We start from the raw sequence: 105,047 nt of genomic DNA on the forward strand, positions 1-105,047 counted from the left end.
CGCAAGATCGTCAAGACGCGTGGGCACTTCCCCACGGACGAGGCCGCGACCAAACTGCTGTGGCTGGCCTTGCGCAATATCACGGCTGACTGGAGCCGTGCCGCACATGACTGGAAAGCCGCGATGAACCAGTTCGCGATCCTCTACGAGGATCGCTTCACCAGGAATCATTTGTAGAATGCAATTGATGACCTGCCAGACGGCAGGTTTTTATCTGCCTTGCACACAAAAATTCAGACACTTCCCAACGAACAGCAGAATCGCCGCTGTGGTGCCTTGCTACGTGCCTTGGGCAAACAGCGCGCGCTTCATCTTCTGCAAGGTGCGGTACGGAGTCACGAAGTGAAGCAGGCTCTTCGCCACGCCCGCCCAGTCGCGCCAGTTCAGCACGTTCAGATAACGCAGTTGCAGGCGTAACGTCGATACGATCTGCCTCCGCCGCTTCGTCGCGCTAATACCGCCTTCATTCAGCTCATAGTACAGCCCAAGTTCCGGCAGATTCGCGCACTCATAGCGCTCCATCAATCGCAGAAACAGGTCGAGATCCTCAGCGGCCGGATACTGCACGCGATAGTTGCCCACCGCGAGCACGGCGTCGACACGCAGCATCACCGAGGGATGCACGAGCGGCGAGCGCAAGAGGCGCGAGCGCCTCAGCGCGCGCGCGTCGCTGCTCGGACGCAGCATGAAAAGCGGTTCCCCCGCGCGATTGACCACCTGGGTCCATGTGCCGAGCGCCGCGAGCGTGGGCTCCGCTTCCATGCGCGCGCGCTGTTTCGCGAGGCGCTGAGGCGCGGCGAGATCGCCCGCATCGATACGCGCCGCGTAGCGAAAACCGCGCGCCGCGAGCGCCTCGACACCCGCTTGCAAGGCGCGCTCGATGCCGCCGTTCTTTGCCATGCGCAGCACTTCCACGCACATGCCGGGCACCTCGGGCGCGACGATGGGCGGCGTGCTGCCGTCATCGACGACGAGCGCATAGATCGTTGCGTCCTCATCGAACGAAGCGAGCGTGCGCGCGACATCGTCCTGGCCGTTGTATGCGGGCATAAGAACGGCGACGTCGGCAAGCACGCCCTCGCGTGCATCGCGCAAAGGAAGCGCGGCGGAATTCATCATGAAGCGAGTTTGAAGCGGATGTAGTAAAGGTTCACGCTGGCCGCCGCGAGATAGCCTGCCGCGAGGCCGCACAGCGCGCCATACGAGCCGAGTCGCGGTATCGCGACGAGATTCACGGCGAAGGCCACCGCGAGCGCAAGCAGCCATTTCGCGAGCAGCACGAATTTCGCCTGATATTTGAGCACGACGAGGTTGCCGATGGCTTCGAGCCCTGCCGGCACCGAAAGCCACACGGCCCAGCGGAAGATGCCGATTGCGCCTTCGTAGTCCGGCCCGAACACGCGGCCGATGATAAAGCCCGCGAGCGCGTCGAGCACGAGCGCGCCCGCCACCATCAGCACGGCCGTCATCGCGAAGAGGCGCACGAGATTGCGGCGCAGTTGCGCGGTCTGCTGCACGCGGTAGACGAAGGCGGGCGCGATCGTCTGCGAGAGCATGAGCGCAAGCGTGATCCAGTTCTCGTTGAGCTGCTGCGCGGCGGAGTAGCGGCCGAGATCGGCGAACGAGATCGTGCGCTCGAGCATCAGGCGATCGAGCTTCAGGAACAGGTACATGCAAATGAGCCCGAGCCAGAACACCGTGCCCGCGCTCGCGAAATGCTTGAAGAGCGAGCGGTCCACGTGCCAGTCGAGCTTGCCGCCGTGGCGGCGCCGGAAGTAGAGCACGAGCGCGGCGCCAATCGCCGCCGATTCCAGCGCCCAGAGCCAGCCGAAGGTGGCGGGCGCGAACGCCGCGCGTGCAAGCAGGTACACGAGAAGCGCCTTGATCACGGCCGTCGTCATGCTCGAGAGCAATTGCGGCTTGCTGTACGTCATGCTCTGCAGCCAGGCGTTGATCACGCCCACGAACGGCTCGCGAAACAGCATCGTCACGGCGAGCCCGGCGAGCATGGCGCCGACCATCGGATCGGTCACGCCGAGCGCAATGCCGGCCCACGTGAGAAGCAGCGCCACCGCCGACACGCCGAAGCGCAGCGCGAACGCGCTGCCGAGCACGGTGCCCAGCTGCTCCGGCGGCCGGTTGACGATGGTGGGCACGAGAATCTCGGCGCCGCACACCCACGTCACGGGCGCGAGCACGAGCAGCAGCGTGTTGGCGTATTGCCACTTGCCGAATACGTCAGGGCCGAAATAGCGCGCGAGCACGCCGCTGATGACGATGGCCACCGCGATCTGCGTGACGCGCTCGAGACCGAGCCACACGATGTTCGCAAACGCACGGGCGACGTCGGGATTGCCAAAGCGCTTGAGGCTCAGCATCGCGCCTCGCTGCGGCGGGAGGCGCAAAAAAAGGGGCAGGCACGCGGCATGCGCAATCTCTCCGCCATTTTTGACGAATATTTTGGCAATAAAAGGAAACGGCGAAGCATTAAAATGGGTGCATACCACTGCCGAAAAACGGCAATTATAGTTTGTAACGGATCCCACTTTTCGTAACGCCAGAGGCTTACAGTCGCCTGTCCGTGTTACGAATAGACCCGAATCCCCATCAGGACGTGAGCCCTAACATGATTTCGAAATCGATTTTCAAGGCATATGACATTCGCGGCGTGATCGGCAAGACGCTCGACACCGACACCGCGCGCGCCATCGGCCGCGCGTTCGGCAGCGAAGTGCGTGCGCAGGGCGGCGACGCCGTGGTGATCGCGCGCGACGGCCGGCTCTCGGGTCCGGATCTCTCGCGTGCGCTGGCCGACGGCCTGTGCGAAGCCGGCGTGGACGTGGTCGACGTCGGCATGGTGCCCACGCCCGTGGGTTACTTCGCTGCGAGCGTGCCGCTTAAGCTCGTGGGCGGCGAGCGCAACGTGGACTCCTGCATCGTCGTGACGGGCAGCCACAATCCGCCCGACTACAACGGCTTCAAGATGGTCCTGCGCGGCAAGGCCATTTATGGCGACCAGATCCTCGCGCTTTACGACCGCATCGTCGCGGACCGTTTCGACGCGGGCGAGGGCAGCTACACGAAGTACGACATCGCCGATGCCTACGTCGATCGCATTTTGAGCGACGTGAAGCTCGCGCGTCCGCTGAAGATCGTCGTCGACACCGGCAACGGCGTGGCGGGCGACCTGGCGCCGCGTCTTTTCAAGGCGATGGGCTGCGAGCTGGTCGAGCTTTTCACGGAGGTGGACGGCACCTTCCCGAACCACCATCCGGACCCGGCGCACCCCGAGAATCTGCAGGACGTGATCCGGGCGCTGAAGGAAACGGATGCGGAGATCGGCTTCGCGTTCGACGGCGACGGCGACCGTCTGGGCGTCGTGACCAAGGACGGCCAGATCATCTACCCCGATCGCCAGCTCATGCTGTTCGCCGAGGAAGTGCTCTCGCGCAATCCGGGCAAGCAGATCATCTACGACGTGAAGTGCACGCGCAATCTCGCGAAGTGGGTGAAGGAAAAGGGCGGCGAGCCGCTCATGTGGAAGACGGGCCACTCGCTCGTGAAGGCGAAGCTGCGCGAAACCGGCGCGCCGCTTGCGGGTGAAATGAGCGGCCACGTGTTCTTCAAGGATCGCTGGTACGGCTTCGACGACGGCCTGTACACGGGCGCGCGACTGCTCGAAATCCTCTCGCGCGTGGCCGACCCGAGCAAGCTGCTCAACGATCTGCCGAATTCGCACGCTACGCCCGAACTGCAACTCAAGCTCGAGGAAGGCGAGAACTTCGAGCTGATCGCGAAGCTGCAGAAGAACGCGAAGTTCACCGGCGAGGACGAGGTCATCACCATCGACGGCCTGCGCGTGGAATATCCGGACGGCTTTGGCCTCGCCCGCTCGTCGAACACCACGCCCGTGGTCGTGATGCGCTTCGAGGCCGACAACGATGCCGCGCTCGCGCGCATCCAGGCCGATTTCAAGCGCGTGATTCTCGCCGAGAAACCGGACGCGAAGCTGCCGTTCTAAGCCCCGGGGGCCACCACGCCCCTTGCGGCTCCTTGCGGCCACATGACGCGCCCAACGGCGCCCCGCCAGAAACGGCGCGGCGCCGTTTGCATTCCTTTCCGCGCATTTCCCCGGTTTTTCTTTGCATTTGCGTGCGGCGCGCTAAAATTGCCCACCTTTTTAATCTGTCCGGCCCAAGAGCCCTGAGCGTGCAAAAGATCCTCATCGTGCGCGTGTCGTCGCTTGGCGACGTCGTCCATAACATGCCCGCCATTGCCGATATCCGGCGACGGTACCCCGACGCGCAGATCGACTGGCTCGTCGAAGAGAGCTTCCAGTCGCTCGTCGAGCTCGTGGAGGGCGTGCGCCGCGCGATTCCGTTTTCGCTGCGCCGCTGGCGCAAGGGCCTCTTATCGGGCGCCAACTGGCGCGAGATCGGCGCGCTCCGGCGCGCGCTCGCAGCCGAAAAGTACGACCTCGTGATCGACTGCCAGGGGCTCATCAAGACCGCCTGGGTCGCAAGCTGGGCGCGCGGGCCGCTCGTCGGCCTCGGCAATCGCACCGATGGCGCGGGCTACGAATGGCCCGTGCGCTTCTTCTACGACCGCTCGATCCGCATCGAGCCGCGCACCCACGTGGTCGAGCGCACGCGCAAACTGGTTGCCGGCGCGCTCGATCTCGCGCCGCCGTCGCCCACTGACGACATCGAGTTCGGCCTCGACACCTATCGCGCCGCGCAGACGCTCGCGGGCGTCGGGCTTAACCTCCCGGTACCCTATGTGGTGTTCGTGCACGCCACGTCGCGCGCCGACAAGCAGTGGCCCGACCAGCACTGGATCGAGCTGGGACAGGCGCTCGTGCGGCGCGGCGCGTCGCTCGTGCTGCCCTGGGGTAGCGAGGCCGAGCGGGCCACGAGCGAGCGCCTCGCGCGCGAATTCGGCGAGGCGGCGATCGTGCCGCCGAAGCTCTCGCTGCCTGCCGTGGTGGGCCTCATCGACGGCGCGGCGGCCACGGTGGGCGTGGACACGGGCCTCGTGCACATCGCGGCGGCGCTGAAGCGGCCGACCGTCGAGTTGTACAATTTCGCGACCGCCTGGCGCACGGGCGGCTACTGGTCGCCGAGCGTCGTCAATCTGGGCACGGCCGGCCAGCCGCCAACGCTCGCGCAGGTGAAGGACGTGCTGGCGGGCTTCGGGCTGCTGTAGCGCCGCACCGCCGCGGCGCGGGCGCCTGGCAAACTGAGGGGCTGCGGCGCGTCAAGGCGGTCCACTGAGGCCGCGGGTATAAGAATCGGCACGCACGACGGTGCACAAACGTGCACAAGCGCGTGTCAGGGCCTGGCCGGCAAGGGCCGCGCATGACGGCAATAGAGCGGGCAACAGGGCGTGCAACAAGGCACACCACGCTCGCAGCGCGCCACACCGGCAGGCAATCAGATCCATCGCTTCCAGGGGCGACAATGAACGAATCCCAGATCATCGAAATCACTTCCGCCGATTGGCAAGGCCGGCAGCTCTCGCAACCGCGCGAGACGCTGCTCGACGCCGTCGAGCAGGGCAAGGTGCTGTATTTTCCGAACCTGGCCTTTGCGATCGAAGGCGGGGAGCGCGCGCTGCTCGACCCCGCGATCGCCGACCCCAAGCGCAAGAACATCAGCCTCGACCCGAACGGCGGCGCGCTGCACGGCGTGCTCGGCGACACCGTTACGCAGTCGGCTGTGCGCGCGTTGATCGCGCGCTACCAGACGTGCGCGCGCACGCTGGTGGACGGCCTCTTTCCCGAGTACACCGGCAAGCTGCGCGTGGCGCCCACGAGCCTGCGCCTGCATCAGGTGGAAACGCGCCAGAGCTCGTGGCGCAAGGACGATTCGCGTCTGCACGTGGATGCGTTTCCCTCGCGCCCGAACTACGGCGAGCGCATCTTACGCGTGTTCACCAACGTCAACCCGAACGGCGTGCCGCGCGTGTGGCGCGTGGGCGAGCCGTTCGAGGACATGGCCAGGCGCTTCCTGCCCAACATCAAGCCGCAGTTTCCGGGGTCGGCGTGGCTGCAGAATCTGCTGCACATCACGAAGTCGCCGCGCAGCGAGTACGACCATCTGATGCTGAACCTTCATGACGGCATGAAGGCCGATCTTGGCTATCAGAAGTCGAGCCCGCAGGAGACCATCGGCTTTCCGCCGGGCAGCGTGTGGGTGTGCTTCTCCGATCACACCTCGCACGCTGTGATGTCCGGTCAGTTCATGATGGAGCAGACCTTTTTCCTGCCGGTGAAGGAGATGGTGCATCCCGAATGGGCGCCGCTCGGCATTCTCGAACGCCTCAAGGGCAAGGAACTGGTTTGAATCCACGCGCGATGAGCCCGCCGATCCCCGCTACCTGCCGCGCGGCCGCGGCGTTTCGCATGACCCTGGCCGTCGCGGAGGCCCGATGCTGAGAGCGATCTATCGCGCGGCCTGGTGGCTCATTGCACCGCTCGCGGTGCTGCGGCTATTCATCCGCTCGCGCCGCGAGCGCGGCTATCGCGAGCATATCGGCGAGCGATTTGGCTATAGCGCCGGGCGCCTGCCCGAGGACGACGCGCCGCTCATCTGGGTGCATGCCGTCTCGGTGGGCGAGACCCGCGCGGCGCAGCCGCTCGTCGACGCGCTGCTGGCGGCGCGTCCTGATGCGCGCATCCTGCTCACGCACATGACGCCGGGCGGCCGAGCCACCGGCGAGCAGCTCTTTGGCAATCGCGTGCTGCGCTGCTACCTGCCGTACGACATGCCGCACGCGGTGCGGCGCTTCCTGCACGCATGGCGGCCGTCGGTCGGTCTCGTGATGGAAACCGAGGTGTGGCCCACGCTCATCGACGAATGCAAGCACGCGGACGTGCCGCTCGTGCTCACCAACGCGCGCATGTCGGCGCGCTCGTTCAAGCGTGCGGCGAAGTTCGGCGCGGGCGCGCGCGAGGTGTTCGGCGGCTTCACGCGCGTGCTCGCGCAAAGTCCCTCTGACGCGGAGCGCCTCACCGCGCTCGGCGCGCGCAATGTGGCGGTGCTCGGCAACCTCAAGTTCGACATGGCGAGCCCGCCGGCGCTGATTGCGCGGGGCCGCGAATGGCGGCACGCGATCGGCGAGCGGCCGGTGTGGGTGGCAGCGAGCACGCGCGAAGGCGAAGAGGAACTCGTGCTGCAGGCCTTCGCGGCACTTACTCAATCCAATGCGGTGCCGGACGTGCTGCTGATCCTCGTGCCGCGCCATCCGCAGCGTTTCGACGAAGTGGCCGCGCTCGTGGAGCGCAAGAACTTCAAGCTTGAGCGGCGCTCGCGTTGGGCGCCGGCTGCCGCTGCTGCGGCTTCCGCGCACGCGGGCGTGCGCGTGTTGCCGCAGGACGTGAGCGTACTGCTCGGCGATTCGATGGGGGAGATGGGCGCGTACTACGCTGCCGCCGACCTCGCATTCATCGGCGGCAGTCTCTTGCCGCTTGGCGGGCAGAATCTGATCGAAGCGTGCGCCGTGGGTGTGCCGGTGCTGATCGGGCCGCACGTATTTAACTTCACGCAGGCTACCGCCGACGCCACGGCAGCGGGCGCCGCCCTGCAGGTGCAGGACCCCGCCGATCTCGCGCGCGCCTTGCGCGAACTCTTCAACGACAAGCCGCGCCGGGTCGCCATGGGCGCGGCCGCAGCGGCATTCGCCTCGCGCCACCGCGGCGCGACAGGGCGTACGGTGGATGTTGTGCAGGCGCTCGTCTCCGATGTATGAATTCGTGCGCGGTAGCGCATGCGCAAGTCGCTCAGCGACAACATGGGCACCGCTGAAAAGTGTTGTTTGTTCTTCGCGGGCGCCTGTCAAAACGTCCGCACAGGACCGTTGCACGAAGCAGGGTAGACGTCGATCGCTGCCATGATTTTCTACATTCGCCATATCTGACCGCTACGAATCTTTGGGTTGCTATATTCTCGCCAAAATTAATGTAGTAAAACTAACTATCATCCACGGATCGTTGGTTGACGACGAGCATGGCAGCGAGAATACAAAGTGCGAGTCCATGGGAAAGCGCCACTGGCAACGTAGATCCTGCAGGCCTGACACCGGAAAAATCGGTGTCTTTTTCACCTTGATGTGTTTCGTTTGTTATTTGAAAGTCTGTCTTTTGAAAGGGTCTCGTACGGATACATGAATGGCAATTTATAGGCATGTGAAGGGTGACTTATAGACGCATGAAAGGATTGGGTCATTGCGTATCTTCACGCGCAGCGATGCGTACGTACGCGCACATACGCTCAAGCCTGAGCGCGGGTGTACTGGGTTCACGTGGCTGATCTGCGTTCGCGCCACGTCCGCGTAAGGAACGCATCGCTGAATATCGGTATCGCGGGCGTCCGCTTCGCCCATATGCAGCCATCGAAGGCCAGTTCATGCCACCGACGATTACTCCGCAAGTGCTACCGGTTCCGTCCGCGACGGCAATTCTCGACAGTCCGCCGGATCGAGTCGCGACCCGCAGCGTAGCGACGCATGAATATCGCCCCCACGTCGACGGCCTGCGAGCGATCGCGGTTATGGCAGTGATTCTGTTTCATGCGTTCCCAAGCCGGATGGCAGGCGGATTTATCGGAGTCGATGTTTTTTTTGTCATATCCGGATACCTCATTACCACCATCATTCTTACCAATCTCGAGCGCGACAAATTTAGTATTGCAGATTTTTACGGCAAGCGCATCCGCCGGATTTTCCCAGCACTTCTTCTTGTATTGTTCTTTTGCGCGGTTGCCGGATGGTTCGTGCTTCTGCGAGACGAGTACCCGCAACTCGGGAAGCACATCGTCGGTGGGACTTCCTTCGTCCAGAATTTTGTCTTGTGGAGCGAGAGCGGCTACTTCGATAGCGGTCATGAGGCTAAACCGTTGTTGCATCTCTGGAGCCTTGCGGTCGAAGAGCAATACTACATATTCTGGCCCCTGCTATTGAGCTATGCGTGGACGCATCGCTGGCGATTCACGGTCGTCAATGGGGTGATCCTCGCGACGTCCTTCGCCTTTAGCGTATGGCTTGCCTGGCGGGACCCCGTTGCCGCCTTCTACTCGCCCCTTTCCCGCTTCTGGGAACTCATGGTTGGCGGCTCGCTTGCCTATATCGCTTTGTATCGTCCGGATCTGGTCGGCCGATACGCCAATCTGCTCTGTGCAACGGGAGCGGGCCTCCTGCTGTCAGGATTTTTGCTGATCAATCACGAGCGGCCTTTTCCAGGATTTTGGGCATTGTTGCCGACGATGGGCACATTCCTCGTCATCGCAGCGGGTTCAGGCGCGTGGATCAATCGCACTATTCTCTCGAGTCGCCCCTTCGTGACTTGCGGGATGATTAGCTACCCGCTTTATCTCTGGCATTGGCCGTTGTTGTCTTTCGCACATCTCGTCTGGCCGGACAATGGTCACCCCACGAAGATTGCCGTGGTATTGCTTTCAGTCTTGCTCGCCTGGCTCACGCACCGCTATGTCGAGAAGAAGATTCGCTGGCATCGCTCTGCGAATCGAACGGCGCTTCTGCTCGTTCTCGGCCTCGTGCTGATCATGGTTAGCGGCGTGGCGATCAAGGACGCGCTCATCAGTCCCCGCTTCGACGCCGTCAACGTGGCAACGCGGACCGGGTGGCACTTCCTCGCGCTAAGAAGTCCAGATGGCGAGGCTCGGGACGGCATCTATGCGTTGCACGAAGACCGGAAGACTACGACGCTTTTTCTCGGGGATTCGCATGTCGCCCAGTATGCTGAACGAGTGTACGCGGATGAGGAGCGCGATTCTTCAAAAAACGGCGCCATCTTTGCTGTTGCTGCGGCTTGCCCTCCCATTGCGCACGTTTTCGATCATGATTTACCGGTCGATTCAGAATGCTGGTCGGTCCGGCGCGAGGCGCTGGCGAAGGCCGCGAACAGCCGAATAACAACGGTTGTGATCGGCGGTTACTGGAGTTACTACTTCAACGCCGCGGGCTATTACCTGGCCAGCGGTCAAAAGGAGTTGAGTCTGGCCACGCCAGAAGGACGAGCGGCCGCATTCGCCGAGCTTGATCGGGAAGTCAGGGAACTGCAGGCGCAGAACAAGAAGGTCTACGTGCTGCTCGACAATCCGATAGGTGACCCGTTCGACCCACATGTATTTTTATCGAGAATCGGTCGTTTCGACCCACGCCAGGCTGAGCAACGGGTGAAAATCGATGGCCTGCAACAAAGCGTTCGCAAGGAGCTGATCGCGCTTGCTGAGCGCGATCATGCCTCGATCATCGACCCCGACGCACGCCTCTGTGTGGACGAAGCGTGCATCCGCGTGACGGGAAAATGGTCGGCCCTCTATGAGGACAGATCACACCTGAACCCGGACTGGATCGTGAAAAACGCCGACTACATCGATCCGTCAATCTGAAAGACCGGTGGTGTTACGTCGATGTGTTCAAGCGTTATCGGTGACCAGGAGGCCCCGCTTTTCGATGAACGCGATCACTTCACCAAGCCCCTCGAGCGCCTTCAGATTGCACATCACGAAGGGCCGCTCGCCGCGCATCTTTTTCGCGTCGGAGGCCATGATGTCGAGGTTCGCGCCTACGAACGGCGCGAGGTCGGTCTTGTTGATGACGAGCAGGTCCGACTTCGTGATGCCAGGGCCGCCCTTGCGCGGGATCTTCTCGCCGCCCGCCACGTCGATCACGTAGATCGTGAGATCCGAAAGCTCGGGGCTGAAGGTGGCCGCGAGATTGTCTCCGCCCGATTCGATGAAGACGATGTCGGCGTCGGGAAAGCGCGTGAGCATCTGGTCGACGGCTTCGAGGTTGATCGAAGCGTCTTCGCGGATCGCCGTGTGCGGGCAGCCGCCCGTTTCCACGCCCATGATGCGCTCGGCGGGCAGGGCGCCCGCCACGGTCAGCAGGCGCTGGTCTTCCTTCGTGTAGATGTCGTTGGTGATGGCGACGAGGTCGTAGCGCTCGCGCATGGCCTTGCAGAGCATTTCGAGCAAGGTCGTCTTGCCAGAGCCGACCGGTCCGCCCACGCCGACGCGCAGCGGCGGCAGTTTCTTCGTTCGTTTGCTGGGTGCGTGCGAAATCATGGTTCGTGTGTGTGTTTCAGGAGCGGAAGAGCCGCGAGTACTGCGATTCGTGGCGCGCAGAAAGCACGCCGAGCTGCGGCGCGAAGGTGTTGAGCGCGTCGGGGGGCGTGGCGAGCGCGCGTGCCACGGCTTTTTCGATTTCGGGCCGCAGCGCGACGATGATGCGCTGGCCCGCAAGCTGGCCGAGCGGCACCGCCTTGAGCGCGGCGGCCGTCTGGTTCTCGATCCAGCTGAACGCGTAGGCGGCGAGCGCGGCGTCTGGCGCGGCCTCGTGGGCCCACGCGGCGAAGGCGAAGGCCGTGGGTTGCGCAATGGGCGTCATGCGCTCCAGCGTGGCGCGCCGTTCGGCGTCGCCCCATTCGAGCTGCGTGCAGAGCTGGCGCAGCGACCAGCCCATCTGCGCGGTTTCGCGCCGCAATTCCGCCGATTCGCGGCTCGCGACGAATTCCTCGTTCGCCACGATCAGCGCGCGCGCGTCGTGCGTGCGCCAGCGTCCCATCTGGTGCGCCACAAAAGGTAGCTCGCCGCAGGCGAGCACGTTCGCGAGGCCGCCCGCTATCCAGCGCGCGGCGTCGTCGGCGTTCGTGACGAGTTGCGCATCGATTGCGGCTTCGAGTCCCTGCGAGTAGCTGAACGCGCCGATGGGCAGCGCCGGCGACGCGAGATGCAGCAGGGCGGTGAGCTCAGCGGTGTTCATGGCTGTGGTCGTGCGCGTGGCCGTCGCAGTGACCGTGATCGTGTCCGCAGTCGTGGTCATGCGCTTGATCTTCGCCATGAGCGTGATTGTGCGAATGACCGTGCGCAGGGTCGTGCGCGTGGACGTGGTCGTGCGAATGCGCGTGACCGTGGTGCACGTCGTGCTCCTCGTACACGCGTTGCGCGAGCGCGTAGTCGTCGGCGAAGGTTTCGTCGTGGCCGTGGCGGTGACCGCCGCCGTATGCGCCCGATTCCGGCTGGAACGGCAACTCCACGCGCTCCACCTGCGCGCCCAGGCGCTTGAGCATGTCTTCGAGCACGGGGTCCGCTTCGAGCCTGAGTTCGTCCGCGCCCACTTCCACCGGCGTGTGGCGATTGCCGAGGTGATACGCGGCGCGCGTGAGCGTGAGGCGGTCGGGCGCGCGTACACGCAACACGCACTCGGCCGCCGCGATCACACGCACGAGGCCGCCGTCATCGGCCACGAGCAGGTCGCCGTCGCCCAGCACCGTGCCGCGCGGCAGCACCACGCCCACTTCCTCGCCCGTGTCGAGCGTGGCCGCCAGGCGGCTCTTGCAGCGCGCGTCGTAGGGCAGCGTGAGCGTGGGCGCCCGCTTCACAAGAACGGGCGCGAGCTTCGCATTGAGTCGTTTGTCGATCGTGCGCATGGCTAAACTTTAGAACAGGAAGTAACGCTGTGCCATCGGCAGCACCGTGGCGGGCTCGCAGGTGAGCAACTGCCCGTCGGCGACGACCTGGTACGTTTCGGGATCGACGCTGATCGTGGGCTGCCAGGCATTGTGAATCATGTCGGCCTTCGTCACGCTGCGGCAGTTGTGTACCGCGACCACGCGCTTTTGCAGGCCGTAACGCTCGGGCATGCGTTTGTCGAGCGAGAGCTGCGAAACGAAGGTGAGCGAGGTTTGCGCGAGCGCCCGCCCGCGCGTGGCGAACATCTCGCGGTAATGCACGGGCTGGGGCGTCGGAATCGAGGCGTTCGGGTCGCCCATCTGCGCGAGCGCGATCATGCCGCCCTTGAGGATGAGCGAAGGCTTGATGCCGAAGAACGCCGGCTCCCAGAACACCAGGTCGGCCCATTTTCCCGGCTCGAGCGATCCCACTTCGTGCGCGATGCCGTGCGTGAGCGCCGGATTGATCGTGTACTTCGCCACATAGCGCTTCACGCGGAAGTTGTCGTGGCGCGCGCTCTTGGCACCCCCGTCCTCGGGCAGGGCGCCGCGCTGCACCTTCATCTTGTGAGCGGTCTGCCACGTGCGGATGATGACCTCGCCCACGCGGCCCATCGCCTGGGAATCCGAAGAGAGCATCGATAGCGCGCCGAGATCATGGAGGATGTCCTCGGCGGCGATCGTCTCGCGGCGGATGCGCGACTCGGCAAACGCAATATCTTCGGCAATCGACGGGTCGAGGTGATGGCACACCATCAGCATGTCGAGATGCTCGTCGAGCGTGTTGATCGTGTACGGGCGCGTGGGGTTCGTCGAGGAGGGCAGCACGTTCGCTTCGCCGCACACCTTGATGATGTCGGGCGCGTGGCCGCCGCCCGCGCCTTCGGTGTGGTACGTGTGGATCGTGCGGCCCTTGAAGGCGGCCACCGTCGCTTCCACGAAGCCCGACTCGTTGAGCGTGTCGGTGTGAATGGCCACCTGCGTATCGGTAGCGTCCGCCACGCTCAGGCAGTTGTCGATGGCGGCGGGCGTCGAGCCCCAGTCCTCGTGCAGCTTCAGGCCGATCGCGCCCGCGGCGATCTGTTCTTCGGCAGGCTTCGGCAGGCTCACGTTGCCCTTGCCGAGAAAGCCGAGATTGATCGGCCAGCCGTCCGCGGCCTGCAGCATGCGCTCCAAATGCCACGGGCCCGGCGTGCAGGTGGTGGCGTTGGTGCCCGTGGCCGGGCCGGTGCCGCCGCCCAGCATGGTCGTCACGCCCGAGGCGAGCGCTTCGTCGATCTGCTGCGGGCTGATGAAGTGAATATGCGTGTCGATGCCGCCTGCCGTGACGATCTGGCCTTCGCCCGCGATCACTTCGGTTGCAGCGCCAATGGGAATCGTCACGCCCGGCTGCACGTCGGGGTTCCCCGCCTTGCCGATCTTCCAGACGCGGCCGTCCTTGATGCCGATGTCGGCCTTCACGATGCCCCAGTGATCGATGATCACGGCGTTCGTGACCACGGTGTCCGCAACTTCCGAGTGCGCTCGCTGCGACTGGCCCATGCCGTCGCGGATCACCTTACCGCCGCCGAACTTCACTTCGTCGCCGTAGACGGTGTAGTCGCGCTCGATCTCGATGATGAGTTCGGTATCGGCGAGACGCACGCGGTCGCCGGTGGTGGGGCCGAACATCTCCGCATACGCGCGGCGGCCGATCTTCAATGTCATGTCGGATTCCTGATGAAATCGCCTGAAAACGCCAGTCCGCGCTCAGAGCGGACCCATCACCTGGCCGTTGAAGCCGTACACGGCGCGCTCTCCCGCAAGCGCCACGAGTTCCACGGTGCGCTCCTGTCCTGGCTCGAAGCGCACGGCCGTGCCCGCCGCAATGTTCAGGCGAAAGCCGCGAGCGGCTTCGCGGTCGAACGAGAGTGCGGCGTTGACCTCGTAGAAGTGGAAGTGCGAGCCGATCTGCACGGGGCGGTCGCCCGTGTTGGCCACCTTCACGGTGAGGGTTTCGCGGCCCGCGTTGAGTTCGATTTCGCCGTCGTCGATCAGCATTTCGCCGGGGATCATGGCTGGCTCCTCCCGACTTAGGGGATTGGATGGTGGACGGTGACGAGCTTGGTGCCGTCGGGGAAGGTCGCTTCGACCTGGATGTCGGGGATCATCTCGGGCACGCCTTCCATCACGTCGCCGCGTGTGAGCAGGGTGGTGCCGTAGTGCATGACCTCGGCGACGGTCTTGCCGTCGCGGGCCGCTTCCATCAGCGCCGCGCTGATGAAGGCGACGGCCTCCGGGTAATTGAGCTTGAGGCCGCGCTCGCGGCGCCTTTCGGCGAGCAGCGCGGCGGTGAAGATCAGGAGCTTGTCTTTCTCGCGTGGCGTGAGCTTCATCGCGTCATCGTATTGGGTCGGTTGGGGCAAGTCTGTCGACCCAGCTTACGGGAGCGAGGTTACGTGCAGCTTGCGGCCTCGCGCGCGGCGCGCACGAATCGATGCAAGCTCACAGCAAGGTGTGTGCCAATGAAGGGGACAGCGTGAATGCACCAACTGCGAGGTGCTTGTGCACCGCGTTGGCGTTGCTGCGCTGCGTTATCGTGCGTGGAGGCGCCGATGCGCACCGCTGCGGTGCGTATAACGTGCGCTCAGGTCGTCCACAGGCGCAGCGGCGCGGCCTTCACGCCATGCACGAACGGCCGCAGCGCCGTCCAGCACTGCGTGAGCGTGTTCTGCAGCGGTTCCATTGAACGCCCGACCACGCGCACGAGCAGCACGCCCGGCGCGATGCAGGTCGCGCCCGAGCGCAGCGCGTCATCGAAGGGCAGGATAGTGGCGAGGTCTTGCGCGAGCGCCTCGTTGCACGCGGGGCCGATCGCCCACAGCACGCCGAAAGCGGGGTAGCCCGCGAGGCCTTGCGGCGCGTCGCGCAGCGGGTCGTGGGCGTCGATGAGTGCGCGTTCGAGCCAGAGCAGTTGATCGTCGGCTTCGCCTTCCGACGCAGCGCGCGTCACGCGCGCGAGCGCTCGCACCATGCCAGCCGACCAGCGTTCGCCCGCGGCCTGGCGGCCTAGTTGCGTCGCGTCCCAGCCGATGGCCGTGGCTCCCGCGCTGAGCGTGAGCGCGAATTCGAGTTCGGCGTGGGCGTGGTCGAACACGAGGTTGTTCTGCGGCAGCCAGTCGAGCTTCGCGCCCGCGCCCACGCGCACGTTGATGCGCTGGCGCGCCACGCGGCCGTTTGACTTGTACCACTTGGTCGCGCCAGGCGTCGTGAGCACGGCGTGAGCGCCATCGCCCACCTTCACGTCGATGTCGAGCCGGTCGCCGCCTGCGATGCCGGCTGGTGGATGCACGATCACCGCGTGACAGATCGCGTCGCCTTCGGGGTAGAGCGGCCGTTGCACGCGCAACGGCCCCATGTGCAGGCGATGCGTGAGCGCGGTGCGCACGCCCTGGCACTCGAAGCCGAGTTCGAGTTTCGCGGCCCATTCCTGATGAGCGGTGCTGCGAAACGTGGTGTTGGCGAAAGCGGCGTGATCGACGTGGAGCGACATGCGTGGCGAGGGGAAAAAGCGGGGAATGGCGTGGAGGATAGCACGCGTGCTCGCGAGCGCTGACCAGGGGCCAGGGGGCCTGTGCGTCAAATCCGATTGCCTGTCGCGCCGGCGGCCAGCGCTCAGATAGCCTTTTCCGCCGTCAGCAAGTTTCACGAGCCCGCGCGAGGCCACACCGTACGCCTCGGTGCCGATTGCGACCGAACAAACCACTGGTGAGATGACGAGTCCCCCCGTGGCTGAAGAACGTCACATCAGCCTTCATGCTTACCGCCTGCTCCAGCAGGGACTGGGCCGCTGGACGCCTACTTCGCCGGCTGATCCTGGACATCGTCGATCGGGCGCTCGTCATCGGCCATCTCATCGCTGACGAATGAGATGCCAGAGTGAGCATTACACCGGAACAGCCAGCGCGCGACCGTCGGCATGTCACCTCACGCGGGCAGTGATGTCTGCATTGTCCGTTGATCGGCCCTGATCCGGGAGAAAAGATGGACGTCGTGAAATGCATCTTTCCAGTAGCCCCATTGCCGCATCACACCTTCTTCCACAAATCCCAAGCTTCTCAGAAGTCCAATCGAGGCGTAGTTGTCGAGGTTCGTGATCGCCTGGATACGGTTGATTTGCCAGTGGTCATATGCATGTGCAATCGCCGCGTTTAGCGCTTCGCGCATCAATCCCTGTCGCCATGAATGACGTTCCAATTCGAAGCTAATACTTGCGGAATAGAACTTGGAATCGAATCTAAACCCGCATGAGCCAATGAAACGCATGCCGCATTTCGATACGATGGCCCAGCGCACACTTAGTCCTTCCGCCAGCTCTTTGAGCATAGCTGAGACAAGCAGCCGGGCATCGTCGATACTGTTTAGCGGCGCCAAGTCGTAAAAGCGCATCACTTCGCGATCGGACCAGATTTCGAATATCCTTTGGGCGTCGGACATCTCGATCGGGCGAAGCTGAATCCGGGCTGCGTTAGAGACGTCGACCTCGGTAAAAAGTGGAAGCATTGGTTTGTCGCGCGTTGACTAGCTTCGATGAAAAAGGACCGGCAGAGTGCAGCAAGCTTTCGACACTCGCACAGAAGCGCCCACCACTGTCATAGTTCGCGACTTGCAACAGCATGATCATGAGGCTATCCGAGTGCAGCGTGCAGGTCTGTGAATCGGGATTCAGACGTCCGTTTTCGGGTTACGCGCGCAAAACACGGTAGAACTGGGCGACTGAATGAAGCATAGCAGCCAGGTCGGACGAGTTTTTCGGCGCCTCAGCGCGGATACTTGCCATCTTTTACGAAGACCACTCTATGTAACCTGTCGTAACCAGAGGGCGCATAACGATACTGCCAGGTCCCTGCTAACGGCAGTGTGGTGATGGAGTCGGAGTGCTAGAAGTCCGCTTGCTGCCAATTCTTTTCGTCGAGCCATTCGCAGCTTTGTCGCCAGAGGTCTAAGGCCCCGTTGTTTGCCGTAGCACGGAATGCGGCGCAACGCATTAAGCGCTCCCAGCGGCGCTACTTTGTTGCCCACGCCAGTCGGACAACGGCCAGTTCGTCTCTGCCTGGTGAAATTCCGACGTGATACCAGTCTGGAAGATTGCGACCGCACGGTGACTGCGCGTTCAGTGCTGTTCCGGTTTTTCCGGACTCCCTGTTGCAGGTAGAACGAACAGGCGTTCGTCCCATAAGACCGGCAGCGCTTCGGATACGACGATCCGCGCAGCGTCTGGATGGGCGGGATTTACCAGCGCGTTGGACTCGGCACGTGCGACTACAGAAGGCACGATCAGGACCGCGGAGCGGCATTCCTCCAGCCAGCGGTTTCCGAAATCACGTGCGATTTCAGTGGATGGCCCGTCCCAACCTGCAGGCAGTGTGCCGGGGGTGAACCTTTCGACGGGAAGATCATCAGGAACCTGCGCCTCGACCCAGACGTGTGTCTTCGGCACTTTGCCGATCCGTGCGTGTACCAGTACCTCGAGCATGGCTCCTGCGAACGTGAGCGCGCCATAGATCACGGGACGGCCGGGGCTGTTGAATCGACCGCCAACGAGCATGGCGCCGGTGCCGCTCCATAGCGGATGCCGCCTGTCGGCAATGCGGAAAATCCTCATCAGGCCGGTAGCCCGTAGAAGAGCTTCCAGAGGAGTTCTTCCACGCGGCGCGCACCCAGCTCGGTCAGGGCAACCTCAAGGGGCACGCGCCCCTCCAGCAGAGGGTGGGGCGTGGCAAGGAAGGTGCGTGCGTCCGCCGGATCGTCCCAGACGTAGGCCGCGCTCGCGTAGACCCGTGCGAGGCGCTCTGTCTTCTCCGATTCATCAGGTGTCAGCCTGTCGCGACGGCGCTTGTAGGTTGCCTCAGGGACGATGCGTGCCTGGAGCGCGCGCCTTGCCTCCGCGGTCAGGGCGATCTGTTCGACGCCGTTACGCAAGGCGGATTTGGGCAGGCCTTCTGCGACCTGCGCCTCAAGTTCGGCGATCGAATGGGGCACCGGACTGAGCCCCATGACTGCAGCGATCTTCTCGGGGGAAACGAGTTGCATGGCGCGCTCCCGTCGTAAATCAAATGAGCCTCCATTATAGCTCATTTGAGCTCGCCGCGATTAAGGCTGACTACCCGGCCTCCATCTCAGCTAGCTCAAGCCCGGCGCCGCCGCGCATAACGGCAATGGGGGGATGACCGCTGCGTACCGGGGAGATCGGATGGCACATCGTCGTCGGCGGGCAGGGCGCTCAGGTGCGCGCAGATCACGCACTCATCACACTTCTCGTCGGGCCTGACGCACCGCTCTGGCCGCGGAGACGGGCCCAATCTGGCCAGCATGCGCGCGTTCCATCTCGCGTGGCCAGAGGAAGGGATTATCCAGACAGCGTCTGGAAAATCCCTGCCGGCAGACTTCCGTGGGTGCGTAAAATGGCGGATGCCGGCACCTCAGTCAATCGATGCGGTCATATCTATCTTGCGCTTTAAGCTGCGTCCCAAGGAAAGGGTGCCGGGCTGAAGCTTCGAGGGCCGCTAAGGCGGCTAGACGACAGACGTCTTCACTCACGGGGAAGTCGATGCTCTCAGGCTTCACACCGCGATCAACTCCCGCACCCCATCCGCATCCATGCTTGCGCCGGCGCCGCCCGCCACGATTTCGCCGCGGCTCATCACCCAGTATCGGTCCGCAATGGCTTTGGCGAAGTCGTAGTACTGCTCGACCAGCAGCACTGTCATGTGCCTCTCTTCCACGAGCCGCCGCAGCGTACGGCCGATGTCCTGGATGATCGAAGGCTGGATGCCTTCGGTAGGCTCATCGAGAATGAGCAACTGCGGATCGCTCATCAGCGCGCGGCCGATGGCGAGCTGCTGCTGCTGGCCGCCCGAGAGGTCGCCGCCGCGCCGCGCCTTCATGTCCTTGAGCACGGGAAAGAGTTCGTAGATATGCGCGGGCACGCTTGACGGCATGCGCTTCTTGCTCGCCGCGCCCACCAGCAGATTCTCTTCGACGCTCAGGCGCGGAAAGATGTCGCGCCCTTGCGGCACGTACGCGAGGCCCTGCGCCACCCGCGCATGCGTGGGCAGCTTCGTGAGCGCTTCGCCGTGCCACGCGATCGAGCCGTTCTTTGTCGGCACGACGCCCATGAGGCAGCGCAGCAGCGTGGTCTTGCCCACGCCGTTGCGGCCGAGCAGCACGGTGAGTTCACCCTCGGGCACCGTCATCGAGACGTTGCGCAAGATGTGGCTGCCGCCGTAGTACTGATTCAGCGATTCGATAGTTAGCATGGCTGATCTATTCAAAACGGCCCTAGCGGCCCAGATACGATTCGATGACCGCTTCTTCGCGCTTCACATCGTCGAGCGTGCCGTGTGCGAGCACGCTGCCTTCGGCCATCACCGTGACGCGCCCGGTTTCACCCGCGAGCGCCGCGACGAACTCCATGTCGTGCTCGACCACCATCATCGAGCAGCTGCCGCGCAGGCGGTTGAGCAGCTTCGCGAGTTCCATGGTTTCGTCGTCGGTCATGCCGGCGGCGGGCTCGTCGAGCAGCAGCAGTTGCGGTTTCTGCATGAGCAGCATGCCGATTTCGAGCCGCTGCTTCTGGCCGTGTGACAGCTCGCCGGCCAGGCGTCGCGCGTCGCTCTCCAGCCGGATCACCTCGAGCGTTTCCTCGATCTTCGCCTGCGCCTCGCGCCCCAGGCGCGCGCGCAGCGTGGCGAACCAGCCCTTGTCGGCCTTCATCGCGAGTTCGAGGTTCTCCCAGACGGGATGCTGCTCGAACACCGTGGGCTTCTGGAACTTGCGGCCAATGCCCGCGCGCGCGATGGCCGGCTCGTTCATGCGCGTGAGGTCGAGCGTCTGCCCGAGGAACACCTTGCCCGAATCGGGCGCGGTCTTGCCGGTGATGACATCCATCATCGTGGTCTTGCCCGCGCCGTTCGGGCCGATCACGCAGCGCAGCTCGCCCGCGTCGATCACGAGCGAAAGCTTGTTGAGCGCACGAAAGCCGTCGAAGCTCACGGTTACGTCTTCGAGATACAGGATCGTGCCGTGCGAGATGTCGATCGCGCCGGGTTCGACCACGTGCCCGAGCTCCGCCACGCCGGAGAGGGCGATTTCGTCGTACTTGAGGGCGTCGTCGAAGGGGTTGTGGTTGAGCGGGTCGCTGATCACGCTGTGTCCGTTCATGGGCGTTCGCTCCGCGTGGTGATCCGGTTCCGGATGAGTTCGATGAGCCCCATGATGCCGTTGGGCAGCAGCAGCGGCACGAGCACGAACATCAGGCCGAGGAAGAACAGCCAGTACTCGGCGAAATGCGCGGTGAAGAAGCTCTTTGCGCCGTTCACGGCGAACGCGCCGATGATCGGCCCGATGAGCGTGCCGCGTCCGCCCACGGCCACCCAGATCGCCATTTCGATCGAGTTGCCGGGCGACATCTCGCTCGGGTTGATGATGCCGACCTGCGGCACGTAGAGCGCGCCTGCGATGCCGCACAGGACCGCGGAGACGGTCCACACGAACAGCTTGTAGCCAAGCGGGCTGTAGCCGAGAAACATGAGGCGCGTTTCGCCGTCGCGCACCGCGCTCACCACACGCCCGAGCTTCGAGGTGACGATGGCGCGCGCGCCGAGAAACGCGAGCACGAGCACGGCGAACGTCAGCAGGAACAGCACGGTGCGCGTGCCCGGATGCGTGATCGGCATGCCCGCGATGCGCTTGAAGTCGGTGAAGCCGTTGTTGCCGCCGAAGCCCGTTTCGTTGCGATAGAACAGCAGCATCGCGGCGAACGTCATGGCCTGCGTGATGATCGAGAGGTACACGCCCTTCACGCGCGAGCGGAACGTGAAGAAGCCGAATACCCAGGCGACCACGGCCGGCACGAGCACGACGAGCAGGAGCGCATAGCCGAGGTGCTGCGTGCCTTGCCAGTACCACGGCAGCGCATGCCAGTCGAGAAACACCATGAAGTCGGGCAGGTCGCTGCCGTACTTTCCGTCGTGACCGATCTCGCGCATGAGGTACATGCCGATGGCGTAGCCGCCCAGCGCGAAGAAGAGGCCGTGCCCGAGGCTCAGAATGCCGCAATAGCCCCACACGAGATCGAGCGCGAGCGCGGCGATCGCATAGCACATGAGCTTGCCGCCCAGCGTCATCGCATACGCGGAAAGATGCAGCGCGCTCGCTTGCGGCAGCACCAGCGCGCAAAGCGGCACGCCCACGCCGATGACGAGGATCAGCACGATGAGCGCGAGCCAGGCGCGCGGCGAGAGCAGGGCGGCCCGCGCGGGCAAGCCGAGGGCGAAGGTTTCGGCGCCGTCGCCCGAAGTCCGCGTGGCGCCCAGCGTGTGACGCGTGGAAGGGGAAGTGACGCTCGTCATGTCATGCCTCCGCGCTGCGGCCCTTGAGGGCGAAAAGCCCCTGCGGACGCTTCTGGATGAAGAGCACGATCAGCACGAGCACGGCGATCTTCGCGAGTACGGCGCCCCAGAACGGCTCGATGGCCTTGGAGACGAGGCCGAGTCCGAAGCCGCCGAGCACGGTGCCCGCAATCTGCCCGACGCCGCCCAGCACCACGGCCATGAACGAATCGATGATGTAGCTCTGGCCGAGGTCGGGACCGACGTTGCCGATCTGCGAGAGCGCGCAGCCGCCAAGGCCCGCCACGCCCGCGCCGAACGCGAAGGCCCATGCGTCCACGCGCGCGGTGCGCACACCCACGCAGGCGGCCATGCGGCGATTTTGCGTGACGGCGCGCACGAACAGGCCAAGACGCGTCTTCGTGAGCACGGTCCACGCAATGCCCACCACGATCAGCGAGAACGCGAGGATCGCGAGGCGGTTGTACGGCAGGATGAGGTTGGGCATGACGGTCACGCCGCCGCTCATCCACGAGGGGTTTTCGACCTGCACGTTCTGCGCGCCGAAGATCATGCGTGTGGCCTGAATGAGAATGAGGCTGATGCCGAACGTGGTGAGCAGCGTTTCGAGCGGGCGGCCGTAGAGGTGGCGGATCACGAGCCGCTCGATCACCGCGCCCACGAGCGCGGCGACGACGAACGAAGCGGGAATCGCGAAGAGCGGATACCAGTCGAACGCGCCGGGCGCATAGCGCTGCACGAGCGTTTGCACGACATAGGTTGCGTACGCACCGATCATGAGGAACTCGCCGTGCGCCATATTGATGACGCCGATGAGCCCATAGGTGATGGCGAGGCCGAGCGCCGCGAGCAGCAGCACGCTGCCGAGCGAGAGGCCCGCGAACAGCGTGCCGGCGATCTCGCTGCGGCGCTGGATGGCGTCGAGCGAGTCGATGCCTTGTTGCACCGCTGCGCGCACGTCGGCATCGGGCTCGTTGTACGCGCCGCTCGCGTTCTTCGCGACGAGCGGGCGCAGCAGTTCGAACATGTCGAGATCGTGGCGCGCCGCGACGAGCTTCGCCGCCTCGAGGCGCGTGGCCGCATTCGGGTCGTGCAGCGCGGTCATCGCCCAGAGCGTGTCGAGACGGCGCTTGAGCGCCGGGTCGGTTTCCTTCGCGCGCGCGGTGTCGATCATCGGCTTCATGGCCGGGTCGGGGTTCTTCAGCAACCCGTTAATGGCCGCCCGGCGCGTTTCCAGGTCGGGCGAGGCGAGTTGCAGGCCCGAGACCGCGCCCGCTACCTTCGAGCGCAACAGGTTGTTCAGCGTGATGGGCTGCGCGCTCGAAGCGATGTTCGCGGCGACGGGCTGGCCCGTTGCGGCGTCGTGCGCGCCTTGTCCATCCGTACCATCCTGCACGAGCACTTCGCCGGAGTCGGTTGCCGTGACGTTGTCGTCGGCGAGCGCTTTCAGGAGCGCAAGCGACGCGGCGTCGCGCGTGGCGATGAGCTTGTCGATCGCCGCGGATTTCGCGTCGAAGTCGTCGCCGCCGAGCGGGGCGACGTCGGCCGCTTCGAGTGCGTGCGCGCATGTGCATAGCGCCGTGAAGAGCGCAGCCGCTGCGAGCGCGTGGCGCAAGCCCGCGCGCGCGTACCTCGGGAGTGAGAGAGCCATGGTGCTTTCTTTTTGGGTGCGGGCCACAGCGCAACACCCTGCCGTTACGCCGCGGCCCGTAGACAGGGCACGCGAGCGCGCTACCTTGCGGCGCAGCGCTCGCGAAGACAACGTCAGGCCACGCGCGAGCGGCGCAGGAAGGCAGGCAGCGCGTTCGAGGAGACCACATCCGGCTTGCCTTCGTTGCCGGCGATGAACGGGCTCCACGGCTGCGCGCGCACGGCGGTCTTCGTTTTCCACACCACGTTGAACTGGCCGTCGCCGCGAATCTCGCCGATCATCACCGGCTTGTGCAGGTGATGGTTGCCGTCCATCGTGAGCGTGAAGCCCGAGGGCGCCGCCACGGTCTGGCCGATCATGGCCACGCGCACCTTGTCGACGTCGGTGCTCTTCGCCTTTTCCACGGCCTGCTTCCACATATGGATGCCTACGAAGGTCGCTTCCATCGGGTCGTTGGTCACGCGTTTGCTGCCGCCGGGCAGGTTGTTCGCCTGCACCCAGGCTTCGAACTGCTCCTTGAACTTCGTGTTGTTCGGGCCTTTCACCGACATGAAGTAGTTCCACGCCGCGAGGTGCCCCACGAGCGGCTTCGTGTCGATGCCGCGCAGCTCTTCCTCGCCCACGGAGAACGCGACCACGGGCACGTCGGTCGCCTTGATGCCCTGGTTGCCGAGCTCCTTGTAGAACGGCACGTTCGAGTCGCCGTTGATGGTCGACACGACGGTGGTCTTGCCGCCTTGCGAGAACGTCTTGATGTTCGCGACGATGGTCTGATAGTCGCTATGGCCGAACGGCGTGTAGACCTCCTGAATATCGCTGTCCTTCACGCCCTTCGAGTGCAGAAAGGACCGCAGGATCTTGTTGGTCGTGCGCGGATACACATAGTCGGTGCCGAGCAGGAAGAAGCGCTTCGCGCCGCCGCCTTCGGCGCTCATCAGGTATTGCACCGCGGGAATGGCCTGCTGGTTGGGCGCCGCGCCCGTGTAGAACACGTTGCGCGACATCTCTTCCCCTTCGTATTGCACGGGGTAGTAGAGCAGGCCGTTGAGTTCCTCGAACACCGGCAGCACCGACTTGCGCGACACCGAGGTCCAGCAGCCGAATACGCAGGCCACCTTGTCCTGCGTGAGGAGCTGGCGCGCCTTTTCGGCGAAGAGCGGCCAGTTCGAGGCCGGATCGACCACCACGGGCTGGATCTGACGCCCCATCACGCCGCCGTTCTTGTTGATGTCGGCGATCGTCATCAACGCGGTGTCTTTCAGTGAGGTCTCCGAAATGGCCATCGTGCCCGAGAGCGAATGCAGGATGCCGACCTTGATCGGCCCGCTGCCGGTGTCCGCGTGCGCGAACGGCATGCGCCCCGCAGCCGCGAGTGCGCCCGACATCGTCCCGAGTTTCAACAGACTGCGACGTTTCATTGTTGTGCCTCTTGTCCGTGAGTGAGTCGTGGGCCGTGGCGCGTGGTCGTTTGTCGTCTTGCGCGCCGCCCGGTGTGTGTGGCGTGTCTTGCGCACACCCTTCTGCAAGCGTTGTGCCAGCGCGAAGGGAAAGCGCCAGGCTTGCCCCATCAGGCGCGCGGCGATGCGGGACGCATCGGTGGCCACACAATGGGCGGGCGATTGTGGTGCAGCGAGATGCATGTTCGGGCGCGCTGCATCGTCTCAGTGCGCGCATGCATGAAGCGGGACGAACGGTGCGGCAGGGCGCGCTGCATCGTTGTGCATGAGGGGCGTGCGGGTGCTGCACGCCGTGGACCGCAGCGAGCGGCCCAGAAATGCCAAAGGGCGCGGCCTGAGCCGCGCCCTTTCGCGCCTTTTCGTTAAGCTGGCGTGCGCCTGCTTAGTACGTCGGCACCTTGGGGTCGACCTGACGCGACCAGGCGTCGATGCCGCCTTGCAGGTTGAACACCTTCGTGTAGCCGCGCGACTCGAGGAACATCGCCACCTGGGCGCTGCGTGCGCCGTGGTGGCAAATGCAGACGATCTGCGCCTCGTCGTCCAGTTCCTCGCTGCGCGCGGGGATCTCGCGCATGGGGATCGACGTGCTGCCGGCGATCTTTGCCGTTTCGATTTCCCACGGCTCGCGCACGTCGAGCAGTATGGGAGTCTCGCGCGAGGTATCGGCAAGCCATTCGGCGAGGGCGGGGGCGGTCAGATTCTGCATGGAACACTCAATCGGGTAAGTAAGCCGGGCTGCCGTGCATGGAACCCGGCGACGCGGCAGGTTGGCAGCGCCTTAGAACTTGAAGCGCGGCGGATGCACGGCGTTCTGCAGCGGCTCGACGTAAGTCTCGAACACGCCGGCAATGCGGAACTGCTTTTCGTCGATGCGCGTGATGATCTGCGCTTCCATGACCGGCGCGCCGCCCACGAAAGCGGCCAGACGCCCGCCCACCTTGAGCTGCTCGAGCAGTTCCTGCGGCACGACCGGCAGGCCGCCCGAGACGCAGATCACGTCGTACGGCGCATTCGCGGCCCAGCCGCGTGCGCCGTCGCCGAGCACGACTTCGGCGTTCAGCACACCGTTCTTGACGAAGTTCGCGCCCGCGAATTCGGCGAGTTCCGTGTCGATCTCCACGCTCAGCACCTTCTGCGCCCGGTGCGCAAGCAGCGCCGCCATGTAGCCGGAGCCCGCGCCGATTTCCAGCACGCTCTCATGCTTCTTCACCGCGAGTTCCTGCAGCACGCGCGCTTCGACGCGCGGCGCCATCATGTGCTGGCCGTTCGGCAGCGGCACTTCGAGGTCGGCGAACGCGAGGGCGGTGTAGACCTCGGGGACGAAATGCTCACGCTTGACGATCGAGAGCAGGTTCAGCACGTCCTGGTCGAGCACTTCCCAGGGGCGAATCTGCTGTTCGATCATGTTGAAACGCGCTTGTTCGATGTTCATGGTGACTCGGCGTTGTGGTCGGGATCGGTTCGGATCGAAGCCCGGCAAAAAGGGCGTCGGGCAATCGGAGAATTGTAGCAAACCGGCTCTGGCCTGGCCGCGCCGACGGCAGCGGGAGGGGGTTCCGGGGGCATTGACGGATCGGTGTTTGTCCTGGCTTCGTGCGCCTTGCGGTTTTGCGGTTCTCGTACCAAAAATGTAATCGATTACATTTTGACGCGTCCGAACGGCTCACGCCGCCGCCGCAGGTTTCCGAACCGGTCACGATCGCCTTCGCCCATGTCCGCCCGCTCGTCCCGATCACCGCAGCCGCAAGACGAAGATGCCAGCGCCGACACCGCCGCGCGCGGGGGCTCGATCGCGGCGGTGGCGCAGCGCGCGGGCGTCTCGGTTGCGACGGTCTCGCGCGTGCTCAACGGCCATGCGAACGTGCGCTCCGCGACCCGCGAGCGCGTGCTCGCCGAGATCGAGACGAGCGGCTACCGCGTGAACGAACTCGCGCGCAACCTGCGCACCGCCGAAAGCCGCCTGCTCCTGACGATGGTGCCCGACTTCGGCAACCCGTTTTACGCGGAGATCGTGCGCGGCATCGACAGCGTCGCGCGCCAGCACGGCTTTTTCCTGCTGCTGTGCGACACGGGCGCCGACGCCGGCCGCGAGCGCAGCTACTTCGACCTGCTGCGCCGCCATCGCGCGGACGGGGCGATCTGTCTCGACCCGGCAACGGTGCAGCACGCGCTGGCCGCCGAATCGACGGCGCTGCCGTGGGTGGCGTGCTGCGAGTTCGATCCGGACGTGGGCGTGCCGTATGTGGGCATCGACAACTACCGGGCCGCGCACGACGCGGTGCGGCATCTGATCGCGCGGGGGCGGCGACGTGTCGCGCTCATCAACTCCGACGAGCACTACCTCTACGCACAGCAGCGCCGCGACGGCTGGCGCGATGCGCTCGGCGAAGCGGGCATCGCGCTGCGCGACGCCTGGCGCGTGAATGTGAACTGCCTCGACTACGAGGCGGGCGCGCAGGCCGCCGCCGCGCTCATGCAGTTGCCGGCGGGCGACGCGCCCGACGCGATCTTCGCGGTGTCGGACACGCTCGCGGTGGGCGTGGTCAACGGCCTGCGCGGTGCGGGGCGGCGCGTGCCGCACGACGTCGCCGTGGTCGGCTTCGACGATATCGCGCTCGCCGCGCAGATCGACCCGCCGCTCACGACGATCGCGCAGCCCATGCGGGAACTGGGCGAGACCGCCGCGCGCCTGTTGCTGCGGCGTTTCGCCGACCCGCGCGCGAGCGTGCCGGGCGTGCTGCTGCCGCATCGGCTGGTGGTGCGTGAGAGCGGGTGAAGCCAAAAAAACGCAAGCGAACACATAGCAGGGGAGACCAGCGGCGTGATGGCGGGTGGCGCAAGCCGCCCGCCGGAGCCCGCCGACAAGGCCACTGGAGGAGCGCACGCGCATGAGCGTCGCCGTGAAGTTCAACGACATCCGCAAGGACTTCGGTCCCGTGCGCGTGCTGTACGGCGTGAGCTTCGAGCTCGCGCCGGGGCGCATTCACGGGCTGCTGGGCGAGAACGGCGCGGGCAAGTCCACGCTCATGAAGATCCTCGCGGGCTACGAAAACGCGAGCGCGGGCGAGATGCTCGTGGACGGCGTGGCGCGCCACTTCGAAGGCTCGCGCGAGGCCGAAGCCGCCGGCATCGTGCTGATCCACCAGGAGTTCAATCTGGCCGAGCACCTGACGATCGCGCAGAACATCTTCCTCGGCCACGAGAAGCGCAAAGGCTGGCTCGTCGACGACACCGCCATGCGCCGCGAAGCGCGCGAACTGCTCGCGCAGGTGGGCCTCGCGCGCGACCCGGATGTGAAAGTGCGCGAGCTGATCGTCGCCGAAAAACAGCTCGTGGAGATCGCCAAGGCGCTCTCGCGGCACGCGCGCCTGCTCATCATGGACGAGCCCACGGCCACGCTCACGCCCGCCGAAACCGCGCGCCTTTTCGCGCTCATGACGAAGCTGCGCGCCGCGGGCACGACGCTCGTCTACATCTCGCACAAGCTCGACGAGGTGGAGAAGATCACCGACGACGTGGTCGTGATGCGCGACGGCCGCTTCGTGGCCGCGAGCGCGACGGCGGGTCTTGCGCGCCAGCAGATGGCGAACCTCATGGTGGGCCGCGACGTCTCCGACATGTTTCCGGAGAAGAGCGAAGCGCCCGAGATTGCTCCCGTCGCGCTGCGCGTGACGAATCTCGCCGTGGCGGGCTGGGTCGAGGATCTGAGCTTCGAGGTACGCGCGGGCGAGATTCTCGGCTTCGCGGGGCTCGTGGGCGCGGGGCGCAGCGAGGCGTTCGAGGCGATCGTGGGCCTGCGCCACAAGCATGCGGGCGAGGTCGAGATCGACGGCCGCGCCGTGACGCTGCGCCACCCGCGCGACGCGATGCGCCATGGCCTCACGTACCTGAGCGAAGACCGCAAGGGCCGCGGCCTGCACCTGAACCTCACGCTGCAGGACAACCTCACGCTCATGACGCTCGAGCGCTACGGCCATCCGCTGCTCGACCTCAAGGCGGGCCGCCGCGCGCTGGAGAAGGCGGTGCGCGAATTCGGCATCCGCACCGGCGACCTCGACAGCCGCGCACGCACGCTCTCGGGCGGCAACCAGCAGAAGCTCGCGCTCGCCAAGTTCCTGCAGCCCGACCCACGCGTGATCGTGCTCGACGAGCCCACGCGCGGCGTGGACGTGGGCGCGAAGCGCGACATCTATTTCCTGATCCAGCGGCTCGCGGCCTCGGGGCGGGCGGTCGTCGTGATCTCGTCCGAACTGGTCGAGCTGATCGGGCTCGCGCATCGCGTGGCCGTGATGCGCGCGGGCCGGCTCGTCGCCACGCTCGGCCACGAACATCTGAACGAAGAGGAGCTGATCGCTCATGCAACCGGCACCCACTGACGCGGCGTCCGAAGGCCGTGGCGCGCGCTCGGCCGCGGCGCGATTCGTGCACCGGCTCGCGGGCGTCGGGCCGCTCATCGGCCTGATCCTGCTGTGCGTGCTCGGCACGCTGCTCAACCGCGATTTCGCCACCGCCGGCAACCTGCTCAACGTGCTCACGCGCACCTCGTTCATCGGCATCATTTCCGTGGGCATGACGTTCGTGATCATTTCGGGCGGCATCGATCTTTCGGTCGGCTCGATGGCCGCGCTCATCGCGGGCGTGATGATCTGGGTGATGAACACGCTGGCCGCGACCGAACACGCGTTTGCGCCCATGGCCATCGTCGCGATCGGCATGGCGATCGCGCTTGTGCTCGGCGCGGTGTTCGGCCTCGCGCATGGCTTGCTGATCACGCGCGGGCGCATCGAGCCTTTCATCGTCACGCTCGGCACGCTCGGCATCTTCCGCTCGGTGCTCACCTGGCTGGCCGACGGCGGCGCGCTCACGCTGCAGAACAATCTCGTCGACTTCTACGGGCCGGTCTATTACGCGAGCCTTTTCGGCATTCCGGTGCCCGTGTGGGTGTTCGCGCTCACGGCGGCGGGCGGTGCGCTCATTCTCAACCGCACAGCGTTCGGTCGGCACGTGCAGGCGATCGGCTCGAACGAGCAGGTCGCGCGCTATGCGGCGATCCGCGTCGATCGCGTGAAGTGCGCAACTTACGTGCTGCTGGGCGTGTGCGTGGGCGTGGCGACGGTGCTCTATGTGCCGCGCCTGGGCTCCGCCACGCCGACGACGGGTTTGCTGTGGGAACTGGAGGCGATCGCCGCCGTGGTGGTGGGCGGCACGGCGCTCAAGGGCGGCGAAGGGCGCGTGGCGGGCACCGTGGTCGGCGCGGTGCTGCTCTCGGTCATCGCCAATATTCTCAATCTCACGAGCATCATCAGTGTGTATCTGAACGCGGCGGTGCAGGGCGTGGCAATCATCGCGGTGGCCTTCCTGCAGCGTGGCAGACGGTAAGGATATCGAAGCAGATCTGGCAGGGCGGTGGGGAAGTCGAAGGAGGCAGCGAAAACTCAACGCAAGAACGGGCGCTGGCCCGCACGATAGGAGACGGCATCATGAAGAAGATGATTCGAACGATGTGTGCGGGCGCGCTGGCGCTTGGCGTAGCGGCGACGTTCGGTGCGGGCGCGGCGCGCGCTGACGACAAGGTCACGCTGGGCGTGGCGATTCCCACGGCCGATCATGGCTTCACGGGCGGCATCGTGTGGTGGGCGAACGAGGCGAAGAAGGACCTCGAAAAGGCGCACCCGGACCTCAAGGTCATCGTCAAGACGGCGGCGAACGCGCCCGATCAGGCAAACCAGTTGCAAGACCTCGTGACCGTCAACAAGATCAACGCGCTCGTGATCTTCCCGTATGAATCGGCTTCGCTCACGCAGCCGGTTGCGCAGGTGAAGAAGCAGGGCGTGTACGTGACGGTGGTCGATCGCGGCTTGACCGACACGAGCGCGCAGGATGCCTATGTGGCCGGCGACAATACGGCGTTCGGCAAGATCCCCGCCGAATATCTCGCGAAGCAGTTGGGCGGCAAGGGCGATATCGTCGCGCTGCGCGGCATTCCCACCACGCTCGACAACGAGCGCTGGACCGCGTTCACGTCGGTGCTCAAGGGCGATCCCGGCATCAAGATCCTCGACGCGAAGTACGCGAACTGGAACCGCGACGACGCGTTCCGCACGATGCAGGACTACCTTACGCGCTTCAAGCACATCGACGCCGTCTGGGCCGCCGACGACGACATGGCCGTGGGCGTGCTCAAGGCAATCGACCAGGCCAAACGCAACGACATCAAGATCGTGTTCGGCGGTGCGGGGTCGAAGGAAATGGTCAAGCGCGTGATGGACGGCGACCCGCTCATCAAGGCCGATGTGTCGTACTCGCCGAAGTTCATCTACGACGCGATCAAGCTCACGGCCGAAGCGCGTTTGCAGGGCAAGTCGCTGCCGCCCACGACGATCATCCCTTCGGTGCTGATCACCAAGGAGAACGCGAAGCAGTTCTACTTCCCCGATTCGCCGTTCTGAGGACGGGGCTTGCGATGAAGACAATCAAAGGCCCAGCGATATTCCTCGCGCAGTTTCTCGGCGACGACGCGCCGTTCGACAGCTTCGCGCACATGGCCGGCTGGGCGGCCCAGCTCGGCTACAAGGGCATCCAGGTGCCCACGGATGCGCGCCTCGTCGATCTCGCGCAGGCCGCGTCGAGCGTGGCGTACTGCGACGACCTGCGCCAGCAGGCCGACGACGCCGGGGTGACGATCACCGAGCTTTCCACGCATCTGCAAGGGCAGCTCGTGGCCGTGCATCCCGCCTACGACACGCTGTTCGACGGCTTCGCGCCGCCGCAGCTGCGCGGCGATCGCGAAGCGCGCACGGCGTGGGCCGTCGAGCAGTTGATGCTGGCCGCGCGCGCCTCGAAGAATCTGGGGCTCAGCGCGCACGTGACGTTTTCGGGCGCGCTGGCGTGGCCGTACTTCTATCCGTGGCCGCAGCGGCCGGCGGGTCTCGTCGAAGCCGCCTTCGATGAACTCGCGCGCCGCTGGCGGCCGATTCTCGACGCGTTCGATGCAGCGGGTGTCGACGTTTGCTACGAACTGCACCCGGGCGAGGATCTGCACGATGGCGTGACCTTCGAGCGCTTTCTTGCGGCAGTGGGCGATCATCCGCGCGCGAACATCCTCTACGACCCGAGCCACTTCGTGCTGCAGCAGCTCGATTACCTCGCGTTCATCGACATCTATCACGCGCGCATCAAGGCCTTTCACGTGAAGGACGCCGAATTCCGCCCCACGGGCAAACAAGGTGTGTACGGCGGCTATAGCGGTTGGGTGGAGCGCGCGGGGCGCTTTCGCTCGCTCGGCGACGGGCAGATCGACTTCGGCGCGATCTTCTCGAAGCTCACGCAGTACGACTATCCGGGCTGGGCGGTGCTCGAATGGGAGTGCGCCCTCAAGCATCCGCACGACGGCGCGCGCGAAGGCGCGGACTTCATCAAGCGGCACATCATCCGCGTGGCCGGGCACGCGTTCGACGACTTCGCGGGCAGCGGCGTCGATGCGACGCAGGTGAGGGGCGTGCTGGGCCTCTGAACGCGATTCTCTGAGGAGCTACGCAATGACTCGAAGACTCAGGCTCGGGATGGTCGGCGGCGGCGAGGGGGCGTTCATCGGCGCCGTGCATCGCATCGCGGCTCGTCTCGACGATGGTTTCGAACTCGTCGCGGGCGCACTGTCGTCCGATGCGGCGCGCGCGCAGTCGAGCGCCGAGGCGCTCGGCCTTGCGCGCAGCTACGCCCACTGGCGCGAGATGGCGAGCGTGGAAGGCGCGCGCGAGGATGGCATCGACGCGGTGGCCATCGTCACGCCGAACCATCTGCACGCGCCGGTGGCGCATGCGTTCATGGAGGCGGGCATTCACGTGATCTGCGACAAGCCGCTCGCGGTCTCGCTCGCCGAGGGCGAAGCGCTCGCGCAACACGCACGCGACGCGAATCTCGTGTTCGCGCTCACGCATACGTATTCGGGCTATCCGCTCGCGCGGCATGCACGTGAGCTGGTCGAGGCGGGTGAGATTGGCGAGGTGCGCATCGTGCAGGTCGAGTACGCGCAGGACTGGCTCGCCAATCCCGTCGAGCGCGGTGGCGCAAATCGTCAGGCGACGTGGCGCACCGATCCGGCGCTCGCGGGGCCGGCGGGGTGTCTGGGCGATATCGGCACGCATGCTTATCAGCTGGCGGCGTTCGTGAGCGCGCTCGTGCCCGAATCGCTCGCGGCAGAAGTGCATACCTTCGTGCCGGGCCGCCGCGTGGACGACCACGTGCAGGCCATGCTGCGCTACGCCAATGGCGCGCGCGGCATGCTGTGGGCAAGCCAGGTGGCGAGCGGCGCGGAGAACGCGTTGCGGCTGCGCGTGTATGGCACGAAGGCGAGCCTCGCGTTCGATCAGGAGGAGCCTAATCTGCTGTGGTTCACGCCGCAGGGCGGCGAGGCGCAGCGGCTTACGCGCGGGCGCGTGACGGGGGCCGCCGCACGGCACGCGACGCGCGTGCCGCCGGGGCATCCGGAAGGCTATCTGGAGGCGTTCGCGCAGCTCTATCGCGACGCCGCCGCGCAGATCCTGGCGCGCGAGGCCGGCGAGGCCGCGCCGAGCACAAGCCGGCTACTGACGACGGTCGACGACGGCGTGGAGGGACTGCGCTTTATCGACGCCGTGCTGGCAAGCAGCGCGGCGGGTGGCGCCTGGCGCAGCATCGTGCGGCCGTGATTGGCCATTCGGATGAATTGAGCGAAGAGGCTTACTGCCCCAGATACACGAACTTGCCCCCGCGTACCGTGCCCATCACGCTCGCGCGCTGGTCGAGGCCCACGTGGTCCGCCGGGCTCGTGTTCACCACGCCGTTGGGCACGACCACTTCGTGCGCGTGCTCCAGCTCACTGCGCAACGCCACGCGGAACGCCTCGGTGCCCGGCTGCGCGGTCTTGAGCGCGCGCGCAACCGCGTCCTGCAAGCGCGGGTACACGCCGGCCGCGTCGCCTGCGAATTGCGTGACCGTGCCCGGGCCGTACTTCGCCTCGTAGGCATCGACGAAGGCGAGCGCCGCCTTCTGCGCCGGCTGGTCGGCCGGCAGCGTGCGCGCCACCACCACCGGCTGGGTCGGGAACAGGGTGCCTTCCACGTCCTTGCCGCCCAGCTTGATGAATTCAGGCGTGGCGATGCCGTGCGTCTGGTAAATCGGCCCCTTGTAGCCGCGCTCGATCAACGTGCGTTGCGGCAGCACGGTTGGCGTGCCTGCGCCGGCAATCAGCATGGCGTCCGGCTTGGCCGCGATCAGCTTGAGAATCTGGCCCGTCACGCTAGCGTCGGTGCGGTTGTACCGCTCGGTCGCCACGATCTGGATGTTGCGTTCCTTCGCGTACTTCGTGAATTCGTTGAGCCAGCTGTCGCCGTAGCTATCCGCGAAGCCGATGAAGCCCACGGTCTTCACGCCGTGCGCGGCCATGTAGCGCGTCATGACGTCGGCCATGGCGGCATCGGTCTGCGCCATCTTGAAGGCCCACACGCGCGCGCCCTGCTGCGGCTCGACCGCCGAGCCCGAGCCGACCAGCGTGATCATCGGCGTCTTGCTCTCTGCCACCGGGTCGAGCGCCGCGAGCGCCGCCGGCGTGATATTCGGCCCGACGATCACGTCCACGTGATCTTCGTTGATGAGCTTGTGGATGTTGCGCACGGCGGCGCCCGGGTCCGAACCGTCGTCGAGCACGATGTAGTCGGCCTTCTGGCCCGCAATCGTCTCGGGCCACATCAGCATGGCGTTCTTGCTCGTGATGCCGATGACGGCAGCGGGCCCCGTGCTCGAGAGGTCGATGCCTACCTTGATGTCGGCGTGGGCGGCCGGGGCGAACGTGGCGGCGGCAAGGGCGACAGCCGCGGCGAGCGGGCGCAAAAGCGTGGACAGCTTCATCCGTTGAGTCTCCTGTCGATCAGAGTTGGCGCTTCAGCGCCTTACTCTGACCCCATGCAGAGCTGGCGAGAAGTGATGTTGTCGTAATGCGGATTTTGTCTGATTTTTGTTCCGGCACCGGCGTGAGGCGCTACAGCTCGTAAGTCTCGTGTTCGCCCTTGAGCGCCTGCTCGATGAGCTTGCGATTCAGGCTCGGCGAAAGCAGCTCGACGAGCGTATACACATAGCTGCGCAGGTAAGCGCCCTGCTTGAGTGCGACGCGCGTGACGTTGCTGCCGAACAGATGCCCCACGGGCAACGCGCGCAGGTGCCGGTCGCGCTCGGCGTTGAAGGCGATGTCGGCCATGATCCCGACGCCCAGGCCCAGCTCCACATAGGTTTTGATCACGTCGGCGTCGATGGCTTCCAGCACGATGTCGGGCGAGAGCGCGCGCAGGCGGAACGCGTCGTTGATCTTGGTACGCCCGGCGAACGCATTGTCGTAGGTGATCAGCGGATATTGGGCCAGATCGTCGAGCGAAAGCGGCTTGCGCTCGAGCAGCGGGTGGTCGGGCAGCATCACCGCCACGTGATGCCACGTGAAGCAGGGCAGCGACACCAGTTCCTTGTAGCCGGAGATGGCCTCGGTCGCGATGCACAGATCGGCCTGGTCATGGAGCACCATTTCCGCGACCTGGGTGGGGCTGCCTTGCAGGATCGAGAGGTGCACCTTCGGAAAGCGCCGCTTGAACTCGGCGATGGCGGCGGGCAGCGAATAGCGCGCCTGCGTGTGCGTGGCGGCGATGGTGAGGTTGCCCTGATCCTGCGCTGCGTAGTCCTTGCCCACGCGCTTGAGGCTCTCCACTTCCTGCAGAATGCGCTCCACCGAGGCGAGGATGATCCGGCCCGGCTCCGTGAGCGAGCGCACGCGCTTGCCGTGGCGCGTAAAGATTTCGACTCCAAGCTCGTCTTCCAGCTCGATGATCGCCTTCGAGACGCCCGGCTGGCTTGTATACAGTGCCTTGGCCGCTTCCGTGAGGTTGAAGTTCTGGCGTACCGCCTCACGCACGAAGCGGAACTGGTGCAGGTTCATAGATAACCCTTATAACCTGTTTGCATATCGACCTGATTTTTGAGTCGTTTGAAATATAAGGCGAGTTTATTACCATTCCTCCAACTTTTCCAATATGGATATCTGTTTTGGTCATTAGCAAATGACCGGCGCGGTTGAAGGCGCGGCCGCCTCGCGAGAGGCAGGACAGAGCGGAAAGCGCGAAGTCGAGAAATCGGAGCGCGGCGTAACCGGAACGCCGCGATTGAACCAAACCCTGGGGTCCCCGAATGTACCAATACGATCAGTACGACCAGACCATCGTCGACGAACGCGTCGCGCAATACAGCGACCAGGTCCGCCGCCGCCTGTCGGGCGAATTGAGCGAAGAAGAGTTCCGTCCGCTGCGTCTGCAAAACGGCCTGTACTACCAGCGTCACGCCTACATGCACCGCATCGCGATTCCGTACGGCAATCTGCGCAGCGACCAGCTCCGCATGCTCGGCACGATCGCGCGCGAGCACGACCGCGGCTACGGCCACTTCTCGACGCGCTCGAACATCCAGTACAACTGGATCAAGCTCGAAGACACGCCGGAAATCCTGCGCAAGCTGGCTTCCGTGCAGATGCATGGCATCCAGACCTCGGGCAACTGCATCCGCAACATCACCGCCGACCAGTTCGCGGGCGTCGCGCCCGACGAGATCGTCGATCCGCGCCCGTGGGCCGAAATCCTGCGCCAGTGGTCGACGTTCCACCCGGAATTCGCGTGGCTGCCGCGCAAGTTCAAGATCGCCGTTTCCGGCACGAAGGAAGACCGCGCCGCCGTGCAGATCCACGATCTGGGCGTCTACCTCGAGCGTAACGAGAAGGGCGAAATCGTCGCGAGCATCCTCGCGGGCGGTGGCCTCGGCCGTACGCCGATCGTCGGCGCCATCATCAAGCGCGACCTGCCGTGGCAGCACCTGCTGACCTACTGCGAAGCCGTGCTGCGCGTGTACAACCGCTACGGCCGCCGCGACAACATGTACAAGGCGCGCATCAAGATTCTCGTGAAGGCGCTCTCGCCGGCGAAGTTCGCCGAGCAGGTCGAAGAAGAGTGGCAGCACCTCAAGGACGGCCCCTCGACGCTCACGCAGGAAGAACTCGATCGCGTCTCGCAGTCCTTCGTGCCGCCGGCGTATGAAAAGATCGCCGATACGGATACGACGTACGAAAAGCATCTGCTGGAAAACCGTGCGTTCGCGCGCTGGGTCGAGCGCAATGTGCGCCCGCACCGCGTGCCGGGCTATTCGTCGGTCACGCTCTCGCTCAAGCCGCGCAACATCGCGCCGGGCGACGCCACCGACGCGCAGATGGAAGCCGTGGCCGACTGGGCCGACGAATACTCGTTCGGCCAGATCCGCGTCTCGCACGAGCAGAACCTGATCCTCGCCGACGTCAAGAAGCACGACCTGTTCGCGCTGTGGGAAAAGGCGAAGGCGCAAGGTTTCGCGACCGCGAACATTGGCCTGTTGACCGACATCATCGCGTGCCCGGGCGGCGACTTCTGCTCGCTCGCCAATGCGAAGTCGATCCCCATCGCGCTGGCCATTCAGGAGCGTTTCGACAACCTCGATTTCGTCTACGACCTGGGCGACCTGTCGCTCAATATCTCGGGTTGCATGAACTCGTGCGGTCACCACCACGTCGGCAACATCGGCATTCTGGGCGTGGATAAGGACGGCTCGGAGTGGTACCAGGTGTCGCTCGGCGGCGAGCAGGGCAACAGCGCGCGCCTTGGCCGCGTGATCGGACCGTCGTTCTCGGCGGAAGAGATGCCCGACGTGATCCAGAAGGTGGTCGACACGTTCGTCGAGCTGCGCATCGACGGCGAGCGCTTTATCGACACGTACGACCGCCTCGGCATCGCGCCGTTCAAGGAGCGCGTGTACGCATCGCGCCAGCCGGCCCACGCCTAACGTACGCAACTGAAGTACGCAACGAGACTACGAGATTCGAGCAATGGCATTGATCATCAAAAAACGCGAGATCGTTGAAGACAACTGGCAAGTCGTGCGTGCGGCCGAAGACGGCGCATTGCCCGAGGTTGCCGGGTTGCCCGCAGGCAAGGTTTTGGTGCCGCTCGCTTACTGGCAAGCGCAGCGCGATGCGCTCGTCGCTGCGCGCGGCAAGGACGAACTCGGCGTGTGGCTCGCGCCGGACAGCGAACCGGCCGATATCGCCGGCGATTTCGACAAGCTCGCGCTGATCGGCGTGGACTTCCCCGTGTTCCGCGATGGCCGCGGCTTTTCGATCGGCCGTCTGTTGCGCGAACGCTATGGCTACAAGGGCGAACTGCGCGCGATCGGCGACGTGCTGCGCGACCAGCTGCGCTTTCACGAGCGCTGCGGCTTCGATGCGTTCGCCGTGCGCGCCGACAAGGACATCCACGACGCGCTCAAGGCGTTCACCGAGTTCACGGTGCAATACCAGGGCGCCTTCGACGAACCGTCGCCGCTGTTCCGCCGCCGTCTGGCTCAACAAGCACAACAAGGTTCGGCAGCATGAGCACCGTCGCGAACGAAATCACGGCTGAGCTGCAGGCGAAAATCGGGCGCCTCGACGCGCTGCTCGATTCGATCGCGGCGCGTCACGCCGACGTGAAGCTGGCCAGCAGCCTCGCCGCCGAAGACATGCTGCTCACGCACGCGATTCTTTCGCGCGCTGTGAAAATCGGCGTCTTCTCGCTGAACACGGGCCGCCTGCACGCCGAAACGCTCGCCATGATCGACGTGGTGCGCGAGCGCTACGGCTACGAGATCGAGCAGTTTCATCCGCAACAGGACGCGGTGGACGAATACGTCGCCCAGCACGGCCTGAATGCGTTCTACGAGAGCGTCGATCTGCGCAAGCGCTGCTGCGAAATCCGCAAGGTCGAGCCGCTGAACCGTGCGCTTTCGGGCGTTTCCGCCTGGGTCACGGGCCAGCGCCGCGAGCAGTCGGTCACGCGCGCGGAGCTGCACGAGGAAGAACGCGACGAAGCGCGCAATATCGACAAGTTCAATCCGCTCGCCGACTGGACCGAAGCCGATGTCTGGGCCTACCTGCGCGCCTTCGAGGTGCCGGTGAACCCGCTGCACGCCCGCGGCTACCCGAGCATCGGCTGCGAGCCCTGCACGCGCGCGATCCGTCCCGGCGAAGACAGCCGCGCGGGCCGCTGGTGGTGGGAATCGCGCGACACGAAGGAATGTGGCTTGCACATCACGTCCGTGTCGGCCATTCCGGTCGTCGAAGTGTCGTCCGAAGTGTCGTCAATTGGCCAGGCGAACTAAGATTCAAGTTTGTCGCGCCGTCGTGAAGACCGGCGCGCTACCGAATACCGAGTACTGCGCGCTCCGTAAAAAGGGCGCGAATAAACGAAGGATCCGAACATGAGCACCACGCTCGACTCAGCAGTGAACGCACCGCTCCAGGTCACGGCGAACCGCATGGACCATCTCGACTGGCTCGAAGCCGAGTCGATCCACATCCTGCGTGAACTCGTCGCCGAGTGCAGCAAGCCTGCGCTGCTGTTCTCGGGCGGCAAGGACTCGGTCGTCGTGCTGGCGCTCGCACTCAAGGCGTTCGGCCTCGGCGCGAACCGCAAGACCGCGCTGCCGTTCCCGCTCGTGCACATCGACACGGGCCACAACTACGAGGAAGTGATCGACTTCCGCGATCGCCGCGCAGCCGAAATCGGCGCGGAACTCGTGGTCGGTCACGTGGAAGATTCGATCAAGCGCGGCACCGTGCGCCTGCGCCGCGAAACCGATTCGCGCAACGCCGCGCAAGCGGTCACGCTGCTGGAAACCATCGAGCAATACGGCTACACGGCGATGATCGGCGGTGCGCGCCGCGACGAAGAGAAGGCCCGCGCGAAGGAGCGCATCTTCTCGTTCCGCGATGAATTCGGCCAGTGGGACCCGAAGGCGCAGCGCCCGGAACTCTGGAGCCTGTACAACGCGCGCCTGCACAAGGGCGAGCACCTGCGCGTGTTCCCGATCTCGAACTGGACGGAACTGGACGTGTGGCAATACATCGAGCGCGAGAAGCTCGAACTGCCGTCGATCTACTACGCGCACCAGCGCGAGATCGTACGCCGCAACGGCCTGCTCGTGCCGGTCACGCCGCTCACGCCGATGAAGGAAGGCGAAGTCAGCGAAATGGCGCAGGTGCGTTTTCGCACCGTGGGCGACATCAGCTGCACCTGCCCGGTGGCGAGCGATGCCGACAACGTCGAGAAGATCATCGCTGAAACGGCCGTGACCGAGATCACGGAACGCGGTGCGACGCGCATGGACGACCAGGCGTCGGAAGCCGCGATGGAACAGCGCAAGAAGCAAGGTTATTTCTAAAGAGCACGCAGAGGAAAGATTAGACATGGTTACGACGCATCAACCTGAAGACCTCGGCGTGCTGCGCTTCATCACGGCGGGCAGCGTGGACGACGGCAAGAGCACGCTGATCGGCCGCCTGCTGTACGACAGCAAGGCTGTTCTGAGCGACCAGCTCTCGGCGCTTTCGCGTGCGAAGAACAAGCGCACGGTGGGCGACGAGATCGACCTGTCGCTGCTCACCGACGGCCTCGAAGCCGAGCGCGAGCAGGGCATCACGATCGACGTGGCGTACCGTTACTTCGCCACGGCCAAGCGCAAGTTCATCATCGCCGACACGCCCGGCCACGAGCAGTACACGCGCAACATGGTCACGGGCGCTTCGACGGCGCACGCCGCGATCATCCTGATCGACCCCACGCGCGTGACGGTCGAGAACGGTGTCACGCAACTGCTGCCGCAAACCAAGCGCCACAGCGCCATCGTCAAGCTGCTGGGCCTGCAGCACGTGATCGTCGCGATCAACAAGATGGATCTGGTCGATTACAGCGAAGCGACGTTCAATCTGATCCGCGAAGCCTATGTCGTGCTCGCGCGCCAGCTCGGTCTCAATGACGTGCGCTTCGTGCCGGTTTCGGCGCTCAAGGGCGACAACATCGTCGCCGCGAGCGAGCGTATGCCGTGGTATGCGGGCGAGCCGCTGCTCGACGTGCTCGAACAGCTGCCGGTCGCGCAGGCGACGGGCGAAGCGCTGCGCTTCCCGGTGCAGTGGGTCGCGCGCCAGGACGGTTCCAGCGCCGACGACTTCCGCGGTTACATGGGCCGTGTCGAAGCGGGCGAAGTGAAGCTCGGCGACGCCATTTCGGTGCTGCCGGCTGGGCGCAACGCAACGGTGGCCGAAATCATCGCGCCGGTGCCGGGCGGCACGGGGCAGGTGGATCGCGCGTTCGCGGGCCAGACCGTCACGATCCGTCTTTCGGAAGACGTGGACGTCTCGCGCGGCGACACCTTCGTGCCCGCGGCCGATGCTGCGCAACCCGCGAAGAAGCTCGAAGCGGACCTCTGCTGGTTCGACGAAGAGCCGCTCTCGCAGCAGCGCAAGTACCTGCTCAAGCAGACCACGAGCACGGTGTTCGCGAAGATCGGCGCGGTCAAGCAGGTGCTCGACGTGCACACGCTCTCGCACGCCACCGACCGCCACGAACTCGCGATGAACGATATCGGCCGCGTGGCGCTCTCGCTGCAGAAGCCGCTTGTCTGCGACCTGTATGATGCGAATCCTGGCACCGGCGCATTCGTGCTGATCGACGAGGCGACGCATCACACGGTGGCCGCGGGCATGATCCGCGCGTTCTCGGCGTAAGGCATTGCGCGAGATTGCGGCCGCGCGCGGCCGCAACAATGGATTCGAAGCAAATGGGCAAGGTATATCTGATCGGCGCGGGACCGGGCGCAGCGGACCTCATCACGGTACGCGGCGCACGGCTGCTCGCGAGCGCCGACGTCGTGCTGCACGACGCGCTCGTCGAGCCGGCCATGCTCGAGTACGCGCCGCAAACCGCGAAGTTCATCGCGGTCGGCAAGCGCTGCGGGCAGCGCTCCACGGCGCAGCACTTCATCAACAAGCAACTTGTCGATGCGGCGCGCGAGCACGCCGTGGTCGTGCGTCTGAAGGGCGGCGACCCGATGCTGTTCGGCCGAGCCGACGAGGAGATGCGCGCGCTCGAAGCGGCCGGCATCGAGTTCGAAGTCGTGCCGGGCATTACCGCGGCGCTGGCGAGCGCGGCGACGCTGCAACGCTCGCTTACACTGCGCGGCGTGGCGCGCAGCGTCGCGCTTGCGACGTATTCGCGCGCGGCGGGCAGCGAGGAGATTCGCGAGCAGGTCAACGCCGATTCACTCGTGTTCTACATGGGCCGCGACAGCGCGCCCGAGATCGCGCGCCAGCTGATCGAGGCGGGCCGCGCGGGCGCCACGCCGGTGGCGATCGTCGAAGCTTGCAGCACCGCGCGCGAGCGCACGCTGACGCTTTCGCTGGCGGGTCTCGCAGCGGGCGAGGCGCAGGAGTGGCTCGACCCGGCGCAGCCAAGCCTGCTCATGATCGGCGATGCGTTCGCCGAACGCGCAGGGCAGGCGCAACGCGAGGATGATGCGCAGGACGATCATCGGGGCCGTCGCGCGGCGGCATAAGCGCCACGAAAACAAGGCCAGCAAAGCAAAACGGGCTCGCCGAAAAGCGAGCCCGTTTTTTATGCGTAAGCGGTTTTAGTCGCGATCGTTTTCGATGCAGTAGCGCACGATCGCATCGAGCACCGCATCGTCCTCGCCGACCGCGCCCACACAGCGCAGGCGCACATCCGGATGCTTGCTCTGGCATTGCGCGACCAGCGCGGGCAGATCGCGGCGCACGTGGCCGCCCTGGCCAAAGAACACGGGCACGACCGTGATCGTGTCGCAGCCCGCCGCAGCCTGCCCGGCGATGGCATCGGGCAGGCTCGGCGTCATGAGTTCGAGAAAGGCGAGACCGACCGGACCCGCATCGCCGCGCGCGGCGGCGAGTCTCGTGGCCAGGCGCTGAAACGGCTCTTGCCAGCGCGCGTCGCGCGCGCCGTGGCCGAAGAGAATCATGCCGTGCATGCCCATGCTTGCGAGCCTGTGCGAATTAGCGGCCGAACGCTTCCGGCATCAATGCCGGTCGACCCATTTGAGCCCGATCAGCCCGACCGCGAGATAGATGAGCCCCGGTGTCGCCGCCGTGAGCGGCGCGGGCCAGGTGTTCAGTGTACCCACGTGCGAGAACAGCGTATTGACGAGCTGGAAGCTCATGCCGAGCATGATCCCGCCAAACACCTTCATGCCCACCACGCCGGCGCGCGTGTGCAGATACGCGAACGGCAGCGAGAGCACGAGCATCACGAACACGGCGAACGGGTAGAGCAGCTTGCGCCAGAACGCAATCTGGTAGCGCTGCGCGTCCTGATGGTTCTCGGTTAGATGCTGGATGTAGCGGAACAGGTTGAACATCGACATCCGGTCGGGCGAAACGAGCAGCACCGAGAGAATGTTCGGCGTGAGTTCCGAGCGCAGCGAGTATTCTGGCGCGGAGGTCTGCTGTGCGCGATAGACCGGATTGAGCGCATCGACCGGCTGGTTCTGCGGCGGCGGCACGCCGATCAGTTGCGTATCGGTCACGTCCTTGAGCAGCCAGTGGCCCGGCGGCTGGAACGTGCCGCTCTTCGCGAGGCGCACGTTGGAAAGCCGGAACTGCGAATCGAATTCGTAGATGCGCACGTTCGTGATGGTCGCGTCGGGCAGCAGCTCGCCGACGTTCACGAAACGCGTGACCTGCTCGCCGTCGGCGCGCGCAGTGAGCGTGTCCTTCACCCACACGCCCGACTGGAAGTTGCTCGACACCGCCGAGCCCAACGCCTCGAGACGTACGCGCTCGGAGAGCTGGTCGGTGTAAGGGCCAACGACTTCGCCGATCAGGTAGGTCAGCAGCACGAGCGGCACGCCGATCTTGAGCAGCGAGCGCAGCGCCTGGTTGGTGGCGAGACCCGACACGCGAAAGATCGTGTACTCGGAATTCGCGGCCATTTGCGCGAACACGTAGATCGCGGCGATGAGCGCTGCGACCGGGATGATCTCGTAGAGCCGCGATGGCGCCTGGAGCGCCACGCGTAGCACCGCGTACTGGAATTTGTAGTTGCCGTGGCCGACCGAGTTCAGCTCGTTGATGAGGTCGAAGAAGAAGAACAGGCCGGAGAAGGCGAACAGGATGAAGATGAACGACAGGTAGACCTGGCGAGCGAAGTATTTTTCGTAGATGCGCATTGTTCAGTTTCCCTCTCAGTTGCCAGGAGAGGCGCGCCGGAACATCGCACGTGTGAAGAGCGGCCGGTTGCGCACGCGTATCCAGAAGATGAACACGACGAGCGCGAGCACCACGGCGTGCAGCAGGACGAGGCCGACGCCGAAGGCCATCTTGCCTTGCTCGATCTGCGATTGCACGACGTTGAGCAGGTTCGAATAGGTGAGATAGATCAGCACTGCCATCACGAGGTTGATCGTGCGGCTGCGGCGCGGGTTCTGGTAGGCAAGCGGAATGCCGAGCAGCATCAGGTTGATCGCGATGAGCGGCAGGCCGGCGCGCCAGGCGAGTTCGCCCAGGTTGTCGTTGGTCGGATGGCGCAGGAGGCCCGGCGTGGACGTCGTGCTCGCCGAAGGCGTGTTCACCAGCGGCTGGCTCGTGATCTTCACGCCGTAACGCTGGAACTCGCTGATGCGGAAGTCCGGGTGGCCGGGCTCGCCGTCGTAGCGGCGGCCGTTTTCGAGCACGACGAAGCGCTCGCCGCTCTTCATGGTTTCGGTGTGGCCCGTCTTCGAGACGATCACGCTCACCTTGCCGTTTTCCGTGCTCGTGACGAACACGTTCTCCACGCGGCCCTGGTCGGGGCTCATGCTCTCGATGAAGAATACGCGGTGCGTGGTGGGCGATTCGCGGAACTGGCCGGGCGCGAGCAGCGACACTTCATCGCGCTGCTGGAAGCGCGCGCGAATCAGTTTGCTTTGCGCATTCGACCACGGCCAGCCGATGAACGCGAAGAACACGATGAGCAGGATGATCGGCGCGGCAAAGGTGGCGACCGGTTTGATCAGGCGCGTGAGGCTCACCCCGGAGGAGAGCCACACGACCATTTCGGAATCCTTGTACCAGCGCGTGAGGACGAACAGGATCGACACGAACAGCGTGACGATGAGCATGACGGCCATGTAGCCGATCACGGTGAGTCCGATCAGCACCAGCACGTCGCGCGGGTCAATCTGACCGGACGCGGCGAAGCCGACGATGCGGATCATCATCGTCGTCAGCATGATCGTGAGCAGAACCATGAACACGGCGCCGGCCGTGTACGCGAGTTCGCGCTGCAGGGAACGTTCGAAGATCATTCTTGATGGGCAGGGCGGGCGGACCATGCCGGGAGGCGCGCAGTTCGCGCAACCGCCCAGGAGCCGCCGCGGGAAAAATAGCGGATAATTGCGGCTTTCATCCTAAGCCCTGATTTTATCCGAGGACAAGCGCGATGGACTTTAGCATAAAAGCCTGTGACTGGAGCAAAGGCGGGGACGGCCCCTTCCTGACCGGCAAGTCGGATTGTGTCGTAGTCGGCGTGTTCGAGGCGCAAACGCTCTCGGGCGCGGCGTTCGCGATCGACAGCGCCATTGGCGGCGCAATCGCGCGCGTCGTCAAGGCCGGCGACATCGACGGCAAGGCCGGCTCCACGCTGTTCCTGCCGGAAGTGAGCGGCATCGGCGCCTCGCGCGTGCTGCTCGTGGGTCTCGGCAAGCAGGACGCGTTCGGCCAGAAGGCTTACGGCGACGCGGTCAAGGCCGCCTGGCGAGCGATCCTCGGCACGAAAATCGCACAGGTCACCTTTACGCTCGCGCAATTGCCGGTGAAGGAGCGCACGGGCGACTGGGGCGTGCGCACCGCCATTCTCGCGCTGCGCAACGAGACCTATCGCTTCACGCAGATGAAGAGCAAGCCCGACGTCTCGCAGCGGGCCCTCAAGCGCGTGGTCTTCAGCATCGACGCCGCCGAAGAGAAGGCCGCCAAGCTTGCGGCGAAGCAGTCTGTCGCGCTCGCCAACGGCATGGACCTCACGCGCGACCTCGGCAATCTGCCGGGCAACGTCTGCACGCCGACCTATCTCGCGGCCACGGCCAAGAAGCTTGCGCGCGACTGGAAGCTCAAGGTCGAGGTGCTCGGCCAGCGTCAGATCGAGACGCTCAAGATGGGTTCGTTTCTTTCTGTAACCAAGGGCTCCGTCGAGCCGCCGCAGTTCATCGTGCTGCACTATCAGGGCGCCAGCGCCAAGGCCGCGCCCATCGTGCTGGTCGGCAAGGGCATCACGTTCGACACGGGCGGCATTTCGCTCAAGCCCGGCGAGGGCATGGACGAGATGAAGTACGACATGTGCGGCGCGGGCTCGGTGCTCGGCACGATCCGCGCGGTCGCCGAAATGGGGCTCAAGCTCAACGTGATCGGCATCATCCCGACCTGCGAGAACATGCCCGCGGGCAACGCCACGAAGCCGGGCGACATCGTCACGACGATGGCGGGCCTCACGGTCGAAGTGCTCAACACCGACGCCGAAGGCCGCCTGATCCTGTGCGACGCGCTCACCTACGCCGAGCGCTTCAAGCCGGCCGCCGTGGTCGACATCGCCACGCTCACGGGCGCCTGCATCATCGCGCTCGGCCATCACAACAGCGGCCTTTTCTCGAAGGACGACGCGCTCGCGGGCGAACTGCTCGACGCTTCGCGCGAAGCCAACGATCCGGCCTGGCGCCTGCCGCTCGACGACGAGTATCAGGACCAGCTCAAGTCGAACTTTGCCGACCTCGCCAACATCGGCGGGCGTCCGGCGGGCAGCGTGACGGCGGCGTGCTTCCTGTCGCGTTTCACCGAAAGCTACCCGTGGGCGCACCTCGACATCGCCGGCACGGCGTGGAAGAGCGGCGCGGCCAAGGGGGCAACGGGCCGTCCGGTGCCGCTGCTCGCCCAGTTCCTGATCGATCGCGCCGGGCAATGAGAGCAGGTATGGCGATTGCTGCCTACCTGACGGTGTGTAAAGTGGTGTGGGCATGACGCGCATCGATTTCCACACGAACGTCGGCGACTCGCTGCTGTATGCGTGCCGCCTCGTGCGCAAGGCGTATCAGGCGGGCCAGCAGGCAGTGGTGCTGGCCGAGCCCGCGCGCCTGCGCGCGTTCGACGAAATGTTGTGGACCTTTTCGCCGCTCGACTTCGTGCCGCACTGCATGGCCGACAGCCCGCACGCGGGCGAATCGCCCATCGTGCTGGCAACGGATCTCGAGCGTGCGCCGCATCATCGTGTGCTGCTCAATCTCGGCGCGGAAGTCCCGCCTCAGTTCGCACGCTTCGAACGCCTGCTCGAAGTGATTGGCGATGCGCCCGACGAACTCGCGTCGGGCCGTGAGCGCTATCGTTTCTACCGCGACCGCGGTTACGCGCTCAACAACTACAAGCAGGGCGGCTAAGGCCGGACGCGAGAGGCGTACCGGCGCGCGGCCGACTGCCCCGATCGATGGAGGTATACATGTCCGGCATGCACGAATCGGAACAGGCTTCGATCCCGCTCTTGAGCGAGGTGATGGTGTCCGGCAATCCGCTGCGCGCGCACAACGTCGAAGAGGCGAAGAGCGCGACGGCCGCTGCCGTCCAGGCCGCCGTGGCCGAGCGCGAGGAGGGCCTGTTCGCGCACGACGCCGACGCGCTCGTCGAGCGCCTGCGGGGCCGTTGCCTGACCTGGCTCACCGGCGAAGGCCGCGCCGTGATCGAGGCGCGCTGCAGCGCCGCGATGCAGGAACATACGAACTGGCTCGTGGGCCAGGTGTCGCGCGAAATCGGTCTTGCGCTCGAAACGGAGCTCACGAACTGGGTGAAGGCCGCCGTGCGCGAAGAGTTGGCGGCGCGCGCGGGGCGACCGCCTTCGGCCTGATTCAGTCAAGTGTGAGGCGGCGAGCGCTCACCCGGGGCCCGCGCCATCACCCCGTTCGCCTCACTTGAGCGTGAGGATCCAGTTCGCGAGCTGGGCCGCCTGGCCTGGGTTCAGCTGCGTGTTGGCCGGCATCTGCACCGTGCCCCACACGCCGCTGCTGCCTTCCAGAATCTTGTGGGTGAGATAGGTCTGCGCGTCGGGCTTGCCCGCGTACTTCGCGGCGACATCGCGCAGGGCGGGACCCATGAAATTGCGGGTCACCGAGTGGCAGCTCATGCAGTTCTGCTGCTGGGCGAGCGCGAGGCCGGTGGGGCCATGCTGCGCGCGGGCCGGGGCTGCCCCGAGTGCGCCGGCCATGCCGATGGCGAGCGCGGCGGCGAGCGTCGCTGTCTTGTTCTTCGCTTGCGACTTCCGTTTCATACTGGTCTCCGCCAGCGTATGCGCCGGCTGTGTCGTCGCATTATAAAAGCAAAGGGCGCACGTCCTGGACGTGCGCCCTTTGCGTTACTGCAGGTCGAGATTCGAGCGGCGCCTGGCCCTCGCCGGCGCGGCTCAGCCCCGCCTAGCCCGTCACCGCGCCCAGGTTCGCCGGGCGCGCGAGCGCCGCATACTTCGCCATGACACCGCGGGTGTAGCGCGGCGCGGGCTGCTTCCACGCCGCGCGCCGGCGCGCGAGTTCGGCGTCGTCCACGTTCAGTTGCAGCAGGAGCGTGTGAGCGTCGATGGTGATCGAGTCGCCTTCCTGCACGAGCGCGATCGTGCCGCCCTCAAACGCTTCCGGCGCGACGTGGCCCACCACCATGCCCCAGGTGCCGCCCGAGAAGCGTCCATCGGTGATCAGCCCAACCGACTCCCCAAGCCCCTTGCCGATGATCGCCGAAGTCGGCGCGAGCATTTCCGGCATGCCGGGACCGCCCTTCGGGCCGAGATAGCGCAGCACGACCACGTCGCCTGCCTTGATCTCGTCTGCGAGGATGGCTTCCATCGCGCTCTGCTCGTCGTCGAATACGCGCGCGGGGCCCGTGATGACCGGATTCTTCAGGCCTGTGATCTTGGCGACCGCGCCCTCGGTCGCGAGGTTGCCCTTGAGGATCGCCAGGTGGCCTTCCTTGTACAGCGCCTGGCTGATCGGGAAGATCACCCGCTGGTCCGCGCGCGGCGTGGACGGCACGTCCTTGAGTTCTTCCGCGATGGTCTTGCCCGTGATGGTGATGCAGTCGCCATGCAGGAGGCCCGCATCGAGCAGGATCTTGAGGACCTGCGGAATGCCGCCGGCCTCGTGCAGGTCGGTGGCGACGTACTGGCCCGAGGGCTTCAGGTCGCAGATCACCGGCACCTTCTTGCGCATGCGCTCAAAGTCGTCGATGGTCCATTCGATTTCCGCGGCGTGCGCGATGGCGAGATAGTGCAGCACGGCATTGGTCGAGCCGCCCGTCGCCATGATGAGCGCCACGGCGTTCTCGATCGACTTCTTCGTGATGATGTCGCGCGGCTTGAGGTCCTGCTTGACGGCCTCGACCAGCACACGCGCCGATTCCGCCGCCGAGTCGACTTTCTCCTCGTCGGGGTTGGCCATCGTCGACGAATACATGAGCGACATGCCGAGCGCCTCGAACGACGAACTCATCGTGTTCGCGGTGTACATGCCGCCGCACGAACCCGTGGAAGGGCAGGCGTTTTTCTCGACGCCTTCGAAATCTTCTTCGGTCATGCGCCCCGCGGTGAATTCGCCCACGGCCTCGAACGCCGAGACGATGGTGAGCGCACGGCCCTTCCAGTTACCCGGGCGGATCGTGCCGCCGTACACGTAAATGCCGGGCACGTTGATGCGCGCGAGCGCGATCATGCCGCCGGGCATGTTCTTGTCGCAGCCGCCGATCACGACCACGCCGTCCATCCACTGGCCTTGCACGCAGGTCTCGATGCAGTCCGCGATGACTTCGCGCGAGACGAGCGAGTACTTCATGCCCTCGGTGCCCATCGACATGCCGTCCGAGATCGTGGGCGTGCCGAAGGTCTGCGGGTTCGCGTCGGCGCGCTTGATGGCGTCGACGGCCGCGTCGGTCAGGCGCTGCAGGCCGGCGTTGCACGGCGTGATGGTCGAATGGCCATTGGCCACGCCGATCATCGGCTTGTCGAAATCGGCCTTCTCGTAGCCGAGCGCGTAATACATCGAACGATTGGGCGAGCGGGCGACGCCTTGCGTGATGTGCTTCGAACGACGGTTATAGGGCATGGGGACCTCCGGTGGATTTTGTCTCGGATGCCGGTTGTGGGTTCTGGTTTGGGGGAGCGCCGGCAAGTCTATGGAAGCATGCGATTTCGCGAGAACGCTGTCCAATATATTATTCGTGGTCTATTGAGTCGAAAAACATATCAGCATGACAACAGCGCGAGACCGCTGCCGATGAATCCGACTATCCCCGATCTGCGCCAGCTTCGCTATTTCGTCGCCGTGGCCGAGGAGCAGCATTTCGGCCGCGCGGCGGCGCGCCTGTCGATGACGCAGCCGCCGCTCTCGCAGGCCATTCGCGCGCTGGAGGAGACGCTGGGCGTGGAGCTGTTTGCGCGCACTCGCCGTTCGGTGGAATTGACAGCCGTGGGCGCCGATCTGCTGCCGGAGGTGCGGCGCCTCCTGGCGAGCGCCGAAGCGCTGCGGCCGCTCGCCCAGAGCCTCGCGCGCGGCGAGGCGGGCGTGCTCGCGCTGGCCTTCGTTTCGACCGCCGACTACGGCTTGCTGCCGCTTTTGCTGCGCGACTTCGGCGCGCGCTATCCGCGCGTGCGCCTGCAGCTCGCCGAAGCCACGAGCGACGTGCAGGTGGAAGAGCTGGTGGCGGGCCGCATCGATGCCGGCCTCGTGATCGCACCCGTGCCGCCGCGCCACGCGGCCCAGCTCGCTTACCAGCCGATCGCGCGCGAGCCGCTCGTGGTCGCGATGCCCACGGCGCTTTCGGCGCGCCTTGGCGGCCCGTGCGCCGACGACTGGCACGACGAGCCCGTGAGCCTGCGCGATCTCGCCGATGCGCCGCTCGTCGTCTTCCCGCGCCATCTGGCCCCCGGTTTCTACGACACCATCATGGACTGCTACGGCGCGGCCGGCCTCGCGCCCCTCATCGGCCAGGAAGCGATCCAGATGCAGACGATCGTGAGCCTCGTCTCGGCCGGCATGGGCGTGGCGCTCGTGCCGCAGTCGCTGCGCCATCTGCGGCGCACGGGCGTCGTGTATCGGCCGCTCACCGGGGCGGTGCCGGCCATCGAAACGGGGCTCGTCTGGCGCTCGGCCGAGGTGAGCCCGGTGCTCGCGGCGTTCATCGAGATCGTGCGCGCGCACGCGGCGACAGCGGGCGGGCCGGCGCGCGAGGGCTAGCCTGAAGCTGGGCGTGCCGCGCACGTCATCTGTCACCGTGACACTCGCCGCGCATCGCCAAACCTGCATTTTGGTTCGCGCCCCCTCGCGTCGGCGATAATGTCACGCCATGACGCGCCGGCGGCGAACCTCGCCGCTATGCAAACGTCCAACGCGCTTTGCCCGCTTTCGTGAGCGGCGCGCTACTGCTTACAACCCGATTTCAATCGATATCGCCGACAAGACTTCATCCACGATGCTCATCCACCCGAACTTCGACCCCGTCGCCATTCATCTGGGGCCGCTCGCCGTGCGCTGGTACGGTCTCATGTATCTCGTCGGCTTCATTCTGGCGATCGTGATCGGCCGTCTGCGCCTGCGTCTGCCCTACGTGGCCGCGCAGGGCTGGACCGCGAAAGACATCGACGACATGCTGTTCTACGGTGTGCTCGGCACGATACTTGGCGGGCGCCTGGGTTACGTGCTGTTCTACAAGGCGAGCTGGTATTTCGCGCATCCGCTCGACATCTTCAAGGTGTGGGAAGGCGGCATGTCGTTTCACGGCGGCTTCCTCGGCGTGACGTTCGCGATGGTTCTGTTCGCGTGGCAACGCGGGCGCACCTGGCTGCAAGTGACCGACTTCGTCGCGCCGATGGTGCCCACGGGGCTCGCCTTTGGCCGTCTCGGCAACTTCATCAACGGCGAGCTGTGGGGCCGCGTGACCTCGCCCGACTCGCCGTGGGCCATGCTGTTTCCGGGCGCCGCGAACGACGACGCCGCGTGGCTCGCCGCGCATCCGCAACTGGCCGCGCAGTGGCATCTGAACGAAGTGTTCGCGCAGTACCATCTGCTGCCGCGCCATCCGTCGGAACTGTATGAAATCGCGCTGGAAGGCATCGCGCTTTTCGTCGTGCTGATTCTTTTCGCGCGCAAGCCGCGCCCCGTGGGCGCGATTTCGGCCATGTTCCTGATCGGCTATGGTCTCGCGCGCTTCACGGTCGAGTTCGCACGCGAACCCGATGACTTCCTCGGCCTGCTCGCGCTCGGCCTCTCGATGGGTCAGTGGCTCTCGCTGCCGATGATCATCGTGGGGATTGGCTTGATGACGTGGGCGTATCGCCGCGCCAAGCGTGGCAACGACGGCGCGCAGGTAGCGGGCGCAAAGAGCTGACACGCGCACGACGCGCTCCGCATTTTAGCCCATGAAAAAGGCCACGGTTTTCACCGTGGCCTTTTTACTTGCGTGCCTGAACTGCTTGTTTGGCGCGCCTTACTTCATCTGCACCGAGCCGGAGACGTTGACCGTCACCGTGGACGTGCCGCCTTCGAGCGGCACAGGCGCCGACATCTTCGCGTCAGCCGAAGCGGCGCGCGCGCTCATCATCATCATGGGGCGCGGCATCACGCCCGAGTGCCCCACGTTCACGTCGCGAATCGTGTAGCTGCTGTAGCCGAACGCGCGCGTGGCCGAGAGCGCCTGGTCGCGAAACGAGGCGATGGCCTGGCCCGAAAGCTTTTGCTCGGCGGCGCGCTGCGCCTCGGGCGACAGCGAGAACTGCACGTTGCCCACCTGCATGATCGACGAGAGGTCGCCGGCGAGCTTCGACGCCGCGGCGAAATCATGCGACTCGAGCACGACTTCCGTGCGGCCGCGCCAGGCGGAGATGCGCCCGTCGCGATCCGTGGAAGGGAAGATCGAGAACTGGCCGGAGTGCGCGGTCACGCCCGCGACGCCTCTGGCGCGTTGGAGCGCGGCGTCGGCGCGCTGATTGAGCGTTGCGGTGAGCGACGCGGGATCGTTCGCTTCCTGTTCGTAGAACAGCGTAATGTTCACGACGTCCTGAGGCACTTCGGCGCTCGCCTGCGCGGACAGCGAAAGCACGCCCGAGGGCTGCTGGAAGCGCGCGTCGCTCTGTGCGAACGCGGCGCCCGGCGCGAGCGTCATGGCGAGGGGGAGGGCAGCAGCCAATGCGGCGGCGAGCGTGACGGCGGTTTTTCGGTTCATTGAGGCTCCTTGCAGAACTGGCGTCGCGCGCAAGGCATACGTGCCGCGCGACTGTGCGCGATTGTGCTTGAAGTCGCGCACGAATGCTGTGTGCGTGCCCGGCCGCGTCAACACCTCATCACATCAGATGTTTCGTGATGAAGTTCCACTCGGCCGTCGTGACCGGCGTGATCGAAAGGCGATTGCCCTTGGCGAGCACGCGCATGTCCGCGAGTTCCTCGTGCTCGCGCAAGGCGGCCAGCGCAATGAGCGGGCACTTCTTCTTGAACACGACGTCGACGAGTATCCAGCGCGGATTTTCGTGCGTCGATTTCGCGTCGTAGTAAGGGCTTTTCGGATCGAACTGAGTGGGATCGGGGTAGGCCGTGGACGACACCTGCGCGAGGCCCGCAATACCGGGCTCAGGGCAGCTCGAGTGATAGAACAGCACGCCGTCGCCTTGCTGCATGGTGTCGCGCATGAAATTGCGCGCCTGATAGTTCCGTACGCCGGTCCAGGGCAGCGTGCGCTGCGGCGCGTTTGCGAGGTCGTCGATGCTTGCTTCGTCGGGTTCGGACTTCATCAGCCAGTAGCGCATGAGTCGAAGTTCACGTCGAAAGGGGGAGGGGCGAGCGTGCGCGCCACGAAACAAGGCAAGTGCAGGCCGCACAATGGAAAACGGCATCGGACTGTGGTCCGATGCCGTTTGAATAGGTCCCCGCCATAGCCGCTAGGCCGGCATCCTGAACCGAGGGTTCAGAATTGGTCGCAGTTAGCAGCACTTCGGGTACATCAGACTGTGTGACGCGCACGCCCGTGCTACAAATTTCCGCAACCGTGCACATGGCATTGGTTCAAGGAATATATGACCTTGGCGAACCAGGCAGGGAAGCTGACTAAACTGGTTGGCAGCGTGTTTAGAAACGCGCGTTTCTAAACAAATCAACGCTACCTATGAACAACATCATACCGCACATTAGCGCTGACAACTGCGACGTACGATAGCGCTTATTGGACACCGTACTGGTGAATCACAGCGCCGAGTTGTTCGTTCATTTGGCGCATTGTACGACGGATTTCTTCGGCTGGGAATGCTTCGCCGTGTCGCACGCTCGTTTGCAGGCGCAGCAGTTCCGAGGCGAGCGAGAGCGCCGCCATGACGGCGATGCGATCGATGCCGCGCACGTTGCTGTGATTGCGGATCTTCGACATTTCGGCGTCCACGCGCGCCACGGCTTCGAGCAGCGCCTGTTCCGTTTCCGGCGAACAGACGAGGCGATAGGTTTGGCCGAGTATCGTCGCTTCGATCTGCTTGGTGGTCATGCATTTTCTCCGTGGCGGGCCGCGTTGCTGTCGTCGTCGTTGCTCTGCGACGGCTCAAGCAGATCGAGCTGGTTGTCGCGCTCGTTACCTGCGCGTGCGCGTGGCAGCTTTTCGAGGATCGCGTTCAGCCGCACCTGCGCATCGTCGATCTTGGCCGAGAGTGCATCGCGCTCGGCTTGTAGCGCGGCGCGCTCCTCGCGGACCTGTTCGAGTTCGGTGCGTGTTTCGTCGCATTGCGCACGCAGCTGCGCGAGTTGCTCTTCGAGTGCGAGGCGTGCTTCGTGTTGGCGCTGATTAATCTCGATCAGCCGCCCGATGTTTTGTGAGAGTGTTTCGAGTTCGTTGAGCATGTGCTGCGTCCTCTAAAGACAGGCATTCTAGCGCGGATTAACGCGTATTTTGATAATTGTGTCGTTTCCAGACGTAACAACCCGGCTTCTTACCCGAATCAGGCCCAAAACCCTCGCTACGTGTGCTGCATAGGCCGGGCGGGAACGTAATTTGCCAAAGCTGCGCGCGCAGCGCATCGTCTCGATCGTGGTCCGCGCGTTATAACATCACGGATTCATGGTCTTTTGCCAGTGCTTTCGCGAACGGCTTGTGCCATGCCGCTTCTGCTACGCGTCATGCTGAATCTTTCGCGACAAACATACTCGCTCTGTCGTGGCCTGCGATAGCCCTATTGTCTTTCTGTGTGAACTTGATTGAAATCCGCCGCCGAGTTTCCCGATGCGTTCCATGAGCCGCGATGAGTCCCATGCTGTGCCGCCTGTGCCACCGATACACGCGTTGCCGCGCCGCTCGATGAGCGCGCGCCGCGCGTGCATGATCTGGGGCGCGCTCGCAACAGTGGCGCTCGTGGTGTTCGCTGCATCGCTCGCAACCGGCAGCGTGAGCGTGACGTTTGCGCAGGCGCTGGCGGCGCTGGCTCCCGCGCGTGACGTGCATGACGTGCATGGCGCCCCGGACATGGCAGTCGAGATCGTGCGCACGCTGCGCTTGCCGCGCGCGTTGGCGGGTTTTGCATGTGGCGGCTTGCTCGCGCTGGCGGGCGCGCTGCTGCAGGTGCTGCTGCGCAATCCGCTGGCGGAGCCCTATGTGCTGGGCGTGTCGGGGGGCGCTGCCGCGTTCGCACTCGTGGCGATGATCGCGGGCGTGGCGTGGTGGGGCGTGCAGGCGAGCGCATGCGCGGGTGCGTTCGTTTCGATCCTGCTCGTGCTCGGCCTCGCGCGCCGCGAGTTGTGGCGCGGCGAGCCGCAAGACAGCTCGCCGCGGCTGCTCCTGACGGGCGCGGTGACGGCGGCAGGCTGGGGCGCATTGATCACGCTGCTGCTCACGCTCGCGCCTGACACGCGCTTGCGCGGCATGCTGTTCTGGCTCACGGGCGATCTCAATGGCGCGAGCACGCCATGGCCCGCGCTCGCGACGCTTGGCGTGGTCCTTGCGTGCATCGTGCCCGCCGCGCCGATGCTCAACGTGCTGCTGCGCGGCGACGCTGCTGCGCAGGCGCTCGGTGTGCCGGTGCTGCGTCTGCGCGTGGGCATTTATCTTGCCGCGTCGCTCGCGGCGGCCGCTGCCGTGACGACGGGCGGCACCATCGGCTTCGTGGGGCTCGTCGTGCCCCACATGCTGCGCCTCGCGTTCGGCAACGACCAGCGCATGCTCGTGCCCGCCGCCGCGCTCGCGGGTGGCGTGGCCGTGATGGGCGCGGACCTCGTCGCGCGTACGGTGGCGGCGCCCGCGCAGTTGCCGGTGGGCGTCGTGACTGCGCTCGCGGGCGTACCCGTTTTCCTGTGGATGCTGCTCGCGAGGCGTGGACGATGAGCGATACGCATCCACCCCTGCTCGCGCTCCACGCGCTCACGTTGCGCGCGGGCGCGCGCACGCTCGTGGAATCGCTCACGCAAAGGTTTGCCGCTGGCGAAATCTGGTGCGTGGCGGGCGCGAATGGCGCGGGCAAGACCACGCTGATTGGCGCGCTCGCGGGCCTGGGCGAGCCCTCGGCCGGACGCGTGGAAGTGGAGGGCATCGCGCTCTCGCAGTGGTCGCCGGTGCGCCTCGCGCAGCGCCGCGCGCTGATGCCCCAGGACCAGCGTGACGCCTTCAGCGCGAGCGTGATCGACACCGTGCTGCTCAATCGCTATCCGCATCTTTCGGGCTGGGGCTGGGAAGGCGACGCCGATCGCGCCGCCGCGCATGCCGCGCTCGCCACGTTCGGCCTCGAAGCGTTCGCCGCGCGCGATGTGCTGTCGCTCTCGGGCGGTGAGCGCCAGCGTGTCGCGCTCGCCGCCGCGCTGTGCCAGGGCGCGCCGCTCCTGCTGCTCGACGAGCCGCTCGCGCATCTGGACCTGCATCATCAGATCGCGTGTCTTCAAGCGCTCTCGCGCTGGGTGTGCAGTGAAGCGCGGACGGTGCTGTTTTCGTGCCACGATCTCAATCTTGCGCGGCGTTTCGCAACGCACGCGCTCCTGCTCGACGGCCGCGGCGGCTTTCACGCGGGCCCCGTGCGCGATGTGCTCACGCCGGAGCGCGCGAGCGCCGCATTCGGTCATCCGCTCGTGCTGATACGCGAGGGCGCGCACGAGGCGCTTGTCCCTGCACTCGGCTCGACATCTTCATCACCGCATTCGCCGGGATCGAACGGCGTGCACCAGTGCGCCGCTGTCGCCCGCATCACTTCGAAACGAAACACACCATGACGTCATCGCTTACCGAACTGCTCGCCGTCGAACCGCTCGACCTCTCGTTGCGCGACGAACTGCAACGCCTCATCGACACGAAGACCAAACCGCCCGGCAGTCTCGGCCGCCTCGAAACACTGGCGCGCCAGCTCGGCATGATCCAGGGCACGACGCACCCGAGCGTCGAGCGTCCCGTGATGATCGTGTTCGCTGGGGACCACGGCGTTGCCGCCGAAGGCGTGAGCCCGTATCCGCAGGCCGTGACCGCGCAGATGGTCGCGAACTTCGTGGCAGGGGGCGCGGCGATCAACGTGTTCAGCAACGTGGCGGGACTCACGCTCGAAGTCGTCAACGCGGGCGTGGCGACGCCGCTGCCGCCGTCGCCCACACTCGTCGACGTGCCCATCGCGGCCGGCACGCGCAACTTCGCGCGCGAGCGCGCCATGACGCGCGACGAAGCCATCGCCGCGCTCGCGGCGGGCGCTGAGCGCGTGCGCCATCACGCGGCGCTCGGCACGAACGTGATCGGCTTCGGCGAAATGGGCATTGCGAACACGTCGTCGGCCGCGTGCCTGATGAGCCGGCTGTGCGGCGTGCCGATCGACGAATGCGTCGGGCGCGGCACGGGCCTCGACAATGCGGGCCTTGCGAAAAAGCGCAATGTGCTCGCGGCGGCGCTCGCGCATCACGCCGACGCGCGCGAGCCGCTCGACGTGCTCGCCGCGTTCGGCGGCTTCGAGATCGCGATGATGACGGGCGCGTACCTCGAAGCGGCACGCTCGCGCATGGCGATTCTCGTGGACGGCTTCATCGCCACCTCGGCGCTGCTCGTGGCCGACTCGCTCGCACCGAACGTGCGCGACTACTGCGTGTTTGCGCACGCATCGAACGAAGCGGGGCACCGCCGCATGCTCGATCACTTCGGTGCGCGCGAACTGCTCGCGCTCGATCTGCGTCTGGGCGAGGGCACGGGTGCGGCGCTCGCGGTGCCGCTGCTGCGCGCGGCGGTGGCGTTCCTCAACGACATGGCGAGCTTCGAGTCGGCCGGCGTCGACAATCGCAGTGATCGCCACGCCTGAGCGCCGCGCGATGAATCCGCTTGCGGAGCTGCGTTATTTCTTCACGGCGCTGGGCTATTTCACGCGCGTGCCAGTGCCGCGCTGGGTGGGCTTCGAGCCCGCATGGCTCAACGCGGCGGCGCGCTACTTTCCGCTCGTCGGCGCGTTGATCGGCGCGCTTGGGGCGCTCGTCTATCTCGCCGCGTTGCGCGTGTTTCCGGCGAACGTGGCCGTGCTGCTGTCGATGGCGCTCACGCTCCTCGCGACGGGTGCCTTCCACGAGGATGGTCTCGCCGACTGCCTCGACGCATTCGGCGGCGCGTACACCCGTGAGGACGTGCTGCGCATCATGCACGATTCGCGCATCGGCGCGTTTGGCGCAATCGGTCTCGTGGTGGCGCTCGCGCTCAAGTGGCAGACGCTCGCGGCGCTGCCGCCGGCGCGCGCCGCGATGCTGATGATCGCCGGCCACGCCGCGAGTCGCGCGTGCGCGATCAGCTATCTCGTCTCGCTCGAGTATGTGCGTCCCGAGGGCAAGGCCAAGCCCGTCGCGCAGCGCATGAGCGTGCCCGCGTGGCTGTGCGCGTGCGTCTTCGGCTTGCCGTGGCTGTTCTGGCCGGCGGGGTCCGGCGCGCCCGACTGGCGCGCGGGCGCAGCGACGCTCGTCGTGCTCGCCGGGTTGCGCTATGGGCTGGGGCGTTACTTCGTGCGCCGCATCGGCGGCTATACGGGCGATTGTCTCGGCTTCGCGCAACAGGTGTTCGAGATTGCCATCTACCTCGTGGGGCTCGCATGGATCTCGTTCTGATCCGCCATCCCGCGGTGGCGGTGGATGCCGGCGTGTGCTACGGCGCGAGCGATGTGCCGCTCGCGGGCGACGCGACGCAGCAGGCCGCATCGCTCGCCGGGCGGATTGCGGCGCTCGGTGTGCGCGAACCACAACGTATTGAAACGAGCCCGCTCACGCGCTGCGCGAGCGTGGCGGCGGCGCTTGGCCGTCTGCGCGGCCACACGCCGCAAGCCGAAGCACGCCTTGCAGAGATGGATTTCGGCGCGTGGGAGATGCAGCGCTGGGACGCGATCGAGCGCGCGCAGATCGACGCATGGGCCGCGAATTTCGAGCATGCGCGTGAGCACGGCGGCGAGAGCGTTGCGCAGTTCGATGCGCGCGTGAGCGGCTGGTTCGACGCGCTCGACGCGTGCGAGAAGTCCACCGTTTGGGCCGTCACGCATGCGGGCGTGATTCGCACCGTCACGGCGCGCGCGCTCGGCATGCCGCTCGCGCGCTGCGTGCGCTGGCCGCTGGAGATGGGCGCCATCGTGCATTTGCGTTACGACTCGTCGAGCGCCCTATGGCTGCTCGCGCGCTGGAACGCATGGTAAGTCGCTGAGGATAGCGAATCAATGCGCCGCGGCATTGCGCGAGCGGGCGAGGTCGAGATCCTCGCACAACTGCGCCGCGCCTAGGGCGATGCGTGGCGCGGGGCGCGTGAGCAGATCGCCGTCGATGGCGAAGAGATTGCCGTGCGCAACGGCGGCGAGCGCGGGCCAGGCGCGCCAGCGCTCGAGGCTCGGCAGCGGGCGGTCCGGCGAGGTCGCGCCCTGTGACGCGGTGACGATCGCATCGGGATTGGCGGCGAGGACGGCTTCAGTCGTTACCGTCGGCACGAGCGGTTCGAGCGCCGCGAACACGTTGCGCCCGCCGCAGAGCGCGATCACGTCGCTGGTCATATGCGAGCCGTTGAGGGTCATCAGCGGCTGATCCCAGACTTCGTAGAACACGCTCACGGGTGCGCGCTGCGCATAGCGTGCGCGCAGCTGCGCGATGTCGCGGCGATAAGCAGTCGCGGCGGCCTGCGCGGTGTCTTCGGTGCCGAGCAGCACGCCGAGGCGCATGAGCGAGGTCGCGACGTCGTCGAGCTTGTGCGGCTCGCTGAAAAAGAGGGGGATGTGCAGTGCGCGCAGACGATCGAGCTGTTGCTGCGCGTTGCCGTGACGCCAGACCACGATGAGATCGGGCTTGAGCGCGGCGATGCGCTCGAGGTCGAGCGCGCGATTGTCGCCCACGCGCGGCACTTTTTGCGCGTCGGGCGGGTAGTCGCTGTAGGCCACGGCGCCGACCACTTTCGCGCCGCCTCCCGCGGCGTAGAGCAGCTCGGTCGCGTGGGGTGCGAGGCTCACCACGCGCCGCGCAGGCGCGGGGAGGGTGACGGTGTTGCCGGCGTCGTCGATGGCGGTGACGGTCGCATGCGCGGCGCAGGGCAGTATCGTCGCGACCAGCAGCGCCAGCGCAATGGCGGCCGCGCGCATCAGCCGATCGTCCGCATGGCTTGCCCGAGTGCGCTGTCGAAGCGCTGCCATTCGCCTTCGGACGCGGGCAGGCCAAAGCGCAGGCTGGCCGGCGCGTCGAAGCGGCGCGTCCACACGGCGTGGCGCGCGAGGGCGTCCTGCAGCGCCGGCGCGCGCGGGTCCGTCATCCACGCGAACAGCGGCGTGGCGCGCGGCGTGAAGCCGTGAGTCTGCAACAGCGCGACGAGGCGCGCGCTTTCGGCGGCGAGGCGAATGCGCGCCTCGTTCTGCCACGCGCTGTCTTCGAATGCATGGGTGACGGCGTGGCGCGCCGGCCCGCTCACGGTCCACGCGCCCAGACTCGCGCGCAACACGGCCAGCAGGGCGGGTGCGGCGAGCACGAATCCACAGCGCGCGCCCGCGAGCCCGAAGAACTTGCCGGGCGAGCGCAGCACGACGAGTCCCTCGCGGCGGGTTGCATGCGCAAGCGTTTCGGATCGCTCGTGGCCGAAGGCATCGGCAAACGCTTCGTCGACGATCAGCGTGCCGCCGCGCGCCGCGAGCTGCGCATGCCAATTCAGCAGGCGGTCGGCAGCAAGATGCGTGGCTGTCGGATTGTTCGGATTCACCACGACGGCATGCGTGACGGTATCGGGCAGCGTGTCCTGCATGACGTCGAGCGGCACGATCTCATGGCCTGCGCGCGCGAACGCCGGTGCGTACTCGCCGTAGGTGAGCGGTGCGATCGCTACACGCGCACCCGGCAGCAGCGCCGGCAGCGCGCGGATCGCGGCCTGACTGCCCGCCACCGGCAAGACGTGGCGGGCGTCGGGTGCGCCATAGTAGCGCGCGGCGCACGCGGCGAAGCCGTCGCCGTCATCGGGCAGGCGCCGCCATGCCGTGGGCGGCACGGGCGGCACGGGGTAGCCATGCGGATTGATGCCGGTGGAGAGGTCGATCCAGGCTTCCCAGGCGATGCCGTAACGCTCGGCGGCTTCGTGCAGATTGCCGCCGTGCGCGACGAGTGCAGCTGGCTGCTCAGACATGGGTCGCCACGCTCACGAAGGCCAGTGCGAGCAGCGCCGCGAGCCACAAAATGGTGGTGCGCTCGACGAGGCGCAGGGCCGCATCCACGTGCTGCGCGCGCGGCGGCGAGCCCGCGCCGAGCGCCGGGCGCTCCTCGAGCATGCCGTGATAAACGGCCGCGCCGCCCAGCAGCACGTTCAGGCTACCCGCGCCGGAGGCCATCACCGGGCCCGCGTTCGGGCTCTCCCAGCGATGCGCCTGTTCGCGCCAGCAGCGCAGCGCCATGCGCGTATCGCCGAGCAGCGCGTAGCTCGCGGCCGTGAGGCGCGCGGGAATCCAGTTGAGTACGTCGTCGATGCGCGCGGCCGCCCAGCCAAAGCGCAGGAAGCGCGGCGTGCGGTAGCCCCACATGGCATCGAGCGTGTTGGCGAGACGGAACGCGAGGGCGCCCGGGCCGCCCGCGATCGCGAACCAGAACAGTGCGCCGAAGATCGCGTCGTTGCCGTTTTCGAGCGCCGATTCGACGGCCGCACGCGAGAGCGCGGTGGCGTCGGCCCCGGCTGTGTCGCGCGAGACGATGCGGCCCGTCAACTCGCGCGCGGCTGCGAGGTCGCGCCGGGCGAGCGCGGCGCCGATCGGCGCGATGTGCTCCGTGAGGCTGCGCGCGCCGATCGCGAACCAGAGCAGCGCAACGTGGAGCGCCCAGGCGAGCGGCCAGGGCAGCAGCGCGCACAGCAGCGCGGCGACGACGACGGGCGGCGCAACGGCGGCGAGCCATGCGACGAGGCCGAGCGGACGGCCGCGGCGGCCTATGTTCAGGCGCGCCTCGATGCGGTTCGCGTAGCGGCCGAAGGCGACGAGCGGGTGGGCGCGGCGCGGCTCGCCGAGCCAGCGGTCCGCGGCGACGCCGGCCACGGCGAGCGCGGCGGTGACGGGTAGCGAGAGCATCATGAGGTCCCGCGCGGCGCTTTGAGCACCAGAGGCAGGCCTGCGGCGACGAGCGTGGCGCGGTCGGCGAGCGCCGCGATGCGCTGATTGAGGCGGCCGAGTTCGTCCACGTAAAGGCGCGTGGCCGCGCCCATCGGCACGACGCCCATGCCGATCTCGTTGCTCACCACGAGCACCGCGCCTTGTGCGCGCTCGCAGGCGGCGGCGAAGGCGTCGAGGCGCTCGCGCCAGTCGGGCAGCGGCGCTTCGGAGTCGGCGGGGCAAAGCAGGTTCGCGAGCCACAGCGTGAGGCAGTCGATCAGCACGCACTGGCCGGGCGCCGCTGCTGCGTCGAGGGCGAGAGCGAGATCGAGCGGCGCCTCGGAGAGCGCCCAGTGCGCGGGCCGGCGCGCGCGATGGTGCGCGATGCGTTCGGCGAACTCAGTGTCGCCGGTCACGCGCGCGGTGGCGATATAGGTGACCGGCAGTGCGCTCGCGTCGGCGAGGCGTTCGGCGTGCGCGCTCTTGCCCGAGCGCGCGCCGCCGACGATGAAGGTGAGATCGCGCGGATTCATCGCGTGATTGTAACGGCTGCGCTCAGGCCCGCCGTTGTCCGTTCGGCCAATGTCGCGCCGTGGTCCTGCGCCGTGGTCCTGTATTGGGCGGCGGGGCGATGGGATAATGCGCGTTCGCCTTCGCCGCCCACCCAAGCGCTTCATGACCGCCACGCTACCCGCCCGCGTACCCACCGGCACGCTGATGATCCAGGGCACGACCTCCGACGCCGGCAAGAGCACGCTCGTCGCCGGCCTGTGCCGCCTCGCGCGCCGCGCGGGGGCGCGCGTCGCGCCGTTCAAGCCGCAGAACATGGCCCTCAACAGCGCCGTGACCGTGGACGGCGGCGAGATCGGCCGCGCCCAGGCGCTGCAGGCCGTCGCCGCCGGCATCGAGGCGCATACCGACCTCAATCCGGTGCTGCTCAAACCCAATAGCGACCTCGGCTCGCAGGTCATCATCCACGGCAAGGCGCGCATGAACCTCGGCGCGCGCGCGTACCAGGACTACAAGCCGCTCGCGCGCGAGGCCGTGCTGGCGTCCTATGCGCGTCTGCGCGCGCGCTACGACACGGTGTTCGTGGAAGGCGCGGGCAGCCCCGCCGAAGTCAACCTGCGCGCCAACGACATCGCGAACATGGGTTTTGCCGAGGCGGTCGATTGCCCGGTCGTGCTCGTGGCCGACATCGACCGGGGCGGCGTGTTCGCGCATCTGATCGGCACGCTGGCCTGTCTTTCGGAGAGCGAGCGCGCGCGCGTCAAAGGGTTCGTCATCAACCGCTTTCGCGGCGACCGCACGCTGCTGGAACCCGGCCTCGCCTGGCTCGAGCAGCAGACGGGCAAGCCGGTGCTGGGCGTCGTGCCGTATCTGCACGGCCTCACGCTCGACGCCGAGGACATGCTGCCCGGCGCGGCCCACAGCGGCGCACAGGCTGGCGGCGAGACGCTGCGCGTGGTCGTGCCGGCGCTGCCGCACATCAGCAACCACACTGACTTCGACGCGCTGCGCGCGCATCCACAGGTCGATTTCACCTATGTGCGCACGGGCGAAGCGCCGCCCGCCGCCGATCTCGTGATCCTGCCGGGCTCGAAGAACGTGTGCGACGACCTCGCGTGGCTGCGCGCCCAGGGCTGGCAGACGGCGCTCGCGCGGCATCTGCGCTATGGCGGGCGCGTGATCGGCATTTGCGGCGGCATGCAGATGCTCGGGCGCGCGATTGCCGATCCGCATGGCGTGGAGGGCGAGCCGGGAGCGGTCGAGGGCTTCGGCTGGCTCGACTACGAGACCGTGCTCACGCGCGAAAAGACCTTGAAGAACGTGACGGGCGCGCTCGCGCTGGAAAGCGCGGATGGAGATACGGTCGCGGGCCCGGCGCGCGTGGCGGGCTACGAAATCCATATGGGCGAGACGCGCGGGCGCTCGCTCGAATCGCCCGCGCTATGGCTCGCTGTCGGCGACGAAGGGGCGACGCGCCCCGATGGCGCGCGCTCGGCGGATGGCCAGATTCTCGCGACCTATGTGCACGGCCTCTTCGACACGCCGCAGGCGTGCGCGGCGCTCTTGCGCTGGGCCGGGCTCGCGCAGGCGCGCGCGGTGGACTATCCGGCGTTGCGCGAGGCGTCACTGGAGCGGCTGGCGGACACGCTCGCGGCGAACCTCGATCTGGAGAAGGTGTTCGGCGTTATAGGCTGAACGCGCGGCTAAAGCGCGGCTGACCGGCTCAGTAAAGCACCATCTGCGTACAGCGGAACAGCGCGATGGTCTTGCCGTCCGGGCCGCTCACGGTGGCGTCCCAGACCTGGGTGCTGCGCCCGAGGTGCACGCCCTTCGCCACGGCCGAGATCGTGCCTTCGCGTGCGGTGCCGAGATGATTGCTCTTGATTTCGATGGTCGTGAAGTTCTTCGCGTTGGGCGGCAGGTGCGCGAGGCAGGCGTAGCCGCAGGCCGTGTCGGCGAGGCCGATTACCGTGGCGGCGTGCAGGAAGCCATTGGGGGCGAGCAGGTCGCTGCGCACGTCGAGTTCGGCGCGCAGCAGGCCTTGCTCGAGGACCAGCGGGCGAAAGCCCAGCAAATCGGGCAGGCGGCCGCGCTGCCTCTCAAGCAGGGATTCGATCGTGATCTCGTGGCGTAGCGTGCTCATGCTCGGTCAGTCTCCTTGATTTGATATGAACATTGCGGGTGCGCGCTCGCGGGGGGCTTCGGCGGCGCGCAATTTGCCGATAATATCGGACGGTTGATTCGGGGCGCCGGCTCGTCTGCAAGGCGCCTCGCCAGGTATCGAAGAACGCATCACGCAAAATCACGGCAATCCGGCTGGCCATGCGCCAGCCATCCTGACGGGAGCATTCATGACGGTAATCGTGGTGGCGAATCCCAAGGGCGGCGTGGGAAAGAGCACGCTGTCCACCAATCTGGCCGGCTATTTCGCCGCGCAGGGCGAGTGGGTGGCGCTCGCGGACCTCGACCGGCAGCAGTCCTCGCACGCCTGGCTCGATCTGCGGCCCGCGACGCTGCCGGCCATCGAAAGCTGGCAGGTCGATCTGGACAACCCGGCGAAGCCGCCCAAGGGGCTCGAGCACGCAGTCATCGACACGCCCGCCGGCCTGCACGGCAACCGGCTCGGGGCGATCATCGAGCTGGCGGACAGGGTGATCGTGCCGCTGCAGCCCTCGATGTTCGACATTCTCGCCACCCAGGACTTCCTGAACCGCCTGGCCAAGGAAAAGGCCGTGCGCAAGGGCGCGATCCAGGTGGGCGTGGTGGGCATGCGGGTGGACGCGCGCACGCGCTCGGCCGAGCAGCTGCAGCGCTTCGTCGAGGGCCTGGAGCTGCCCGTGCTGGGCTATCTGCGCGACACGCAGAACTACGTGCAGCTCGCCGCGCACGGCCTCACGCTGTGGGACGTCGCGAAGAGCCGGGTCGAGAAGGACCTCGACCAGTGGCAGTCGATTCTCGGCTGGGTCGACGGCAAATAAGCGTGCAGGGACGGCGGCGCGGGCCCGATGAGCCGCGCCGGCCAGACCCGCGTTTTAGCTCCAGCTTTGCGTGGGCACGTGGTCGCGGCTGCCCTTGATGCGGTTGTTCTCGTCCACGAACACGAGGTCCGGCTTCCAGCCGGCCTTGAGCTCTTCCTCTTCCACGTTCGCGAAGGCCGCGATGATCACGAGGTCGCCCAGTTGCGCGCGGCGCGCGGCCGAGCCGTTCAGCGAGATCATGCCGCTGCCGCGCTCGCCCTTGATCGCGTAGGTCGTGAAGCGCTCGCCATTGTTGATGTTCCAGATGTCGATGCGCTCGTTTTCGACGATGTTCGCCGCTTCGAGCAGGTTTTCGTCGATGGCGCACGAGCCTTCGTAGTGCAGCTCGCAGTGCGTGACCGCGACGCGGTGGATCTTCGACTTGAGCATATGGCGTTGCATGGAGGGTCTCCTCAGGCGGGCGGGCGCGCGGCCCGCCGCGGGTGGGCGGAATCTGGGGGAATCGGGTGAAAGCGGGACGGCGCGGCCGCCCGCGGGCCTCAGATCTCGAGGTTGTCGATCAGGCGCGTCGCGCCGAGCCTGGCGGCAGCCAGCACGACGAGCGGCGACTCGGCGTCGCCGGCCACGCCCGGCGCGGGCGGCAGCAGGTTCGCGCGCTTGCGGATCGCAATGTAGTCGGGCTTCCAGCCGCGCGCGGCGAGCGTCGCCATGGCGTCGAGTTCGAGCTGCTGGAAGTCGCGGCGGCCCGACAGCACCGACTCGCGGATCGCGCGCAGCACGCCCGCCAGTTGCGGCGCCTCGGCGCGCTCGGCGTCGCTCAGATAGCGGTTGCGCGAGCTGAGCGCGAGGCCGTTGGTGTCGCGCACGGTTTCCGCGGCGACGATCTCGGTCGGCAGCGCGAACTGCTGGCACATCCCGCGCATGATCATGAGCTGCTGGTAGTCCTTCTTGCCGAACACGGCCACGCGCGGCTGCACGCACGACATCAGCTTCATGACGACCGTGCACACGCCCTCGAAGAAGCCGGGGCGGAATTCGCCTTCCAGAATGTCGCCCAGGTCGTGCGGCGGGCGCACGCGGTACTCCTGCGGCTGCGGATACATGTCGCGCTCGGTCGGCGCGAACAGCACGTAGACGTTTTCCTTCTGCAGCTTCTCGATGTCGTCCTGAAGCGTGCGCGGATACTTGTCGAAGTCCTCGTTCGGGCCGAACTGCAGCCGGTTGACGAAGATACTCGCTACGACCGGGTCGCCGTGCTGGCGCGCGAGGCGCATCAGCGAGAGATGGCCTTCGTGCAGGTTGCCCATGGTCGGCACGAACGCGGTGCGGTTTTGGCCGCGCATCTGGTCGCGCAATTCCTGAATCGAGCTAATGACTTTCATGATCGGATGCTTTATGCCTCGCGCGGGGCAAGACTTGGGTGGCACGGCCGCAAGCCAGAGACCCGGACGAAGGGCCGCGAGCGGACGTCGCGCGCCCGGTCCGCGCGGGTGGCGCGGCAAGTGTTTCGTGTGCCCCGTATATGGGACGAGACCGGGCAGGCGCGGGCGATTGTAGTGGATTTGTGCATGCAGCGCACCCGCCTCGGGTAGGGGGTTGTCCTGGCGTTCCGCTGTGCGGCCCGTCGGAGGGTCCTGCGCGATGCGGTCCTATTTATTGGCTCGCCGCGCGCGGGCCCGGGCAAGGGCGGCCCAGGAATCAGGCTGGCAAATACGCGAGCCGCACGTAAATCGGCGCGAACGGCTCGGGCTGGGTGATCTCGATGAGCGATTCGCGCGACAGCTCCAGCATGGCGATAAAGTTCACGATCACGACGGGCACGCCGCGCGTGGTGTCGAACAGCTCGGAGAACTCCATGAAACGCTCGCCCTGGAGCCGGCGCAGGATGATGCTCATGTGCTCGCGCACCGAGAGCTCCTCGCGCGAGATCTTGTGGTGCTGGACGAGCTTCGCGCGCTTGATGACGTCGGCCCACGCGGCGCGCAGGTCGTTGCTGTCCACGTCGGGAAAGCGCGGCGTGATGCTCTGTTCGATAAAGACCTCGGCGCGCAGGAAATCGCGGCCGAGCTGCGGCAACTGGTCCAGGCGCTGAGAGGCGAGCTTCATCTGCTCGTATTCGAGCAGGCGGCGCACGAGTTCGGCGCGCGGGTCCTCGGCTTCCTCGCCGGTATCGGCCTTCTTCACAGGCAGCAGCATGCGCGACTTGATCTCGATGAGCATGGCCGCCATCAGCAGATATTCGGCTGCGAGTTCGAGGTTGGTCTTGCGCAGTTGCTCGACATAGCCGAGGTACTGGGTCGTGACATCCGCCATCGGGATGTCGAGGACGTTGAAGTTCTGCTTGCGGATGAGGTACAGCAGCAGGTCGAGCGGGCCTTCGAAGGTCTCGAGGAAGACTTCGAGCGCGTCCGGCGGGATGTAGAGGTCCTGCGGGAGCTTGAAGAGCGGCTCGCCGTAAAGGCGTGCGAACGCGACGCCGTCGACCGTGTCGGGCGTCGAGTCGGTTGCGGGCGTGGTCAGCGCCTCACCGGGCGTTTGCCCGGCAGCGTGGCCCGCGTGACTGGCCGCGTGCTCGCCTGCGGGCGGCGCGCCGGCTCCGTCGGCCTCGGCCATCAGAAGTTCTGGTAGTAGACGTAAGACGTTTGCCTCACGCGCGAAGCCTGCTGGCGCTCGCGCTCGTCGAGGTCGATCGGCTGCTTGTCCCACAGGAGCGCGCGGCCCTTGCGTTGCTGTTCTTCGAGCTGCGGCTTTTGCTGCTTGAGCTGGTTGATGAACTGCGTGATGTCCGACTGATACATGGCTGACGTCCGTCCAGTAAGGCGGGGCGCCTGATTGCGCCGCGCCGCTAATTCTGTCGGCGGCAATTTTACCGCAAGCCAACGCCGCGGAACATCCGCGCGGGCGCAGCGCGCGTCGGCCATGCCTCGGGCCGCTCCGCGCGCGCCATGCGTCCGGCTGCGCCGGCGTTGTGGCACGCTTTGCGCCTCCTCCTGGGGTTTTGACGCGCCGATGTGGTGAAATAACGCGTTTGCGCCCGTTGCCGCTTCCCGTGCCCTGCGCGCGAGCGGCGCAACCGGTGGCAACCAGTTCTACGACGGCCGGAGGTGGCGTTTGGCGGGATGGGTGATCGAAGCATTGTGCGCACGGCGGCGCCCCTCGCGGGCGGCGCGGCCACGGCTCGCCGCGTGCCTGATCGTGTGCCTCGCCGAGTTCTGCGCCGTGGCGCCGCCCGCCCGGGCCGACATCCTGACCACCCTGCTGCCGTGGATGCGCCCGCGCACCTACTACGACGTCGATATCCAGGCCTCGCCGCGCGACCTGCGCAAGCTGCTCGAGACGCACCTCGACATTGCGCGCTTTGCCACGCGCGCCGACGTGAACGAGGACCAGTTCGAGTTCCTCGTGACCGCGGCGCCGCAGCAGGTACGCGACCTCGCCTCGACGGCGGGCTATTTCACGCCGGTCGTGCGTACCGACGTGCGCACGATCGACGGCAGGCGGCACGTGCGCGTGAGCGTCGATCCGGGGCCGCGCACGACGATTTCCTCGGTGAAGCTCGTGTTTCGCGGCCCGGTCCTCACGGAAGACCCGGCGCAGGAGAACACCGCGCGCTTCGCGTTCTCGCTGCACGACGGCGACGCCTTTACGCAGTCGGGCTGGGACGACGCCAAGAACGCCTCGCTCAAGGCACTGCAGGCGCGCCGCTACCTCGGCGCCAAGATCGCGTTTTCGGAGGCGCGGGTCGATCCGCTCAGACATGACGCGCAACTCTCCGTAACGTTCGACAGCGGGCCGACCTTCACGCTGGGCAAGCTCGATGTTTCGGGCCCGCGGCGCTATCCGGGCTACATCATCGACAACGTGAATCCGCTCTCGCCGGGCGAAATCTACGACCTGAAGCGCGTGGCCGAACTGCAGCGCCAGGTGCAGAACACGCCGTACTACGCGAGCGTGGCGATCGACGTCGACGCGAACACGCAAAAGCCGCTCGAGACGCCCGTGCACGTGAAGGTGAGCGAGTTCCCCTACAACAACTTCCGCGGCGGCGTGGGTTATTCGACCGACACCGGCGCGCACGTCCAGGGTTCCTACACCTACCTGAACACGTTCGGGGCGGCGTGGCCGTTCCAGGTGCAGGGGCGGCTCGACCAGATCCAGAAGTTCGGTCAGGTCCAGCTTTCGATGCCGCCGGGCCCGCGCGCCTGGACCAACAGCCTCGTCGCGTCCTACACGACCACCGACGTCTCGGACACGAACATCTATAGCGCGCGTGTCGGGGTCCAGCGCACGCGCACCTCGCAGAACATCGACTACGCGTACGCGCTGATGTTCTACGACGACCGCCTCACGCAGAACGTGGGGCCGTCCTCGCGGGCCTATGCGCTCGTGCCGACGTGGGGCTGGACGCGCCGCAACGTCGACGACCCGCTCTTTCCGCGCTCGGGCAACATCATCCGCATGGAGGCGGGCTTCGCGCTCAAGAACGTGGGCGCCGAGCAAAGCTTCCTGCGCGCCTACATGCGCGGCCAGCAATACCTGCCGATCGGCCACAGCGACATCATGGTGTTCCGCGCGGAACTGGGCGGCGTGTTCACGAGCGGCCCGTCGAGCGGTATCCCCGCGTCGCTGCTGTTCCGTGCGGGCGGTTCGAACTCGGTGCGCGGCTACTCGTTCCAGAGCATCGGTAACGACCAGTCGGGCTCGATCCTGCCGACCAAGTACCTCGTCACCGGCTCAGCCGAGTACCAGCACTGGTTCAGTCACGACTGGGGCGGCGCAGCGTTCTTCGACGTCGGCACTGCCACCGACGCCTGGGGCGAAAAGGAGTTCGATCCGGGCGCGGGTATCGGCGCGCGCTGGCGCAGCCCCGTCGGGCCGGTCAACCTCGATCTCGCCTATGGTTTTCGCACTCACAGCGTGCGGCCCTATCTGACACTCGGGATCGCCTTCTGATGACGACGCGCTCGCTGTTCCGCTTTTCAACGCCTCCTGCGCCGCACGGCGAGGGGGTGGCATGAGCGCGCGTCGTCTCGCTGCGATGGCATGGCTGCCGGCCACGTTCGCGGTGCCGCCGGGGGAGGCTGGCCGAAGCCCGGACGATGAAGCGCGCGGCGAACCGGGCGGCCACGGACGCAATGGCGGCCACGGCGGCGCGGGCGGTGCAGGTGACAACAATGGTGCGCCGCCGCGGCGCCGCGGGCCGCGGCTCTGGACGGCGCTTGCCTGGGCGATCGTCGTGCCGGTGCTGCTCGTCGGGCTCGTCGCCGGCTTGCTCTATGGCGTGCTGACCACCGAGCGCGGCACGGCCTACGCGTGGCGCGCGGCAGTCAGGCTGCTCGACGGCAAGCTCGCGGGCAGGCTCGAAGGCGGCACGCTCGCGACCGGTGTGCGTTTTTCCAACGTGAGCTGGCGCGGGACGGACGGCACCACGCTCAAGGTCGACCGCATCGGCGGCCAATGGGAGCTGCAGGGTTTCGGCCAGAAACCCTGGCGCTTCGTGGTGGATTATCTGCACGCCGGCGACATCGAGATGCGTATCGTGCCGTCGCACGAGCCTTCCTCGCCCATGAAGCTGCCGGAAAACCTGCAGCTGCCGCTCGGGCTCGAGATCCGCGACCTGCAGGTGGACAAGCTCACGGTGCACGAAGGCACCTCGACCAACGAGTTCTCGCACTTCCAGTTCCACGGACGCAGCGACGGCCGCCATCACGAGGCCGCCATCGAGCGTCTCGACACGGCCTTTGGCGCGGTGAGCGCCGAGGCGAAGCTCGACGGTGTGCGGCCGTTCGCGCTCACGGGCGACCTGGGCTACTCCGGCAAGGTGAACGGCGAAGACGTGCAGGTCAGCGCAAACCTCGCCGGCTCGCTCGAGGCGCTCACGGCTGATGTCGAGGCAAGCGGCATGAAGCTCACCGGCCGCGCGCATGTGGAGGCCACGCCGTTTGCTTCCGTGCCGCTGCAGCGCGTCACGCTTGCGTTCGATCATGTCAATCCGCAGGCGTTTGCGCCGGGCGCGCCGTTCGCCGACCTCGCGGTGCGTGCGCAGTTGCAGCCAGTGCCGGGCGGTGCGGCGGGCGTGCCGGCGGCGCTCGCAGCGGTAGCGTCGGGGGCGGCGGCGGTGTCGGACGTGACGCCGGCTTCCGTGCCGGCGTCGGCATCGGCGCCAGCGGGTGGCGCGAAGCCCGATGCCGCGGCTGCCTCCGCCGCCTCGGGCGCAGCCGACGCGGCGCGCGCGCGCAGCAATGCGGCTGGCTTCACGGTGGCGGGCGCGGTCTCGATCGTGAACGCGAAGCCGGGCGCCATCGACGAAAAGCTGCTGCCGCTCTTCGACGCCCACGCCGATGTCGTGCTCGATGCGAAGACGCAGCGCATCCCGAAGCTCGCCGTGCGTCTCGTGAAGAACGCGACGATCACCGGCGGCGGCACGATCAGCGGGCGCGACGGGCGCTTCGACCTGAAGGTGGCCGCCCTCGACCTCAACGCGATCCAGTCGAGCGTGCGCGCCACGCAATTCGCGGGGCCGGTCGGCGTGCGGCTGAGCGGCGACGTGCAGAGCGTCACACTCGATCTCGCCGATCCGCGGGCGGCGCTGCGCGTGCAGGGCAAAATCACGCAGGACCCAGCGCGCCTCTCGCTCAACGACGTGCGGCTGACTTCGGGGGCGGGGCGCATCGACCTGTCGGGCGCGCTCAAGCACGACGCCAGTTCCACGTATCAACTCAAGGCGGTGCTGACCAATTTCGATCCGTTGTCGCTCACGTCGCAAACGCCGGCGCGCCCGGCCGCGAAGTCGCCCGCGCCGCCCGCCCGGCCGCGACCCGCGGCCCAACCCGCCGCCGATGCGCTCAGTCCGCAACGCAATCTCGCGCTCAATCCGGCGCTGAACCCGTCGCTCAATCCCGCGCAATCGGGCGAGCAGGCCGCCGAGCAACAGCGCGTGGAGAACGCGAAACAGACCGGGCAGGGCGGGGCGGCCGAACCCGTAGCGAAGCCGCGACCGGCCACGCGTCCCGCAGGCCGGCGCATCGAGGCGCGCGTGAACGGCACGCTCAATGCGAGCGGCACACTCGCGCCCACCTTCACGACGCGGGCCGAGTTCAAGCTCGGCCCGAGCGTCTACGACGACCTGCCGCTCACGGGCCAGGGCCTTATCCAGCTGGCGGGCTCGCGTATTCTGCCAAGCCGCGCGAACCTCTCGGTCGCGGGCAATATCGTGGATCTGCAAGGCAGCTTCGGCACGCGTGGCGACCGCCTGCGCTTTCGCGTGGATGCGCCGCAGCTCGACCGGCTCGGCTTTGGCATAGCGGGCCAGCTCGCGGCGAACGGCGACGTGACCGGCACCTTCGCGCATCCCGACGTCTCGCTCGACTACAAGGCCGACCACGTGGTGTTCGGCGATAACCGCGTCGGCCATGCCGAGGGCCGGGCGCTCGCGCGCGACGGCGCGAACGGCGCGCTCGCCTTCAGCACCGACGCGAGCGACATTGCCGTGGCGGGCGTCGACATCGCGACGCTCACCGCGCGCCTCGACGGCACGCGCGCGAAGCACACGCTCAGCGCGAGCGCGAAGGGCAAGGTGCAGGGCCAGCCGATCGACTTCGTGGTGGCGGCCAACGGCGGCCTCCAGGACACGCGCGAAGGCACGCGCTGGAACGGCACGGTGACGCAACTCGAGAACCGCGGCGTGCCCGGTGTGAAACTGCAGTCGCCGCTCACGGTGAGCGCGGGCCCGGGCAAGGTCACGCTTGGCGCGACGCGTATTACGGGGGAAGGCGCGTCGCTCGACCTGAAATCGTTCGATCTCGACCATGGCCGCATCCGCTCGGCGGGCACGCTCACCAACGTGTCGCTCGCGCGCATCATGCAGATCCGGCAGCAGTTCACGGGCGTGCCGTCCACGCTCCGGACCGACCTGATCTTCGATGGCGACTGGGACTTCGCCGTCGGCCCGACGGCCACCGGCTATGTGCAGATCAAGCGCCGCTCGGGCGACATCACGACCGAGGTCGGCCGCGGCTTTGCCTCGCTCGGCGTGGGCGAGCTCAACGTGCGCGCGGCCTTCAGCGGCGGCAACCGCCTCACGCTCACGGCGCATGCGCAGGCGGGCCGCGTGGGCATGCTCGACATCGATGCCTATACGACACTCTTGCCGCGCGACGGCATTCTCACTGTCGCGGACGAGGCGCCGATCGGCGGCACCATCAAGGCGAACGTGCCCTCGCTCAGGAACACGGGCGGCATGCTCGGCCCGACTTACCTGCTCGACGGCCATCTCGCGCTGCAGCTCGCGCTCGGCGGCACGGTCGCGAAGCCGAATCTGACGGGCTCGCTGGTCGGCGACGGCATCTCGGCCACCGTGGTCGACCAGGGCGTGGAGTTGAAGGACGGCGTGATCCGCATCGCGCTCTCGCAGAACCTCGTCGACTTCCAGCAGGTGGAGTTCCACGGCGCGACGAGCGGCACGCTGCGCGCAAAGGGCCAGGTGCGCCTCGACAACGCCGAGCCCGATCTCACCGCGAGCATCGTCGCGGACAAGCTCGAGCTTTTCGCTTCGCCCGACCGCAAGCTGTCGCTGTCCGGCAGCGCGAGCATCGCCAACGGCGGGCATCTCGGCGGCATGCAGATCGACGGCAAGTTCACCGTCGATCACGCGCTCTTCGACATGCCCGAGTTGCCTGCGCCGTCGCTCGGCGACGACGTCGTGATCGTGCGCCCCGACGGCTCGACGGTCGGCGGCAGGCCGCCCATCGAGGAAACGGCATCGACCAGGCCCGCGCCGCGCTTCGCGCCGCGTGCAAACATCGACATCGATCTTGGCCACGACTTCCGCTTCCGCGGGCAGGGCGCGGATCTGGGCCTGGCTGGCATGATCTCGGTCAACAGCGAGCCGGACGTCCCGCTGCGCGCGGTCGGCAACGTGCGCGTGACCGAAGGCTCCACGTACACGGCGTTCGGCACCAAGCTCAATATCGAAAACGGCTTCTTCACGTTCAACGGGCCGGTGGGCAATCCAGGCATCAACATTCTCGCCATGCGGCGCAACCAGCAGGTCGAGGCGGGCGTGCAGGTCACCGGCACCGTGCAGGCGCCGTCGGTGCGTCTCGTTTCCGAGCCCAACGTGCCCGATAACGAAAAGCTCTCCTGGCTGCTGTTCGGGCACGGCACCGACCAGGGCAACAACCTCGGCCAGCAGAGCGCGATGACGACGGCGCTCGCCCTGCTCGGCAGCGCGCAAGGCAAGCGCATTGCGCAGAGCATCGGCCTCGACGAATTTTCGATCGGGCGCAGCGAGGTGGGCCTGACCGACACCGAGGTCGTGATGATCGCGAAGGCCATCAACCAGCGTCTCGTGATCGGCTATGAGCAGGGCCTGCAGTCGGCGTCGAACGCGGTGAAGGCCACGATCAACCTCTCGCGTTACTGGTCGCTCGTGGTGTACGGCGGCACCTTCAACGGCGCCGATATTCTTTATACGCGGCGTTTCGATCGGCTTCGCCGCTAGCGCCTCGAAAAGCCAGGCGCAAAAAAACGCCCCTCGCAAGGGGCGTTTCGCACGACATGCGCGAGACGGTGTTACCTGACCCGCATGCCCGGCTTCGCGCCGCTATGCGGTTCGAGAATGTACAGACCCGGTTCGGCCTTCTCGTCGGCGGCGGAAGCCGCGAGCACCATGCCTTCGGACATGCCGAACTTCATCTTGCGCGGCGCGAGGTTCGCCACCATCACCGTGAGCTTGCCCTTGAGGTCTTCCGGCTTGTACGCCGAACGGATACCCGAGAACACGTTGCGCGTTTTTTCCTCGCCCACGTCGAGCGTGAGTTGCAGCAGCTTGTCCGATCCTTCGACGAGGTTGCAGTCGACGATCAGCGCCACGCGCAGGTCGATCTTCGCGAAGTCGTCGATGGCGATGACTTCCGGCGTTTCATCGGCGGCAGGTTTCTTCGCTTCCTTGGCAGCCTTCGACTTCTTGTTCGCATCCGCCGCCGCAGCGGCAGGCGCATCGGTTGCCTGCAGCGAATCGCGGTTGGCGGCGAGCAGCGCCTCGATCTGCTTCGGATCGACGCGCGTCATCAGGTGCTTGTACGCGTTGATCGGCTGTTGCGACGAGAGTGCCTTGCCTGCATCGGCCCAGGTCAGCGGCTCGATCGCGAGGAACTGTTCGACGCCTTCTGCGAGCGTGGGCAGCACCGGCTTCAGAGCGAGCGAAAGCAGGCGGAACGCTTCGAGGCTCACGCTGCAGGTCTCGTGCAGCGCCAGCGAGTTGGCCGGATCCTTGGCCTGCTCCCACGGCTTGGCCGTATCGACGTAACCGTTCACGGCGTCGGCGAGCTCCATCGTCTGGCGCAGCGCGCGGCTGTATTCGCGTGCTTCGTAATGCGCAGCGATTTGCGCAATCGCGGCGCGCAGTTGCTCGAGCAGCGGATGATGCATCGCGCTATCTTGCACGCGGCCTTCGAAGCGCTTGATCAGGAAGCCCGCCGCGCGGCTCGCGATGTTGATGTACTTGCCGACGAGGTCGCTGTTCACGCGCGCCTGGAAGTCTTCGAGGTTCAGGTCGAGGTCTTCCATCGTGCTGTTGAGCTTCGCGGCAAAGTAGTAGCGCAGCCACTCGGGGTTCAGGCCCGTGGTCACATAGCTTTCCGCCGTGATGAAGGTGCCGCGCGACTTCGACATCTTCGCGCCGTCGACGGTCAAAAAGCCGTGCGCGAAGACGTTGGTCGGCGTGCGATGACCCGAGAACTGCAGCATGGCCGGCCAGAATAGCGTATGGAAATACAGGATGTCCTTGCCGATGAAGTGGTACTGCTCCGTCTTCGAGCCGGCCTTCACCCATGCCTCGAAATCGAGACCGCGCTTCTCGCACAGGTTCTTGAAGCTCGCGTAATAGCCGACCGGCGCGTCGAGCCACACGTAGAAGTACTTGCCAGGCGCGCCCGGAATCTCAAAGCCGAAGTAGGGTGCGTCGCGCGAGATGTCCCAGTCGGCGAGCTTCGATTCGCCCGAGTCGCCCAGCCACTCGCGCATCTTGTTGGTCGCTTCCGGTTGCGCGAGGCCGCTCACCCAGCCGCGCAGGAAGTCTTCGCAGCGCGGGTCCGAGAGGCGGAAGAAGTGGTGCGTCGAGGTCTTGCGGATCGGGGTTGCGCCCGAGACCACCGAGTACGGATTCTTCAGATCAGTCGGCGCGTAGGTCGAGCCGCACACTTCGCAGCTGTCGCCGTACTGGTCCTTCGCGCCGCACTTCGGGCACTCGCCCTTGATGAAGCGGTCCGGCAGAAACATGTTCTTGACCGGGTCGTAGGCCTGCTCGATGTCGCGCGTCTCGATGAAACCCGCTTCCTTGAGCGCCAGATAGACCGACTCGGAGAGCACGCGGTTCTCTTCGGAGTCCGTCGAATAGTAATTGTCGAACGAGACGCCGAAGCTGTCGAAGTCGCGCTTGTGCTCCTGCCACACGCGCGCGATCAGCTGCTGCGGCGTGAGGCCTTCCTTCTCCGCGCGCAGCATGACTGGCGTGCCGTGCGTGTCGTCGGCACCGACGTAGTAGACCTCGTGGCCATGCATTCGCAGCGCGCGAACCCAGATGTCCGTCTGGATGTACTCGACCAGGTGGCCGATGTGGATCTGACCGTTGGCGTACGGCAGAGCAGACGTAACGAGAACCTGGCGGCGGCCGCTTTGATTGGCATGCGCGCCGGCTGCAGCGAGGTCGGTGGCGGGTGCTGACATAAGTGAGGGGAAGTCCGATGTTGCGGGGGGAAAGCGCGATTTTAGCAGGGCGGGCGCACCACCGTTCGGCGCGCCGGTGGACGCTCGTATGCGAAACGCCTGGAGGGAGCGGGGCTGCGAAGGCAGCGGCTATGGTGCGTTGCACAAATCGCGGCAAAAAAAAACCGGGGCAAGAATGGCCCCGGAGCAACAACGACAAGAGGAGAATGGTGACGCGGCGGCGCTGCCGCACACGTACCGTAAAGACAGACAGCACGTTTTCTCGAGAGTTCGAAAAATATTTCGATTCTCTTCCAGCGCGTTGAAGCGGGGGTCGGATCGCCGTCCGGCAAAGGTTTCGGAGCGCGTCTTCGGGCCGCTCGAAATGCAAACGGGACGGCAATGACTGCTGTCCCGTTGATGTGTCGCTGTTTTTTCCGCGCAGTCGCCGGCAACTGCGTTCCCGGCGACTGCGTCGGGCCAGCTTAGCCGCCCTGGTGCTGCGACGTCGCGCGCAGGTACATTTCCACACGGCGGTTCGCGGCGCGGCCCGCTTCGGTGTTGTTGTCGGCGATCGGTTGCGTATCGCCGCGTCCCTCTGCCGACATGCGCTGCATCTGAATGCCGCGAGATGCGAGGTAGTTCACGACGCTCTGGGCGCGGTTGACCGACAGCGTCTGGTTGTACGCGGCGGAGCCCGTGTTATCCGTATGGCCGACCACCTGCGCAACCACTTCCGGGTTCTGCTGGAGCGTCTGCGCGACCTGGTCGAGCACCGGCGCGAACGACGGCTTGATCGCGTAGCTGCTGGTGTCGAACGTCACATTGCTCGGGATGTCGAGCTTGAGCGAGCCGTCCGGCTGCTCGGTGATCTTCGTGCCGGTGCCCTTGGTGGCGCCCGAGAGCTTGTTGTGGATGTTCTGCCAGTTGTAGCCGGTGATGCCGCCGACCAGTGCGCCCGCGCCTGCGCCGATTGCCGCGCCCTTGCCGCCGCCGAAGATGGCGCCGATCGCCGCGCCCGTGCCAGCGCCGACACCGGTGCCGACAGCCGTGTTGGTGCCCTGCTGCGTCGCGCAGCCGGCGACGAGCGCCCCGGCAACGGCGAAGACGGACAGGCGAGTCAGGATTCTTGTGTTCATTTGCTTTCCTTTCTTGAGTGGAACGGACGCTGCCCGCGGCGTCCGCGGCCCCGCATGCGAACAGGGTCTTCGAACGGCGCGCGGCGGCAGCTACTACAATGACGCCTTGAGGTTTGCGCCGCCAGGCGGAAAGCCGCTAGGTCGCGGCTTCGAGACCACCTGGTCGGCACACAAAATCGATGCTGCCGCGAAGCGTGCCCTGTCGGGCAATTTTGCGCAATGCAGCTTAACAATTTCTTTCGATTTCCGGCGCGTAGGCGATCAGTCCACACTCGGATCGGCGCTAATGCAGACCGGCATTCTCCCCACGGAGTTTCAATGAGCATAGATCGGGCTTTGGTCGACGCCGCGCTCGCGGCCTTGACGGATCCGAACACGGGCCATCCCTACACGGTGGCCAAGGGCGTGCGCAACGTCACCGTCGAAGGCGGGACGGTCGGCGTCGAGATCGTGCTCGGCTATCCGGCGAAGAGCCAGTTCGACGCGGTGCGCGTGCAGGTCGAAGCGGCGCTCGCCGCCGTGCCGGGCGTGATGGCGAGCCGCGTCGCGGTTAGAAGCGAGATTACCGCGCATACGGTGCAACGCGGCGTGAAGCTGCTGCCCAACGTGAAGAATATCGTCGCCGTGGCCTCGGGCAAGGGCGGCGTGGGCAAGAGCACGACCGCCGTGAATTTCGCGCTCGCGCTCGCCGCCGAAGGCGCTTCGGTCGGCGTGCTCGACGCGGACATCTACGGCCCCTCGCTGCCGATGATGCTCGGCATCCAGGGCCGCCCCGAGTCGCCCGACGGCCAGTCGATGAATCCGCTCGAAGGCCACGGCGTGCAGGCCAACTCGATCGGCTTTCTGGTCGAGCAGGACAACCCGATGGTCTGGCGCGGCCCGATGGCGACGTCCGCGCTCGAGCAGCTGCTGCGTCAGACCAACTGGCGCGAGCTCGACTATCTCGTAGTGGACATGCCGCCGGGCACCGGCGACATCCAGCTCACGCTCTCGCAGCGCGTACCCGTCACGGGCGCCGTGATCGTTACGACGCCGCAGGACATCGCGCTGCTCGACGCGAAGAAGGGCCTCAAGATGTTCGAGAAGGTGGGCATTCCGATTCTCGGCATCGTCGAGAACATGGCCGTGCACATCTGCTCGAACTGTGGCCACGCCGAGCACATTTTCGGCGCGGGCGGCGGCGAGCGCATGGCGAAGGAGTACGGCGTGGAAGTGCTCGGCAGCCTGCCGCTCGACATCGCCATTCGCGAGCAGGCCGATTCGGGCAACCCCACCGTGGTAGCCGCGCCGCAGGGGCCGGTGGCGGAAATCTATCGGGCGATCGCGCGCCGCGTGGCGATCCAGATCGCCGAGCGCGCCCGCGACATGACCTCGAAGTTCCCGACCATCGTCGTGCAGAACACCTGAGCTCCGGTGCGGGCTGCGGCGCTTGTGCCGCGCCCCGTGCATGGGGACAGATAGGCGCGCGCCGCGCCGCCTGCGCGGTATCATGTGGGCTTCATCGGGTCCGGTATGGCGGCAGCAACGGGGCTGCCGCCGCCCGGCAAGAGGATCGCATGGATAAAGGACACGACAGGCAAGCGGGGAATGCGCAGGTCGTCTGGGTGATCGCCCTCGTCACGCTTTGCGGCTGCGTGCTGCTGGCGGGCTGCACGAGCTTCATGGGGCAGCAGGACAAGCGCGCAGTCGCACAGTTGCTGCCCACCGTCGGCAGCCAGGTGCGCGGCACGGTTTCGTTCGTCGAGCATTCGGACGGCGTGCAGGTGAGCTACAACCTCGCGGGCCTGCAGCCCGACAGCGATCACGCATTGCAGGTGCACGAGCGCGGCGACTGCAACGCCACCGACGCCTCGAGCGCCGGCGCCGTGTTCGCGCCCGCCGCGGAGCGCCTGAAGCCCGGCGTGCGCGTGGAAGGCGACCTCGGCAATATCCATGCGGACTCGAACGGCGTGGCGTCGGGCTTTATCGTTGCACCTGAGGTCTCGCTCGACGGCGTGCGCTCCGTGCTGCAACGCGCGGTGATCGTGCACCGGGACGCCATCGACCCCTACGCGTACCCGCAACGCGGCACGGGCCCGGCGCTCGCCTGCGGGCTGATCCGCGCCCAGTGAGCGCGGCGTTTGCGCCGGCGCGAAACGCAGTTCCAGGCATGCCGATCCACATCGCGTAAAATAGGCGCCTTTCGCACGCGGCGCGCGCCCGGTGGGTCCGTCCGCATGCTTTCCCGACCCGATTTCTCGTTAAGTAGCGAACATGGCAATCAAGTCTGACAAGTGGATCCGGCGCATGGCCGAAGCGCAGAAGATGATCGAGCCGTTCGTGCGCGATCAGGTCCGTATGTCGGAAGACGGCCGCAAGATCGTGAGCTACGGCACCTCGAGCTACGGCTACGACATCCGCTGCGCTGACGAATTCAAGATTTTCACGAATATCAACTCGACCATCGTCGATCCGAAGAACTTCGACGAAAAGTCGTTCGTGGACTTCAAGGGCGACGTCTGCATCATCCCGCCCAATTCGTTCGCGCTCGCGCGCACGGTCGAGTATTTCCGCATTCCGCGCAACGTCCTGACCGTGTGTCTGGGCAAGTCCACCTATGCGCGCTGCGGGATCATCGTGAACGTCACGCCGTTCGAGCCTGAGTGGGAAGGGTACGTCACGCTCGAATTCTCAAATACGACACCTTTGCCTGCGAAAATCTACGCGAACGAGGGGGTGGCTCAAGTGCTGTTCTTCGAAAGCGATGAGATCTGCGAGGTCTCTTACGCGGATCGCGGCGGCAAGTATCAAGGCCAGCATGGCGTCACCCTGCCGAAGACCTGACGCACACAACCACCGGACACAACGACATACGGGGACCGCTGCGCGTCATAAGCAGCGGTCGTTTCTTTTGGAGAATCGCGCATGAAGTTTCGTTTTCCCGTCGTCATCATCGACGAAGACTTTCGCTCCGAGAACATCTCGGGTTCCGGCATCCGCGCGCTCGCCGAAGCCATCGAGAAAGAGGGCGCGGAAGTCCTCGGGCTGACGAGCTACGGCGACCTTACGTCGTTCGCGCAGCAGTCGAGCCGCGCCGCGTGCTTCATCCTCTCGATCGACGACGACGAGCTGCTGCCCTACGTGGAAGGCTCGGACGGCGAAGCGCCGGAGCACGCACCCGCGATCGTCGCGCTGCGCGCGTTCATGGAAGCGGTGCGCAAGCGCAACGCCGACATCCCCATCTTCCTGTACGGCGAAACGCGCACCTCGCGCCATCTGCCCAACGACATCCTGCGTGAGCTGCACGGCTTCATCCACATGTTCGAGGACACGCCGGAGTTCGTCGCGCGCCACGTGATTCGTGAAGCGCGCGTGTATCTCGACGCGCTTTCGCCGCCGTTCTTCAAGGAACTCGTCAAGTACGCCGACGAAGGTTCGTACTCCTGGCACTGCCCGGGGCACTCGGGCGGCGTCGCATTCCTGAAGAATCCGCTCGGCCAGATGTTCCACCAGTTCTTCGGCGAGAACATGCTGCGCGCCGACGTCTGCAATGCGGTCGAGGAGCTCGGCCAGCTGCTCGATCACACCGGCCCGGTCGCGGCCTCGGAGCGCAACGCGGCGCGCATTTTCAGCGCGGACCACGTGTTCTTCGTGACCAACGGCACGTCCACGTCGAACAAGATCGTCTGGCACGCGACGGTCGCGCCCGGCGACATCGTGCTGGTGGACCGCAACTGCCACAAGTCGATCCTGCACGCGATCACGATGACGGGCGCGATTCCCGTGTTCCTCACGCCCACGCGCAACAACTTCGGCATCATCGGCCCGATACCGCGCGACGAGTTCAAGCCGGAAAACATCCGCAAGAAGATCGAGGCGAATCCGTTCGCCCGCGAGGCGCTCGCGAAGAATCCGAACGTGAAGCCGCGCATTTTGACGATCACGCAGAGCACCTACGACGGCGTGGTCTACAACGTCGAGATGATCAAGGATCTGCTCGGCGACATGCTCGACACGCTGCACTTCGACGAAGCCTGGCTGCCGCACGCCGAATTCCACGAGTTCTACCAGGACATGCATGCAATCGGCGCGGGCCGTCCGCGCACCAAGGCACTGGTGTTCGCGACGCACTCCACGCACAAGCTGCTCGCCGGCATCTCGCAGGCCTCGCAGATCGTCGTGCAGGACTCGGAAGACAGCGCATTCGACCGGCACCGCTTCAACGAGGCGTATCTGATGCACACGTCGACGTCGCCGCAGTACGCGATCATCGCGTCGTGCGACGTGGCCGCCGCGATGATGGAAGCGCCGGGCGGCCCGGCGCTGGTGGAAGAGTCGATCGCCGAAGCGCTCGACTTCCGCCGCGCCATGCGCAAGGTGGACGCCGAATACGGCGACGACTGGTTCTTCCAGGTCTGGGGGCCGGACGAGCTGGCCGAAGAAGGCATCGGTTCGCGCGAAGACTGGATGCTGCGCCCGAACGATCACTGGCACGGCTTCGGCGCGCTGGCGGAAGGCTTCAACATGCTGGACCCGATCAAGGCGACCATCGTCACGCCGGGTCTGGACGTGGACGGCGAATTCGGCGAGACCGGCATTCCGGCGGCGATCGTGACGAAGTACCTGGCCGAGCACGGCATCATCGTCGAGAAGACGGGTCTGTACTCGTTCTTCATCATGTTCACGATCGGCATCACGAAGGGCCGCTGGAACTCGATGGTCACCGAACTCCAGCAGTTCAAGGACGACTACGACAACAACCAGCCGCTGTGGCGTGTGCTGCCCGAATTCGTCGCGCAGCATCCGATGTACGAGCGCGTGGGCCTGCGCGACCTGTGCCAGCAAATCCACAGCGTCTACCGCGCCAACGACATCGCGCGCCTCACGACCGAGATGTACCTCTCGAGCATGGAGCCTGCGATGAAGCCTTCGGATGCATTCGCGAAGCTCGCGCACCGCGAGATCGACCGCGTGCCGGTCGACGAACTCGAAGGCCGCGTCACGTCGATCCTGCTCACGCCGTACCCGCCGGGCATTCCGCTGCTGATTCCGGGCGAGCGCTTCAACAGGACGATCGTGAATTATCTGAAGTTCGCGCGCGAGTTCAACGAGCGCTTCCCGGGCTTCCACACCGACATCCACGGGCTCGTGGGCGAGACCATCAACGGCCGCATCGAGTATTTCGTGGATTGCGTGCGCGCCTGAACGCGCAAGGGAGGGGAATGGTGGGTGGTTCATCGGCGCGGCTAGCGCGTTACTTTGCTGCGATGGTCTCGACGCTGTCGGTGATTTCGGCCGCCACGGTGCTGTTCGCCGTGGCGCCAGCGGCGCGCGCCGAGGTCGCGGCGGCCGATCCGATCGACACGGCCATGCGCGCCTGTCTCGCGCGCGCGGACCGGTCGTCGACGGCCGGGCAGATCCAGTGCATGGACGACGCGCGCACGGCCTGGCGCACGGCCGCCGACACCGCGCTTACGCAACTGCTCGCGAAGTTGCCGCCCGCGCAGCAAAAGCGCTGGCAACTGAGCCAGCAGAAGTGGGTGGCCTGGCGCGACGCCGAGGACACCATGCTCGGCGCCGCGTTCGCGACCACGAGCGGCAGCACTTACCAGCTCTACGAGGCGGACATGCATCTGCAGCCGGTGCGCGAGCGCGCGCTCGCGCTGCGCAACCAGGCGGCCATGTACAACGGCGACGCGCCGAAGGTGCGCGCCTGCAGCGCCGACGCGCGCTGCGAGCACGTGAGCTACGACCTCAATCGCTACTACCGTCAGCTCTATGCGCGGATGTCGAAGCACGCGCGTCCTACGGTCTCTCGCTCACAAAGCGACTGGCGCGCGTATCGCGACGCGACCACGCCGCTCATCGACGAGCATGCGCGACTCGATCTGCTAGGCGGGCGCCTCGCGACCTTGAAGCGCCTCGCCGAAACGGTGAACAACCACTGAGACTGGGCTTTCAGTCGATGATGAACTGCTCCGGCGCGCGCGCCGGCAGCACAGTGGGCTCGCCCATCAGGTCGTGCAACGCGACCTCGATGCCGGCCGACATCAGGTTGAGCGCGAGGTCGTTGTCTTCGGTGCCGAACGGGTCTTCGAGCTGCGAGGCGATCGCCTCGTGGGCCATGAACGCGTAGGCCACGAACACGGCGAAGATCGGCGTCAAACCGCCGATGCTATCGACGAGGCCGAACGGCAGCATCGCGCAGAAGAAGTACACGGTGCGATGAATCATCACCGTATAGGCGAACGGCAGCGGCGTGGAGACGATGCGCTCGCACCCGCCGATCACGTCCGAAATGCCATTGAGATTGTGCTCGAACGCGAGCACCGCGTAGCCGTCGAGGCGGCCTTCGCGTGTCTCGCGCCGGACCCATTCCGCGGCGCACAGCAGGAGCGTGGCCGTGCGGTAGCGCGACGCCAGCACGCGCTCGAACAGCGCGGGCGGCAGGCGCGATTCGAGATCGGCGCGCGGGTCGGTGTTGCGCAGTTGATGGCGCAGCGCATGCGGCAGCGCAGCGAGCAGACTCATCAGCTCACGGGCCCGTTCGCGCGTTGCGGCTTCGTCGCCGCTGCGCGGGAGCGTCAGCGCTTGCCGTACCAGCGAGCGCGTCTCATTGAGCATTTGCCCCCAGAGCTTGCGGCCTTCCCAATAGCGGTCGTAGCTCGCGCTGTTGCGAAAGCCGAGAAACACCGCGAGCGCGATGCCGATCAGCGAGAACGGCACGGTGCTCAGGTTGACCGTGAGCTTGAGGATGTGATCGTGCGCGGCCACCGCGATGATCGAGAGGACCAGCACGATGAAAAGGCGCGGCAGAAGTTGCGGCAGCACGGAGCCGCGCCACGCGAGCAGCATGCGGAACCAGTGGAGATGAGGGCGGACGATCATTGGGGCAGGGGGCGGGAGCGAAGACAAAACCTGACGGAGCAAGTCGTCAGTATGGCGCGGGATCGTACGCCATGGCGCGCGACCGCCGGGCGCACACTTCTGACATTTTGCTGCGGGCACAGCGCGCTGTCATGTGTGTCCTCATGCGCATTGTCACCTTGTGCGCCGCCCAGAAACAAACCGGGCGCGCGACGTTGTCCGTCGCGCGCCCGGTTGGCCTTTGAGTGCGGGCGTTCTCCGCCCGCTTCGCTGCGCTTACTTGAGCGCTGCGCGCGCCGCCGCGATGGCCGCACGCACCTGCTCGGGCGCGGTGCCGCCCGGATGGTTGCGCGCCGAGACCGAGCCTTCGAGTGTGAGCACTTCGAACACGTCTTCGGTCAGCAGGTGCGAGACGGCCGGCAGTTCGCGGCGCATCTCGTCGAGCGTGAGGTCGGCGAGATCGCAGTTGCGGTCCACGCAAATACGCACCGCGTGCGCCACGGCTTCGTGCGCGTCGCGGAACGGCAGGCCCTTCTTGACGAGGTAGTCGGCCAGATCCGTGGCCGTGGAGAAGCCTTGCAGCGCAGCCGCGCGCATCGCCTGCTCCTTGACCGCGATGCCCGCGACCATCTCCGCGAAGATGCGCAGCGTGTCCGCCACGGTATCGACCGTGTCGAACAGCGGCTCCTTGTCTTCCTGGTTGTCCTTGTTGTAGGCGAGCGGCTGGCCCTTCATGAGCGTGAGGAGCGCCATGAGATGGCCGTTCACGCGGCCGGTCTTGCCGCGCGCCAGTTCCGGCACGTCCGGGTTCTTCTTCTGCGGCATGATCGACGAGCCCGTGCAGAAGCGGTCGGCCAGATCGATGAAGCCCACGCGCGGGCTCATCCACAGCACCAGCTCTTCCGAGAAGCGCGAGACGTGCGTCATCACGAGCGCGGCGGCCGCCGTGAATTCGATGGCGAAGTCGCGATCGGAAACGGCGTCGAGCGAGTTTGCGCAGATGCCGTCGAAGCCCAGCGTCTTCGCCACGGCGAAGCGGTCTATGGAAAAGCTCGTGCCCGCGAGCGCCGCCGCGCCGAGCGGCAGACGGTTCACGCGCTTGCGGCAGTCCACCATGCGCTCGGCGTCGCGCGTGAACATTTCCACGTAGGCGAGCAGGTGATGGCCGAAGGTGACCGGCTGCGCCACTTGCAGGTGCGTGAAGCCCGGCATGATCGTGCCCGAGTGCTGTTCAGCGAGGTCGAGCAGCGCGCCGCGCAGGTCGCCGAGCAAGCCGCCGATGCGGTCGATCTCGCCGCGCAGCCACAGGCGGATGTCGGTCGCGACCTGGTCGTTGCGCGAGCGGCCCGTGTGCAGGCGCTTGCCGGCGTCGCCGATCAGGGCGGTCAGGCGCGCTTCGATGTTCAGGTGCACGTCTTCGAGGTCGAGCAGCCACTCGAATTCGCCGCGCTCGATCTCGCCCTTGATCTTCGCCATGCCGCCCTGGATGGCGGCGAGGTCGTCGGCGGAGATGATCTTCTGCGCGGCCAGCATTGACGCGTGCGCGAGCGAGCCCTCGATATCGACGAGCGCGAGACGCTTGTCGAAGAAGACCGACGACGTGTAGCGCTTGACCAGCTCCGACATGGGTTCGGAGAAGCGAGCCGACCAGGCTTCGCCTTTTTTGTGCAGTTGGGACGTCATGGTGATGGGGCGTGAACGAGCAAGCGGTGAGAAGGCGTGCCGCGCGGCGCATTGCGCCGCGCACGGCGGGAAAGATCACAATTTTAGCATCGGCGGTCCGCCGCAACGCCGCCAGGCGGCCCGCGCCGCTCAGAGCCGCACCAGCACCACGAGCTTGAGATCTTCGCGGTGCGCGGGCTTGAAGGTGATCTGGTCGTAGGCGATGCGGCCGTGGCGCGGGTGGTTGAACTCGCGCCGGCCGCCCTCGCGCTCGAACACGTCCTGCGAGGCCCAGAAGCGCGCGAACTCGTCGCTCGCGGCGATCAGCGAGTCGATCAGCGCGCGCGTGGGCGCGTCGTTCAGGTGGCGGATGGAGTCGGCGCGGAACTCGGCGGCAAGGCGCCGCGCGCGCGTTTCCCAGTCCACGATCAGCTCGCGCCCGAGCGGCTCGGTGAATGTGAAGCGCAGCAGGTTGCGGTCGTGCTCGGCGTCGAGCCAGCCCGTGAAGAGGTCCGCCGCATGCGCGTTCCAGGCGAGCGCGGTCCACTGGCGGTCAAGCACGTAGGCGGGGGCGTCCACGAGCTTCACCGTTTGCAGCAGCGTGGCGGGCGCGTCCGCGGTGGTGGCCGGATCAGGCTCGGCGGGGTCGCGCTGCGCGGCCAGCTCGAACAGGTAGGCGCGCTCGGCGCGCGAGAGCCGCAGCGCGACGGCGATGCGCGCGAGCGCGTCCGCCGAGGCCGAAACGGGGCGGCCCTGCTCGATCCACGTGTACCAGGTCGGGCTCACGCCGCACAACTGCGCGACTTCCTCGCGGCGCAGGCCCGGTGTGCGGCGGCGCGGGCCCGGCGGCAGGCCGACCTCCGTGGGCGAAAGACGCTCGCGATGGGCGCGGATGAATTCACCCAGCGCGCGTGCGGGTGTCGCGTCGAGGGTTTTACCGGCGGGGGCGGAAGGCGATCCCGAGGAGGGCGTGTCGAGGCTCATGGGCGTGGGGCTAGTGGCGGCGATACCAGAATAACCGCTTAACTTGTACTGGTACAAAACGGCCTCTATTGTAGCGTCTGACGCGGCGACGGGCCGCCACGTCAGCCAGCCCGGAGATTGCAGAACCCGGGGCGCGCAGCGCTCGCCGCTTCGCGCCCTACATAACGAGCCGCATCAGACACCGCAAAAAGGAGCATGCGATGAAGCATCACGATCAGGTCGCCGACGCATTCGGCTCGACCGCCGCCGCCTACCTCACGAGCCAGGTCCACGCGAGCGGCGCAGATCTGGAGAACCTCGCCGCGACCTTCGCGGCCACCTGCGGCAATGCGACGGTGCTGGACATGGGCTGCGGCGCGGGCCACGCGAGCTTCGCCGTCGCGCCGCACGTGCGCGAAGTCGTCGCCTACGACATCGCCCCGCAGATGCTCGCCACGGTCGAAGCCGCCGCGAAGGCGCGTGGCTTGACGACCGTGCGCATGCAGCAGGGCGCGGCAGAAACGCTGCCGTTCGCCGACGCGAGCTTCAACTGGGCCGTGAGCCGCATGAGCGCGCACCACTGGCGCGACGTGCAGCAGGCGCTTGCCGAAGTGCACCGCGTGCTCAAGCCGGGCGGCCGGCTGAAGTTCATCGACATCGCGGGCATCGACGACCCGCTTTACGACACGCATATTCAGGCGATCGAACTGTTGCGCGACGCGTCGCACATTCGCGACTACCGCGCCGACGAGTGGCTCGCGATGCTCGACGTGGCCGGCTTCGACGCGAAGGTGAGCGAGCGCTGGCGCATCGCGCTCGACTTCGATTCGTGGGTCGCGCGCATGCGTACGCCGCCGGAGCGCGTGACGGCGATCCGCTCGATGTGGGAGCGCGCGCCCGATGAAGTGCGGCAATACTTCGATGTGCAGAGCGATTTGTCGTTCAAGCTCGACGCGCTGATGGTCGAGGCGACGCGGCGCGATTGAAGCTCGCCCGAGGCAATCAAAAACGGCGTCGTGACCGCGAGGGCACGACGCCGTTTGCGCATGCGCACAGCGCGAACGCTCAACCCGTATTGCGCAACCCCGCCGCAATCCCGTTGATCGTCAGATGAATACCGCGCCGCACGCGCGGGCTCGGGTCACCGGCGCGATAGCGCTTGATGAGTTCCACCTGCAAGTGATTCAGGGGATCGAGATACGGGAAGCGGTTCTTGATCGAGCGCGCGAGCAGCGGGTTATCGGCGAGCCGTGCGGAGGCGCCCGTGATCTCGCCGAGCACCTTCGTCGTGCGCTCCCATTCGGCCACGATGCGCTCGAACACGAGCTTGCGCAGCTTCTTGTCCGCGACGAGTTGCGCGTAGCGCGAGGCCACCGCGAGGTCGGTCTTCGCGAGCGTCATGTCCATGTTCGAGAGCAGGTTCGAGAAGAACGGCCAGGTCTTGTACATCTTCTTGAACATCGCAAGACGGCGCGCGCGCTCGGCGTCGCTGCCCGCATCGTCGAGATACGAAGCCACCGCGCTGCCGAAGCCGTACCAGCCCGTGAGCAGCAAGCGGCACTGGCCCCACGAGAAGCCCCAGGGAATTGCGCGCAGATCGTCGATCTTGCGGTTCTTCGGGTCTTGCAGCTTGCGCGAGGCCGGGCGGCTGCCGATATTCAGTTCCGCGATTTCCGTGATCGGCGTGGAGGCGAAGAAGTAGTCGGTGAAGCCAGGCGTCTCGTAGACGAGCGAGCGGTATGCGGCCATCGCAGCGTCGGAGAGCGATTGCATGGTCTCTTCGAATGCGGGTAGTTGATCGGGGGCGCTGCTTGCCCCGCCCATCGGCAGCAGCGTCGCTTCGAGCGTCGCGGCGATCACCGTTTCGAGGTTGCGGCGGCCGATCTCCGGATTGCCGAACTTGCTCGCGATGACTTCGCCCTGCTCGGTCAGACGGATCTGGCCTTCCACCGTGCCCGGCGGCTGCGAGAGGATCGCGTTGTAGGTCGGGCCGCCGCCGCGGCCCACCGTGCCGCCGCGGCCGTGGAACAGACGCAGCGTGATGCCGCGCTGCTTGTACAGCGCGACGAGCGCCAGCTCCGCGCGGTACAGCTCCCAGTTCGAGGTGAGGAAGCCGCCGTCCTTGTTGCTGTCCGAGTAGCCGAGCATGATTTCCTGCTCGTTGCCCTGGTGCTCGACAATGCCGTCGATGCCCGGCAGCGCGAGCAGGTCGCGCATGATGCCCGGCGCGTGGCGCAAGTCGGGGATCGTCTCGAAGAGCGGGATCACCATCAGCGCGGCCTTCGCAGGGTCTTCCGCGTGGCCGAGGCGCCCGCTCATGAGGCCGGTTTCCTTCTGCAGCAGCATCACTTCGAGCAGGTCGGAAACTGTTTCGGTGTGCGAGATGATGTAGTTGCGCACCGCGCGCGCGCCGAACTTCTCGCGTGTCACGCGCGCCATTTCCAGCACGCCCAGCTCGCTCTTCACGAGGTCGGAATAGTCGAGGTACGGCGAGCGCAGCGTGCGCGGATCGGCGAGCTGCGCGAGCAGCACGATCTGCTTGTCTTCTTCGGACAGTGCCGCGTAGTCGGCTTGAACGCCGGCGCGCGCGAGCAGCTCCGTAATCACGGCTTCGTGGATGTCCGAACTCTGGCGCAGATCGATCGAGGCGAGATGGAAGCCGAACACGTCGACGGCGCGCATGAGCGGCGCAAGCCGCGTGGTGGCGAGCGACGCGCCGTGATGCTCGGCGAGCGAATCCATCAGGATATGCAGGTCGCGCGAGAACTCGTCCGCATCGGCATAGGGCTTGGCGCGCACGGGCGCGGCGTTGCGGCCCGCGCTGCGCACGGCCACCACGCCTTCGCCCAGACGCACGCGCGCGCTCGCGGCGAGGCGCGTGTACACGCCGATCAGCGCGCGGCGATAGGGCTCGTCCACGCGGTGCGGCGACTGGTCGGGCGAGGCTTCGGCCAGCGCCTTCAGCTCCTCGCTCGCGCCCGCGAGCAGGTTCGACACCGAAAGTTCGGCGCCGAGGCGGTGCACTTCGTCGAGGTAATGCTGCAGGATCACCTGCGCCTGGCGCTCGCTCGCTTCTTCGAGCGTGGCGGCGGTGACGTTCGGGTTGCCGTCGCGGTCGCCGCCGATCCAGCTGCCCATCTGGAAGAAAGCGGGCAGGCGCGCCGAAAGGCCGTGCTCCTTCAGCTGCGTTTCGATCTCGCTGTAGAGCGCCGGGATCTCGGTGAGGAAAGTCGTGTGGTAATACGAAAGCGCGTTTTCGATTTCGTCGCCCACGGTCAGGCGCGACTCGCGCAGCATGCGCGTTTGCCAGAGCGAGGTCACGCGCGCGCGCAAGAGCGACTCGTTGTGCTCGAGTTCGCGATGCGTGAGCGGCTGGTCGCGCTCGGCGAGCAGGCGCGCGATGTCGTGCTGCGAGTCGAGCGTGCTCTTGCGCTGCACTTCCGTGGGGTGCGCGGTGAGCACGGGGACGATCAGCGCGTCGTTGAAGAACTGCTGGAGCACCGGCGTCGCGGCCGCGCCCGCAAGCGCGAGACGTTCGAGCGAATGCGCGATGGTGCCCGCCTGCGGCGCCGAGCCCGCGAGGTCGTGAATGCGGCGGCGGCGGTTGCGGTGGCGATCTTCAGCAATGTTCGCGAGATGCGAGAAGTAGCTGAACGCGCGCACGACGCTCACGGTCTGCTCGGGCGAGAGCGCGCGCAGCTGCTTTTCCAGCGCGAGCGCGTCGGCGTTGTCGTCTTCGCGGCGAAAGCGCACGGCGGTCTGACGAATGCTTTCCACGACGTCGAAGACAGCGTCGCCTTCCTGCTCGCGCAGCACTTCGCCGAGCAGGCGGCCCAGGTACCGGATGTCTTCGAAGAGCGGCTGGTCCTTGTCGTCGCGGGCGCGGCCATTGCGCGAGGCGCCGGCGGGCGCTTTCGGAGCCTTCGCCGCCTGCGTGGCCTTCATCGCTTTTGCGGCCTTCGGCGTTTTCACCGCCTTGACAGCCTCGGCGGCCGGTTTGGTCGTCGTGGATTTCGTGGTCTTCGTGGTCTTCGTCGTTTTCGCCGGTTTCGTGGACGGCGTGGCCGATGCGGCCTTCGAAGTTGCGTTCTGCGATGCGGTGTTGCGGCGCTCTGCGCGCGCCGAGCCTGAAGACTTCACGATGTTTTCCTTGAGGCTTGCCAGGATATGGGCAGGTTAGTCGGAGAACTGCCAACTGCATGGCCGCGGCGCGTGCCGGGCCGTGTACTGCGGGTGCAACCTGGAGAGGGTGGAAGGTGCCACCCTGTGCGAGCCGTGCGGATAGTGCAGAGGCGGCGAGCCTCGCCAATGGCGGTGCGCCGGGTGCAGGCCTTGCTGGAGAGGTGCGCCGCTGAGAGGGCGAGCGCAAGCCGAAGCGGCGCCGCGGCGATAGCCGGGGCCACGCGGGCCGCGTATGCTGCCAGCCGCGTGCCAGACGCGCGCCAGTTTGCCTACGATGGGTACAGTAAGCGCCGCTGCAACGCCTGAGTCTCTTCCTTGCCGCCGCCCGCGCCTTGTTCGCCTGTCCCTGCGGGGAGGCGGTAAAAAGGGCGCGTGCTAACATTGCCTGTTATCCGATCCTGCTTTTCATCCCGTCATTCGATGTACTTGCCATGAACTCCGAGACGCTATCCGCGCCCATGCCCAACACCCTGGTGATCGCTTCGCGGGAGAGCCGCCTCGCGATGTGGCAGGCCGAGCATGTGCAAGCTGCGCTGCACAAATTATATCCAGCCTGCGACGTGAAAATTGTTGGAATGACGACACGCGGCGATCAAATTCTCGACCGCACGCTCTCGAAGGTGGGCGGCAAGGGTCTTTTCGTGAAGGAACTGGAGCAGGCGCTGGCCGAGGGCCGCGCCGATCTCGCCGTGCACTCGCTCAAGGACGTGCCGATGGAGCTGCCCGAAGGCTTCACGCTCGCGGCCATCATGGAGCGCGAGGACCCGCGCGACGCGTTCGTCTCCAACGACTACGACTCGCTTGCCGCGTTGCCGGCGGGCAGCGTGGTGGGCACGTCGAGCCTGCGCCGCGAGTCGATGATCCGCGCGCGCTATCCGCATCTCGACGTCAAGCCGTTGCGCGGCAATCTCGACACGCGCCTCGCCAAGCTCGACCGCGGCGACTACGCGGCCATCATCCTCGCGGCTGCCGGCTTGAAGCGCCTTGGCCTCGGCGCGCGTATCCGCGCGCTCATCGAGCCCGAGGACAGCCTGCCGGCGGCGGGCCAGGGCGCGCTCGGCATCGAGATCCGCGCCGATCGCGCCGATATCGCCGCCTGGCTCGCGCCGCTGCACGACGACGCCACCGCGAAGGCCGTCGAAGCCGAGCGCATGGTTTCGCGCGCACTGGGCGGCAGCTGCACGGTGCCGCTCGCGGCCTACGCGCAGTGGCACGACGGCAAGCTTGCGCTGCGCGGCACGATCGCCACGCCCGACGCGAGCCGCGTGCTCGCCGCGCAGGAGGCCGCCGCGGCGTCCACGGTCGACGATGCCATGGCGCTCGGCCGCCGCGTTGCCGACGACCTCATCGCGCAGGGCGCGCTCGAGATCGTGCGCGCACTCGCGGACGCGGCCCAGGCAGCCGATGGTCCGAATGCGGCGCCCGCCAAGGGCGCCGCCACCCAGAACCCAACCGGCGCGGGCGAAGGCCCGGCCTCCAGATGATGGCCGGCTCCTGGCAACCGTACGGTAAAGCCGGCCAGCCCGACGAGTGGGGTGGCCCGGGCGACGCCTCCAGCGGCGCGAAGCGCGCGTCACCGTCGAGCGGCGAAAGCAGCCATGGTGGCGGCGCACCGTTCACCGTCGTCATTACCCGGCCGGCCGGTCAGTCGGATGGTCTCGCCGGGCAACTCGCGCAGCACGGCATGCGCACGCTCGACTTCCCGCTCATCTCCATCGTGCCCGTGACCGACGAAGCGCCGCTACGCGCCGCGCTCGGCGCGCTCGAACGTTTTGCGCTCGTCGTGTTCGTTTCGCCGAACGCCGTCGATCGCGCGTTCGCGTGCTATGCCTCGGTGTCGTCGATCTGGCCGGCCGCGCTGCCCGTGGCCGTGGTCGGCCCGGCAAGCGTGGCCGCGCTCGAGCGCCACGGTGTGGCGGCCCCCGAGCATCGCGTGGTCAGCCCTGCGGGCGCGGGGGAGGAAGAGCCCGCGCGCTTCGATTCTGAGTCGCTTTACGCGGCGCTCGAAAAGACCTTCGGCGTGGACGCCTTCGCGGGCAAGGGCGTCCTGATCGTGCGCGGCGACGGCGGCCGCGAGTGGCTCGCCGAGCGTCTGCGCGAAGCGGGCGCCGAGGTGGAGACCGTGGCGGCCTACCGCCGCGTCGTGCCCGAGCCTCCCATCGCCGCCTGGACCCAGGTGCATGCGCTGCTCGAAGGCGCGCCGCACGCGTGGCTCGTCACGAGCTCAGAGGGCGTGCGCAACCTCGACGAACTCGCGCGCGAGCACCTCACGGCGGGCGAGATCGTCGAGCTGCGTCACGCGCCGCTCGTCGCGCCCCACCCGCGGATCGCCGAGACGGCGCGCTCAATGGGTTTTGATAGGATTACGGTGTCCGGCGCGGGCGACGTACGCATCGTCGAGACGCTGCGAGGCCTCGCTTCTTCCGTTGTTCAACCGGTTCAGAACACTCCGGCCCAGGCGCCGGCCAACCCACGCATGACAGATTCGAACAACTCAAGCAGCACAGCAAACCAGGGCGCCGTCACCACGGGCGCGGCGGTTTCCAGCAGCGCGTCGGCATCGGGCAGCGCATCGGCGCGGCCGTCGTATGCGTCGTCGGGCGCGGGGTCTTCCGCGCCGCTGACGCCGCCGCCGGGCGCGGGCAACGGGCGTCGCGGCGCGGGCACGGCGCTGCTGTGGCTCGTCCTGGTGCTGGTCGCGGCGGGCTCGGGCGCAGGCGGTTATCTCCTCAATCGCAAGGTCGACAACCTCGGCATGCAGGCCATTCAACGCCAGCAGGCAAGCGAGCAGCAGACCGCCGCGCTGCGCGCACGCGCCGACCAGGTCGCCGCAGGCTCACAGCAGATCGACAAGCAGATCGCCCAGCTCGAAGGCAAGATCGCCGACGCGCAGAATTCGCAGCAGGCGCTCGCGCAGCAATATGCCGATCTGTCGAAGAGCCGCGACGACTGGACGCTCGCCGAAGTCGGCCAGATGCTGTCGAGCGCGAGCGAACAGCTCCAGCTCACGGGCAACACGCAGCTCGCGCTGTTCGCGCTGCAAAGCGCCGACACGCGCCTCGCCGCCTCGGACAACGCGCAGGCCATCGCCGTGCGCAAGGCGATCGCGCAGGACATCGACAAGCTCAAGGCCGCGCCGTCCACAGACCTCACAGGTCTCGCCATCAAGCTCGACACCGCGCTCGGCCAGATCGACTCGCTGCCGCTTTCGGGTGAGGCGATCGTCGCGCATACGAAGCCGGAGGCTGCACAGCCCGCCGATATCGCCCAGGTTGCCGCGGCGACCAACCAGCCGAAATGGAAGGTATGGATCGACACGTTCGTCGACGGCGTGGGCAAGCAGATCACGAGCCTCGTGCAGGTGCGCCGCATCGACAACGCGGACGCCATGCTGGTCTCGCCCGATCAAGGCTATTTCGTGCGTCAGAACCTGAAGCTGCGTCTGCTTTCGGCGCGCCTTTCGCTGCTCTCGCGCAACCAGGAAACGCTCAAGTCCGACCTCGCGGCCGCCGACGCCACGCTCGCACGCTACTTCGACGGCGCGTCGAAAGACACGCAAACCGTGCGCGGGCTGCTCAAGGAAGTGAACGACGGCTCGGCCGCCGTCACGCTGCCCACGCTCGACACGAGCCTGAAGGCGATCCAGCAATACCGGAGCCGGGGGTAAGCATGGCGATCCGTGGACTCCTCTGGCTCGCGCTTCTCTTCGCGATTGCCGTCGCGCTCGCGACCGTCGGGCGCTTCGACACCGGGCAGGTGCTGCTCGTCTATCCGCCGTATCGCGTGGACGTCTCGCTCAACCTGTTCGTGGTCGGCATCGTGGTGGCGTTCCTGCTGCTTTACGCGATCCTGCGTTTCGCACGCAACATCGTGACGATGCCGCGCCGAGTGGGCGCCTACCGCGCGCGCATGCGTGCCGAGAAGGCGAACTCGGCGCTGCGCGACGCCGTGGGCAATCTTTACGCGGGCCGCTTCTCGCGCGCCGAGAAAGCCGCGCGCGATTCGCTCGCCGACGCGAAGAATACGAGCGCCGCGGGCCTGATCGCCGCGACGGCCGCGCATCGTCTGCATGAATACGCGCGTCGCGACGAATGGCTCACCCAGGTCGACGACCCCGACCTCCAGGAAGCGCGCCTCATGGCGACCGCCGACATGCGCGCCGACGGCCGCGACGCCGATGGCGCGCTCGCCGCGCTCACCGAAATGCGCACGCAGGGCGGCCGCCGCATCCACGCGCAACAGATCGCGCTGCGCGCGCAGCAGCAGCTCAAGAACTGGAGCGAAGTGCTCAAGCTCGTGAAGACGCTGGAAAAGCGCGAGGCGTTGCACCCGGCCGTGGCCGTGCGCCTGCGCCAGCTCGCGGCGGAAAATCTGCTGCGCGACCGCCGTCACAACGCCGACGCGCTGCTCGAGCTGTGGCAGTCGCTCTCGAACGTCGAGCGTCACTCGCCGCGTCTCGCCGACTGCGCCGCCGAACTGCTGATCGCACTCGATCGCCAGGCCGACGCACGCAAGATCGTCGAAGAAGCGCTCGCGCAGAACTGGGACGCGCGCTTGCTGCGCCGCTATCCGGACACCGCGGGCAGCGACGCGCTGCCGCTCATCCAGAAGGCCGAGGCGTGGCGCAAGGAACGTCCCGAGGACGGCGACCTGCTGTTCGCGCTGGGCCGCCTGTGCCTGAAGCAGCAACTGTGGGGCAAGGCGCAGTCGTTCCTCGAAGCCGCGCTCAAGTCTGCCGACGCGACGCAGAACGAGCCGCTCAAGATCCGCTCGCATCGCGCACTCGCGCGCCTGCACGAGCAGCTCGGCGACGGCGACAAGGCCGCTTCGCACTATCGCGAAAGCGCACTGTCGATGAACGTGGTTTAAAGAAGCCCGCCACGAATCTGAAGCCGCAACGAAAACGGCCGCCTGCAAAACAGGCGGCCGTTTCTTTTTGGTGAAGCCGTAATGCGTTTAGCGGTTCACGAGCTTGGCCGGTGCCGAAAGCGCAAGCAAACCGCCCAGGATCATGAACGCCGCGAGCATGTACATGCCCGAATCGTTGGCCGAGGTGGCCTGCTTGAGCCAGCCCACCGCATACGGGCTCAGGAAGCCCGCGAGATTGCCGATCGAGTTGATGAGCGCGATGCCGGCCGCCGCGCCCGTGCCCGCGAGCCAGGACGTGGGTAGGCTCCAGAATAGCGGCAGCGTGGTGAGAATGCCCATGGTCGCAATGGTGAGCGCCGTCATGGCGAGCGTGGTGTCGTGCGCCCATGTGACCGAAAGCACGAGGCCGAGCGCGCCGATGGCGGCCGGCACGGCGATGTGCCAGCGGCGCTCGCGCGTGCGGTCGGCGCTCTTGGCCACCAGCACCATGCCGACCACGGCCGCGGCGAACGGAATCGCCGAAAGCAGGCCGATGGTGAGCGCGTCTTTCACGCCCGTCGCCTTGATGATGGTGGGCAGCCAGAAGCTCACGCCGTATAGGCCCATCACGAACGAGAAGTAGGTGAAGCTCATCACCAGCACGCGCGCGCTCGTGAGCACGGTCATGAGCGGCGGGTCTTCCTTGGTGGCGTCCTCGAGTGCGATGTTGCGTTCGAGCAGCGCGCGCTCTTCTTCCGTGAGCCACTTCGCTCGGCCGATGCGGTCGTCGAGCACGAAGAACACCAGCACGCCGACGATCACCGAAGGCAGCCCTTCGAGCAGGAACAGCCACTGCCAGCCTTGCCAGCCGTTCGCGCCGTCGAAGGACTTGAGAATCCAGCCTGACACCGGCCCGCCGATCACGCCCGACAGCGCGATGGCCGTCATGAACCACGTGGTCATGCGCCCACGGCGGTGCGCGGGATACCAGTAGGTGAGATAGAGGATGATGCCAGGGAAGAAGCCCGCCTCGCACAGGCCGAGCAGAAAGCGCATCACGTAGAACATGGTGGGCGTGGTGACGAACATCGTCAGGATGGAGACGAGGCCCCACGTGACCATGATGCGCGCGATCCACACGCGAGCGCCCACGCGATGCAGGATGATATTGCTTGGCACTTCGAACAGAAAGTAGCCGATGAAGAAAATGCCCGCGCCGAAGCCATAAACCGCATCGGAGAGATTGAGCGCCGAACTCATCTGCAGCTTGGCGAAGCCCACGTTGACGCGGTCCAGATACGCGACCACGTAACACAGCATGAGAAGCGGAATGAGGCGCCACGCGACTTTGCGGTACGTGGCTTCTTCGAAGGCGGAGGGCGGGGCGCCCGCTCCCGCTTGCGGCAGATGATTCGCTGGACTGGCCATGGTGTCTCCTAAGCGCGATCTTGCTCGTTGGCGTGTTTGTTGTATTGCCGCCTTGTTATGGCGGGTATTCGACGCGAAAGCACGATCATTCTATACGCGCCGCCGTGGCGCGACGGCGCGTCAATGTCGGGGAAAACACCGATCGGTCAGCGACCTGGCGCAGCGAGACCCAGCTACACGCAGCGCCCGCCATCCACTTCGATGCAGGTGCCGGTGATGAACGCCGCCTCATCCGAGGCGAGATAGAGACACGCATTGGCCACGTCCTGCGGCGTGGAAAATCGCCCGAGCGGAATGGTCGCGACGAAGCGCTGGCGGTTCTCGGGCGTGTCGGGCACGCCCATGAACTCCGCCGTGAGCCCCGTATCGCCGATCACGGGATTCACGCAGTTCACGCGGATCTGGTCGGGGCCCAGCTCGGCGGCGAGCGCTTTGCTGGCCACGATCATCGCGCCCTTGCTGCCGTTGTACCAGACGAGCCCAGGCCGGGGCCGGATGCCGGCCGTCGATGCGATATTGACGAACGCGCCGCCGCCGCGCTCGCGAAAATGCGGCACGAACGCGCGCACGCTCCAGTAGAGGCCCTTCACATTGACGGCATACACGCGGTCGAACTCCGCTTCGCTCACTTCGAGCACGGGCTTGTTGCGATGCGTGGTGCCCGCATTGTTGACGACGATCTGCACGCTGCCGAAGTCGTCGATTGCCGCTTCGCGCAGCGCCTGCCAGTCGGCTTCGCGCGTGATGTCGCCTTGCACGGCGATGGCCTTGCCGCCCGCGAGCGCGATCTCGCTCGCCACGCGCTCGGCGGCGTCACCGTTCAGATCGTTGATGACGACGTTCGCGCCTTCGCGCGCATAGGTCCTGGCGATCCCTTCGCCGAAGCCCGAGCCGCCGCCGGTCACGACGGCCGTCTTGCCTTTGAGTCGCATGGTGTCTCCGTTTATGTTTATCGACATGATTCAGCCGTGCCGAATCGCGATGGTCTTGAGCACCGTGAAGCCATAGAGCGCCTCGAAGCCTTTTTCGCGTCCGTGCCCGGAATGCCGCGTGCCGCCGAACGGCAATTCGACGCCGCCGCCCGCGCCGTAGTTGTTGACGAACACCTGGCCCGCGCGCACGCGCCGGGCGAGACGCATCTGGCGCGCGCCGTCGCGCGTCCAGATGCCGGCGACCAGGCCATAAGGCGTGCCGTTGGCGAGCGCGAGCGCTTCTTCCTCGCTCTCGAATGGCATGGCCGCGAGCACCGGGCCGAACACTTCCTCCTGAGCGAGGCGGCTTTGCGGCGGCACGTCGCGCAGGAGCGTCGGGACTTCGTAGAAGCCGCCGCTGGGCGCATCGGCTTCGAGCCGGCCGCTCGCCGCCGTGGCGATGCGGCTCGCGGCCGCTTCGTCGAGAAAGCCGCGCACGCGCTGGCGCTGCTTCTCGTTGATGAGCGGGCCGCAGTCGAGATCGGCACTGGCCGGGCCCACGCGCAACTTGCCGAACGACGCGGCGAGCCGGTCGATGAGCGGCTCGTAGGCGCCGCGCTCGATCAGCACGCGGCTGCCCGCCGAACAGGTCTGCCCCGCGTTCTGCACGATGGCGGCGACGAGCACGGGCAGCGCGGCGTCGAAATCGGCATCGGCGAAGACGATTTGCGGCGACTTGCCGCCCAGTTCGAGCGTGACGGGCACGTGGTGTTCGGCGGCCATCTGCGCGACGAGCTTGCCCGTTTGCGGCGAGCCCGTGAACGAGATGTGGTCGATGCCGGGATGCGCGGAGAGCGCTGCGCCCGCCTCATGTCCAAGCCCGGTGACGATGTTGAGCGCACCGGCGGGCAGACCGGCTTCGCGCGCCAGTTCGGCCACGCGCAGCAGCGACACGCAGGCGTCCTCGGCGGGCTTCACCACGCACGCGTTGCCGGTGGCGAGCGCCGCACCCACACTGCGGCCGAAGATCTGCATGGGGTAGTTCCAGGGCACGATGTGGCCCGTCACCCCGTGCGGCTCGCGCACCGTGAGCACCGTGTAACCGGCCTGGTAGGGCAGCGTTTCGCCGTGCAGCTTGTCGGCGGCGCCTGCGTAGAACTCGAAATAGCGCGCGAGCGCGGCGGCGTCGGCGCGCGCCTGTTTGAGCGGCTTGCCGGTGTCGCGCGCTTCGAGTTGCGCGAGTGCTTCCTTGTGCTGGCCGACCAGGCCCGAGAGCGCGAACAGCAGTCGCCCGCGCTCAGAAGCGCTCAGTGCGCCCCAGGCGCCCTCGAAGGCTTTGCGTGCGGCCGTGACGGCCGAGTCGATGTCGGTTGCATTGCCGCGTGCAAGCTGCGCGAAGGGCTCGCCGGTGGAGGGATCGATCGCGGCGAGCGTCTCGCCGCTGGCGGGCGATTGCCATTCGCCGCCGATGAAGTGCTTCGCTTCTTCCATGCATGCGCCTCGTAAATGGGGGTGAAACGAGGGAGGGAAACGCAAAACGGGAAACGTCGCCGAAGCGTGCCGCGGATCGCCCGATGGAGGGCCGCGCCGGCAGGTCGATTATCGCGCCAATTGCGGGCGCTACGCGCAGGAATTCAGCAGACACTTCATCTGCGTGCGGGAAAGCCCTGGGCCGAACCGCCGGCCGCCCTGGCCGATTGGCTATAATGGCGTCCATCCTCCAACGCCCGGTTCTGCGCCGGTTTTCCGCGCAAACCGTCGGTTTTTCTTCTTCTCAACAGAGAGCGCTCATGAGCTTTGCAAATGTCCCCGCCGGCAAGGATCTGCCGCAAGACTTCAACGTGATCATCGAGATTCCCGCGCAAAGCGATCCGGTGAAATACGAAGCCGACAAGGACCTGGGCCTGCTCGTCGTCGATCGTTTCGTCGGCACGGGCATGCGCTATCCGGTGAACTACGGCTTCATTCCGCAGACGCTCTCCGGCGACGGCGACCCGGTCGACGTGCTCGTGATCACGCCGTTCCCGCTGCTGGCAGGCTCCGTTGTGCGCTCGCGCGCGCTCGGCATGCTGCAGATGACCGACGAGTCGGGCGTCGACGCGAAGCTGATCGCGGTCCCGCACGACAAGGTCTGCCCGATGACGGCCAACCTCAAGTCGCTCGACGACGTGCCCGAGTACCTGAAGGACCAGATCAAGCACTTCTTCGAGAACTACAAGGCGCTCGAAAAGGGCAAGTGGGTCAAGGTCGAAGGTTGGGTCGGCATCGAAGCCGCCCACAAGGAAATCACGGACGGCGTGGCGAACTTCAAGAAGTAAATCGCGCGCTTCTGGTTTGATTGAAAACCGCACGGGCTTGCAAGGGCCGTGCGGTTTTTTCATGGGCGCTCGATCAACCCACTTCGGCGACGTCGCGCAGCTCGGGCCCGCGCAGGATGTCGAGCCGCGCGGGCCTGCCCACGCCGTAGCCCTGCGCGTAGTCCACGCCCATCGCGATCATCCAGTCCACGATGGCGGCGTCCTCCACGCACTCGGCGATCGTCAGCTTGCCCGCCGCGTGCGCGACCTGGTTGATCGATCGCACGATGGCCTGGTCCAGCGGACTGTCGATGATGCCGCGTATGAAGCTGCCGTCGATCTTCAGATAATCGACGTGCAGATGCTTGAGGTAGTTGAACGACGACATGCCCGCGCCGAAGTCGTCGAGCGCGAAGCGGCAGCCCTGCGCGCGCAGGCGTTCGATGAGGGCGATCGCCTCGTTCAGGTTCGTGATCGCGGCGGTTTCGGTGATCTCGAAGCACACGCGCTCGAACGGGATCGACCAGATGCGCTGTTGATCCTCGATATAGTCGGCGAGCTGCTCGTCGCCGAGCGAGGCGCCCGAGAGGTTGATCGACCAGGTGCCGTAATCGTGCGTGCCTTCGGCAATCATTGCGAATGCGCTCGCGATTACCCAGCGGTCGATGGCCGGCATGAGGTCGAAGCGCTCGGCCGCGCCGATGAACGCGGAAGGCTCGACGAGCGCGCCTGAGGCGGACTGCATGCGCAACAGCAGTTCGACGTGCGTGTCGTCGGCCGCCGACGCCGGTGCGAGCGAGAGAATCTTCTGGCCGAAGAGACAGAACTGGCCGTTTTCGAGCGCCGCCTTGATGTCGGAGACCCACGCCATCTGCGCGTGCGTTCGCGAGAGTTCCTCGTCGTCATAGCGAAAGCGGTGCACGCGGTTGCGGCCTTTCTTCTTCGCCATGTAGCACGCGACGTCCGCGGCCTTCATCACCTCCTTCACGGAAACGAGCCCCGCCGCGTCGCCGACGAGGCCGATACTCACGCTTGTCTGCACGATGCGCCCCGCGCCCGTGAAGCGGATCGCGGCAATGCCCGCACGCAGGTTCTCCGCGAGCAGCGACGCGTGCGCCGCCGTGCAGTGCGGCAGCACGACGCCGAATTCGTCGCCGCCCAGGCGCGCAATGATGTCCTCGCCGCGCAACTCGCTTTTGAGTACGCGGCAGACCTGGCGGATCAGCTCGTCGCCGGTCGAGTGGCCGCAGGTGTCGTTGACGACCTTGAACTGGTCGAGGTCGAGAAACATGACCGCGTGACCAGGCTGTCCGGGTGGTGCGCTCGCGCTGTCGTCGAGCAACGCGGCGAGGCGCCGCTCGAACTCGCGGCGGTTGTAGATGTCGGTCAGCTCGTCGTGGGTCGCCTGGTAGGCGAGGCGGGCGGCATGCTCGCGCAGTGCGCTCACGTCGTAGAGCACGATGACGGTGCCGATCACGCGGCGTTGCGCGTCGCGCAGCTTCGACACCGAGTAGTCGACGGCGAGGCGCGAGCCGTTCGGGCGCAGCACGTGGAGAGTCGCGCCGCCTGCGTTGCCCGTTGCCTGTGAATTCATCAGGATATCGAAGCGCTGCGGTTCGTGCGCGTCGTTGCGCAGGTCGCAGATCGCGTCGAACGGCTGCGCGAGCATGTCGGCGGCCTCGCGGCCGAGCATGCGTTCGGCCACCGCGTTGCAGTAGGTCACGCGCGCGTGCTCGTCGGTGCGGATCACGGCTTCGCCGATCGAGGCCAGGGTGACCTCCGCCAGTTCGCGTTCGGTATAGGCCGTCGCTTCGGCAGTCCTCAATTCGGAAATGTCGAACAGGCAACCGACCATGCGCACGGCGCGCCCGCGCGCGTCGCGCACCGCCTGGCCGCGTGCGCGACACCAGCAGTAGGTGCCCGCGAGCGTGCGCAGACGAAACTCCACGTCGAAAGTCGTTGCGCGCGCAAGGTGTTGGCGCAGCGCTTGGCGCACGAGCGTGAGGTCATCCGGGTGGACGAGCTGGGTGAGGCCCGTGTCGCTTTCAAAGCGCGTCCCCACGTCGTAGCCGAGTTGCTCGTAGAGCCAGTTCGAGAAGTAGCATTGCCGGCTGCCGACCTCCCAGTCCCAGAGTCCGGCATTGATGCCTTCAAAGCCTAGCGTAAGGCGCTCCTCGTTCTTGCGCACTTCGGCTTCGAGGCGGTCGCTGCGTGCAAGCGCTCGGCGGATGAATTGCGAGAACACGCCGAGCAGCACGATCGCGGAGGCGGCGAGCGCGAGCGTGAGGAGCGAGCGCGTGGCGCGCGCCGCGTCGTCGAGCGAGCGGGAGAAGCCGCTTTCGACAGGCGCGAGCTGGCTGTCGATCTCGCGCAGCTCGTGCACGAGGTTCGCGGACTCTGGCGCGTGCAGTTTGCCCGCCTGCACGAGCGCGTGCAGGCGTTCGCCGGTATCGGCAAGACGCAGAATATAGCGGTCGCCGATGTCCCAGAACGCCACGGCCGGGCGCATCCACGGCGTGTTCTTGAGCGTGCGGTAGCCCCAGGTCATGCCGTCGATGTCGGCGGGCGCGATGCGGCCCAGCTCGAAACCGTGCCGGATCGCCGCGGTGTCCGGCTGCGCGCGGTTCATCTCCAGCCTGGCCGCGCGGTCGCCGAGCGGCACGGCAATGCCGGCGAGGAACGTGCGGTAGTCCGCCTCGTCGCCGGTGCGCGCGTAGCGCTCCAGCGCGTGAACCGCGTCCTTCTGGCCCTTCGACCAGCTGCTTTCCCCCGCCACATACGCAAGCAGGATCGACATGATCGCGAGGCTGACCGCGGCGATCACCGCCATGGTGGCGGCGAGCAGCCATAGCGGCAGCAAGACTACGGTCGTGCGCCGCAATCCGTGCCAACCGGGGGCAAGCCGGCTCGTCTCCGTTTTAATGGGTCTCTTCATGCTTCACCGGTTCCTTCGGCTTGCAAGGTGAAATGAGAGCGCACGCCGGGGGCTAAGACCGGCGTCTTGTGGTGAATAACGGCGAGGGCTGCGGCGGCTTTAGGCTTTAGTCGGAGCGTTCGATGAAAAGAGCAAACGCTCGTTTGGAGAGACGTTTGCTCATTCTGGCGCTGCAGTTTCCGGGGCGGTTTCCGGGGC

The 105,047-nt window shown here is 66.3% G+C and carries 90 protein-coding genes, 1 other RNA gene and 1 pseudogene; 42 read left to right on the forward strand and 50 right to left on the reverse strand.

The features are described 5' to 3' along the window. Nucleotides 1-177 (forward strand): annotated as a pseudogene (locus M3I56_RS22765) (IS256 family transposase); the annotation flags it as partial. Nucleotides 178-279: 102 nt separating this feature from the next. Here M3I56_RS22765 and M3I56_RS22770 read toward each other — a convergent pair. Together M3I56_RS22770 and M3I56_RS22775 are read right to left on the reverse strand one after the other, a co-directional pair. Then, nucleotides 280-1,116 carry a glycosyltransferase gene (locus M3I56_RS22770; protein ID WP_254355995.1) on the reverse strand — a complete coding sequence of 279 codons (837 nt, stop codon included), beginning with the start codon at nt 1,114-1,116 and terminating at the stop codon, nt 280-282. Beyond that, nucleotides 1,116-2,378, reverse strand: coding sequence for an oligosaccharide flippase family protein (locus tag M3I56_RS22775; RefSeq protein ID WP_254355922.1), 1,263 nt, complete (start codon nt 2,376-2,378; stop codon nt 1,116-1,118). Before M3I56_RS22775 ends, M3I56_RS22770 begins: the two co-directional genes overlap by 1 nt. Nucleotides 2,379-2,626: 248 nt before the next feature. Between M3I56_RS22775 and M3I56_RS22780 the strand changes: the two genes are divergently transcribed. The 5 genes from M3I56_RS22780 to M3I56_RS22800 all read left to right on the forward strand — a co-directional run bounded on the left by M3I56_RS22780 (nt 2,627) and on the right by M3I56_RS22800 (nt 10,409). Beyond that, nucleotides 2,627-4,021 (forward strand): phosphomannomutase/phosphoglucomutase, encoded by a 1,395-nt coding sequence (locus M3I56_RS22780; RefSeq protein WP_254355923.1) that lies wholly within the window; start codon nt 2,627-2,629, stop codon nt 4,019-4,021. 188 nt (nt 4,022-4,209) lie between these two features. Further along, nucleotides 4,210-5,205 carry a lipopolysaccharide heptosyltransferase I gene (waaC, locus tag M3I56_RS22785; protein ID WP_254355924.1) on the forward strand — a complete coding sequence of 332 codons (996 nt, stop codon included), beginning with the start codon at nt 4,210-4,212 and terminating at the stop codon, nt 5,203-5,205. Between the two features lie 254 nt (nt 5,206-5,459). After that, nucleotides 5,460-6,344, forward strand: coding sequence for a Kdo hydroxylase family protein (locus M3I56_RS22790; protein ID WP_254355925.1), 885 nt, complete (start codon nt 5,460-5,462; stop codon nt 6,342-6,344). An 85-nt stretch (nt 6,345-6,429) separates the two neighbouring features. After that, on the forward strand, nt 6,430-7,749 hold the full coding sequence (gene waaA, locus M3I56_RS22795; RefSeq protein WP_254355926.1) for a lipid IV(A) 3-deoxy-D-manno-octulosonic acid transferase: 1,320 nt from the start codon (nt 6,430-6,432) through the stop codon (nt 7,747-7,749). A gap of 656 nt (nt 7,750-8,405) precedes the next feature. Next, nucleotides 8,406-10,409 (forward strand): acyltransferase family protein, encoded by a 2,004-nt coding sequence (locus tag M3I56_RS22800; RefSeq protein WP_254355927.1) that lies wholly within the window; start codon nt 8,406-8,408, stop codon nt 10,407-10,409. A gap of 27 nt (nt 10,410-10,436) precedes the next feature. Here the strand turns inward: M3I56_RS22800 and ureG are convergent, their stop codons facing one another. The 17 genes from ureG to M3I56_RS22885 form a co-directional block, all read right to left on the reverse strand. Continuing rightward, a complete protein-coding gene (gene ureG / locus M3I56_RS22805) occupies nt 10,437-11,087 on the reverse strand; it encodes an urease accessory protein UreG (RefSeq protein WP_254355928.1) in 651 nt (216 codons plus the stop codon). 16 nt (nt 11,088-11,103) lie between these two features. Beyond that, a complete protein-coding gene (locus M3I56_RS22810) occupies nt 11,104-11,784 on the reverse strand; it encodes an urease accessory protein UreF (RefSeq protein WP_254355996.1) in 681 nt (226 codons plus the stop codon). Continuing rightward, nucleotides 11,771-12,451 (reverse strand): urease accessory protein UreE, encoded by a 681-nt coding sequence (gene ureE / locus M3I56_RS22815; protein ID WP_254355929.1) that lies wholly within the window; start codon nt 12,449-12,451, stop codon nt 11,771-11,773. The genes M3I56_RS22810 and ureE overlap by 14 nt, the downstream gene beginning before the upstream one ends. Nucleotides 12,452-12,460: 9 nt before the next feature. Beyond that, entirely contained in the window at nt 12,461-14,179 is a 1,719-nt protein-coding gene (ureC, locus tag M3I56_RS22820; protein WP_254355930.1) for an urease subunit alpha, read from the reverse strand. 42 nt (nt 14,180-14,221) lie between these two features. After that, nucleotides 14,222-14,527, reverse strand: coding sequence for an urease subunit beta (locus M3I56_RS22825; protein ID WP_028208481.1), 306 nt, complete (start codon nt 14,525-14,527; stop codon nt 14,222-14,224). Nucleotides 14,528-14,544: 17 nt separating this feature from the next. Further along, complete coding sequence (ureA, locus tag M3I56_RS22830; RefSeq protein ID WP_254355931.1) at nt 14,545-14,847, reverse strand: urease subunit gamma; 303 nt, start codon at nt 14,845-14,847, stop codon at nt 14,545-14,547. A gap of 251 nt (nt 14,848-15,098) precedes the next feature. Next, nucleotides 15,099-16,004, reverse strand: a complete 906-nt coding sequence (locus M3I56_RS22835; protein WP_254355932.1) for an urease accessory protein UreD — start codon at nt 16,002-16,004, stop codon at nt 15,099-15,101. A gap of 434 nt (nt 16,005-16,438) precedes the next feature. After that, nucleotides 16,439-17,014: a GNAT family N-acetyltransferase gene (locus tag M3I56_RS22840; RefSeq protein WP_254355934.1), complete on the reverse strand. Its 576-nt coding sequence runs from the start codon at nt 17,012-17,014 to the stop codon at nt 16,439-16,441. A gap of 610 nt (nt 17,015-17,624) precedes the next feature. Beyond that, nucleotides 17,625-18,116 carry an RES family NAD+ phosphorylase gene (locus M3I56_RS22845; RefSeq protein ID WP_254355935.1) on the reverse strand — a complete coding sequence of 164 codons (492 nt, stop codon included), beginning with the start codon at nt 18,114-18,116 and terminating at the stop codon, nt 17,625-17,627. Next, the gene (locus tag M3I56_RS22850; protein WP_069269414.1) at nt 18,116-18,544 is read right to left on the reverse strand and encodes an antitoxin Xre/MbcA/ParS toxin-binding domain-containing protein; all 429 of its coding nucleotides are present in this window, start codon (nt 18,542-18,544) and stop codon (nt 18,116-18,118) included. The genes M3I56_RS22845 and M3I56_RS22850 overlap by 1 nt, the downstream gene beginning before the upstream one ends. Before the next feature lie 530 nt (nt 18,545-19,074). Further along, nucleotides 19,075-19,770, reverse strand: a complete 696-nt coding sequence (urtE, locus tag M3I56_RS22855) for an urea ABC transporter ATP-binding subunit UrtE (protein WP_254355937.1) — start codon at nt 19,768-19,770, stop codon at nt 19,075-19,077. Between the two features lie 22 nt (nt 19,771-19,792). Then, nucleotides 19,793-20,674 carry an urea ABC transporter ATP-binding protein UrtD gene (gene urtD / locus M3I56_RS22860; protein WP_254355938.1) on the reverse strand — a complete coding sequence of 294 codons (882 nt, stop codon included), beginning with the start codon at nt 20,672-20,674 and terminating at the stop codon, nt 19,793-19,795. Then, a complete protein-coding gene (urtC, locus tag M3I56_RS22865) occupies nt 20,671-21,864 on the reverse strand; it encodes an urea ABC transporter permease subunit UrtC (protein WP_254355939.1) in 1,194 nt (397 codons plus the stop codon). Before urtC ends, urtD begins: the two co-directional genes overlap by 4 nt. Before the next feature lies 1 nt (nt 21,865). After that, nucleotides 21,866-23,515, reverse strand: a complete 1,650-nt coding sequence (gene urtB, locus M3I56_RS22870) for an urea ABC transporter permease subunit UrtB (protein ID WP_254355940.1) — start codon at nt 23,513-23,515, stop codon at nt 21,866-21,868. A gap of 113 nt (nt 23,516-23,628) precedes the next feature. Then, nucleotides 23,629-24,933 carry an urea ABC transporter substrate-binding protein gene (gene urtA / locus M3I56_RS22875; protein WP_254355941.1) on the reverse strand — a complete coding sequence of 435 codons (1,305 nt, stop codon included), beginning with the start codon at nt 24,931-24,933 and terminating at the stop codon, nt 23,629-23,631. Between the two features lie 421 nt (nt 24,934-25,354). Then, complete coding sequence (locus M3I56_RS22880) at nt 25,355-25,678, reverse strand: rhodanese-like domain-containing protein (protein ID WP_254355942.1); 324 nt, start codon at nt 25,676-25,678, stop codon at nt 25,355-25,357. Nucleotides 25,679-25,750: 72 nt separating this feature from the next. Beyond that, a complete protein-coding gene (locus M3I56_RS22885; RefSeq protein WP_254355944.1) occupies nt 25,751-26,404 on the reverse strand; it encodes a protein-L-isoaspartate O-methyltransferase in 654 nt (217 codons plus the stop codon). A gap of 279 nt (nt 26,405-26,683) precedes the next feature. Between M3I56_RS22885 and M3I56_RS22890 the strand changes: the two genes are divergently transcribed. From M3I56_RS22890 to M3I56_RS22915, 6 genes are all read left to right on the forward strand, one after another. Then, on the forward strand, nt 26,684-27,748 hold the full coding sequence (locus tag M3I56_RS22890; protein ID WP_254355945.1) for a LacI family DNA-binding transcriptional regulator: 1,065 nt from the start codon (nt 26,684-26,686) through the stop codon (nt 27,746-27,748). Nucleotides 27,749-27,860: 112 nt separating this feature from the next. Continuing rightward, nucleotides 27,861-29,348, forward strand: coding sequence for a sugar ABC transporter ATP-binding protein (locus M3I56_RS22895; protein ID WP_254355946.1), 1,488 nt, complete (start codon nt 27,861-27,863; stop codon nt 29,346-29,348). Further along, complete coding sequence (locus M3I56_RS22900) at nt 29,329-30,351, forward strand: ABC transporter permease (protein ID WP_254355947.1); 1,023 nt, start codon at nt 29,329-29,331, stop codon at nt 30,349-30,351. Before M3I56_RS22895 ends, M3I56_RS22900 begins: the two co-directional genes overlap by 20 nt. 101 nt (nt 30,352-30,452) lie before the next feature. After that, nucleotides 30,453-31,421, forward strand: coding sequence for a substrate-binding domain-containing protein (locus M3I56_RS22905; protein ID WP_254355949.1), 969 nt, complete (start codon nt 30,453-30,455; stop codon nt 31,419-31,421). Between the two features lie 14 nt (nt 31,422-31,435). Then, on the forward strand, nt 31,436-32,485 hold the full coding sequence (locus M3I56_RS22910; protein ID WP_254355950.1) for a sugar phosphate isomerase/epimerase: 1,050 nt from the start codon (nt 31,436-31,438) through the stop codon (nt 32,483-32,485). 25 nt (nt 32,486-32,510) lie between these two features. Further along, a complete protein-coding gene (locus M3I56_RS22915; RefSeq protein ID WP_254355951.1) occupies nt 32,511-33,659 on the forward strand; it encodes a Gfo/Idh/MocA family protein in 1,149 nt (382 codons plus the stop codon). Between the two features lie 31 nt (nt 33,660-33,690). Here M3I56_RS22915 and M3I56_RS22920 read toward each other — a convergent pair whose 3' ends face one another. Further along, a complete protein-coding gene (locus M3I56_RS22920) occupies nt 33,691-34,857 on the reverse strand; it encodes an ABC transporter substrate-binding protein (protein WP_254355952.1) in 1,167 nt (388 codons plus the stop codon). Between the two features lie 130 nt (nt 34,858-34,987). Then, nucleotides 34,988-35,929, reverse strand: a complete 942-nt coding sequence (locus M3I56_RS22925) for a CysB family HTH-type transcriptional regulator (RefSeq protein WP_254355953.1) — start codon at nt 35,927-35,929, stop codon at nt 34,988-34,990. 248 nt (nt 35,930-36,177) lie between these two features. Here M3I56_RS22925 and M3I56_RS22930 point away from each other — a divergent pair, with 248 nt between their 5' ends. The 6 genes from M3I56_RS22930 to cobA all read left to right on the forward strand — a co-directional run bounded on the left by M3I56_RS22930 (nt 36,178) and on the right by cobA (nt 42,432). Continuing rightward, complete coding sequence (locus M3I56_RS22930) at nt 36,178-37,848, forward strand: nitrite/sulfite reductase (RefSeq protein WP_254355954.1); 1,671 nt, start codon at nt 36,178-36,180, stop codon at nt 37,846-37,848. 43 nt (nt 37,849-37,891) lie between these two features. Next, nucleotides 37,892-38,437, forward strand: coding sequence for a DUF934 domain-containing protein (locus M3I56_RS22935; protein ID WP_254355955.1), 546 nt, complete (start codon nt 37,892-37,894; stop codon nt 38,435-38,437). Beyond that, nucleotides 38,434-39,201: a phosphoadenylyl-sulfate reductase gene (locus M3I56_RS22940; RefSeq protein ID WP_254355956.1), complete on the forward strand. Its 768-nt coding sequence runs from the start codon at nt 38,434-38,436 to the stop codon at nt 39,199-39,201. The genes M3I56_RS22935 and M3I56_RS22940 overlap by 4 nt, the downstream gene beginning before the upstream one ends. Nucleotides 39,202-39,300: 99 nt before the next feature. Further along, complete coding sequence (cysD, locus tag M3I56_RS22945) at nt 39,301-40,263, forward strand: sulfate adenylyltransferase subunit CysD (RefSeq protein ID WP_028207775.1); 963 nt, start codon at nt 39,301-39,303, stop codon at nt 40,261-40,263. A gap of 25 nt (nt 40,264-40,288) precedes the next feature. Continuing rightward, entirely contained in the window at nt 40,289-41,605 is a 1,317-nt protein-coding gene (locus M3I56_RS22950; protein WP_254355957.1) for a sulfate adenylyltransferase subunit 1, read from the forward strand. Nucleotides 41,606-41,658: 53 nt separating this feature from the next. After that, a complete protein-coding gene (cobA, locus tag M3I56_RS22955; RefSeq protein WP_254355958.1) occupies nt 41,659-42,432 on the forward strand; it encodes a uroporphyrinogen-III C-methyltransferase in 774 nt (257 codons plus the stop codon). 75 nt (nt 42,433-42,507) lie between these two features. Here cobA and M3I56_RS22960 read toward each other — a convergent pair whose 3' ends face one another. Genes M3I56_RS22960 through lptF form a run of 3 tightly spaced genes read right to left on the reverse strand, consistent with a single transcriptional unit; the run spans nt 42,508 to nt 45,192 of the window. Then, a complete protein-coding gene (locus tag M3I56_RS22960) occupies nt 42,508-42,885 on the reverse strand; it encodes a sirohydrochlorin chelatase (RefSeq protein ID WP_254355959.1) in 378 nt (125 codons plus the stop codon). Between the two features lie 42 nt (nt 42,886-42,927). Further along, entirely contained in the window at nt 42,928-44,076 is a 1,149-nt protein-coding gene (gene lptG, locus M3I56_RS22965) for an LPS export ABC transporter permease LptG (protein ID WP_254355960.1), read from the reverse strand. Nucleotides 44,077-44,091: 15 nt separating this feature from the next. Further along, on the reverse strand, nt 44,092-45,192 hold the full coding sequence (lptF, locus tag M3I56_RS22970) for an LPS export ABC transporter permease LptF (protein WP_254355961.1): 1,101 nt from the start codon (nt 45,190-45,192) through the stop codon (nt 44,092-44,094). Nucleotides 45,193-45,326: 134 nt separating this feature from the next. Between lptF and M3I56_RS22975 the strand changes: the two genes are divergently transcribed. Genes M3I56_RS22975 through M3I56_RS22985 form a run of 3 tightly spaced genes read left to right on the forward strand, consistent with a single transcriptional unit; the run spans nt 45,327 to nt 47,768 of the window. Beyond that, nucleotides 45,327-46,838 carry a leucyl aminopeptidase gene (locus M3I56_RS22975; protein ID WP_254355962.1) on the forward strand — a complete coding sequence of 504 codons (1,512 nt, stop codon included), beginning with the start codon at nt 45,327-45,329 and terminating at the stop codon, nt 46,836-46,838. Nucleotides 46,839-46,890: 52 nt separating this feature from the next. Further along, complete coding sequence (locus tag M3I56_RS22980; protein ID WP_028207768.1) at nt 46,891-47,307, forward strand: DNA polymerase III subunit chi; 417 nt, start codon at nt 46,891-46,893, stop codon at nt 47,305-47,307. Between the two features lie 59 nt (nt 47,308-47,366). Then, entirely contained in the window at nt 47,367-47,768 is a 402-nt protein-coding gene (locus M3I56_RS22985; protein ID WP_254355963.1) for a DUF2486 family protein, read from the forward strand. Nucleotides 47,769-47,828: 60 nt separating this feature from the next. Here M3I56_RS22985 and M3I56_RS22990 read toward each other — a convergent pair whose 3' ends face one another. After that, nucleotides 47,829-48,188 (reverse strand): c-type cytochrome, encoded by a 360-nt coding sequence (locus M3I56_RS22990; protein ID WP_375541774.1) that lies wholly within the window; start codon nt 48,186-48,188, stop codon nt 47,829-47,831. Between the two features lie 142 nt (nt 48,189-48,330). After that, complete coding sequence (ilvD, locus tag M3I56_RS22995) at nt 48,331-50,004, reverse strand: dihydroxy-acid dehydratase (RefSeq protein ID WP_254355964.1); 1,674 nt, start codon at nt 50,002-50,004, stop codon at nt 48,331-48,333. A 171-nt stretch (nt 50,005-50,175) separates the two neighbouring features. Here ilvD and M3I56_RS23000 point away from each other — a divergent pair, with 171 nt between their 5' ends. Both M3I56_RS23000 and lgt read left to right on the forward strand, forming a co-directional pair. Beyond that, nucleotides 50,176-51,135, forward strand: a complete 960-nt coding sequence (locus tag M3I56_RS23000; RefSeq protein WP_254355965.1) for a LysR family transcriptional regulator — start codon at nt 50,176-50,178, stop codon at nt 51,133-51,135. Between the two features lie 235 nt (nt 51,136-51,370). Continuing rightward, nucleotides 51,371-52,285: a prolipoprotein diacylglyceryl transferase gene (lgt, locus tag M3I56_RS23005; RefSeq protein ID WP_254355966.1), complete on the forward strand. Its 915-nt coding sequence runs from the start codon at nt 51,371-51,373 to the stop codon at nt 52,283-52,285. A 99-nt stretch (nt 52,286-52,384) separates the two neighbouring features. Here lgt and M3I56_RS23010 read toward each other — a convergent pair whose 3' ends face one another. The 5 genes from M3I56_RS23010 to M3I56_RS23030 form a co-directional block, all read right to left on the reverse strand. Next, nucleotides 52,385-53,119, reverse strand: a complete 735-nt coding sequence (locus tag M3I56_RS23010) for an SIMPL domain-containing protein (RefSeq protein ID WP_254355967.1) — start codon at nt 53,117-53,119, stop codon at nt 52,385-52,387. Between the two features lie 118 nt (nt 53,120-53,237). Continuing rightward, nucleotides 53,238-53,696 carry an EVE domain-containing protein gene (locus M3I56_RS23015; protein ID WP_254355968.1) on the reverse strand — a complete coding sequence of 153 codons (459 nt, stop codon included), beginning with the start codon at nt 53,694-53,696 and terminating at the stop codon, nt 53,238-53,240. 113 nt (nt 53,697-53,809) lie between these two features. Beyond that, a non-coding RNA gene (gene ssrS / locus M3I56_RS23020) (6S RNA) lies at nt 53,810-53,991 on the reverse strand. A 115-nt stretch (nt 53,992-54,106) separates the two neighbouring features. After that, the gene (locus tag M3I56_RS23025; RefSeq protein ID WP_028207760.1) at nt 54,107-54,421 is read right to left on the reverse strand and encodes a cell division protein ZapA; all 315 of its coding nucleotides are present in this window, start codon (nt 54,419-54,421) and stop codon (nt 54,107-54,109) included. Continuing rightward, on the reverse strand, nt 54,418-54,771 hold the full coding sequence (locus tag M3I56_RS23030; protein WP_028207759.1) for a hypothetical protein: 354 nt from the start codon (nt 54,769-54,771) through the stop codon (nt 54,418-54,420). The genes M3I56_RS23025 and M3I56_RS23030 overlap by 4 nt, the downstream gene beginning before the upstream one ends. Nucleotides 54,772-55,159: 388 nt before the next feature. Between M3I56_RS23030 and M3I56_RS23035 the strand changes: the two genes are divergently transcribed. From M3I56_RS23035 to cobC, 5 genes are read left to right on the forward strand one after another with little or no spacing between them, the layout of a single operon-like run. After that, nucleotides 55,160-56,245, forward strand: a complete 1,086-nt coding sequence (locus tag M3I56_RS23035; RefSeq protein ID WP_302056958.1) for an iron ABC transporter permease — start codon at nt 55,160-55,162, stop codon at nt 56,243-56,245. Continuing rightward, complete coding sequence (locus M3I56_RS23040) at nt 56,242-57,120, forward strand: ABC transporter ATP-binding protein (RefSeq protein WP_254355969.1); 879 nt, start codon at nt 56,242-56,244, stop codon at nt 57,118-57,120. Before M3I56_RS23035 ends, M3I56_RS23040 begins: the two co-directional genes overlap by 4 nt. After that, nucleotides 57,117-58,181 (forward strand): nicotinate-nucleotide--dimethylbenzimidazole phosphoribosyltransferase, encoded by a 1,065-nt coding sequence (gene cobT / locus M3I56_RS23045; RefSeq protein WP_254355970.1) that lies wholly within the window; start codon nt 57,117-57,119, stop codon nt 58,179-58,181. Before M3I56_RS23040 ends, cobT begins: the two co-directional genes overlap by 4 nt. 10 nt (nt 58,182-58,191) lie before the next feature. Further along, a complete protein-coding gene (locus tag M3I56_RS23050; protein WP_254355999.1) occupies nt 58,192-58,968 on the forward strand; it encodes an adenosylcobinamide-GDP ribazoletransferase in 777 nt (258 codons plus the stop codon). Then, nucleotides 58,953-59,543, forward strand: coding sequence for an alpha-ribazole phosphatase (gene cobC, locus M3I56_RS23055; RefSeq protein WP_254355971.1), 591 nt, complete (start codon nt 58,953-58,955; stop codon nt 59,541-59,543). The genes M3I56_RS23050 and cobC overlap by 16 nt, the downstream gene beginning before the upstream one ends. Before the next feature lie 18 nt (nt 59,544-59,561). Here cobC and M3I56_RS23060 read toward each other — a convergent pair whose 3' ends face one another. From M3I56_RS23060 to cobU, 4 genes are read right to left on the reverse strand one after another with little or no spacing between them, the layout of a single operon-like run. Continuing rightward, a complete protein-coding gene (locus M3I56_RS23060; protein ID WP_254355972.1) occupies nt 59,562-60,470 on the reverse strand; it encodes a cobalamin-binding protein in 909 nt (302 codons plus the stop codon). After that, nucleotides 60,470-61,495 carry a threonine-phosphate decarboxylase CobD gene (gene cobD, locus M3I56_RS23065; protein ID WP_254355973.1) on the reverse strand — a complete coding sequence of 342 codons (1,026 nt, stop codon included), beginning with the start codon at nt 61,493-61,495 and terminating at the stop codon, nt 60,470-60,472. The genes M3I56_RS23060 and cobD overlap by 1 nt, the downstream gene beginning before the upstream one ends. Continuing rightward, nucleotides 61,488-62,423 carry an adenosylcobinamide-phosphate synthase CbiB gene (cbiB, locus tag M3I56_RS23070; RefSeq protein ID WP_254356000.1) on the reverse strand — a complete coding sequence of 312 codons (936 nt, stop codon included), beginning with the start codon at nt 62,421-62,423 and terminating at the stop codon, nt 61,488-61,490. Before cbiB ends, cobD begins: the two co-directional genes overlap by 8 nt. Next, nucleotides 62,423-62,977, reverse strand: coding sequence for a bifunctional adenosylcobinamide kinase/adenosylcobinamide-phosphate guanylyltransferase (gene cobU / locus M3I56_RS23075; protein ID WP_254355974.1), 555 nt, complete (start codon nt 62,975-62,977; stop codon nt 62,423-62,425). Before cobU ends, cbiB begins: the two co-directional genes overlap by 1 nt. 142 nt (nt 62,978-63,119) lie before the next feature. Between cobU and M3I56_RS23080 the strand changes: the two genes are divergently transcribed. Next, nucleotides 63,120-64,649, forward strand: a complete 1,530-nt coding sequence (locus tag M3I56_RS23080) for a cobyric acid synthase (protein WP_254355975.1) — start codon at nt 63,120-63,122, stop codon at nt 64,647-64,649. Between the two features lie 28 nt (nt 64,650-64,677). Here M3I56_RS23080 and M3I56_RS23085 read toward each other — a convergent pair whose 3' ends face one another. Further along, nucleotides 64,678-65,097: a PaaI family thioesterase gene (locus M3I56_RS23085; RefSeq protein ID WP_254355976.1), complete on the reverse strand. Its 420-nt coding sequence runs from the start codon at nt 65,095-65,097 to the stop codon at nt 64,678-64,680. A gap of 208 nt (nt 65,098-65,305) precedes the next feature. Here M3I56_RS23085 and M3I56_RS23090 point away from each other — a divergent pair, with 208 nt between their 5' ends. Continuing rightward, on the forward strand, nt 65,306-65,932 hold the full coding sequence (locus M3I56_RS23090) for a ParA family protein (RefSeq protein WP_254355977.1): 627 nt from the start codon (nt 65,306-65,308) through the stop codon (nt 65,930-65,932). Nucleotides 65,933-65,986: 54 nt separating this feature from the next. Here M3I56_RS23090 and panD read toward each other — a convergent pair whose 3' ends face one another. The 4 genes from panD to M3I56_RS23110 form a co-directional block, all read right to left on the reverse strand. Beyond that, on the reverse strand, nt 65,987-66,373 hold the full coding sequence (gene panD / locus M3I56_RS23095) for an aspartate 1-decarboxylase (protein ID WP_028207747.1): 387 nt from the start codon (nt 66,371-66,373) through the stop codon (nt 65,987-65,989). A 98-nt stretch (nt 66,374-66,471) separates the two neighbouring features. Continuing rightward, a complete protein-coding gene (gene panC / locus M3I56_RS23100) occupies nt 66,472-67,314 on the reverse strand; it encodes a pantoate--beta-alanine ligase (RefSeq protein WP_028207746.1) in 843 nt (280 codons plus the stop codon). Between the two features lie 316 nt (nt 67,315-67,630). Further along, nucleotides 67,631-68,545, reverse strand: a complete 915-nt coding sequence (locus M3I56_RS23105; protein WP_169739131.1) for a ScpA family protein — start codon at nt 68,543-68,545, stop codon at nt 67,631-67,633. Then, nucleotides 68,545-68,730 (reverse strand): DUF3460 family protein, encoded by a 186-nt coding sequence (locus M3I56_RS23110; protein ID WP_028207745.1) that lies wholly within the window; start codon nt 68,728-68,730, stop codon nt 68,545-68,547. Before M3I56_RS23110 ends, M3I56_RS23105 begins: the two co-directional genes overlap by 1 nt. A 313-nt stretch (nt 68,731-69,043) precedes the next feature. On the opposite strand from M3I56_RS23110, the gene M3I56_RS23115 reads away from it, so the two are divergent. Then, complete coding sequence (locus tag M3I56_RS23115; protein ID WP_375541775.1) at nt 69,044-70,885, forward strand: autotransporter assembly complex family protein; 1,842 nt, start codon at nt 69,044-69,046, stop codon at nt 70,883-70,885. A 61-nt stretch (nt 70,886-70,946) separates the two neighbouring features. Continuing rightward, nucleotides 70,947-75,434, forward strand: coding sequence for a translocation/assembly module TamB domain-containing protein (locus M3I56_RS23120; protein WP_254355978.1), 4,488 nt, complete (start codon nt 70,947-70,949; stop codon nt 75,432-75,434). Between the two features lie 71 nt (nt 75,435-75,505). Here the strand turns inward: M3I56_RS23120 and metG are convergent, their stop codons facing one another. Together metG and M3I56_RS23130 are read right to left on the reverse strand one after the other, a co-directional pair. Continuing rightward, complete coding sequence (gene metG, locus M3I56_RS23125; RefSeq protein ID WP_254355979.1) at nt 75,506-77,659, reverse strand: methionine--tRNA ligase; 2,154 nt, start codon at nt 77,657-77,659, stop codon at nt 75,506-75,508. A gap of 464 nt (nt 77,660-78,123) precedes the next feature. Continuing rightward, on the reverse strand, nt 78,124-78,777 hold the full coding sequence (locus M3I56_RS23130; RefSeq protein WP_254355980.1) for an OmpA family protein: 654 nt from the start codon (nt 78,775-78,777) through the stop codon (nt 78,124-78,126). A 318-nt stretch (nt 78,778-79,095) separates the two neighbouring features. Here M3I56_RS23130 and apbC point away from each other — a divergent pair, with 318 nt between their 5' ends. The 5 genes from apbC (at nt 79,096) to M3I56_RS23155 (ending at nt 84,704) form a co-directional block, all read left to right on the forward strand. After that, nucleotides 79,096-80,184, forward strand: coding sequence for an iron-sulfur cluster carrier protein ApbC (apbC, locus tag M3I56_RS23135; protein ID WP_254355981.1), 1,089 nt, complete (start codon nt 79,096-79,098; stop codon nt 80,182-80,184). Nucleotides 80,185-80,333: 149 nt separating this feature from the next. Then, a complete protein-coding gene (locus tag M3I56_RS23140) occupies nt 80,334-80,888 on the forward strand; it encodes a superoxide dismutase family protein (protein ID WP_254355982.1) in 555 nt (184 codons plus the stop codon). Nucleotides 80,889-81,030: 142 nt separating this feature from the next. After that, the gene (gene dcd, locus M3I56_RS23145; protein WP_254338236.1) at nt 81,031-81,600 is read left to right on the forward strand and encodes a dCTP deaminase; all 570 of its coding nucleotides are present in this window, start codon (nt 81,031-81,033) and stop codon (nt 81,598-81,600) included. A gap of 81 nt (nt 81,601-81,681) precedes the next feature. Further along, nucleotides 81,682-83,961, forward strand: coding sequence for an arginine/lysine/ornithine decarboxylase (locus tag M3I56_RS23150; RefSeq protein WP_254355983.1), 2,280 nt, complete (start codon nt 81,682-81,684; stop codon nt 83,959-83,961). Nucleotides 83,962-83,978: 17 nt separating this feature from the next. Beyond that, complete coding sequence (locus M3I56_RS23155; protein ID WP_375541776.1) at nt 83,979-84,704, forward strand: lysozyme inhibitor LprI family protein; 726 nt, start codon at nt 83,979-83,981, stop codon at nt 84,702-84,704. A gap of 10 nt (nt 84,705-84,714) precedes the next feature. Here M3I56_RS23155 and M3I56_RS23160 read toward each other — a convergent pair whose 3' ends face one another. From M3I56_RS23160 to M3I56_RS23170, 3 genes are all read right to left on the reverse strand, one after another. Then, a complete protein-coding gene (locus M3I56_RS23160; RefSeq protein ID WP_254355984.1) occupies nt 84,715-85,644 on the reverse strand; it encodes a bestrophin family protein in 930 nt (309 codons plus the stop codon). 255 nt (nt 85,645-85,899) lie between these two features. Beyond that, nucleotides 85,900-87,306, reverse strand: a complete 1,407-nt coding sequence (gene argH, locus M3I56_RS23165; RefSeq protein ID WP_254355985.1) for an argininosuccinate lyase — start codon at nt 87,304-87,306, stop codon at nt 85,900-85,902. A 129-nt stretch (nt 87,307-87,435) separates the two neighbouring features. After that, nucleotides 87,436-88,269, reverse strand: a complete 834-nt coding sequence (locus tag M3I56_RS23170; RefSeq protein ID WP_254355986.1) for a helix-turn-helix transcriptional regulator — start codon at nt 88,267-88,269, stop codon at nt 87,436-87,438. Between the two features lie 200 nt (nt 88,270-88,469). On the opposite strand from M3I56_RS23170, the gene M3I56_RS23175 reads away from it, so the two are divergent. Continuing rightward, nucleotides 88,470-89,234: a class I SAM-dependent methyltransferase gene (locus tag M3I56_RS23175; RefSeq protein ID WP_254355987.1), complete on the forward strand. Its 765-nt coding sequence runs from the start codon at nt 88,470-88,472 to the stop codon at nt 89,232-89,234. A 79-nt stretch (nt 89,235-89,313) separates the two neighbouring features. Here the strand turns inward: M3I56_RS23175 and ppc are convergent, their stop codons facing one another. Next, nucleotides 89,314-92,388, reverse strand: coding sequence for a phosphoenolpyruvate carboxylase (gene ppc, locus M3I56_RS23180; protein ID WP_375541777.1), 3,075 nt, complete (start codon nt 92,386-92,388; stop codon nt 89,314-89,316). A gap of 473 nt (nt 92,389-92,861) precedes the next feature. Between ppc and hemC the strand changes: the two genes are divergently transcribed. Genes hemC through M3I56_RS23200 form a run of 3 tightly spaced genes read left to right on the forward strand, consistent with a single transcriptional unit; the run spans nt 92,862 to nt 97,299 of the window. Continuing rightward, nucleotides 92,862-93,914 carry a hydroxymethylbilane synthase gene (gene hemC, locus M3I56_RS23190; protein WP_028207731.1) on the forward strand — a complete coding sequence of 351 codons (1,053 nt, stop codon included), beginning with the start codon at nt 92,862-92,864 and terminating at the stop codon, nt 93,912-93,914. Then, a complete protein-coding gene (gene hemDX, locus M3I56_RS23195; RefSeq protein ID WP_254355990.1) occupies nt 93,911-96,097 on the forward strand; it encodes a fused uroporphyrinogen-III synthase HemD/membrane protein HemX in 2,187 nt (728 codons plus the stop codon). The genes hemC and hemDX overlap by 4 nt, the downstream gene beginning before the upstream one ends. A 2-nt stretch (nt 96,098-96,099) precedes the next feature. Then, nucleotides 96,100-97,299, forward strand: coding sequence for a heme biosynthesis protein HemY (locus M3I56_RS23200; RefSeq protein ID WP_028207729.1), 1,200 nt, complete (start codon nt 96,100-96,102; stop codon nt 97,297-97,299). Between the two features lie 87 nt (nt 97,300-97,386). On the opposite strand, the gene M3I56_RS23205 is transcribed toward M3I56_RS23200, so the two are convergent. From M3I56_RS23205 to M3I56_RS23215, 3 genes are all read right to left on the reverse strand, one after another. Continuing rightward, nucleotides 97,387-98,706, reverse strand: a complete 1,320-nt coding sequence (locus M3I56_RS23205; RefSeq protein ID WP_254355991.1) for an MFS transporter — start codon at nt 98,704-98,706, stop codon at nt 97,387-97,389. A gap of 173 nt (nt 98,707-98,879) precedes the next feature. Next, nucleotides 98,880-99,638 carry an SDR family oxidoreductase gene (locus M3I56_RS23210; protein WP_254355992.1) on the reverse strand — a complete coding sequence of 253 codons (759 nt, stop codon included), beginning with the start codon at nt 99,636-99,638 and terminating at the stop codon, nt 98,880-98,882. Nucleotides 99,639-99,668: 30 nt separating this feature from the next. Next, on the reverse strand, nt 99,669-101,108 hold the full coding sequence (locus M3I56_RS23215) for an aldehyde dehydrogenase family protein (RefSeq protein WP_254355993.1): 1,440 nt from the start codon (nt 101,106-101,108) through the stop codon (nt 99,669-99,671). 299 nt (nt 101,109-101,407) lie between these two features. On the opposite strand from M3I56_RS23215, the gene ppa reads away from it, so the two are divergent. Continuing rightward, nucleotides 101,408-101,935 carry an inorganic diphosphatase gene (gene ppa / locus M3I56_RS23220; RefSeq protein ID WP_069265419.1) on the forward strand — a complete coding sequence of 176 codons (528 nt, stop codon included), beginning with the start codon at nt 101,408-101,410 and terminating at the stop codon, nt 101,933-101,935. A gap of 73 nt (nt 101,936-102,008) precedes the next feature. Here ppa and M3I56_RS23225 read toward each other — a convergent pair whose 3' ends face one another. Then, entirely contained in the window at nt 102,009-104,849 is a 2,841-nt protein-coding gene (locus M3I56_RS23225) for an EAL domain-containing protein (protein WP_254355994.1), read from the reverse strand. Between the last annotated feature and the right edge of the window lie 198 nt (nt 104,850-105,047).

The sequence above is a fragment of the Paraburkholderia sp. CNPSo 3281 genome (assembly GCF_024206515.1).
Taxonomy (GTDB): domain Bacteria; phylum Pseudomonadota; class Gammaproteobacteria; order Burkholderiales; family Burkholderiaceae; genus Paraburkholderia; species Paraburkholderia nodosa.

Coding starts and splice junctions, on each gene's coding strand:
- M3I56_RS22770 (WP_254355995.1), bottom strand. CDS start 1,116: ATGAATTCCGCCGCGCTTCCTTTGCGCGATGCACGCGAGGGCGTGCTT.
- M3I56_RS22775 (WP_254355922.1), bottom strand. CDS start 2,378: ATGCTGAGCCTCAAGCGCTTTGGCAATCCCGACGTCGCCCGTGCGTTT.
- M3I56_RS22780 (WP_254355923.1), top strand. CDS start 2,627: ATGATTTCGAAATCGATTTTCAAGGCATATGACATTCGCGGCGTGATC.
- M3I56_RS22790 (WP_254355925.1), top strand. CDS start 5,460: ATGAACGAATCCCAGATCATCGAAATCACTTCCGCCGATTGGCAAGGC.
- waaA (WP_254355926.1), top strand. CDS start 6,430: ATGCTGAGAGCGATCTATCGCGCGGCCTGGTGGCTCATTGCACCGCTC.
- M3I56_RS22800 (WP_254355927.1), top strand. CDS start 8,406: ATGCCACCGACGATTACTCCGCAAGTGCTACCGGTTCCGTCCGCGACG.
- ureG (WP_254355928.1), bottom strand. CDS start 11,087: ATGATTTCGCACGCACCCAGCAAACGAACGAAGAAACTGCCGCCGCTG.
- M3I56_RS22810 (WP_254355996.1), bottom strand. CDS start 11,784: ATGAACACCGCTGAGCTCACCGCCCTGCTGCATCTCGCGTCGCCGGCG.
- ureE (WP_254355929.1), bottom strand. CDS start 12,451: ATGCGCACGATCGACAAACGACTCAATGCGAAGCTCGCGCCCGTTCTT.
- ureC (WP_254355930.1), bottom strand. CDS start 14,179: ATGACATTGAAGATCGGCCGCCGCGCGTATGCGGAGATGTTCGGCCCC.
- M3I56_RS22825 (WP_028208481.1), bottom strand. CDS start 14,527: ATGATCCCCGGCGAAATGCTGATCGACGACGGCGAAATCGAACTCAAC.
- ureA (WP_254355931.1), bottom strand. CDS start 14,847: ATGAAGCTCACGCCACGCGAGAAAGACAAGCTCCTGATCTTCACCGCC.
- M3I56_RS22835 (WP_254355932.1), bottom strand. CDS start 16,004: ATGTCGCTCCACGTCGATCACGCCGCTTTCGCCAACACCACGTTTCGC.
- M3I56_RS22840 (WP_254355934.1), bottom strand. CDS start 17,014: ATGCTTCCACTTTTTACCGAGGTCGACGTCTCTAACGCAGCCCGGATT.
- M3I56_RS22845 (WP_254355935.1), bottom strand. CDS start 18,116: ATGAGGATTTTCCGCATTGCCGACAGGCGGCATCCGCTATGGAGCGGC.
- M3I56_RS22850 (WP_069269414.1), bottom strand. CDS start 18,544: ATGCAACTCGTTTCCCCCGAGAAGATCGCTGCAGTCATGGGGCTCAGT.
- urtE (WP_254355937.1), bottom strand. CDS start 19,770: ATGCTAACTATCGAATCGCTGAATCAGTACTACGGCGGCAGCCACATC.
- urtD (WP_254355938.1), bottom strand. CDS start 20,674: ATGAACGGACACAGCGTGATCAGCGACCCGCTCAACCACAACCCCTTC.
- urtC (WP_254355939.1), bottom strand. CDS start 21,864: ATGACGAGCGTCACTTCCCCTTCCACGCGTCACACGCTGGGCGCCACG.
- urtB (WP_254355940.1), bottom strand. CDS start 23,515: ATGGCTCTCTCACTCCCGAGGTACGCGCGCGCGGGCTTGCGCCACGCG.
- urtA (WP_254355941.1), bottom strand. CDS start 24,933: ATGAAACGTCGCAGTCTGTTGAAACTCGGGACGATGTCGGGCGCACTC.
- M3I56_RS22880 (WP_254355942.1), bottom strand. CDS start 25,678: ATGCAGAATCTGACCGCCCCCGCCCTCGCCGAATGGCTTGCCGATACC.
- M3I56_RS22885 (WP_254355944.1), bottom strand. CDS start 26,404: ATGAACATCGAACAAGCGCGTTTCAACATGATCGAACAGCAGATTCGC.
- M3I56_RS22890 (WP_254355945.1), top strand. CDS start 26,684: ATGTCCGCCCGCTCGTCCCGATCACCGCAGCCGCAAGACGAAGATGCC.
- M3I56_RS22895 (WP_254355946.1), top strand. CDS start 27,861: ATGAGCGTCGCCGTGAAGTTCAACGACATCCGCAAGGACTTCGGTCCC.
- M3I56_RS22900 (WP_254355947.1), top strand. CDS start 29,329: ATGCAACCGGCACCCACTGACGCGGCGTCCGAAGGCCGTGGCGCGCGC.
- M3I56_RS22905 (WP_254355949.1), top strand. CDS start 30,453: ATGAAGAAGATGATTCGAACGATGTGTGCGGGCGCGCTGGCGCTTGGC.
- M3I56_RS22910 (WP_254355950.1), top strand. CDS start 31,436: ATGAAGACAATCAAAGGCCCAGCGATATTCCTCGCGCAGTTTCTCGGC.
- M3I56_RS22915 (WP_254355951.1), top strand. CDS start 32,511: ATGACTCGAAGACTCAGGCTCGGGATGGTCGGCGGCGGCGAGGGGGCG.
- M3I56_RS22920 (WP_254355952.1), bottom strand. CDS start 34,857: ATGAAGCTGTCCACGCTTTTGCGCCCGCTCGCCGCGGCTGTCGCCCTT.
- M3I56_RS22925 (WP_254355953.1), bottom strand. CDS start 35,929: ATGAACCTGCACCAGTTCCGCTTCGTGCGTGAGGCGGTACGCCAGAAC.
- M3I56_RS22930 (WP_254355954.1), top strand. CDS start 36,178: ATGTACCAATACGATCAGTACGACCAGACCATCGTCGACGAACGCGTC.
- M3I56_RS22935 (WP_254355955.1), top strand. CDS start 37,892: ATGGCATTGATCATCAAAAAACGCGAGATCGTTGAAGACAACTGGCAA.
- M3I56_RS22940 (WP_254355956.1), top strand. CDS start 38,434: ATGAGCACCGTCGCGAACGAAATCACGGCTGAGCTGCAGGCGAAAATC.
- cysD (WP_028207775.1), top strand. CDS start 39,301: ATGAGCACCACGCTCGACTCAGCAGTGAACGCACCGCTCCAGGTCACG.
- M3I56_RS22950 (WP_254355957.1), top strand. CDS start 40,289: ATGGTTACGACGCATCAACCTGAAGACCTCGGCGTGCTGCGCTTCATC.
- cobA (WP_254355958.1), top strand. CDS start 41,659: ATGGGCAAGGTATATCTGATCGGCGCGGGACCGGGCGCAGCGGACCTC.
- M3I56_RS22960 (WP_254355959.1), bottom strand. CDS start 42,885: ATGGGCATGCACGGCATGATTCTCTTCGGCCACGGCGCGCGCGACGCG.
- lptG (WP_254355960.1), bottom strand. CDS start 44,076: ATGCGCATCTACGAAAAATACTTCGCTCGCCAGGTCTACCTGTCGTTC.
- lptF (WP_254355961.1), bottom strand. CDS start 45,192: ATGATCTTCGAACGTTCCCTGCAGCGCGAACTCGCGTACACGGCCGGC.
- M3I56_RS22975 (WP_254355962.1), top strand. CDS start 45,327: ATGGACTTTAGCATAAAAGCCTGTGACTGGAGCAAAGGCGGGGACGGC.
- M3I56_RS22980 (WP_028207768.1), top strand. CDS start 46,891: ATGACGCGCATCGATTTCCACACGAACGTCGGCGACTCGCTGCTGTAT.
- M3I56_RS22985 (WP_254355963.1), top strand. CDS start 47,367: ATGTCCGGCATGCACGAATCGGAACAGGCTTCGATCCCGCTCTTGAGC.
- M3I56_RS22990 (WP_375541774.1), bottom strand. CDS start 48,188: ATGAAACGGAAGTCGCAAGCGAAGAACAAGACAGCGACGCTCGCCGCC.
- ilvD (WP_254355964.1), bottom strand. CDS start 50,004: ATGCCCTATAACCGTCGTTCGAAGCACATCACGCAAGGCGTCGCCCGC.
- M3I56_RS23000 (WP_254355965.1), top strand. CDS start 50,176: ATGAATCCGACTATCCCCGATCTGCGCCAGCTTCGCTATTTCGTCGCC.
- lgt (WP_254355966.1), top strand. CDS start 51,371: ATGCTCATCCACCCGAACTTCGACCCCGTCGCCATTCATCTGGGGCCG.
- M3I56_RS23010 (WP_254355967.1), bottom strand. CDS start 53,119: ATGAACCGAAAAACCGCCGTCACGCTCGCCGCCGCATTGGCTGCTGCC.
- M3I56_RS23015 (WP_254355968.1), bottom strand. CDS start 53,696: ATGCGCTACTGGCTGATGAAGTCCGAACCCGACGAAGCAAGCATCGAC.
- M3I56_RS23025 (WP_028207760.1), bottom strand. CDS start 54,421: ATGACCACCAAGCAGATCGAAGCGACGATACTCGGCCAAACCTATCGC.
- M3I56_RS23030 (WP_028207759.1), bottom strand. CDS start 54,771: ATGCTCAACGAACTCGAAACACTCTCACAAAACATCGGGCGGCTGATC.
- M3I56_RS23035 (WP_302056958.1), top strand. CDS start 55,160: ATGAGCCGCGATGAGTCCCATGCTGTGCCGCCTGTGCCACCGATACAC.
- M3I56_RS23040 (WP_254355969.1), top strand. CDS start 56,242: ATGAGCGATACGCATCCACCCCTGCTCGCGCTCCACGCGCTCACGTTG.
- cobT (WP_254355970.1), top strand. CDS start 57,117: ATGACGTCATCGCTTACCGAACTGCTCGCCGTCGAACCGCTCGACCTC.
- M3I56_RS23050 (WP_254355999.1), top strand. CDS start 58,192: ATGAATCCGCTTGCGGAGCTGCGTTATTTCTTCACGGCGCTGGGCTAT.
- cobC (WP_254355971.1), top strand. CDS start 58,953: ATGGATCTCGTTCTGATCCGCCATCCCGCGGTGGCGGTGGATGCCGGC.
- M3I56_RS23060 (WP_254355972.1), bottom strand. CDS start 60,470: ATGCGCGCGGCCGCCATTGCGCTGGCGCTGCTGGTCGCGACGATACTG.
- cobD (WP_254355973.1), bottom strand. CDS start 61,495: ATGTCTGAGCAGCCAGCTGCACTCGTCGCGCACGGCGGCAATCTGCAC.
- cbiB (WP_254356000.1), bottom strand. CDS start 62,423: ATGCTCTCGCTACCCGTCACCGCCGCGCTCGCCGTGGCCGGCGTCGCC.
- cobU (WP_254355974.1), bottom strand. CDS start 62,977: ATGAATCCGCGCGATCTCACCTTCATCGTCGGCGGCGCGCGCTCGGGC.
- M3I56_RS23080 (WP_254355975.1), top strand. CDS start 63,120: ATGACCGCCACGCTACCCGCCCGCGTACCCACCGGCACGCTGATGATC.
- M3I56_RS23085 (WP_254355976.1), bottom strand. CDS start 65,097: ATGAGCACGCTACGCCACGAGATCACGATCGAATCCCTGCTTGAGAGG.
- M3I56_RS23090 (WP_254355977.1), top strand. CDS start 65,306: ATGACGGTAATCGTGGTGGCGAATCCCAAGGGCGGCGTGGGAAAGAGC.
- panD (WP_028207747.1), bottom strand. CDS start 66,373: ATGCAACGCCATATGCTCAAGTCGAAGATCCACCGCGTCGCGGTCACG.
- panC (WP_028207746.1), bottom strand. CDS start 67,314: ATGAAAGTCATTAGCTCGATTCAGGAATTGCGCGACCAGATGCGCGGC.
- M3I56_RS23105 (WP_169739131.1), bottom strand. CDS start 68,545: ATGGCCGAGGCCGACGGAGCCGGCGCGCCGCCCGCAGGCGAGCACGCG.
- M3I56_RS23110 (WP_028207745.1), bottom strand. CDS start 68,730: ATGTATCAGTCGGACATCACGCAGTTCATCAACCAGCTCAAGCAGCAA.
- M3I56_RS23120 (WP_254355978.1), top strand. CDS start 70,947: ATGAGCGCGCGTCGTCTCGCTGCGATGGCATGGCTGCCGGCCACGTTC.
- metG (WP_254355979.1), bottom strand. CDS start 77,659: ATGTCAGCACCCGCCACCGACCTCGCTGCAGCCGGCGCGCATGCCAAT.
- M3I56_RS23130 (WP_254355980.1), bottom strand. CDS start 78,777: ATGAACACAAGAATCCTGACTCGCCTGTCCGTCTTCGCCGTTGCCGGG.
- apbC (WP_254355981.1), top strand. CDS start 79,096: ATGAGCATAGATCGGGCTTTGGTCGACGCCGCGCTCGCGGCCTTGACG.
- M3I56_RS23140 (WP_254355982.1), top strand. CDS start 80,334: ATGGATAAAGGACACGACAGGCAAGCGGGGAATGCGCAGGTCGTCTGG.
- dcd (WP_254338236.1), top strand. CDS start 81,031: ATGGCAATCAAGTCTGACAAGTGGATCCGGCGCATGGCCGAAGCGCAG.
- M3I56_RS23150 (WP_254355983.1), top strand. CDS start 81,682: ATGAAGTTTCGTTTTCCCGTCGTCATCATCGACGAAGACTTTCGCTCC.
- M3I56_RS23155 (WP_375541776.1), top strand. CDS start 83,979: ATGGTGGGTGGTTCATCGGCGCGGCTAGCGCGTTACTTTGCTGCGATG.
- M3I56_RS23160 (WP_254355984.1), bottom strand. CDS start 85,644: ATGATCGTCCGCCCTCATCTCCACTGGTTCCGCATGCTGCTCGCGTGG.
- argH (WP_254355985.1), bottom strand. CDS start 87,306: ATGACGTCCCAACTGCACAAAAAAGGCGAAGCCTGGTCGGCTCGCTTC.
- M3I56_RS23170 (WP_254355986.1), bottom strand. CDS start 88,269: ATGAGCCTCGACACGCCCTCCTCGGGATCGCCTTCCGCCCCCGCCGGT.
- M3I56_RS23175 (WP_254355987.1), top strand. CDS start 88,470: ATGAAGCATCACGATCAGGTCGCCGACGCATTCGGCTCGACCGCCGCC.
- hemC (WP_028207731.1), top strand. CDS start 92,862: ATGAACTCCGAGACGCTATCCGCGCCCATGCCCAACACCCTGGTGATC.
- hemDX (WP_254355990.1), top strand. CDS start 93,911: ATGATGGCCGGCTCCTGGCAACCGTACGGTAAAGCCGGCCAGCCCGAC.
- M3I56_RS23200 (WP_028207729.1), top strand. CDS start 96,100: ATGGCGATCCGTGGACTCCTCTGGCTCGCGCTTCTCTTCGCGATTGCC.
- M3I56_RS23205 (WP_254355991.1), bottom strand. CDS start 98,706: ATGGCCAGTCCAGCGAATCATCTGCCGCAAGCGGGAGCGGGCGCCCCG.
- M3I56_RS23210 (WP_254355992.1), bottom strand. CDS start 99,638: ATGCGACTCAAAGGCAAGACGGCCGTCGTGACCGGCGGCGGCTCGGGC.
- M3I56_RS23215 (WP_254355993.1), bottom strand. CDS start 101,108: ATGGAAGAAGCGAAGCACTTCATCGGCGGCGAATGGCAATCGCCCGCC.
- ppa (WP_069265419.1), top strand. CDS start 101,408: ATGAGCTTTGCAAATGTCCCCGCCGGCAAGGATCTGCCGCAAGACTTC.
- M3I56_RS23225 (WP_254355994.1), bottom strand. CDS start 104,849: ATGAAGAGACCCATTAAAACGGAGACGAGCCGGCTTGCCCCCGGTTGG.